Source organism: Ruegeria sp. CDSB117 (genome assembly GCF_059611005.1).
In genome coordinates this window covers 227,645-334,714 of the sequence record NZ_JBXWOS010000003.1, presented here as the reverse complement: position 1 = coordinate 334,714, position 107,070 = coordinate 227,645, and the positions used below count along the sequence as shown (strand labels likewise).

The window sequence follows — 107,070 nt, the reverse complement described above, 5'->3', positions numbered from 1 at the left end:
GTGGTAGCCCGTAGGGGAATCGAACCCCTCTTTCCAGGTTGAAAACCTGGCGTCCTAACCGATAGACGAACGGGCCACGCTGGCTTGTGGAGGGCCTTTTACGGTTTACCTCTGACCCCCGCAAGCCGAAAAATGCAGGGATGCGAAACTTTTTTGGCAAGGCTGGATATGGGCTCAGTTTGCCTCTGCCACGTCCTCCAGTCTCAGCTGAACGCTTTGCCGTCCACCCCATGTGTTCACCTCAAGCCGTCCGGCGAAATGAAAGCGCGCGCCGCCATGGTTGGACAGCTTTTCCCCCATCGGTCCGTCAAAAGCTCCAAAGGCAATGGCATCAAGGCCACCACCAACCCCGTCGGACAGCGACAGTTTCAGATGGGAGTCGCCGACGCGCTTGGCAAAGCGCACCTGCAGGTCCGGCAACGCATAGCGTGGGGCAGGGGCGCTGGCCCCGAAAGGACCGGCTTTTTCTATCTGTTCGATCAGATCGACCGAAGCTGCGCCCGGCATAAGCGCTCCGTCTAGCTTCATGTCTGCAGGACCGCCTTTGCCCGCGCCTTGCTTGGCCAACAACTCGCTGAGGCGTTCCATGGCCGGTTCCAACTGATCCCGCATAACGGTCAGCCCTGCGGCCATCTTGTGCCCGCCGCCTTTGACCAAAAGTCCCTCAGCCGCCAATCGTTGGATTGATGCCCCCAGATCAACGCCAGAAACCGACCGTCCTGAACCCTTGCCTTCATCACCATCAAAGCCGATGACAATGGCGGGTCTGTTGGCGTTTTCCTTGAGGCGGGATGCCACGATGCCGACAACGCCGGGATGCCACCCTTCGCCCGCCGCCCAAACCAGAGGAGCCTCCAATCCGCGTTTCTCGGCCTGTTCCAGTGCTGCCGCACGTACTGCGTTTTCGATATCACGACGCTCGGTGTTCAACTCATCCAACCTTTGAGACAGCGCTTCAGCTTCGGTCATCGAGTCCGTGCTCAGCAGTCGCGCGCCCAGATCGGCCTGACCGATCCGCCCGCCCGCATTGACGCGCGGACCCAGAAGAAAACCCAGGTGATAGCTGGTAGGGGCTGAATCCATGCGCGCCACATCCGACAGCGCCACTAATCCGGGCCGCTGCCGCTGTGCCATGACCTTAAGGCCTTGCCGCACCAGCGCCCGGTTCGCGTCGATCAGCGGGGCCACGTCTGCAACGGTTGCCAATGCCACAAGATCCAGCAGCCCGATCAGGTCGGGACCCTTAACCTCAGCCTCTCGCAGTTGCCGCCCGGCCTCAATCAGCATCAGAAACACCACGCCAGCGGCGCAGAAATACCCCAAATCTCCGCTTTCATCCTGCCGGTTCGGGTTCACTACAGCCACGCAATCCGGCAGCGTTTCACCACCAAGGTGGTGGTCCAGCACAATAACATCCGCGCCTTTTGCCGCCGCGATAGGTTCGTGGCTGAGCGTTCCGCAGTCCACGCAGATAATCAAGTCATGCGCAGCCGCCAGTTCCTGCATTGCAGGCACGTTCGGCCCATAACCCTCATCAATTCGGTCTGGCACATACAGCGTGGCTTGCAGCCCCATCTGACGCATCCAGACAAGCAACAAAGCCGCCGAACTGCCCCCATCGACGTCGTAATCGGCAAAAACCGCGATCCGCTGCTTGTTTCGGACAGCTTCCAAAAACCGCGTTGCGGCGGTCTCCATATCTTTCATGGACCGGGGATCGGGTAGCAATTCCTTCAGCTTTGGTTCAAGAAAGCTTTCGGCTTCCATGGGTGGCACTCCGCGCCGTGCCAGAACCTGACATAACGCACGTGGCAGCCCGGACTGTTGCACCAGCATTTCCGTGGCCCGTTCGACCTCGGCCTCCGGTCCGATCCAACGCCGCCCGGTCAGTGACTGCTCAACCCCTAAAAAGCTCATGCCTGCCTCTCATATGCTAAGGCCGGACCCTCTCGGATCCGGCCTCATTGTATCTATCGAAACCTCTGCCAAAGGCAAAGGTGCAAGCCATCACGCGTTGTCGTGCGGCCAGGTTGGCGTGCGGTAGGACATGCGGCGCACCGAACCGGTTTTGGAACGCATCAGCAGGGTGGTGGTTTCAACCCAGCCCGGCTGGCGTTTGATCCGCGGCAGCAAAGAGCCACCCGTCACGCCAGTTGCAGCAAAGATCACGTCTGCGGTTACCATCTCATCGCGAGAATAAACGCGATCCAGATCGGTGATACCCGCCTTGGCGGCGCGGCCACGCTCGTCGTCGTTGCGGAACAGCAGGCGGCCAAAGATCTGACCACCCATGCATTTCAGCGCGGCAGCGGCCAGAACGCCCTCGGGGGCGCCCCCCTGGCCCATATACATATCGATGCCGGTCTCTTCACTTTCGGCACAGTGCATGACGCCGGCCACGTCACCATCGGTGATCAGGCGGATCGAGGCACCGGTTTCGCGCACTTCAGCGATCATCGCTTCGTGGCGGGGACGCTCCAGAATGCAGACGGTGATGTCGGCAGGCTTGCAGCCTTTGGCATTGGCCAGCGCTTCAACACGCTCGCGTGGGCTCATGTCGAGGTTCACGACGCCTTCCGGAAAGCCCGGACCAATGGCCAGCTTGTCCATATAAACATCGGGTGCGTGCAGCATCGAGCCGCGCGGCCCCATCGCGATCACGGTCAGCGCGTTCGGCATGTCCTTGGCGGTCAGAGTCGTGCCCTCAAGCGGGTCCAGCGCGATGTCCACACCGGGGCCGTTTCCGGTGCCGACCTCTTCGCCAATATACAGCATCGGTGCTTCGTCACGCTCGCCTTCGCCGATGACAACCACGCCGGCAATGTCCAGCAGGTTCAGCTGTTCGCGCATCGCGTTTACAGCCGCCTGATCCGCAGCCTTTTCGTCACCACGTCCGACCAGCGAGGCCGAGGCCAGTGCGGCCTGCTCTGCGACCCGTGCAAGGCCCAGAGACAACAGGCGGTCGTTGAAATCGATTTTGGCAGCGCTCATTTTACGTATCCTCAGGTCAATAAAGGCGTTTCATCGGGCATAGCCTGCGTTTTATGCAGGCCGCAAGGGTCAAACCTCTTCAATCCGCAATGCGACGGGTTCCCCCGACACGACATCGGTCGCGCGAAGCCCTTCCAAAGCGACATCCAAAGTGGCTCGCGTGGTTTTGTGGGTCACAATCAGAACCGGCGCGGTGGCTTCGGTGTGCCCGTACTGGCGCATTCGATCGATCGAGACACCCGCGTCACCCAGAATGGCGGCCACTTTGGCCAGCGCACCGGGTTTGTCGAACAGTGCGAGGCGCAGGTAGTAGGGGGCGGGCAGGCCGGTAATGGCGGGTTTTGCGTCTTCCAACGTTGCTGCTGGGCGGCCAAAGGTCGGAATTTGCAATCCGCGCGCCAGATCGCAGACGTCGCCCATCACGGCGCTTGCCGTTGGACCTTCGCCCGCACCGGGGCCGCGCAGGACGACCTGATCGACTGCGTCGCCTTCGATAACCACCATATTGGTGCCGCCTTCCAGCTGACCCAAAGGTGAGCCGCTGGGTACAAGGCACGGCTGCATCCGCTGTTCCAGACCGCGTGCCGAGCGCTGAGCGACACCCAGCAGCTTGATACGATAGCCCATGTCGGCTGCCTGATGAATGTCATCCAGACTGATATGCTGAATGCCTTCGATCTGGATGCCGTCAAAATTCGGTTTGGTGCCAAACGCGATCGAGGACAACAGCGCCAACTTATGCGCCGCGTCGATGCCGCCCACGTCCAGGTTCGGGTCAGCCTCGAGATAGCCCAGTTCGGCGCATTCTTCGAACAGCGCGTTATACCCTAGTTCCTGTGATTGCATCCGCGTCAGGATATAGTTGCAGGTGCCGTTCATCACGCCCATGACGCGGGTGATCTCGTTCCCGGCCAGCCCCTCGGTCAGGGATTTGATCACGGGGATACCGCCCGCAACGGCGGCCTCAAAACGGATCACACGGCCTGCGGCCTCGGCTTTTTCAGCCAGCTCCTGACCGTGAATGGCCAACAAAGCCTTGTTCGCGGTCACCACATCCTTGCCAGCGGCCAACGCGGCCTCGACAGATGCTTTGGCGGGGCCGTTTTCGCCGCCCATAAGTTCGACAAAGATATCGACATCGTCGCGCTGCGCCAATGAGACGGGATCAGTCTCCCATGCATACTCCGACAGGTTCACGCCACGGTCTTTGTTTGCGTCGCGCGCAGAAACAGCGGTGATTTCGATCGCGCGACCTGTACGCGCCTGCAGCAGGTCGGCATGGCGGCGCACGATCCGCACGACACCCACGCCAACTGTTCCCAAGCCGGCAATTCCCAGCCGCAGCGCCTGTGTCATCCCGTGGGTTCCTTTCCGCTCGAATGTCCTTGGTTTCGGGCTGTTTGCCCGTTCAAAGGTGCCTTAACGGGTTCGGCGTCGAGGCGCAATCCGAGACAGCGGTAACAGTCGGTTGAAACGCGAAAGGTCAGTTGGTTTGCGCGTTCTGCAGCGCTTCGGCCCTTTTGGCCAGCGCTTCGCGGCGCGCGGTTAGGTCTTCTTCAACCTCGGCCGCTTCGTTCACGGGATCTATGGGCGGGCCAAGAATGTCCTGAAGTGGGACCAGCTTCGGATACGCGGCCGAGCGCACATTCGGCTGTTCGCGTCCTTCCAATTCCGGGAAGTCCGTGCAGGCTGCGCAAGTCAGGAGCAGAACCAAAAGTGGCAGGGGCTTCATACCGAACCCTTTCAATGGAGACTGACCCCGTGATGCACCTTTTGCGGCGGTCGTTCAAGCGGGGTTCTATATGAACGCTTGTTCATATACGGTGGCAGTATGGCACGTACCCAAGGCTCACACTCCGATATCACCGGCCCGCGCATTCGAAAAGCAGCGCTGGGGCTGTTTGCCCGACATGGCTATGCCGCTGTATCCATGCGCCAGATCGCAAAAGATGTGGGTGTGCAGGCGGGGGCGTTGTACAACTACACGCCCGACAAGCAAAGCCTGCTGTTTCGCCTGATGCAGGATCACATGCAGGATCTGTTGGCCGCTTATGGTGAACTTGAAAAACCCGCTGATGCCGAGACCGCGCTGCGCCGCTTTGTCGGCTTTCACATTCGGTTTCATATGGAGCGACCGGATGAAGTCTTTATCGCCTATATGGAGCTGCGCAACCTCACGCCCGAAAACTTCTCGGAAATCGAAGGCCTGCGCCGGGCCTATGAGGATTCGCTTGAAGCTATTTTGCGGGACGGTCTGCAGGCTGGGCTGTTCTCGGTTGCCGATACCAAGATCGCGACCCTGGCCGTGATCGCCATGCTGAACGGTGTGATGACATGGTACCGCGCTGGCGGTCGTTTGTCGCTGGACGAGGTCGAGCAGGTCTATTGGGATATGGTCAGGCGCGCCGTAACTGCCTGACCAGAATTTCTTTTTCAGTGCGCCGCGCGAATGAATGTGCCGTTGCGCAATTCTTTGAACGCTTGTTCCAGTTCGGCCCGCGTGTTCATGACAATCGGTCCGTGCCAAGCAACAGGCTCATCAATCGGCGCGCCCGAGATTAACAGAAACCGAACCCCTTCTGGACCGGCCTGGACTGTGACCTCATCACCGGTTCCGAACCGAACCAGAGTGCGGTCACCGGACAGATCGCGAATGTTGACCTCTTGTCCCGCGACTTCTTTCTCCAAAAGCACGCCGGTGGGTTGTGATGCATCGGCAAAGGCCGCCTGACCTTGGAAGATATAGGCAAACGCTCGGCGGTAGGTGTCGATGCGAAAGGTCTTTTTCACGCCAGCCGGAACCTGAATGTCCAAGTACTGCGGGTCGGCGGCAATACCGTCTACCGGGCCGGTTTTGCCCCAGAACTCACCAACAATAACGCGCGCAGTGGTGCCGTCATCATCAATGACCTCGGGGATCTCTTTGCTTTGGACATCCTGATAGCGGGGGGCTGTCATCTTTTGATCTGACGGCAGATTGCCCCACAGCTGGAAACCGTGCATTTGGCCCGCACCGTTTCCCTTGGGCATTTCCTGATGCAGGATTCCGGACCCAGCGGTCATCCACTGAACGTCGCCTGCGCCCAAAGTGCCGGTGTTGCCCAGCGAATCCGAATGCTCGACCGAGCCGGACAGGACATAAGTTATGGTTTCGATGCCGCGATGCGGATGCCAAGGGAAGCCTGCCTGATAATCCTTGGGGTGATCATTGCGGAAGTCGTCGAACAACAGGAACGGGTCAAGCTCGGACGGGTCCTGAAATCCGAAGGCCCGGTGCAATTTGACGCCTGCGCCTTCCATGGTCGGCATGGCTTTGCGGGTTTCCAATGTTGGTCTAAGGGACATGATGGCCTCCTGAATTTGTGGGCATCATGTATGCTGTTGGCGATATGCGTCAATTTGCGTGCAAACACGGGTGCTGTGCGCAATTCCATAGTCGGCTTCCCTCTGTTTTTCGGCAGACAAAGCGGATAAACCCGGACCGAGCAGAGCAGGGGACGTCAATGCAACAAGAAATTCTGGCCACGGTCCGACCTTCATCATCCAGACGTTGGATAGGGGTGGGGATGCTGTCGACCGTGGGTGTGCTGGTCATCTATGTCGCTTTGACCACGCCACCAGAACCGGCCTGGCTTGTTTTTTTGCTTGTCGTTGGTGTGGCGGCGTTCTGGCTGGCCTATCGCATGTGGCAAGCCACCAGCGATTGGATCGAGCTGACAGAGACTGAATTGCGGACCGGATCGGGGCAGGTGATTACGCGTATCGAAGATATCGAGACCATCGATCAGGGGGTGTTTGCGTTCAAACCGTCAAATGGATTTTTGTTGAGGACAAAGGAAAGCGCAGGAAACAGCTGGGCACCGGGACTCTGGTGGCGATTGGGGCGCCGTGTTGGCATCGGCGGCCTGACCACGGCCGCCGAAACAAAATTCATGATACAGGTGCTACACCCACTGGCTCTACATCCTGCTGACAGAAGTGATCAGAAACGTTCCCCTTGACGATTGGAACAAAACGCGGTCGCGTGAAAACAAAGTTATTGAATGTGTGATCTCTGTCCAGCCAAGTGGTGTTCAGCAATGGAACGTAGTCTTTCGACGTTTCGACAATGATCAAAGTGTCCAAATCCGCCATTTCCGGAAGCAATTCAACCAAAGGGTCGAGGTTGTCATTGGTCCAATTGCCCTCGAACCCGCAAGTTGTCGACCACTCAATTCTATAGCGCTCTTCTGTACCCGCATCTACATCTGCAGCGATGTACTGGATTACCGACAAACGCATTTTTAGCGGTGAATTGTCGGTCACCATACGGTTGTATACCAAATACATGGATTCCGCATAGTTATCGGTAATTGCATCCTCACCTTCACGTGAAATCAAGTCACTTACTGTGTACGCAGCTTTTAGGTTGGCGGTGTTTTCGCGAAAACCATCAAAGTACGTATATGTAAGTGTAACAGTCCATACGAGGAGAGGTAAAATAATAGCCGTCTCCACGGACAGGTTGCCGTTTTCGTTGCTCGCAAAAGTGCCAAGCGATTGACGGATACGTGTAGCAATACGCGTCATTTTAAGGCTCCTGAACAAAGGTCGTCGTCGACGTAAGAGTGACCAGACCATCTTCGCCTGACAGAGCTCGCCCCATTGCCGTAGTGGGAAATACTGGATCGACCTTTGCACAGGCGCGCATGATCATCAGTGCGTTGGATCCGCCGTTTTGGAACACGGTAACAGGTTGAACCTCTTCCGCTCTGTCAACGCAGGTGGGCTCGACCGGAAAATCCAAAACGCCACGCGGATTCTGAACAATCATCTCCAATAGCAGGTTGTCAGAGCATGCGTGCATAACAACCATATGGTCGCAGATGGCATTCTTGATTGTATCGTGCTCAGTATCCGGCAAATTGATCCCAAGTCGAATGTCGCGCACGACCAGATCCATAGAGCGATCCAGCATCGCTTTCTGAATCGTGACCAACGAGTATTCGATGACGCCTAGAATGAAGAATATGTATAAAGGGAACAGTATGGCGAACTCGACGGTCAACGAACCGTCCTCAGTTCGTTTGAACCTGATCACTTTTCCCAGAGCTTTGCGGATCATTGCGTCAGTCTCAGTTGTTTGATTGAAACGGCAATGGAGTCAAAAACTTGTGAAAGCGAGAGGTTATCGTCGCCCAGGCCGCCGCCGTCGTTGACTTTGAAAAAGAAGCCGTCGCCGCTAGAACAGTTATCGATGACCGTGGCACCTGCTTCCGGTGCTTCGAATGCAATGCCATAGACATCAACGTTCTTAGCCTTGATCGCACCGCAAATATCACTCACCCTAGTGTTTTTGGTTCCGCTACCAATCGTTGTGAAGGCATTGTTGTACCAGTCTCGAGTGCGCTGGTATTCGAATGCATAGTTATACTCGGCGTTCCAGTCCAAGTTCACACGATTCCACAGTTCCGGGTAGGTCAGGCGGACGGATTCACCCTCTTCATTGAAGGGTTCCGTGTGTCCTCTTGTTCCCCTCCGGGTATATAAATACTCAGGTGGGTTTTCCGAGATTTGAACACTGTACTCACCGGAGCGGGTAAGCGTTCTGGTGCAGTCGTATTTAATCCATAATCCGGCGTCCCAGTCGTAATACTCGCGACAGTTCCTATATTCCCTTTCATAACTTGTGCTGGGATTGTACCAAACATCCGACAATCCATCGCGCAAGTCCTCGTCCAAAATCCAATTGCTGGTGTTCTGTCCGTCTGTCATGACAATCATGATCTTTTTGACATTAGATTCATATGCCAGTGGGCGGTTGCTAAAAGTCGGTGGAACGACTTTGGGGGGAATGTTTCCATCCGCGTCTTTTCCCGTTTCCGGATCAACTACGACATTCGGGTCGGCGTTCTGCGTTGACAGTCTGCTGATGACCGGCTGGAATTGGGGATCCAGCAGCGCGGCACCCCATTTGACTCCGATATCAATCGACGTGTTTCCGCCCGCAGTCATGGCGTTTATCTGTTTGTGCAGGTCAGTGACGATATTGGTTACCGGCGTGATGGAACTGCCGGCTCGGGTAGTGCAGACTGAAGAGGTGGGGGCTTCTCGATTATATCGGTCACTTTTGCCAAAGGGGTCGAAATGGGCCGTCCGATTGAGTGTTTTGTTCGGATCAATCCAAGATTCTTTGAATTGGTCTTCGATTGAAGTGTCCTTGAAATCCACGCAATGGGAATAACTGTGTTCCGTCGTAACACCCGGCATGTTGTCCAGAAGGTTCGCGCCAGCGTTCACCTGGTTGTTGTAGGGTATGATCGAGATAGAAATCTTGTCCGGGTCTTCGCCAAGATAGATCGTATCCACGAATTGTGAGGCGGCCTCTCGAAGCGCCTGTATTTTTGTTTTACCCGCCGTTGCGGATGGATCGCCCATAGAGCCGGAAATATCCAGAACCAACGCGATTTCGAGCGACCCAATGGCCTCTTCAGCAACGCTTGTTACCGAAGCTGTCAGTGTGGGATACCCAAAAAACCACATGAAATGTGTAGGGACGTCGACTTTAGCATTTGCGGTAACTTTTCTCGATCCGATGGTCGGATCATCAAAAACGATAGGTTCTTCGGTAAGATCGCCGCGGACGTCGGATTTCTCAATGTAAGAAATGACTACATCTTTTGGGGCAAGTTTTTGTTTGACGTTGGCCGCCGCAAGAACCGCACGGTCCAGAGTTCCTTGAAGGCTCGCTCGGTCACGCTCAAAATTCATAATGTCAACGCCGATACCTGCTGTCGCAAATATGAGCAAAAACCCAACAACCACAAAGATCGTGAATACGCCACCGTCCTCGTCGCGTGAAAAACGACGAGCAGCAGCGGCTGCGTTCCTATAATTCTTGGCGTTGCACTTAAATACGCGCATTTTCATCTAGCCGACCTCGCTGAGCAGATATCCGACGCTGCTAAGGAAAAGTTAACGTATGAAAACTAACGGCGAATCGTGGCGTGAATTGGGCGGAAGCGCCAGAGTTGTGGCAACTTTGGGCTGGAACCGTAGATAATTGAACGACTTTATCGCCTCTGTTTTCGGGCGAGCGACAATTTCTCAGGTGTTGAGCCCAACGCGCGACTCAGCCCGGTCTGAGCGCCTTAATGACGATTTCGGGTTTTATTGTTGCTTAATTATTGATCGTTTAGGCAATGGGTGCGACAAAACGACAGAACGCTCGTCGTTCGTCGGCACGGAGGATTAAATGACGGCCATTAATGAACCCAGCTTTCGCGAAAGTGTAGATTTGATGTTTAACAGGGCAGCGTCCCTTATGGACCTGCCACCGGGGTTGGAGGAAAAGATCCGTGTCTGCAACGCCACCTACACCGTTCGGTTCGGCGTCCGCCTGCGCGGCGATATTCATACTTTCACCGGCTACCGCTCGGTTCATTCCGAGCATATGGAGCCTGTAAAGGGCGGTATTCGTTACGCCCTTGCTGTGAACCAGGACGAGGTCGAGGCGCTTGCCGCTCTGATGACTTACAAATGTGCTCTGGTCGAAACGCCCTTTGGCGGATCAAAAGGGGGATTGTGCATCGATCCCCGTAAATACGAAGAGCACGAGTTGGAGCAGATCACCCGCCGCTTTGCCTATGAGTTGGCCAAGCGCGATCTGATCAACCCCTCGCAAAACGTACCCGCTCCCGACATGGGAACGGGTGAGCGTGAGATGGCGTGGATGGCGGACCAATATGCCCGGATGAACACGACGGACATCAATGCGCGCGCCTGTGTGACCGGTAAACCGCTGAATGCGGGCGGCATCGCCGGCCGGGTCGAAGCAACGGGCCGTGGCATCCAATACGCTCTGCGGGAGTTCTTCCGCCACCCGGAAGACATGCAAAAGGCAGGGTTGTCCGGCAAGCTGGATGGGAAACGTATCATTGTTCAGGGACTGGGCAATGTGGGCTATCATGCCGCAAAGTTCCTGAGCGAGGAGGACGGATCCAGAATTGTCGGCATCATCGAATGGGATGGTGCGCTGTATAATCCCGACGGGATCGACGTGGAATCCGTACGCCAGTGGATCGTCAAGCATGGCGGCGTTAGTGATTATCCCGATGCGACACACTCGGCCGAGGGTGGGGCAGTTCTTGAAGAAGAATGCGATATCCTCATCCCTGCTGCTCTGGAAGCGGTTATCAACCTGTCCAATGCAGACCGGATCAAAGCGCCTTTGATCATTGAGGCTGCGAATGGCCCGGTTACTGCCGGTGCGGATGAGATTCTGCGCAAGAAGGGCACGGTGATCATTCCGGACATGTACGCAAACGCGGGTGGTGTGACGGTCTCCTATTTTGAATGGGTCAAGAACCTCAGCCATATTCGCTTTGGCCGTATGCAGCGCCGTCAAGAAGAGGCGCGGCATGAGCTGATCGTCAGCGAGTTGGAGCGGCTGGACCGTTACCTAGGCGATGCCTGGTCGATGTCGCCGGACTTTAAGGCCAAGTACCTTCGCGGTGCGGACGAGTTGGAACTGGTGCGCTCGGGCCTCGATGACACGATGCGCATTGCCTATCAATCCATGCGCGAAGTCTGGCACAGCCGTGATGATGTCGAGGATCTGCGGACGGCGGCCTATATTGTGGCCATCGACCGTGTGTCCAAAAGCTATCGCGCTAAAGGGCTATGATGGTTTGAAATCATGGGTAGCCTGGCTTTGTCAGGCTGCCCCTACGATAAGGGCTGGCGGCCTCAACCCCGGCAGATACGCCGAAAACGGTAATGGCGGGCCGTGCCTGCGACAGGTAAGCTGCAGCGACAGAATCGATTACCGGAGTTTTCTATGTTGCGTATCGCCATTGCAGCCGCTTTGCTGGCCACCCCATTAGCTGCGGAAGAGACCAAAGAGCAAAGCTGCCAATATCAGGCAGACGTTGTTGCGGCGATCCAGAAGGCACGGCTGGACCGTGTAAAAGAGCGCAACGTGCCGCAGGCAGTTGCCGAAACCAGCCCGACTTGGCCCGAAAATTACAATGCTGCCATCCCGTTGATCGCACCTTGGGTCTACGAACAAAAGATGCGCGACGTGCGCAAAAAGGATCTGGGCGCCGCCTGGCTTGAGCTGTGTTTGCAGCAATAATCCACAGCCCCATCAATTCCCTGTGGACAAACGCGCGTCATACCCTTGGCGCGCGTTCTTGTTTCTGTCAGGTTTGACCCATGTCACTGCCCCCCGGATTTCTGGATGAACTGCGCACCCGCCTAAGCCTGTCTCAGGTCGTCGGGCGCAAAGTCATGTGGGATCAGCGCAAGTCCAATCAAGGCAAGGGGGACATGTGGGCGCCATGCCCGTTTCATCACGAAAAGACCGCGTCCTTCCACGTAGATGACCAAAAGGGGTTTTATTACTGCTTTGGTTGTCACGCCAAAGGCGATGCGATCAGCTTTGTGAAAGAGACCGAGAATGTCTCATTCATCGAAGCTGTTGAGATTTTGGCGCGTGAGGCGGGCATGCCGATGCCCGCACGTGATCCAAAGGCGCAGGAAAAACAGGACCGCCGGTCGCAACTGGCCGACGTCATGGAGCAGGCCGCGCAATTCTTCCGATTGCAACTCAAGACCGGGGCAGGGGGCGCGGCGCGAGACTACCTGACGCGTCGAGGATTGGATGCGCAGGCGTTGGACCGGTGGGAGATCGGGTTTGCGCCGGATGGCTGGCAAGGGTTGTGGGATCACCTGCGCGGAAAGAACGTGGCCGAGGACCTGATCCTTGGGGCCGGGCTGGCCAAACCTTCGAACAAGGGCAAAAAGCCTTATGATACGTTCCGCAATCGGATCATGTACCCTATCCGCGATCCGCGCGGGCGGTGCATCGCGTTTGGCGGTCGGGCAATGGACCCCAATGACAATGCGAAATACCTGAACTCGCCCGAAACGGAATTGTTCGACAAGGGGCGCAGTCTTTATAACCACGGCCCTGCGCGTCAGGCCGCAGGCAAAGGGCAACCTCTGATCGTGGCCGAAGGGTACATGGATGTGATCGCCCTGGTCGAAGCTGGATTTGGGGCGTCGGTCGCCCCATTGGGCACGGCGATCACCGAACATCAGTTGCAGCTCCTGTGGCGCATCTCGGATGAGCCGATCATCGCGTTGGATGGCGACACGGCCGGCCTGCGTGCCGCGATGCGGGCCGTTGATCTGGCGTTGCCACTGTTAGAGGCCGGGAAATCCCTACGCTTTGCTCTGATGCCCGAGGGCAAGGATCCCGATGATCTGCTGCGGGCTGAGGGTCCGGCAGCTGTGAAATCAGTGCTTGAAGGCGCGATCCCGATGGTCAAACTGCTGTGGCGGCGTGAGACAGAGGGCAAGGTGTTCGACAGCCCTGAACGCAAAGCTGCGTTGGATAAGTCACTGAGGGACAAGATCAAACTGATCCGCGACCCCTCGATCCGGGCGCATTACGGGCAAGAGATCAAAGACCTGCGCTGGCAACTGTTCCGCCCGCAACGTCAGCCGCAAAATCGCCAATGGCAGCCACGCGGCAAATGGCAACCTCCGAAACAACCAGCAACCCCAGGTGCGCGTTCATCTTTTCTGGCGTCTTCAGAAACCGCGGATATCCAGATGCGCGAGGCTGCAATTCTGGCAATCGCCATCCTGAATCCCACCGTTGTGGTTCAATTCGAACATCAGCTTGAAGAAATGGAGTGCCATGATCCCGATCATGCCGCCTTGCGCGCCGCCATCCTTCGGCATGCGATCGACGACCCAGAGCATCTGAAAGACCACATTTTTGAAACTTTGGGCGGCGAAATCCTTGAAAACCTGCTGGCCCTTCGCCATGTCGCAGTAATCCCTTGTGTGTTCAAACCAGGCGACGTCGAAAAGGCCGAGATGACTCTGGCCGAGGAACTCGCGAAAATCAAAGCGCTCCGGGGATTGGATGCCGAGATTGCCGAAGCTGCAGAGGAACTGTCTGATCTGGCTGATGAAGCGCTGACATACCGGCTGGCCCAGGCCGCCGAAGAGCGTAACCGCACAAGCCGCAGTCAGAACGAGGATAGGGCGGTTTTTGACATCGCCGATAACGGCGCACGAATCAACCGCGACGAGAAAGACGCGTTTCAGGCGATCATGTCTGGCATCAATTTTGAACGGAAACGTCGCTAAAGTGGTGTTTTCGTAAGGCACTGGAAAAGAAAAACGGGTAAACGGGTGGCCGAATCACTTCTACGCGCTAATGATTCGGTACAAACGAATCACCCATCCCTGCAGGAGCATTGAATGGCCGCCAAGGATACAAACGAAGACCGCAAATCCGACGAGCAGGAACAGGAAATCTCGCTGGACATGAGCCAGGCCAACGTCAAGAAAATGATCGCCGAGGCCCGCGAGAAAGGTTACATCACCTACGACCAGCTCAATCAGGTTCTGCCGCCTGATCAGGTCAGCTCGGAACAGATCGAAGACGTTATGTCGATGCTGTCCGAGATGGGCATCAACATCATCGAAGATGAAGAGGCCGAGGAAGAAGAGAACAAAGGCTCGACCGAACTGGTTGCCGCAGAAAGCAACCGAGAGGTTGCGCTGGCGGGTGCTGGTGCTGAAAAGCTGGATCGCACGGATGATCCGGTCCGCATGTATTTGCGCGAGATGGGCAGCGTCGAACTGCTGAGCCGCGAAGGCGAGATTGCCATCGCCAAGCGGATCGAAGCCGGTCGCAACACCATGATTGCCGGTCTGTGCGAAAGCCCGCTGACCTTCCAGGCGATCACCATCTGGCACGACGAATTGTTGTCCGAAGACATTCTGTTGCGCGACGTCATCGATCTGGAGGCCACGTTTGGCAACCAGTTGGACGAAGACGGGGATGTCGAAGAGCCGGTTGTCGACACGTCTGCGGTTCAGGCGGCGAAACCCGCCAAGGATACCGGCCCCGAGCTGGACGCCGATGGCAACCCGCTGAACAATGACGACGACGATGACGACGACGAGCAGGCCAACATGTCGTTGGCTGCGATGGAAGCCGCGCTGAAAGATCAGGTTCTGACCACGCTGGAACGGATCTCGACCGACTTCTCGATGCTGTCGGAAATGCAGGATAGCCGGATCTCGGCGACCCTGAACGAAGACGACACCTTCTCGGAAAAACAAGAGGCGACCTATCAACAGCTGCGATCTGAGATCGTCGAATTGGTGAACGGTCTGCATTTGCATAACAACCGTATCGAAGCGCTGATCGACCAGCTGTACGGCATTAACCGTCGCATCATGTCTCTGGACAGCTCGATGGTGAAACTGGCGGATCAGGCGCGCATCAACCGTCGTGAGTTTATCGACGCCTATCGTGGGCGCGAACTGGACCCGAACTGGCTAACCGAGATGGCAGAAAAGCCGGGCCGGGGTTGGCAGATGTTCATCGAACGCTCGACCGCCAAGGTCGAGGAACTGCGCAACGATATGGCTCAGGTCGGTCAATATGTCGGCTTGGACATCCCTGAATTCCGCCGCATCGTGCAGCAAGTTCAGAAGGGTGAAAAAGAGGCGCGTCAAGCTAAGAAGGAAATGGTCGAAGCCAACCTGCGTCTGGTGATCTCGATTGCCAAAAAGTACACGAACCGCGGCCTGCAATTCCTTGATCTCATTCAGGAAGGCAACATTGGCCTGATGAAGGCGGTGGACAAGTTTGAATACCGCCGCGGGTACAAGTTCTCGACCTATGCGACTTGGTGGATTCGTCAAGCGATCACGCGTTCCATCGCGGATCAGGCCCGCACGATCCGTATCCCGGTTCACATGATCGAAACGATCAACAAGCTGGTCCGGACTGGTCGCCAGATGCTGCACGAGATCGGACGTGAGCCGACGCCGGAAGAACTGGCCGAAAAGCTGCAGATGCCGCTGGAGAAGGTTCGCAAGGTGATGAAGATCGCCAAGGAACCGATCAGCCTTGAGACGCCGATCGGCGACGAGGAAGACAGCCAGCTGGGCGATTTCATCGAGGATAAGAATGCCGTGCTGCCTTTGGACAGCGCCATTCAGGAAAACCTCAAGGAAACGACTACACGGGTTCTGGCGTCGCTCACACCGCGTGAGGAACGTGTTCTGCGGATGCGTTTTGGCATCGGTATGAATACCGACCATACGCTGGAAGAAGTTGGCCAGCAATTCAGCGTGACCCGCGAACGTATTCGCCAGATCGAGGCGAAAGCACTGCGGAAACTGAAACATCCCAGCCGGTCGCGCAAACTGCGGTCGTTCCTGGATCAGTAATTAGAAAGGCGCCTCAACCGAGGCGCCTTTTTCTTATCCGATCACACGGTGATCACAGTGACCGGTTCAAACCTCAAATTGGCGAGAACTCACAAGGCATGCGTTGTTGCGGCCCCTATTTCTGCCTTGTCCACTCATGGGACAGGCCGGGGCGAGGCTGTGCCGCTGATGACCCCCGGCCACCCGATTTGTGTCACGGCTCCAAACGGGTGCGGAACGTGCTGGGTGCCTGACCAGTCCAGCGTTTGAAAGCCGTGGAAAACGCAGGTTGATCCGCATAGCCCAGCGAATACGCGATTTCCGACAGGGGCATCCCGTTGGTGATAAAGGTCTGCGCCAGATCGCATCTCAGGTCTTCGACAATCTCACGATAGCTTGTGCCTTCATCATTCAACCGTCTGGCAAACGTGCGCGGGCTCATCCCAAGGTTCGAGGCTGCGTCGTCCGCCTGAATAATCGCGCCGGGCATCGACCGGGTGATAAGCCCCTCGACTTGCGCCCTAAGTTTTTGCGCAGGCTGGTCACTTTCGGCCTGAACCCTGTCGCCATATGACAGAAGATGCTCGCGCAGAGAGGGGTCATATGTCGGCACCGGCAGATCCAATGAAGACAGCGTCAGTATTAATTCCAACCGTTCTGCACCAAAGGACACAGGAAAGCCCGCTAGTTTCTGAAACTCTTTTCTGGCTTCGCCGACCTCGTGCTGAAAGCGGATTTCGATAGGAAAGAAACTTGTCTGCGTTAACGAGCGAATGCGGGCGAGGGCCGCGAAAATCAAGAATTCGGTACGACGGTGATATCGGGCAAAACTGGCATCCTTCCAGTCGGCTTCGATTGAAGCAAAATTTCCAGAAACGCGCAGACTGAAGTATAGCGCCGGGTCTATCATCCCGTGAAATCGCGACGAGTTTTCGATCACCTGCTTCAGATCACGCGAGTATTTACTGATATACGCCGTCAGGCTGGAGGATGACCTGAAGCCAAGCCCAGCACTGGCCGAAAAGGTGATGTCATTCAGCGCGTCGCAGGCGTAGCGGACAAACAACGCCTCTTTATGCGCGCTGTACGATGTAGAAGGCGGTGCGATATCGCTGCGGCTCAGACCGGATTTAGCTAGCACACGATCACCAATTGAAGGATCTTTTGCCCGTTGATCCAACGTTTTGGACAACACTTGAATGCGCGCAATATCGACGTCCATGTTCAAACCCGAGTTAGCAGCGTGTTTCATTTCGCGGCTTTTGTTCCGACCGCTGTCACCTATTCAAATAACAATGGCAGAATTTCGCAAGACTACAGTGGGTGTCTTACATATTTTCCGCGTGCTGTCGGGTTAAGCCTTGTGGGGATGAGGTCAGAGCCCAGGAAACTTGTCGCGCAGATGACCCGAGGCTCCCCGACACATATCAATTCGCAAAGATGGCCCAGTGTCGCATTGCCCGAAATGCGCAGTGATGCGAATGTGCGTCAAAACGGGTTAACGAGCGTAACTGGCATGACCAAACTGGCAACAGATGCGGCGGATGGTCAGGATTTCATCGTCTTTGACGGGGAATGCGTTCTGTGCTCGGGGTTTTTTCGTTTCATGGTTGCCCGGGACAAGGCGCAGCGGTTCAAATTTGCCACCGCGCAGTCGCCATTGGGGCAAAGGCTGTATTCTCACCTCGGATTACCGATGCAGGATTTTGAAACCAATCTCGTTGTGACTGACGGGGTGGTTCATCAACGGTTGGATGCCTTCGCGGCTGCGATGCGCAAGTTGCCGGGGTTTTGGTGGGTTCTTTCGATCTGCAGATTCCTTCCTCGTATCATCAAAGATCCGCTGTATCTCGTGATCGCCAGAAACCGGCATGCCATCTTCGGACGTTCGCCGACCTGCATGATCCCGGACGAAACGCTGCAAGCTCGCTTTCTGCCCGAGGGGTTCTGAGTGCACCCCGATCCTTTTTTGCAAGCCTTGCCCGCGGGCACGAACCTGCCCAAGGCGTTGCAGGCCTTACACAGCACGGGCGGTATTTATTCCGGTCGATGCTCGGTCACGCCGGGCAGGGGGTGGCTGGCCAAACTCGCGTTGCGCTTTGCCGGCATGCCGTCCGGGGGTGACGATATCCCGGTGCGTCTCAGGGTCGAGCAAGAGGGGAACGATTGGATCTGGACGCGCGATTTCGACGGCGACATCACCCGATCGCGGCTGACGTTGGACCAAGACCAGGGATGCGTCTGCGAGCAGTTTGGGCAGGTTTGCGTTTGGCTGAAGCCGGTATTTGTACCCGAGAGGTTAGAGATCGAAATCCTGCGCCTCAGCCTGTTGCGAGTTCCTTTCCCGAAGGTGCTTCTGCCGCAATCAAAGACCGAGGAATGGCAGGATGATGAAGGACGGTTCCGGTTTGACGTGTCGGCCCGGATGCCACTTGTTGGGGCTTTGATCCGGTATCAGGGCTGGCTAACGTTCGATCACGCGGGGACCCGCGTTGACTGAATTGATTGTGAACCAGCTTTGCCCGGTAAGAATGTACACTATTTGAGAAATTACCTCGAAATGAATGAGAGTATGATTATGAAACAGGTTATGACATTGGCGGTTTCTGCCGCGATCTTGCTGTCTGTGCCCCTATCGTCGGCCTCGGCCGCGCGAAACGGATATCAGACGGTTGCCGTCAACAGCAATATGTTCGAAGTGATCCCGCGGGCCCGTCAGGACGTGGACGGGTATTGGTGCGCGGCTGCAGACTTTGCGCGCCGGACTTTGGGTGCAGGTTGGCAGCAACGTATTTATGTGGTGCGCGGCTATGGCCCCAGCGAAGCAACGGGTCGCCGCACCGCGGTTCAATTCTCGCTGCAGCAACCTACAAATGTTGCCCAGCAAAGCAGTTCGATCTCGGTCGGCTTTAAGGCTGGCGAAAGCATGTCGGTTCAGGGGGCAAACGGACGTTGCAACATCCGTCCGTTCCGCAACTGATCGAGGACTGATCGCCATATGCAGACCGAGTTTATTATTTCGACGAACGGGCCGGGGTTGTATGAGTTCACCTCGGACGTGCGCAACTGGCTAAACTCGGTCTCAGGCGATGGTTTGCTGACGTTGTTCGTGCGGCATACGTCGTGTTCGCTGACCATTCAGGAAAACGCCGATCCCGAGGTGCAATCGGACCTGCGCGCCTTTTTTGACAGATTAGTGCCGCCGTCCGACGACCCCGCGATGGCCTATCTGCGCCATACTTACGAGGGCCCCGACGACATGCCTGCGCATATCAAGGCGGCACTTTTACCTGTATCGCTGTCTATTCCCGTGTCCATTGGGCAACCGATGCTGGGAACATGGCAGGGCATTTACCTGTTTGAACACCGCACCGCAGCGCATGTGCGAAAGGTCGCTGCGCACTTCGCCTGACCCCTTTATGTTGCGGTGGAAATTTCCGACTACCCAAATCCTAGCGGCTACCCTATAGTTTTGGATAAGTAAGTCGTAGTGCTTACAAAAAGAGGCGGAACCAGGGACGAGGAGACGGTGGATGCGCTGCCCGTTTTGCGGAAATATCGATACTCAAGTCAAAGATTCACGCCCGGCAGAGGATCACGTTGCGATCCGCAGACGCCGGTTCTGCCCTGCTTGCGGCGGACGTTTTACGACTTACGAACGTGTCCAGTTGCGCGACCTGGTGGTTATCAAAACCAACGGCAAACGCGAAGACTTTGATCGGGACAAATTGGAGCGTTCGATCCGCATTTCGATGCAGAAACGCCCGATTGATCCGGAACGTATTGACCAGATGATTTCTGGAATTGTGCGTCGTCTGGAAAGCATGGGTGAGACCGACATCCCGTCCAGCAAAATTGGCGAGATCGTCATGGAAGCTCTGGCGCGGATCGACACCGTCGCCTATGTTCGCTTTGCGAGCGTATACAAGAATTTCCAGGCGGCCGATGACTTCGAGGAGTTTGTCCACGAACTGCGCCCGCCGCAGCCTTCGACGGACGAGTGAGCGAAACAGATAAGCGATATATGGCGCTTGCCCTGTCTTTGGGGCGGCGCGGTCAAGGAACGTGCTGGCCAAACCCAGCCGTCGGTTGCGTGATCGTGCGTGATGAGCGCATTGTGGGACGCGGCTGGACCCAGCCGGGTGGCCGCCCACACGCCGAACCCCAAGCGCTGGCTCAAGCCGGAGACACGGCGCGGGGTGCAACGGCCTATGTCACGCTTGAACCCTGCGCCCACCACGGCAAAACACCCCCATGCGCCGAGGCCCTGATTGCTGCCGATGTGGCCCGTGTTGTCGCGGCCATCGAAGACAGCGATCCGCGTGTTGCGGGGCAGGGCTTTGCCATGCTGCGCGAGGCGGGGATCGAAGTTGTCACCGGTGTTCTGGCCGACCAAGCAGCCCAGGATCTTGCGGGGTTCTTCCTGAAAACCGAACAGGGGCGCCCTTTCGTCACCCTGAAACTGGCCAGCAGTTTTGACGGGCGCATTGCCACCGCGACGGGGCATAGCCAATGGATCACCGGCCCAAAGGCGCGGCGTGCGGTGCATGCCATGCGAGCGCGTCATGATGCGGTGATGGTCGGGGCGGGAACCGCGCGCGCCGATGACCCATCCCTGACCGTTCGGGATATTGGGGTCGACGCTCAGCCTGTGCGAATTGTGGTCTCGCGCCATTTGGACATTCCCTTATTGGGGCAGCTAGCACGCACTGCCGCAGAGGTTCCCGTTTGGCTGTGCCATGGCCCATCCCCGGATGCCGAGCGTGCCCGCGCGTGGGAAGGGCTGGGCGCGCGCTTGCTGCCCTGCGCGCTTGACGATCACCAGATCGATGCAGCGGACTTGTTGCAGCAGTTGGGTAAAGCAGGTCTGACCCGCGTGTTCTGCGAGGGCGGAGCGGCTTTGGCCGCGTCGCTGCTTGCCGCGGATATGGTCGATGAATTGGTCGGGTTCACCGCCGGGCTTGCGATCGGTGCCGAAGGGTTGTCAGCCATCGGCACGCTGGGGCTGGACAAGTTGGACAATGCCCCGCGTTTTGAGTTGATCGAGACCCAGGTCATCGGGCCGGACATCATGCACCGTTGGGCGCGGGCGCTGCGTTAACGACGCCAGATATGTGCATGGGTCGCGAATGCGCCTTGTAGTTTTGATAGAACTCGAAGCAGTGGACCGCCTGCGGGTGCGGCACCTTGTGACAGCCGTTCAACCGCAACTTCTACGGGACAGGGCTCACCTGTCACAGGGTCCAAGTACCGGGGATAGTCGATCAGCGCCGCGTGGACCAAACCTAAAACCGGTGGTCGAGCGCCCCTGCGGACTGGGACGGTTCCCAAATCGTTTGTCAGCCCCCAACCCGCATAGAAAGGCGCGCCCAGTGTGGTAACACTGACACCGCGCATCAAAGCCTCAAACCCCAGCAATGAGGTCATGGTCCAGACTTCTTGGACCTGCGGCAGCAGAGCTGCCGGGTCGCAATGGGTGGCGATGACATCGGCGAGGTCTGCGGCCTCGATTGCCCCATCGCGCAAGCCTGCTTCGACATCGGGGTGCGGTTTGTAGACCAGAATGGCGTTTGGGTTTGCCTCGCGCACGGCGCGCAACAGATCGGCATTTGTGCGAACAGTGCTGGTGCCCAACTGGATTGAAGCATCGTCTTCGACCTGACCGGGCACCAGTATGCGATGCCCAACTGGCAAATCCGGGGTGCCGACCCCTGTGTTGTACTTGGTGATTTGGGCGGAGACGATTTGCGCGATCAACCTTTCGACACGCAATTCCTGATCTAGCCGCAGAGTTTCCCGGGCGGCAATAAACCCTTCCAGTTGGCTGGGATGCGTCGGGTCGTAGTAAATCCCCTGATTGTCCGTTGCCAATGACAGGGGCGGAACAAGATCTGCGCCCAGCCCGCGCGAGCGCAGAAATCCATCTTCGACCCGGACGGCACTTTCCGTGCCCGTGGCTTTATTTGCCCAGACCATGTGAGGGCGATCTGATTGCGCTGGTCGATCGTCGGTGAAGCGGACCGTTTTCTCACGCCCGAACATCCGTTGCAGATGTTTGCGTTTCCACAGGCGCATACCCGAGGCAGTCCATCCCTTGTGATCCTGACGCCAGGCGCGGGTTCTCGCCTCCAGCGTGTCCAGAACGGTTTCCAACTCGCACAGCTGGTCCCGGTATGGATCGTACCAGGTCGGATAGAGGATCATCGCTGCAGCGAACAATTGCGCGCGCGTCAGGTTGCGTTGGCGGCGTGGCAGGTGTGCTTCATCCTGCGTCAGTCCCCAACCTGCATAGAAGGGCTGGCCAAAAACACGCGGCTTATGTCCGGCCAAAATCGCCTCGAACCCCATCTGTGAGGACAGGGTGTAAACGCCAACCGCACCTTCCAACAAAGCCCACGGACTGACCGGTGTGCTGATGACCGAGACGCGATCGGTTTGGTCAGCGGTGGAGAAATAGCCTGAACGATGTCCGGCGATGGTGTCGGGATGTGTCTTGATCAGAACTTTGGCGCCGGGATTCTCTTCTTGCGCCATCACCAGCATTTCGCGAAACCGGGCCTCATCCCCGGCGCTAGCCGTCACAGCCGCGTCGTCGCGGACCTGATCGACCACCAGTACATAGCCGGGGTCAGGGGGCGGAGCGGTCAGATCAAGGGCCGAGTATTTGCTAAGATGCAGCTCGCGCATCCGTTCGATTCCGCCTCGTGCGCGGTTCAGCAGGGCGGTGTCATCCAACGGATGAGTGGCCAATAATGTTTCCAGATCGGACGTCTGGGCCGCATCGAAATGTAAGCCGGATCGATCGAGCAACAGGCCAAGAGGCGGCTCTCCGCTGCGGCCTGGATGCAAAGACCGAAGAAAGGCGTCTTCAACGCGCAGCACCGGGGCATTGTGCCGATCCGCGACAGCAAGGCCGCGATGGGCCGTCGGGCTATTGCCCCAAACCCCGACGGCATCACCGCCTTTTGGCAGGCCAATCCGGATGTCGTAACCGGACAGGGACAATATTCGGCGAATTCGGCGGGATGTCAGGAAACCACCATTGTAGACAAGCAGCCGGGTACGTTCAGACCCGGCTGTTGTTTCAGGCGACATCAGTTGCCTGTCAGCGTGGCGACATTGGCCAGCGGAGTAAGGCCGCCGGAGATCAGGGAAATAGACTTTGTCCACTGCGCATATGGTGCTTCGGTCACATAGATTGTGTCATCGTCACGGATCACGAAATCCCGTGCAATGAAAAGCCCGTTGGGGGCCGTCAGGTTCAGCAGGTAAATCATGCGCTGATCGCCCTGCAAATCCGAACGCCCCATCACTGAACGAGCAATGTCCTGGCGTTCCTTTCGCAACACGAATATGCCAGTCGGGTCCGAGGATAGGGGCAGCAGTCCGCCAACCTGGGCCAATGCTTCGAGCGCCGAAAGGTCCTGGGTGTCAAATGCAACCCGAGACTGACCACCGGTTGCGCCAAGTGCAATGTACGACCGGCTGTCGGCTTCAACCAGAATGCGATCGCCGCCACGCAGAGCGACATCCAGCTTTGGGTTGCTGAACAGATCGTCGTACCAGACTGTCCCTTTTTGGTTGCCCCTGAGTAGCGTCACAAGCGCTATGTCGGAACCAACGGATACGCCACCCGCACGTGACAGCATGCCTGAGAGGGTACGGGTAGGAAGTTCAATTGGATAGATTCCCGCTGACCCAATGCTCCCTGTTAGTGAAACGGTCGCACCATCTCCCGCAGCCCGGCGGACTTCGACTTGAGGGTCAGGCGTCTGATCCTGCAATTTTTCAGTAATTATTTGACGCAGCTGCTCGGGCGTGTTTCCAGAGGCACGCACACGTCCTGCATAGGGCACAAAGATGAAGCCATCGGCGTCAACCTGAACCTCACTGAGTGATGTGGCAGAGCTGGCGTCACGTGACAGCAGGCCATCATCGACGTTTTCCCAGATCGTCAATCCCAACACGTCGCCAGGGCGAACGGTATCCGCCGTCAGGCTCTGCGCGCTGGTGAAGGAGGACGAAAAACCGAATTGGGGGATTTTTGATGTCGCTCGCGCGATTCTGTCATCCACCTCAACGACGAAGGCATTGCCACCATTTTCCACTGAACCGGCCAGAATCTCGGATTTGTTGGGGCCAGATTTAGGGAGCTGGCACGCGGCCAGTACGCCACATACAGCCACAAGGGCGGCCCCTCGCACCCAGCGAATTGGAAAGCACTGCACTGCCGATTATCCTCAGTCGTCTTTTGTTTGCGTCAAGTTAGCTTGTTCGGGGTCCAACATCCAGCACCAACCAACCCGGCTTAATCGACGAGTTTCAACTGTGGCGTCGACGCCTCGTTGTCGGACAGAACGGACTGATAGGGGTCATGCGCCTGCAGCAGCATGTCGGCGGCGCGGCGCAGCAGTTGCCGTCGCCCACGCAGTGAATAAAAGCCTCCGGGTAATTGACTGGTTTTCAATAGAAATTTCCGGTAAGCTTGGTAGGATTCGTGGTCTGGTACGTCCGGGTCGGCAAAGAACTGGGCAATGGGTTGTTGCGAGACAAACTCGGGTTTGTCGTAGACGGACTTTCCAAAACTGCGCAACGGGATTCCGCGCCACAGAACTTGTTGACCGGCTGTGGAATTGATCGTCACGGCTGTGTTCGCGTCATCCAGCAATCCGGCCAGTTTGCCGCCGGGAACGTAGTGCACGCGATCCGCCACTTGGTGCGCGCGGGCTATTTCGCGCGCCCTGCGGCGCAGCGGCTCGCGGTGGTTTTCGAGCGGATGTTCCTTCAGAACCAGAAGGTGATGGGCCGGAGCGCCTTTGGCGAAACCTGATATGACATGCTCCAGAAAACCCGACATGCAGGTATAGTCTGAATGGGCCTGCACCGAACTGTCATGACCCAGTTGCAACAGCGCCAAGTGATAGGGTGCACCGTTTTGCCGAACGCGCATGGTGGCCCAGCGACGCCTAATCCTGTGGAAAGGCATCAGTGCAAGTCGTTTGAAGTACAGGCGAAACTCTTTTGAAACGGGCAATTCCCGGTGCGTCTTGAAGTTGGAGTACCTCCGGTTCAGGAACAGGACAAACCAGTGATAAAGCGCGCCGTAGAATATGTGTTGCCGCATATCGCCCCAATGGGATGGTGGCGGTGGAACCGGCGCCTCGGACTGGTCAAGCGCATCCTGCATCTGCGCGACGTCCAAAGACATCAGTCGTGAGTGTCCATTTGATCCGTTCCGTTCGTAAGTGACCCACCACGGGCGCAGATACCCCTCTTCGAAAACATGGACAGTCACTCCCATTTCGCGCGCAATATCCACAGCATTGGCATGAACCGGACGGGTGTCGCCGTATAGGACGATATCTGTGACCGACTGTGACCGGATCAGTTCCCTAAGGGTTTCGGGCCATTGCTCGGAATTGTCCAAAAACGGGATGTAGGTGCTGCGGTCAAACCAGAACGCCTGATCGCCCGCATTAAACCCCACGCGCAAAACATCAGCCCCGGCGGCGCGCAAAGCGCGTGCCAGTGCGCTAAAGAAAGGGCCATGCGGTCCCTGCAAAAACAGGAATACACGGCGATGCGAGCGCGAGGCGAGTGGATGCATCCTGGTCTGCTCTTTATCGTTTGGTACCAAAATTATGCCTGTATACATCAATCCGGGCAAGGCAGGGCTTGCCCGCAGCGTTTCTTGGGCTTACCTCGGCGGTTACACATACGCACAGGTTATAAGCTAAGGGTGAAAGCAATGTTCACAGGGATCGTCACCGATATCGGAATTGTTACCGAGTTGGACCAGCAAGGGGATCTGCGCGCCCGGATCAAAACCGGCTATGACACTGCGGGTATCGATATTGGCGCATCCATCGCCAGTGACGGCGTCTGTCTGACCGTGATCGCCCTTGGGGATGATTGGTACGACGTGCAGATCAGCGCCGAGACGGTGTCGAAAACCAATCTCAACACATGGCAAGTTGGCAAACGCGTGAACCTTGAACGCGCCCTCAAGGTTGGGGACGAACTGGGGGGGCACATCGTTTCCGGCCATATCGACGGCGTGGCCGAAGTTGTTGCCCTGCAGGACGAAGGCGACAGCACCCGTGTAACGTTGCGTGCGCCCAAGGAATTGGCCCGCTTTATAGCGCCAAAGGGATCGGTTGCGCTGAATGGCACATCGTTGACGGTCAATGATGTGGACGGCTGCGATTTCGGGATCAATTTCATCCCCCACACCAAAGAAGTGACGACCTGGGGCGATGTCTCGGTCGGAGATCAGGTAAACCTTGAGATCGACACCCTGGCCCGCTACGTCGCCCGCTTGGCTGAGATGTCCTGAACCACAGGTTGAGACGTCGCGTTTCGGCGGAGTGTAGCAGCAAGCGCTCTGGTATTTGAGTGCTTGGTGGTCTATCCAGCCGTCCAGACACGCTCTTGTGAAAGGCTGCCCCATGAGCTTTGAAACCCCCGGTCCCGTCGAGGCCCTGCTGCGCGACGCGATCAGTCCGATCGAAGATATCATCGAAGAGGCGCGCAAGGGCCGGATGTATATTCTGGTCGATCATGAAGATCGCGAGAACGAGGGTGATCTGGTCATTGCGGCCGAGTTTGCGGATGCCGAGGCGATCAACTTTATGGCCACCCATGGGCGCGGGCTGATCTGCCTGCCGATGACGGCGGAGCGCGTCGAAGCCCTTGGCCTGCCGATGATGGCCGTGAACAACTCATCCCGTCACGAAACCGCATTCACCGTGTCCATCGAGGCGCGCGAAGGCGTGTCGACCGGCATCTCGGCAGCAGATCGCGCTCTGACCGTTGAAACGGCGATCAACGAGCAAAATACGATGGCGCACATCGCGACACCGGGCCATATCTTTCCGCTGCGCGCCAAGCGGGGCGGGGTGCTGGTGCGCGCCGGTCATACAGAGGCGGCGGTCGATATCTCTCGGCTGGCCGGGTTGAACCCCTCAGGGGTGATCTGCGAGATCATGAAGCCCGACGGCACCATGGCGCGCCTGCCTGATCTGGTCACGTTCGCCAAAGAACATGACATGAAGATCGGCACGATCAGCGACCTGATCACATATCGCTCGCGCAACGACAATCTGGTTGTCGAAACCTCGCGCAGGACGGTGGCGTCAGAATATGGCGGCGAATGGGAAATGCGCCTGTTCACGGATCAGACACATGGCATCGAACACGTCGTCATGATCAAGGGTGACATCACCACGCCCGAGCCGGTTTTGACCCGAACCCATGCACTGCATGAAGCGCCTGATGTTCTGGGCCTGGGGCCGAAATCGCCACAGGAACTGCCGCGTGCTATGGAAAAGATCGCGGCCGAAGGACGTGGCGTAGTTTGCCTGTTTCGTGAACCGCGCAATGCGCTTTACGCAACTGATGACGAAGGCCCGCGCACCATCAAACAAACAGGTCTTGGGGCGCAGATCTTGTCCAAACTGGGCATCCAGGAACTGGTGCTGCTGACCGATACACCGGAAACGAAATATCTGGGTCTCGACGCGTTTGGAATCTCCATCGTCGGAACCCGTTCCATTCTCAAGGATGATTGATCGTGGCTGAACAAGACAAACACGGCGTACTGCCAACGCCGACATTCGACAAGCCTGTGAAACTTTTGATTGTGGTGGCGCCGTTCTATCGCGCCATTGCCGACAATCTGGTTTCTGGTGCAAAGGCCGAGATCGAAGCCGCTGGCGGTACCTGCGAAGTTGTTGAGGTTCCGGGCGCGCTGGAAATCCCGACCGCCATCGCCATGGCGGATCGCCAGTGCAACTATGATGGCTACGTGGCGCTAGGCTGTGTCATCCGGGGTGAAACCACGCATTATGAAACGGTGTGCAACGATTCCAGCCGAGCGATCCAGTTGATGGGCCTGCAAGGCCTGTGCATCGGCAACGGCATCCTTACGGTCGAAAATGACGATCAGGCCGAAGTCCGCGCAAATCCGGGAAAGATGAATAAAGGTGGCGGCGCTGCCGCTGCGGCCTTGCATCTGATCGCACTCAGCCGTAAGTGGGGCTCTTCCAAAAAGGGCGTCGGGTTCAAACCGCCGTCCGAGTCCATCCTTGTGGCGGGCGACAACAACGGACCCACAACAGCATGACCCAGACAGATGCGCCGAAACCGGCCAACCAGAAACGCCTGATGAAATCCGCCGCCCGGCTTTATGCCGTGCAGGCGCTGTTCCAGATGGAGCAATCGGGCCAAACGACGGAAGCAGTCGTGAATGAGTTTTTGGATCATCGGTTTGGCGCTGTCTATGAGGGTGAGGAAATGCTGGACGGCGATATCCGCGTGTTCCGCAAGTTGGTTGAAGACGCGGTGAATTATCAGGCGCCGATTGACCAGATGACCGACCGCGCTTTGGTCGCCAAATGGCCGATCGCGCGCATCGACCCGACCCTGCGCGCCACCTTCCGTGCAGCCGGGGCCGAACTGACCCAAGGCGATACGCCACCAAAGGTCGTCATCACCGAGTTCGTTGATGTGGCGCGCGCGTTCTTCCCGGAAGGTAAAGAACCGAAATTCGTCAACGCAGTTTTGGATCACATGGCCCGCGAAGCACAGCCAGAGGCGTTTTGAGTTAAGCCTTAGTCCAGTTGAATAAGGCGCAGCCACACAAAGCGCTGCGCCTGAAATCTAAAAATACACTTGTTCAAACAAGTCTTCGGCCTCCACCACTCACAGTTTTTTCCAAAGACACCAACATTTTACCGGAACGTAGCCGGCGTGCCACCTATCGATTCCGATAGCCCGGCGGATTGATCAGGCCAAGTTGCATCGCACGGACCAGTGCGGATTCTCGGGTCGGGGCTCTCAATTTTTCGCGCGCATTCTTCAAATGGGTTCGTACCGTAACTTCCGAGAGGTTCAATAGTTCGGCGATTCTATCGTTTCGGTGCCCAAGAGCCAAAAGGTTCAGGACCTGCAGCTCTCGTGGCGTCAGGTCCGGAGCGGTTGGAGCAATGCTGGCGATGTCGTACACGCGACCGTGATTGCTGGGGATATCCGATCCCAGGTTGGTTGCCAGCACGGTTGCCAGGACACGCATCTCGCGCTGCCGTTCGGTCATCTGAACCTGGGCGTCCGGTCGGTCCGATGACAGAACCACCAACTTGGCCTCGTTGTTAGGGCAGGGAACCACCAGAGAGTAAAGGTGAATATATCCGGCTTTTTCCAAATCGTGGTTCAGACCCAGCGCCTTGGAGGAATGGCCGTCCGCGGACCGGAGGCTTGCGGCCTGCACGTAGAGGCTTTCCCTGCCATTTTGAACTTGCGCCAGCATCGGATCCGCTTCGGCATAACCTTGGCTGTCATAGCGGTTCAGCCAACCTTTGGACATTGAACTTCGAACCCAATGAATGGCGCCAGTCTCGGGTGTAAAGCAAAGCATGTTCAGGGCGTTAAACCCGATCTCATTCAGACGGTCTAACGTGAATTCCCAACGTTCCTGATCATCATGGCGCAATGACAGCTCTTCGAGAAGATCCAGTGTGAACAGGCTGAGGGCATTCATAGAGACTCCGAATATAGTGTCGCACCCGTTGAGGCCGCAGTTTACTCAGCATGACCATGCGCTATCATCACGGTATCAGACAAGGAGCTTTGTCGTGCCCAAACTGATCCGCCTTTACATCACGCAAGTTGCATGGGGATTTGTCATCTCGGCCCTGTTTGTCGGGGTGCTGCTGGCCCTGAACGTGGCCAACTTGCGCGGCCTGATTTTCGGATCCGAGATCGGGTTGATCGCTCTGGCAATGATCTGGTTCATGAACGGTATCGTGTTCGCCGGTGTTCAGTTCGCCTACGCGATCATGAGCTTGGCGGAAAAGCCAACAGGCCCCAGGCGCGGTACACCCGTTGCGGCCAAGTTCGAACCCGCCCGCGTTGCGGTGGACAAGGGCTGAGCCAACCTATTCCGGAAAATGAAGACTCTCCCAGACCGGGCGAGGGAGAAGTTAATGTGGCGGGACCGCCAGTCAACCGTGCGGTGTGATTCCCGAGGACCTGTATGTACAGGTGGGCGCCAGGTAATCAGGCCAGGACCTGAACAGAGCCAGCCCCCTCGGAATTGCTTAAGGCCACCAGAATGCTACCAATCACAAGAAGGGCAGAACCCGCCACGGGCCTAAGTAGGGGTTGCGGCGGGTTTGCACAAGGGGTCAGGCGTCAACAGTTTCGTGCAGCGCATTGCGCATCTTGCCCAAATGTTCGTCCCAACCGTCATCGAGTGCAAGGATCAGGCCAAATGCCTCTGCGCCTTGCGGCAGCCCTTCGTGAACCAAGCCCAGCCGGGTACCGCCCGGTACAGGGTCCAGCGTCCATTTTACGACACTAACAGCGTCTCCCATGGGTTTGATGGTGAATGTATACTCCAGATATTCGTGCGGACGGGCAGAGCGTACCTCACCCCAGATCAGAAGATCGCCACTGCTAGTCCCGAACATCTCAAGTTTCTGACCGGTGGCCAACGGACGCTCTGGTTTGTGAAACCACTCTGCCAAGCGGGCGGGTTCGGTCAAATAGGCCCATACGGTTTCCGGCGTGGCCCTCAGGAAAATCTGTTTTTGCAGAACTGCATTCGTCATTTTTTATTCCTTTCAATAGCTTCCTTCAGATTATTCAGGCGATCATCCCAGAACTGGTCAAAATAGCTGAACCAGTCGAGGATGGGGGCCATTCCGTTCGGCTCCAGCCGGTTAATGCGCTCGCGTCCACGTGCCTCGACGGTGATGAGGCCGCCATCGGATAGAACGGTCAGGTGCTTTTTGACCGCTGCACGGGTCATATCGAACTGATCGGTCAACTGCGCGATCGTCATGTCGCCAGAGGCAAGGATCTGGACTATCTCCCGTCGGGTCGGGTCCGCAAGGGCGCGGAACGCGTTTTGAATTTGCGTCTGCATTCGTCACCTCAATAGTGATACCATTTGGTATTGTAGTTTATGAGATACCAAATAGTATCATGTCAAGGGTCTTTCAGGTGCTTGATTTTTGTTCACGAATTGTTCACATTTCAGGAATGACACTGGATTTACAGCCCGGACAAAAACTGGCCCGTGGGGTTTCGCGCCACTTGTTGGCGCATGGTTTTGTATCTGTTGAGGAATTTGTCCCTACCCGCGGTCTGCGTGTCGACGTCATGGGATTGGGCCCCAAGGGTGAGTTGTGGGTGATCGAGTGCAAATCCAGCCGCGCAGATTATCTGACGGATTCCAAATGGCAGGGATATCTGGATTGGTGTGATCGCTTCTTCTGGGCCGTGGATACCGACTTCCCAACCGATCTGTTGCCCGAGGAAACCGGGCTGATCATCGCAGATGCTTATGACGCCGAAATCATCCGAATGGCACCGGAAGATAAGCTGGCGCCAGCGCGGCGCAAGAAGATGATTCAGAAGTTTGCAACAGACACAGCCCGCAGATTGCAGGCATTGCGTGATCCAAGAATTTGAACTGTCAGTCTTTTACGATCCGGGCAGCTTGCACAGCGGCGAGGATTTCGTCAGCGATTTCTTCCGCTTCTTCAGGTTCGAAGTCCATTGGAATTTCGACGCCGTCGGCCTCGATGAACAGGCGCACCATGCCATGGTCGGTCGGGCCGATCTGAAGGTTCGCCTGAATGTCACGTTCGGTGTTAATGCCCATTTGCGCCTCCGGGACTGAGCGTTCCTGCTAGCGCGCAAAGGGTTGAGAATCAAGCCGCCTTTGAGGTCAGGTAAAGCATGGAAGATATTCTGATCAGAGCTTTCCGCCCAGATGATGCGCCCTGGTTGGTCGAACAGCACGGCCGCCTCTATCAGCGGGACAACGGGTTTGATGACACGTTCGCGCCCCTTGTCGAAAGCATTCTGGCCGACTTCGTCACGTCACACGATCCAGCGCGCGAGAGGGGTTGGATCGCGGAGCTGGGTGGCGCGCGCATGGGCAGTATCTTTTGCGTCGCACTAGACGACCACACCGCAATATTGCGATTGTTTTTGCTGCTGCCAGAGGCTCGTGGGAAGGGCTTGGGCAAACGTATGCTCAACACATGCATGGGGTTCGCGCGCAGCGCTGGTTATCGTGATATGGCCTTATGGACCCATGAAAGCCATCGGGCGGCCTGCGCGCTTTACAAGGCGTCGGGGTGGCAATTGACCGGCAGCAAAAAGGTTCATTCCTTTGGCCGCGATCTTGTCGAACAAAGCTGGGAATTTCGTCTTTAATCCTCTTGCAATCCGTGTGCGCGTTCGGTACATCGCCCCTCACGAGTGCCGCCTTAGCTCAGTTGGTTAGAGCGCTGGATTGTGGATCCAGAGGTCCCCTGTTCAAGCCAGGGAGGCGGTACCATCTTCCCCTGATACGCAAGCCTCCGCAGAACGTTCCTAGGAAGTTTTGACGAGAAAAAAACCGGGCTTAAAACAAGCCCGGTTGTTACAGTGTTGGATTGTTTGAATTAGCGCGCCAGATTCAAACGGAACCTCATCTTGGCCTTTCTGGCGGCCGGCAGGTGGCGATTCAGTCGTTTGTTGATCAGCCCGAACACTCCGACCACCACTAGCGTCAGCAGGATGAAGTAGAAGGCCAGGATCGGGTAGGGGATGAACGGGTTGAACGTCTTGTCGGCGAAATAGCTGGCGTAGTACAGCGCGTCGCCACGTTGCTGCCAGGCGGGGAAGGCCGAGAAGAAGACCAGCGTTGTGGCGTGAAACAAGAAGATTGCTTCGTTCGTGTACGCAGGCCACGCCAGACGTAGCATGGTGGGCCAAACGATCCGGCGAAACCGCGACCAACCCGACATGCCATAGGCATCAGCGGCCTCGATATCGCCCTTGGGGATCGAGCGCAGCGCGCCATAGAAGATCTCACCGGTATAGGCGGCGGTGTTCAGGAACAGAACGATCAACGCCCCCAGCCATGCTGATGTCAGGGCGTCGAACATGGGATAGGACTTCTTCAGCGACAGGAAGAAGAAGTAGGCAAAGAAGAACTGGATGAACAGCGGGGAACCGCGGAAGATAAAGATGAACCACTCGGACGGTTTGCGCAGCCACTTGTTGGTTGATGCTTTGCCCATTGCCACGGCGGTTGCCAGAAAGAACCCGGTGACCAGTGCCATGATGCCGAAATAGATATTCCAGATCATGCCTGAACCGATCAGGGTGAATTGCTCGCACAGGGTAAAATCGTTGCGCGGCAGTAGCCGCTCACCAAGGCCCAGGGAACGCAGGCCGTAATCCTGGATGGTCTGGATGCAGCTCATGCGGTGGTCTCCTTGCGCAGAAGCTCTCCGCCTGATGTGGCCTGTCCGTGGGACAGGCGGCGCATCAGCTTTTCAAGCCCGATTTCCGAGACGCGGGTCATGCCGAGGTAGAAGATCAGCAGAGCCAGGAAGTACCACATGCGCCAATCGCCGTGGGGGTATTGCGTGAATTTTGTGGTTTTCGTGCCGCCCAATTCGCGGGCCCAATAGACGATGTCTTCGATACCAAGCAGGAACAGCAGTGGCGTGGCTTTGATCAGCACCATCCACAGGTTCGACAGACCGGGCAGGGCGTAAACCCACATTTGCGGCACGAGGATGCGCCAGAATGTCTGGCTGGGGGACAGACCATATGCAGCTGCTGTTTCCAGCTGCGCATGGGGAACCGCCCGCATGCCACCGAACAGCACGTTGGCCGCAAAAGCGCCGAAAACGATCGAGAATGTGATGACTGCGAGGAAGAAACCATAGGTCTCATGCACAAATTCCGGCGCGGTGCTGAGCGGTAGTTTTGCCGACTGGCAAACGATGAAGTCGTTGCCCTGGCGGATCGGGTCCGGCCAATCGGGGCAAAGGATCTTATGGCGCGTCCATTCAAAAGCCTGATCCAGAGCGATCACAAAGAACATGAAGAAGGCGATGTCCGGCACACCCCGTACAATCGCGATATAGCCTTTACCCAGCCAGCTGACCGGGGGGATATGCGAGCGGGCGGCCATGGCACCGACGAACCCGAAACTCAACGCCACGGGCGCTGTGACGGCCAGCAACAGCAGGACCTTCAGGAACGACAGGTAGAACGACCAGTGTACGCCGTTGGTCAGATAGCAGGAAAACCAGCGGAACGTGCCCAGCGTATCGGGATCAGTGCAAAACGAGAAAATGGCGGGCCTCTTGAGGTGCTAAGGCGCAGGGGCGGCGCGCCCCGGTATTGGGGCGCGCAACCTGATTCAATTCAGAAGGTCGAGGACACTTCCCATTTGGTGATCAGCTCGTTTAGGCTGCCGTCATCCTTCATGGACTGGATGGCAGTATTGAGCTTCTCTTTCAGATCACCGTCCGACTCGCGCACACCGATGCCGACACCACCGCCCAGCGGGACATCTTCGGCGACAAAGCGCAGGTCCGCGTCTTCATCTGCAATCGGCGCAAGGAAAGACTTATCGGCTAGAACGGCGTCAGCTTCGCCATTGCGCACGGCTGCGATGGTTTCCTCGGGGCTGGCGAACTCGACCAGAGTTGCACCGGATTCGGCGATATAACCGGCCTGAATGGTGCCGGTCTGTGCCGCAACAACGCCGTTCGCGACATCTACGTCGTCGGAGGTTGCAACATAAGCCGACGGATCTGGCGGCGTGTAGTTCTGAGTGAAATCAATCACTTCGTCGCGCTCGTCAGTGATCGACATGCCCGCGATGATGACGTCATAGTTACCCGACACTAAGTTCGGAATGATCGAATCCCAGTCGTTCTTGACCCATTCGCATTCCAGGTTTGCGCGCTTGCACAGCTCGTCACCCAGCTCACGCTCAAAACCGTCGATCTCGCCGGCGTCATTGATGAAGTTCCACGGAGGGTAGGCACCCTCGGTGCCCATGCGGACCGTATCGGCCATGGCCATACCGGCGCTCAGCGCCAGTGCTGCTGTGGTCAGAATCAGGTTTTTCATTGTTACTCCCCTTTTTGGTTCTGTCCTGAATTTATGCCGCCATGGTGGCGGAGAGAAAACCCTGAAGTCGCGTGGACTCAGGGGTCGTAAAGATGTCTTCCGGCAGGCCTTCTTCTTCGATGAGGCCTTGATGCAGGAACACCACATGGCTTGAGATATCGGCAGCCATTTTCATATCGTGTGTCACGATGATCATGGTGCGGCCTTCGGCGGCAAGATCCTTGATCACTTTGATCACTTCCTGTTCCAGTTCGGGGTCCAGCGCCGAAGTCGGTTCGTCGAACAGCAGGGCCTGAGGCTCCATGCACAGGCCGCGCGCAATCGCGGCACGTTGCTGCTGACCGCCCGACAGCTGCGCCGGGTATACGTCACACTTGTCACCGATACCGACCTTTTCCAGGTACTTGCGGGCACTGTCCTCAACCTCGGCCTTGTCGCGGCCCATTACAGTCACCGGGGCCTCCATCACGTTTTGAAGGATGGTCATGTGAGCCCAAAGATTGAACTGCTGAAACACCATCGACAGATTTGTGCGAATGCGCAGGACCTGTTTCGGATCGGCCGGACGGCGGTTATGTGCATTGCCAGTCCAGCGGACAGGTTCGCCCTTGAACAGAATCTCGCCCTCTTGGCTGTCTTCCAACAGGTTGCAACAACGCAGAAGTGTCGATTTTCCGGACCCTGATGAGCCGATCAGAGAAACGACGTCGCCGCGTCTGGCGGTGATATCCACCCCTTTCAATACCTCAAGATTGCCAAAGCTCTTGTGTAGGTTCTTGATCTCGATGACCGGAGTGGAATCTGTCACGGGTGGTCCAGTTGTTATTGGTGTTGGTGCGGTACTAGGGCTGAAAATTCAGTGCAATGCAATGCGCAAATGACACGGAACGGGCCACAAACTGTCAAATTGATCAGACGTTCTGACCAAAGTGGTCACGGATCGATCAATTTGGCAGCCTCAGGGGACGGGTCGGGAACGGCAAGGTAATGCTCGGCCGGAATGTCGATCAGACCGCGCAAGTGCAACATCTTTTGGTCAGCGGGGGAAAGATCGTTGATGGCTGCACGAACCGCCTTTGCAATCTGGGGCGCATCTTGACCGTTGGCCGTGATGTAGGGCAGGGCAGGCGAAGGTTCCGTTGCTGCGACCTCGCGAAGCTCAGCGCCCAAATTCGAGTGTTCCTTGAGCAATTCCCACGTAAGCGCATCCAGCGCGGCATAATCCGCGCGGCCTTCCGCAACAGCGGCTGCAGAAAAGGCATGACCGCCAGTTTCCAACACGGAACTTGGAAGGCGGCTGTGACGTGACAGATGAACCATGGGCGCAGCCCAACCGGACTGAGAAAGCGCCTCATTGTATGCAAAGGTGCCGTTGGCAAGCTGATCCAGATCGCGGGTATCGTCTTTTCGGGCCACGATAACAGACCGGTAGTATCCTGGCGGACCGCCTGCCAAACCGTAGTCCGGCGTACCAACAAGCTGAACTTTACCGTGCAATAGGGTGCGGTAAGGCATGCCGCAGGTTTGGGAGAAAACAAGGTCGGGGCTATGCCAGATATCCCAAACGTCGGCGCCACGTGTCAGGTGCGTGGGGCCAAAACCAAGATGCGCCCGAATCAACGACCAGAACCGATCATTGGCTGGTTGCAGCGCGGGCATGTCATACATGCCCAGCATTGCAATCACGATTTGGCTGCCTTTTGCCGGGCCAGGGCAGAATCGACATCGCTGACACCCAGCAGGCTGACCACCAGGCGCAGCAGCGAGTCTTCTTCGCCGGTCCGATGCCCATCGGCCAGTGCGACCGACCACATCGCCTGAACCACGGCCAATCGGTCATCGTAAGCGACAGCCTCTTTGATCGCGCGGGTAAAGCGGACAGTATCGGGGGCTTCGGCTTCTAGATCCTCGGCGCTAGCGCGAAGGGCTGCGGCCTCAAAAGGGGACAGGCCATAGCGTTCCGTCGAAATCCGGTCGATTCGGGCCATTTCCGTGTCGGCATAGTCGTTGTCGGATCTGGCGATGCGAACCAGAAGGGCCGTAAGGGCCAAACGGGCGTCGTTATCGGCAAGTGGGTCGGGCTGCGGCTGCGTGAGCCGGGACAGAAAATCGCTGAACATGAATTGGTTATAGAAGCGGACTACTTCTGTTCCAAGCGCGTTTGTACCCGTTCATGCGCTTCTTGGCTGTCTTTAAAGCTCAGGCCCATGGCGATGCGGGCTTCTTCGACGATCTTCATTTCGCCTTCGTCCGAATTGCCATCGGCCAGAACGACCTCCCACAAAGCGTCCAGCGCGGCCAGACGTTCCTGCAGGTCGGTTGTTTCGCGGATCAACTTGCCGAATGTATCGGTGTCTGGCGCGGCGGCGTGCAATTTTTCGCAGGTGGCGCGGACCTTGGCGGCCTCGATCGCGTTGTGCTGATAGAGCCGCGCAAGAATGCGGTCGATCAGGCTGATTTCTTCCAGTTTGTAATCCCGATCCGCCTGCGCCACGCGCACCATCAAAGCACCCAAAGCCAGTTCGGCGTCAGGATCGGGCAAATGGTCGTGCTGTGGCGGGCGAAACGCCTGAAGGAATTTTTTCAACATGCCGCGAGGTTATTCCATATTTTGTGGCCCGCCAAGCGCTGACTACCCGTCATAGCCCTGAATGGTCACAACTTTGCCGGTATCCGCTTGTATCGGTATCTACCCGCTGGCTAGGCGCCTGACTGCAGCGCCTGTTTCGCTTGTTCCTGCAGCCAGCCGAGCATCTTCCGATACGGCACAGGCCCATAACTGATCCGGGCGACGCCCAGCGACGCAAGCGTCGCGGTATCCGGCGTCCCGGGCAGGGCAATGATATTCACAGGTAGATCAGTCGATTCGCAAAGCCGGGCGATCATGTCCTCATCCTTGAGGCCGGGTGCAAAGAATCCGTTGGCACCCGCGTCGGCATAGGCTTTGGCGCGGGCCATCGCATCGTCGAGCATCGCCTCGTCATGCGTTTCCGGCGCAGCCTTCAGGAAGATGTCCGTTCTGGCGTTGATAAAAGCAGGGACGCCAGCGACGTCACACCCTTCGCGCATCGCACCAACGCGGGCGGCTTGGGTTTCGATGTCGTATAGGTCCTTGGTGCCGACAATCTGGTCTTCGAAGTTGAAGCCAACGACACCTGTTTCAAGCGCGTTCTGGACATTGGCGATAACCCCCACCGCGTCCTCGGCATAGGCCCCTTCGAAATCCAATGAGACAGGAAGATCAACGGCACTGACGATTCGGCGGGCGTTGTCCAGGGCGACATCCAAGGGGATATTCTGGCCGTCGCCAAACCCCTGCGCCATTGCCACTGGCGCGCTGCCGGTCGCCAATGCCATGGCGCCTGCATCCCGCACGGCACCGGCGCTGCCAGCGTCCCAGATGTTAAAAAGGATGACCGGATCGCCCTTTTTGTGCAGGGCCGCAAAGGTTTCTGCGTTTTGGATTTGATCGGTCATTTGGGCCTCTCCTGTCATCATTTACTTAACAGTAACCACTTGGAACTGTGCCCGAGTAGTGTTTTTTGGCCGCACACCGTCACTTTGCGGTGACGAACGAAAATGGGCCAACATTTGTTGGCCCGAATCCTTCGACATGGTGAGATCAGTTGCTGAGGAGTCAGTCTTCGCCGGCTGTGCTCGACACGTATCGAGCGCTGAACGCCGGCTCACCCAATCGTTTGAGCAGCGACAATTCGGTCTCCAGCCACGCCTTGTGACCTTCTTCTTCCAGCAGAATTCGCTCAAACAGGGTTCGGGTTCCCACGTCACCGGCCTCAGCCGCCTGTGCCGCAGCTTGGGTGTAGAAATCGATGGCTTCCATTTCATCCTTCAGGTCCGCGGTAAACATCTCTTCCAGACTGTCGGCCGCCTTGGGGCTTTTCTGAAGCTCAAGCTCCGGTTTGGCCCCCAGGAACAGGATGCGTTCGATATAGGCATCCGAGTGCCCCAACTCTTCCTGCATCTCGCCGCGCATCTTCTCGGCCAGGATGTCCAAACCCCAATCGTTCAGTACATGCGAATGCAGCTGGTATTGATGCGCTGCGGTCATTTCCATGTGAAGCGCTTGTTGGAGGTTTGTGATCGTTGTCGCGTTGCTCATCTGAAAACTCCTAAATCGTTGAACTGCATCCATGGTGCACGGCAGGTGGACCTGCTTGTTCAAATAGTTAGGAGGTTACACCCCACAAAACAATGCGGGGTGACAGTCCGACACAGATAGCTCTTAAACGAGGCGTGAGGTGTCTTTCGCTGCGCGCACAAAGTCGCGGAACAGGGGGTGTGGATCAAATGGCTTGGACTTCAGTTCCGGATGGTACTGTACGCCGATGAACCACGGATGGTCCGACCATTCTACGATTTCCGGCAGACGGCCATCGGGAGACATCCCCGAGAAGTTCAAGCCAGCTTTTTCCAGCTTGTCGCGGTACTTGATGTCCACCTCATAACGGTGCCGGTGGCGTTCTTCGATATTGGTTCCGCCGTACACCTCTGCCACTTTCGAGCCATCGGCCAGTACCGCGTCATAGGCGCCCAAACGCATGGTGCCGCCTTTATCGTCACCAACTTTGCGTTCGACCTTGTGGTTGCCCTGCACCCATTCTTTCAGGTGGTAAACAACAGGTTCAAAACGTTTCTTGCCCGCTTCGTGGTCGAACTCTTCCGAGCCCGCCTCTGTGATGCCAGCGGCGTTGCGGGCTGCTTCGATTACAGCCATCTGCATACCAAGGCAGATTCCCAGGTAGGGCACTTTGTGTTCGCGCGCGTATTGCGCGGCTTTGATCTTGCCTTCAGTGCCGCGTTCGCCAAATCCACCGGGAACGAGGATCGCGTGGAAGCCTTCCAGATGCGGGGCTGCGTCTTCGGTATCAAATACCTCGGCATCGACCCACTCGACCTTGACGCGAACCCGGTTGGCCATACCGCCATGGGTCAGGGCCTCGGCAATCGACTTATAGGCATCTTCAAGCTGAGTGTATTTTCCAACGATGGCGACTTTGACTTCGCCTTCGGCATTGTGGATGCGGTCGCTGACGTCTTCCCATTTGGCCAGATCGGGCTTGGGGGCAGGGCTGATCTGGAACGCATCCAGAACCGCCTGATCCAATCCTTCGCGGTGATAGGCCAGCGGGGCGTCATAAATGGTCGACAGATCCTGTGCCGCGATCACGCTGTCGGGGCGCACGTTACAGAACAACGCCAACTTTTCGCGTTCTTTGACCGGGATGGGACCCTCGGAGCGACAGACCAGAATGTCAGGGGCCAGACCGATTGAGCGCAGCTCTTTCACCGAGTGCTGCGTCGGCTTGGTTTTCAATTCGCCCGAGGCCTTGATGTAAGGCAGCAAGGTTAAGTGCATGAACAGGCATTGGCCGCGTGGCTTATCCTGGCTGAACTGACGGATGGCCTCAAAGAAGGGTAGGCCTTCGATATCGCCGACTGTGCCGCCAATCTCGCACAGCATGAAATCGACCTCATCCTCACCGATCGAAATAAAGTCTTTGATCTCGTTGGTGACGTGCGGAATCACCTGAATGGTCTTGCCCAGATAGTCGCCGCGGCGCTCCTTCTCGAGTACGTTGGAATAAATCCGACCTGAACTGACCGAGTCGGTCTTGCGCGCTGCCACACCGGTGAAACGTTCGTAGTGACCAAGATCCAGGTCGGTTTCGGCCCCGTCATCGGTCACGAACACTTCGCCATGCTCGAACGGCGACATCGTGCCGGGGTCAACGTTGAGATAGGGGTCCAGCTTGCGCAGACGTACCGAATACCCTCGGGCCTGCAACAGCGCGCCCAAAGCCGCCGAAGCCAGTCCTTTGCCCAAAGACGAAACCACACCACCAGTGATGAAAATAAAACGCGCCATGTTTTCGGCTGCTCCCGTGAGACGTCAAAATCAGCTGCCCGACGGTTCCGAAAAACCGCTGCACCACGGGACTTCACATATAAAGGATTCGCGCCAATAGCGCAAGAGAACCGCAAGATGCTGTTGCAGTTCTCTTTCAGGTTTCTAGGTTTTGTGGATCAGTTGGCTTGTGGGATCAGCGGCGCGTTGTCGCCATCTGCCGGAGGCAGCAGATCGTCAGCCGACGGAACCGCAGGTGTGCTTTCCTCGGTCGGTGCCGGGGCCGGAACGCCCAAACGGTCGATCACCGAACTGCCCGAGGATTTTTGTGCAGCCAAAATTGTCAGCGTGATTGATGTCACGATAAAGCAAGCGGCCAGGATCCACGTCACCTTGCCCAAAGCAGTCGCTGCGGCGCGTCCGGTCATGGCGCCGCCACCCCCGCCGCCCATGCCAAGGCCACCGCCTTCGGACCGCTGCATCAGAACAACGGCAATCAGGCCAAGGGCCAGGAGGAGGTGGATGATGAGAACGACGTTTTCCATGGTGTTCCTGTACAGCGTGGCGTGTATCGCGTGGTACTTATGCAAGTTTGCCAGCGGGGGCAAGTGAGGAGTTGGCATCAAGAACGGTGATGTTCCGGATCACGGCAAAGGGACTGGACAGCATGGCCGCACCTCGCGCAGGCTGCGGCCATGCCACATGATGATCACGACCACCCGCACACTCTTTTGCCACCTGATCCTGCGCTGCGGGTAAAGGCGCTGGAAACGATTCTGACTCGCAAAGGTCTGATCGATCCGGCGGCGCTGGATGAAATTATTGATACCTATCAGAACAAGATCGGTCCTCAGAATGGCGCGCGGGTCGTTGCCAAAGCCTGGACCGACCTGGACTTCAAAGCCGCATTACTGAAAGATGCCACATCGGTTGTCGCCGATCTGGGTTATTACGGGCGTCAGGGCGAACACATGGTTGTCGTCGCAAATACCCCTGAACAGCACAACATGGTCGTATGCACCCTGTGCAGCTGTTACCCGTGGCCGCTGCTTGGTATTCCGCCGGGTTGGTACAAATCCGATGCCTATCGGGCGCGGGCTGTGCGTGAGCCGCGCAAGGTTCTGGCGGAATTTGGTGTGACCCTGCCCGAAACTTCCTCAGTTCGCGTTTGGGATTCGACGGCCGAGGTGCGATACCTTGTGCTTCCGATGCGGCCAGAAGACACAGATGGCTTAACAGAAGACGAGTTGGCGGCGCTGGTCACGCGCGACAGCATGATCGGAACCGGCCTGCCAAAGGTGCCATCATGACCCGAGTTCACGATATGGGCGGGCGCTTTGGCGATGGGCCTGTGCTCCCTGAACCCGAAGATGCCCCGGTCTTTGCCGAAGACTGGCATGCAAGGGCATTGGCCGTAACACTGGCAGCGGGATCGCTTGGGCAGTGGAACATCGACGTATCCCGGCATGCGCGCGAGAGATTGTCGCCTAAGGACTACGCCCGTTTTTCTTATTACGAGAAATGGATTTCGGGGCTTGCGGACCTTCTCGTCGAAACAGGCGTGCTGACAGATGAGGATCTGCGCGGCGAGACAGACGGCGACAATCACCCCCTGGCAAGCCGCGTGCTGAAGTCTGACGCGGTTGCGAAAGTGTTGGCCAGCGGCGGGCCTGCGGATCGCCCTTCATATGAGCGGGTGAAATTTGAACCGGGGCAAAAAGTTGTGACCGCCCGTCAAGCCGCGAACCGCCTTGTCGACGGCGGACATACCCGGCTGCCCGCTTACGCTGCCGGAGCGACTGGGCGGATTTTGATGGTCCATGGAACGCACGTGCTACCGGACTCTAGTGCTCATAGGTTGGGGGACGCCCCCGAGCCGCTTTATGCCGTGGTCTTTCCGGCATCCGAGCTTTGGGCCAATCCCGAACACCCGCAGGATGAAGTTGTTTTGGATCTTTGGCAAAGCTATCTGGAACCCGCATGAGCGACTGCATAACTCATACTGCCCCCGAGCCAGCCTTCGCAGAGCCTTGGCACGCTCAGGTCTTTGCTGTGACGGTTGCTCTAAACGAGGCCGGACGGTTCGACTGGCCGGATTGGGCGGCGCGCTTTTCGGCCACCTTGAAGCGGAACGGTTTGGATCGTGAACTTAATGGTGGGGATGACTACTTTTTTGCCTGGCTGGAAACGCTCGAGGCGCTTTTGGCCGAGCAAGGTGTCGCAGCTCCAGATGAAGTGGTCCAATTTCGCGACAAGTGGGAAGAGGCTTATTTGACCACCTCCCATGGACAGCCGGTGCGGTTGGCCAAGGGGTAGGGGGCTCTGCACTCGTTGCCCGTGCCGGGCACTTCCCCCGGGGGTATCTTCCGCCAGATGAAGCGGGGGATCCGTTTCTTCACCTGGCCAAAAATATCCCCGCCGGAGGCATCGTGCGCAGCACGATCTCTGCATGCGTCGAATTACCGGTTTCCCTGTCGCTTTCCCCCCGTTATACGAGCCGAGTTTGATAACTCAGCGCAAAAGGACCGGATATGGCCAATGTGGTTGTTGTCGGCGCCCAGTGGGGTGACGAAGGAAAAGGCAAGATCGTCGACTGGCTCAGCGAGCGTGCAGACGTGATTGCGCGCTTTCAGGGCGGACATAACGCCGGGCACACGCTGGTCATCGACGGAGAAGTATACAAGCTGCACGCGCTGCCGTCGGGTGTTGTGCGTGGCGGTAAGTTGAGTGTTATCGGCAACGGTGTCGTTCTGGACCCATGGCACCTGATCAAAGAGATCGGAACCATCCAGGCGCAGGGCGTTGAAATCACCCCTGAAAACCTGATGATTGCGGAAAACACACCGTTGATCCTGCCCTTCCACGGGGAACTGGATCGGGCACGTGAAAGTCAAAACTCGGTTGCGAAAATCGGGACGACCGGTCGCGGAATTGGTCCTTGTTACGAAGACAAGGTTGGCCGCCGCGTGATCCGAGTGGCTGATCTGGCTGACGATGCAACGCTGGCATTGCGAGTTGATCGCGCTCTGGTTCACCACAATGCGCTGCGAAACGGGCTTGGACTGGAGCCAATTGACCGAAATGCACTGATTGCCCAGCTGAAAGAGATCGCGCCAAAAATCCTACCCTTTGCCGCGCCGGTCTGGAAAGTGCTGAACGAAAAGCGCAAGGCTGGCAAACGAATCCTGTTCGAGGGCGCACAGGGGGCGCTGTTGGATATCGACTTCGGTACATATCCGTTTGTAACCTCGTCCAACGTCATTGCCGGTCAGGCATCAACAGGCGTTGGAATCGGTCCCGGTTCGATTGACTTCGTTCTGGGTATCGTCAAAGCCTACACAACCCGTGTAGGCGAGGGGCCGTTCCCAACCGAGCTGGACGACGACGATGGTCAGCGGCTTGGTGAGCGCGGGCACGAGTTCGGGACGACCACAGGCCGCAAACGTCGTTGTGGTTGGTTCGATGCCTGCCTGGTGCGCCAGACCTGCGCGACCAGCGGTGTGAACGGTATCTCACTGACCAAGCTGGACGTTCTGGACGGATTTGAAACCCTGAAGATCTGCGTTGGCTATGAGCTGGACGGAGAACGTCTGGATTATCTTCCGACCGCCGCCGACCAACAGGCGCGCTGCAAGCCGATTTATGAAGAGATGCCGGGTTGGAGCGAATCCACCGAAGGGGCGCGCAGCTGGGCGGATCTGCCGGCCAATGCCATCAAATATGTGCGCCGGGTCGAAGAGCTGATCGATTGTCCCGTCGCCCTTTTGTCCACCAGCCCGGAGCGGGATGACACCATACTGGTGACAGACCCGTTTGCAGACTGATGGCAGAGGAACAGAAACAAGGCCTCAGCTATAAGGCGCGCCGCCGCTGGTCTCTGGCGCTTTTGCTGATTGGATTGCCGCTTTATATCGTGGCTGTGGTGACGGTTGTGAACTGGCTTGATCGCCCGCCGATCTGGCTTGAGCTGCTGGTCTATGTCGGTCTGGGCATCGTGTGGGCCTTGCCCTTCAAGTTCGTGTTCAAAGGCGTTGGGCAAGCAGACCCGGATCAGTCGCAAGATTGAGAGGGCGCTTCTTTTCCTGTACAGAAAAAGGGGCCGATGATTGCATCGGCCCCTTTTTCTTTTGATTCTTAAATTCAGCCTGCGGCGCGCTCATCGTCAGGACGGAACCCGATCTGCGTTGATGCAGCGAAGCGACCTCCACCGGCTTTTTCGATCTTGCCGTCCCGAAGCAATTGACCGAACGAGCGCAGGCTTTCTTCACGGTTGAAGTCATCCTGCTTGAGCGAGCGGATCTTGTTCATCAACTGCGGGCGCGAGAATTGTTCCTGACCTTCGATGAACGACAAGTAGGCGGCTGCAGCTTCCAACAGGTCGGGCAGCGATTGTGCGCCTTGTTCCTGTGCAAACAGGGCAAAACCACCTTCTTCGTTGGAGTCGCCTGCTTCGTCTTCTGACTTGGACGTGACGCGGCGCGGGGTCACTGGTCCGGAGTCCTGTTCCCTTGCGTCGACACGCTGTTCCGCAACCAGTTTCAGCGGCGACGAGGTGTCCGACTGAGGGCGCATGCTGGTGACTTGAATCTCGGGGCGGCGCGGGCTGACGACCGAGGTCAGATCGCCGCGATATCCGCTTTCCTCGGACTCTTCTTGCTGGGGCCGGTCCTCGCGCTCAGCTTCCGTTGCGGCGACGGCCGTGCGCAGATGCGAATAGGTTTCGCGCTGCGTGCTGGTCGCCGGGTCATCCATCTGGCTGTCGGCCTTGTCCATCAGGCGGGACAAATCCTGATCCAGGGCATTTTCGTTCGATGATTGACCGTCCATTGCGGCCTCGACCTTCGAAATCTCGCTTAGAACATTGGCCTCATCCTCGGCGGTCAGATAACCCTCTTGGGTCTCTGCGACCTCTTCGATCTGATCCTCTTCGGTCTCTTCACTCAGGATATTGCCGGGCTCATCGGTTTCGGCCGTTTCTTCAAGATCGGTGAACAGTGCCGATGGCGTGGGCGCCTCTTCCTCGTCTTCATAATCTGCGTCCTGCTGCATCGAGAATGGCTGCACGGATTCTACCGGTTCTTCCGTTGCTTCGGCCTCTGCCGCTGGCGCTGCCACGGCGGGGGTATCCGCGATTTCTTCTGCTTCAAAAGCCGGCGCCATCGGTTCAACAGCTGCGTCGGGCTTGTCCGTTTCCGAAAGGTCCGATGCGTCGAGCGAGCCTGCCTCAAACGCGGCGGCGATCGCATCCATCGGTGCAGCTGGCTGACTACCCAGGCTTGCGTCCTCGTCTTCTGTATAAATCACCGAGTTTTCTTCGGAATGCGAAACGACGGCGCGGATGCGCTGCAGTTTGGCGGCAATGCTGTCCGCAGCCGGGGCAGGCGCGCTTTCGACCGGCACGGCGTCAGCGAAAAACGAGTCGGCCCGTTGTGCAGGGGGGGTGGCACTGTGGCTCATCACATGGGTGTCTGCTTGCGCAGCGGTTGGAGCCGCAGCAGGGGCTGGCTTTGCAGCCTGCTGGGTTGCACGCAGCAACAGGCCGGAATCGCTCTGGCTGGCTTCTACATGTTTTGCGGCGTCGCGCCGTGCGATCCGGGTCAGCATTTCTGCGTCAGGTTGCGGGGGTTCAGAACCAAAATACCGATCATCGGCAGAAAGATCACGGAAGTATTCAGCGATTGCCTTCATCGTTTCGAATGAATCGTCGAATCCTTCCAAAGTGCAGGAGAAGGTTCCATAAGAAACGGTCAATACCTTGTTGTTCTGTACCATCAGACGCACGTCCTCTACAAACTACGAGAGCCAACCACCTTATGCAGGCACACCCATTGGCTCTGAACTCTCTGCATGAACCTATCATTTTGTGGTCTCAATGTGTCCAAATCCGGGAAAAATGATCAATCTAAGTAAAAATCGCCCAATTGTGCGGTCATTTGAGCCAATTGCACTGGTCGGAGGCGGGGAAATCGGCCCTGACGACCTAAATGTGATGCTGATTCGCGCCAAGACGGTTGTGGCGGCCGATGGTGGGGCCACCCCTTTGGTAGAATCGGGTCGCATTCCGGATGCCGTGATTGGCGATTTTGATTCGCTGAAAAGCCTGCACAAAGACCAAATTCCGGTGGACCGGTTGTATCCCATACGGGAACAAAACAGCACGGATTTTGATAAGGCTCTGCGCAGCATCGAAGCGCCTGTCGTGTTGGGGGCCGGGTTCCTGGGCGGGAGGCTGGATCATCAGCTTGCTGTTCTTAACACATTGGTCCAGAGGCAGGATCGCCCCTGCGTCTTATTGGGTGAGACTGAGGTCGTCTTTCACGCGCCGCCGCGGGTTTCCCTTAGTATCAAACCCGGCGATGTCGTTTCACTGTTTCCGTTCCAACGGGTAACCGGTACCAGCAGAGGGCTGGAGTGGCCCATCGACGATTTGGTGATGGAACCAGGCGGGCAGGTAGGCACATCCAACCGCGCGCTGGCGGATGTTGAACTGACGGTGGATGGGCCGGGATTGCTGGTGATGGTGCCGCGATACGCCCTGGATCAGGTTATGCAGGCGTTTCTGTCGGGGCAGACCGGGCGCTGGCCCGCTCGCGCAGAATGACATACAGGCCTGCGGCGACGGTGATGCCAATGCCGACAGCGGCCATGCCATCCGGAAGGTCATGGAAGATCAACCAGCCAAAGAACGTCGCCACTGGGATCTCAAGATACTGCATGGGGGCCAGCGTGGCGGACGGCGCATAGCGCAACGACCACGTCATGAACAAATGCGCGACAGTGCCCAGGACACCGATCCCGATCAGCAGCAGGTGACTTTCACGCTCGGGAACGATGAAGGACAGCTCCCAAATATTGCCGAGTGTTCCAAGCGCCAGAACCGGCAGCAGCAGAACCGTCGCCATCACTCCGGACACGGCCTGCAAGGCGATCGGGTCGGTTTCCTTGGAAATCTGTCGTGTCACCAACATGAAAAGGGAAAAGACAATTGCAACGACCAAGGGTAACAGAGCGGCGGCGCCAACTTGAACAAAGCTGGGCTGGATGACCAGCAGAGTGCCCACGAACCCGACAACACAGGCGATCAGGCGGCGCATACCAACCTCTTCACCCAGCACGCACTTGCCCAGCAACAACATGATGAAGGGCATGACAAAGGCGATGGCGACTGCGTCCGCCAGCGGCAAGTATTGCAGTGCGCTGAACATTGCCGCGATAGCGACGATGTGCAGAACCGTTCGGATGAACGCCAGCCACACAAGACGTCCACGCATGCGCCAGTGCCGCCTGGTCAGGGCCACCAAAGGTATCAGGATCAACGCCTGAACGGCAAAGCGAATAAACACCAGAACGCCGACCGGTGTCGTCTCGCCCAGCAGCTTGGCGATGGAATCGCCCATCGGTGCAAGCACGCAAAAACACAGCATCAAGAAGATGCCAAAGACGGGACGATCCTGGGTCATGCGGCGACGCTACGGGTTTTGGCACCCGGTTGAAAGCGTCTATGAAATCGGCTGCACCTTCGTGTAGTCGGGTCCGATGCAGACGGGCAGGTCGTCGTCCAGTTTCAGCCAATCCAGCCGTTCTTCGTGGGCCACGTGCAGCGTGGGCTGCAATTGATTGGGATCCTCTAATGTGGCGACATACAGATGCAGCACGTCCGACATGGCTTGGGATCGAAACGAGATCGGCGTGCCGCAATTGGGACAAAAGCTGCGCTCGACACCGGGCGAGGAATTAAAGGTTTTCGGCGGCTCGCCAGTCCAGCGCCATTGCCCGTCGCGCACGCCAAAATAGGTCGTCATCGGGGCCGCACATTGCCTGCGGCAACTATCGCAATGGCAGCTCACGCAGGACAGGACCGGAGGATCAACCTCGTAGCGGATGGTGCCGCACAGGCAATGTCCTTGCATCGTTGACCTCCATTGCTGTCACTGTCAGCAGTTTGGCACGTTTACGGCCAACCCGCCCAGAGACGTTTCCTTGTACTTCTCATGCATATCATGGCCGGTCTGGCGCATGGTTTCGATCACTGAATCCAGCGGTACAAAGTGTTTCCCATCGCCACGCAGCGCAAGTGAAGCAGCCGAGACGGCTTTGATCGCCGCCAAACCGTTGCGTTCGATGCAAGGAACTTGCACCAGACCAGCGACCGGGTCGCAGGTCATGCCCAGATGATGCTCCAATGCAATTTCGGCGGCGTTTTCGACCTGCTCGGGCGTACCACCCATCACAGCGCAGAGGCCCGCTGCAGCCATTGCCGAGGCGCTGCCAACTTCGGCCTGACAACCGGCTTCTGCACCCGAGATCGAGGCGTTGTATTTGACCAGCCCGCCAATGGCCGCTGCCGTAAGGAGGAAGTCCTCGATATGGCTTTCCGAGGCACCCGGAACGTGGTCGAGGTAATAGCGCAGTACGGCAGGCATCGTACCAGCTGCCCCGTTTGTGGGCGCAGTGACGACTTGCCCGCCAGCCGCGTTTTCCTCGTTTATCGCCATCGCATAGACGCTCATCCAGTCGTTGATGGTGTGCGGCGCGTTCAAGTTCATACCCCGTTCGGCCAACAACGCGTCGTGGATGCCCTTGGCGCGGCGGCGCACTTTCAGGCCGCCGGGCAGAATGCCATCCGTCTTCAGTCCACGTTCGATACAGTTGTTCATGACTTCCCAAAGCCGGGCGGTGCCTTTGGCGAAACTGTCCGCACAGCCCCGCGCGATTTCGTTTTCGCGCTTCATCTGGGCGATGCTTTTGCCGCTGACGTTTGCCATCTCCAGCATTTCGGCCGCCGAGTGGAACGGGAAGGGTACTGCTGGGCCGTCATTGGTGGCTTTGCCTTCGGCCAGTTCTTCCTCGGTCAGGACAAAACCGCCGCCTACGGAATAATAGACCTGCCGCAGGATCACGTCGCCCTGCGCATCGGTGGCCATCAGGATCATCCCATTGGCATGGCCGGGCAGGTTGTGGTCGTAGTCAAAGATCAGATCGGCCTTTGGATCGAATTGCAGGGTCGGCAACCCCTCGGGCGTGACTGAGTGCGTTTCAGCAATAGCGGCCAACGCGGCCTCGGCCTTGTCGTTGTCATAGGTGTCAGGAACAAACCCGGCCAGTCCAAGGATCGTAGCCCGGTCTGTTGCATGACCTACGCCAGTAAAAGCCAGCGATCCGTGCAGCGATCCGCGAAGACCGGCGAATTCAAACGGCGAGGCGCGCATCAGGTCCAGAAACCGTGCGGCGGCAACCATCGGCCCCATTGTGTGTGACGAGGACGGGCCGATGCCCACTTTGAACATATCAAAAACAGACAAGAACATATCAGGTAGCAGAGCCTTCTGGAGGGTGAGCATAAGATGGACTGGTGAAGGGGGTAACCCCCAACCCCTCGGCCGCGATGGCCGCCCGGGTTGCGGGACGGTTTTCCAGGCGCATCAGAATGGATTGCAGGTAAGGCGTATCCGCCAATTGATACCAACTGCGATCAGCGCGCTCCGGGTAAAGGGACATCCACCGCATCTGGCAGGCAAGGTAGTATGTAAGGACCGAGGGCTGATCGGCGTGCAACCAGCTGGGCGCAGTTTTAGCAACGTCATCCAGAACCCGAAGATGTTGGCGCAGGCGCGGGCGAATACCGTTGCGCAAGGTTTCGGCCTGTGCCGTGTCGATGTATTTTTCGGCATAGAACAGGATGCGCAGATCGGCATGTAAAGTGTTCGATGCGAAAAAGAGCCATTTCAGGAACGCAGACCGATCCGGGTTGTCAGAGGCGGGAGCCAGTTGCGCATGTGTATCTGCCAGCCACAAAAGGATGGCGGCTGTTTCAAAGATCGGACCTAGTGGCGTTTCAAGAACCGGGATCAGGCCGTTCGGATTCAACCCCCTGTAAGCCGCGCCATCCTGTGCGTTTTGCCGACGATCCACCAAAGCCGTCTCATAAGGCAGGCCCATCTCTTCCAGCACCAGTCTGATCACCAGAGAGGCATTGTCGGGGGCAAAGTGCAATCTGTAGGGCGCGTTCATGGGCTGTATTTATACACCAGCAGGGATGTCGAACGTCTCGATTGCGACGTTTCCAATAGGAAACGCGTAGTTTCGCGACAAGTTGGCCCGCTGGATCGGCGAATTGGCGCTCGCAGTTGGATCGGACATTCCGTATAAATTCCGCAATACCAAGGGGGAATGCAACAATGACCGGAGATTTGTCACCCATAGACAAAGCCAAATTTGTCGCGGCGCGACGGGCCGCCGATATAGTTCAGGACGGGATGCGCGTTGGGCTGGGCACCGGATCAACGGCCGCCTGGATGGTCCGCCGTCTGGGAGAGCGGGTGCAGCAGGAAGGTTTGCGGATCAAGGCTGTTCCGACCTCAACCCGTACCGCGCAACTGGCCCGTGAGTTAGGGATCGAGGTTGTCTCGCTGGATCAGGCGGGTTGGCTAGACCTGACCATTGACGGCGCGGATGAATTTGACGGCGATCTGAACCTGATCAAAGGTGGGGGCGGCGCGCATCTGCAGGAAAAGATCGTTGCCACGGCAAGCGATCAGATGATCGTTATTGCAGATGCCGGTAAAGAGGTCGAAACGCTGGGCGCATTCCCGTTGCCAGTCGAGGTTATCCCTTTTGGCTGGCAGACTACGCGAACGCTGATCCAAGAGGCGTTGGATACGATGGACGTTCTGGGCACTTCTGCCGCGCTGCGCATGAACGGAAAGGCGCCGTTTGTCACGGATGAGGGCAATCACATTCTGGACCTCCACCTTCAGCGCATCGGAAATGCCAGGCAACTGGCGCTGGTGCTTAATCAGGTCCCGGGTGTGGTCGAGAATGGTTTGTTCATCGACATCTGTGACAAAGTTGTGATCGGCCACGGCGATGGTCGGGTCGAGCTGCGCGATATCAACGATGGAACGATCGAACTTGATCAGGCGGTGGAGGCAGGCGAGAACTTGTTCTCGGATCTGGCGGATTAAGCGGAGCAGACACAAATCGCTTTTCTTCACTCGTTTTATTCGGACGCTACATTGTTTTGAGTGAAGTCGTGACCGCGAACGATTTGGGACACGTACAAGTTGGCACTTGGTTTGACCAATCCGAGACGCGGAGGCCGTCGTTGAATAAAACAAAAGCAACCATATCTGGGCGTTTGTTCACAACGCTGCAGCGGTTCCCTGCGCAAGTTCGAGAAATCGAAGAGGCCGGCGCCCCGGCGATCACTCTGGACAGCAGCGCGAGATAGAGTACACCCCATGCAAGGCCTGCGGGCACTTGCGGAAATTTGGAAGAGGCAGGACAAATGAGCTTTGACTATGATCTGTTCGTAATCGGCGGAGGCTCAGGCGGGGTCCGGGCCGCACGTGTGGCAGCTGGTGAGAACGGTGCCAAGGTGGGGCTGGCCGAAGAAGACCGTTACGGCGGCACATGTGTCATCCGGGGCTGTGTGCCCAAGAAACTGATGGTCTTCGCCAGCGAGTTTTCTGGTATGGTCGGTGATGCGCAAGCCTATGGCTGGGACATTCAGGCCGGTGCTTTGAACTGGGATACTTTTCACGGCAAGCTGGTGACTGAACTGGACCGGCTTGAAGGCATCTACCGCAATATCCTGAAAAACAACGGCGTCGAAAGCTTTGATCAACGTGCAACCATAGTCGATCCACATACGGTCGAATTGGCAGATGGGACACGCAAGACAGCCAAGCACATCCTGATCGCCACAGGCGGTCGTCCGGTCGTGCCCGAGTTCCCGGGATCGGACTTAGCGATTACGTCGAACGAGATCTTCCACCTTGAGAAGCTGCCAGAAAGCATTCTGATCGTCGGTGGCGGCTACATTGCCAGCGAGTTTGCCGGAATCATGAACGGGTTGGGAGTCCAGACCACTCAGTTCTATCGCGGTGCGCAAATCCTGCGTGGCTTCGACGAAGAAGCACGTGGCCTGATCTGCGAAGAGATGCGCCAGAACGGCATCGATGTTCGTTTGGGCACCAATGTGCTGGAAATGACCAAAGAAGGCGACAAGATCCGCGTTAAGGCCACCGATGGCACCGAGGATCAGTTCGACGTGGTCATGTACGCCACCGGGCGTGCCCCGAATGCGGATAATCTGGGCCTCGAGGCGCTGGGCGTGGAAAGTGGCCGCAAAGGTGAGATCGTGGTGGATGAGTACAGCCAGACTGGCGTACCCTCGATCTATGCCATCGGCGACGTGACCGACCGCGTGAACCTGACACCCGTCGCGATCCGCGAGGGGATGGACTTTGTCGAAACCGTGTTCAAAGGCAACCCGACGCCTGTGGATCATGAACTGATCCCGACCGCGATCTTCACCCAACCAGAATTCGGCACCGTGGGCCTGAGCGAAGAAGAAGGCGCGGCACAGGAACCGATTGAGGTTTACGCGACATCGTTCAAGCCAATGCAAAAAGCCTTTGCCGGTGGAACGCAGCGCGTGTTGATGAAGCTGATCGTCAGCCAGGCGACTCGTAAAGTTTTGGGCTGCCACATCGTCGCGCCGGGCGCGGGTGAGATGATCCAGCTGGCTGGCATTGCCGTCAAAATGGGCGCAACCAAGGAAGATTTCGACCGCACGGTTGCCGTTCATCCGGTGATGGCAGAGGAATTGGTAACAATGCGGCAACCTGTGCGCACTGCTTGATTTGCAACCGCGCGCACACAAGTTACAAGGGAACCCGTGATCACACGGTCCAACACAAGGGAATAGATACATATGGCGGGCAATAGCGGCGGCCCCTGGGGGGGCGGAGGCTCCTCGGGCGGCGGAGGAAATCGGGGTGACAACGGTGATGGGCGCAAGCCCCCCGAAGGCGATGGTCCGCAGATCCCCGAGATTGATGAGCTGATGAAGAAAGGCCAGGAACAGCTGCGCGTCCTTATGGGCGGCCGCGGCGGTTCAGGCCGAGGTGGCAACGGTCAGGGCTCTGGCGGCGGTGGCCCCATCTTCACAAAAGGTACGGTTCTTATTGGTGTCGTCGTCGCGGCGGTATTGTGGGGGGCGGCCAGTTTTTACACGGTCAAGCCCGAAGAACAGTCGGTTGAGTTGTTCCTCGGCGAATTCTCGGCCGTCGGAAATCCGGGTCTAAACTTTGCGCCCTGGCCTTTCGTTACCGCCGAAGTCATCCCGGTCACCCGTGAACAGAACGAAGATATGGGCGGCGCGCGCGGCAGCGATGATGGCTTGATGCTGACCGGCGACGAAAACGTGGTCGATATCGACTATCAAGTCGTCTGGAACATCAACGACCCTGCGAAGTTCCTGTTCAACCTGCGTGATCCGCGCCAAACGATCCGTGCGGTGTCGGAATCAGCGATGCGCGAGATTATCGCTCAAAGCGAGCTTGCACCGATCCTGAACCGGGATCGTGGTGTTATCGCGGATCGCTTGCAGGAACTGATCCAGTCCACAATGGACAGCTATGATTCAGGGATCAACATTGTCCGCGTGAACTTTGACAAAGCCGACCCGCCTCAGGATGTGATCGCCGCCTTCCGCGACGTTCAAGCTGCTGCGCAGGAACGGGACCGGTTGCAGAACGTAGCCGATGCCTATGCGAACAAGGTGTTGGCAGAAGCGCGCGGCGAAGCTGCGCAGGTTCTGGAAGAGGCGGAAGGTTATCGTGCCCAACAGATCAACAGTGCGCGGGGTGAAGCCAGCCGCTTTAGCGCAGTTCTGGAAGAATACTCCAAAGCACCCGATGTGACGCGTAAGCGTCTGTATCTGGAGCGTATGGAGCAGATTCTGGGTGACGTTGACAAAATAATTCTGGACCAGAACTCATCCGGGCAAGGGCAGGGTGTTGTGCCCTATCTGCCGCTGAACGAGCTGCGTCGTAGCCCTGCCGGGGAGAGCAACTGATGCGTAAATCACCCATTATCCTCATTCTTGTCGTGATCCTTGGCGTCGTTGGCCTGTCTTCGATCTTCATCGTGGATGAACGTGAACGCGCGCTGGTCTTGCAATTTGGTCGTGTCGTCGCGGTCAAGGAAGACCCCGGTCTGGCGTTCAAAATCCCGGTGATTCAAGAAGTTGTCCGCTATGACGACCGTATCCTGTCTATTGATGTACAGCCCCTTGAGGTGACCCCTCTGGACGATCGGCGTCTGGTTGTCGATGCATTCGCACGTTACCGGATTTCAGATTTGAATCAGTTCCGTCAGGCCGTTGGTGTCGGCGGTATCCCGGTTGCCGAGGATCGTCTGGATCGTATTTTGCGGGCTGAAACCCGCGAAGTGCTGGGCTCGGTTTCGTCCCGTGACATCCTGAGCTCGGACCGTGCGGCGCTGATGCTGCGCATCCGAAACAGCGCGATTGCCGAAGCTCAGGCGCTGGGCGTGACTGTAATCGACGTGCGATTGAAGGCGACCGACTTGCCACAGGCCAACCTTGAGGCGACCTTCGATCGCATGAAGGCCGAGCGGGAGCGTGAAGCAACAGACGAACGTGCCCGTGGTAACGAGGCGGCGCAGCGTGTGCGTGCGCAAGCTGACCGGACGGTGGTCGAACTAGTTTCAGATGCACGTCGTGAGGCCGAAATCACCCGTGGTGTAGCGGACGCCGAACGTAACGCGATCTTTGCGGAAGCCTATGGCGCGGACCCGGAGTTCTTTGAATTCTACCGTTCGCTGACCGCGTATGAGAATGCGTTGCAGGGCGGCAATAGCTCGTTGGTTCTGAGCCCGGATTCCGAGTTCTTCAACTACCTCGGTTCGCCAACCGGACGGCAAGCTCCGGCTGCTGCGGCCTCCGAATAATGGGGCTGATCCTTCTGGCTTTCGGGCTGGTATTGATTGTAGAGGGGCTGGCCTATGCGCTGGCCCCTTCGCTTATTGAGCGCATGTTAGAGGCATTGCGGTCACTGCCCGAGCAGGCGCGGCGGCTGGCCGGTTTGCTGAGCGTGGTCAGTGGCTTTATCCTGCTATGGGGGGCTTATCAGGTTGGGTTTTGATGCGGTGACCTCACTTGCAGGTGATTTCCCCGCGATCCCGAGTTGCGGGCAAGGACAAACCGACTACATTGGTTCCTGAGAAGATCTGCCCGAGGGCAGTTTTACAAGACTTGTTGACAAGGAGTTCCCAAGTGCAGGCACACGCACGCAGTATTTCAGTCCGGCAGGACGAGGGTGTTGGTTTCATGCGGCTGATGTGGCTGGCCATTGCAGGGATGATTCTTGTTCTGGCCCAAACCGTCGCAGCACAGGCGCGGAGCGAAAGCCTGGCGCCGCTGGCAGAAAAGATCAGCCCGGCCGTGGTCAACATTACCACCTCGACGTTGATTGAAGGCCAGACCGGACCGCAGGGCATTGTGCCCGAAGGGTCGCCCTTCGAGGATTTCTTCCGCGATTTTCAGGACCGGAACGGTGATGATGAAAATCGCCCGCGCCGCAGCAACGCGCTGGGTTCGGGGTTCGTGATTTCCGAGGACGGCTACATCGTCACCAACAATCACGTGATCGCCGAGGCCGATGAAATCCTGGTGGAGTTCTTCCCCGGTGATGGACAGCCGCCGGAGGAGCTGCCTGCCAAGGTGATCGGCACGGACGAGAAAACCGATATTGCGCTGCTGAAGGTCGAGGCCCCGGGCCCGCTGCAATACGTGCAGTTTGGCGACAGTGACGTCGCCCGCGTCGGTGATTGGGTTATTGCCATGGGCAACCCGTTGGGGCAGGGCTTCTCGGTTTCGGCCGGGATAGTTTCGGCCCGCAACAGGGCGCTGAGCGGTTCGTATGACGACTACATCCAGACCGACGCGGCCATCAACCGGGGCAACTCGGGCGGTCCGCTGTTCAACATGAATGGCGAAGTAATTGGTGTGAATACAGCGATTTTGTCGCCCAATGGCGGTTCGATCGGGATCGGCTTTTCGATGGCGTCCAACGTCGTCGTCAAGGTGGTCGATCAACTGCGCGAATTCGGTGAAACCCGCCGCGGTTGGCTAGGCGTTCGCATTCAGGATGTTACCGAGGACATGGCCGAGGCAATGGGGTTAGCCAAGCCGGGCGGTGCGCTGATCAGCGATGTTCCGGATGGGCCGGCCAAGGATGCCGGACTGCTGGCTGGTGACGTGATCCTCAGCTTTGATGGGGTCGAGGTCGAAGATACACGCGGTCTTGTGCGTCAGGTCGGTGAGACGACCGTAGGCAAAGCCGTGCGTGTTGTCGTGCATCGCGATGGCGGCACACAGACCGTCCTGGTTACTCTGGGACGTCGTGAGGATGCCGAACGGGCCGAGCAGGGCGATGAGGAAACGTCTGAGGCTCCAACGGAAGAGAACGCTGCTATTCTGGGCCTGACCATTTCGCCACTGACGGACACGCTACGTACGGACCTTGGTCTTGAAGAGGACGCCGAGGGACTGGTTGTAACCGAAGTGGATGAGGCCTCTGAGGCGTTTTCCAAAGGGTTGCGCGCCGGTGATCTGATCACCGAGGCTGGACAGCAAAAGGTAACGTCGATTGGAGATCTGGAAGCACGCATGGAAGAGGCGCGTGAGGCCGGGCGTAAATCGCTGTTGTTGCTTGTACGTCGCGGTGGCGACCCCCGCTTTGTGGCGCTGAGCCTGGGCGAGTAACGCACCACATCAAACGTTGTGACAAGGCCGGGGCAATGCCTCGGCCTTTTCCGTTCCACGTGGCGCTGAAAGTAGGTGAGCCACACGCCGGGGAGGCGCATGGCTCTGGTACAGGGAGAGGCCAGTGGACAGATATCGGGGATGATTCTCTGGCCCCCTACGGTAACAACTAAGACATTAGCTATTTTGGCATGCGCCGTATGTGAAGGAGGTCACAAGGTCAGATTAAGTCGGATTCGGCCAGTTCTTTTAGGGCGTTAAAGTCCTGGATCATCAACCCGCCGCGGGATGCCTCGACAACATTGTCGCGTTTCCAAGTGGAAATCGTCTTGGATACAGCTTCGCGCGTGGCACCAACGAACTCGGCCAATTCGCTTTGGGACAGGGTGATGCGCATGGCGGGGTCGTCCTGAAGGGCAGACAGATGCAGCAATTTGCGCGCCAGACGAATGGGCATCGGCAAGAACACTTGTTCGTTTAGCTGTGACCCCATCCAGCGCATGCGCAGGCCCGCCAGACGGATCATGTCGACGGCAAGATCGGGGTGCTGGCGGATCTGGTCCATCACGTCGCTGCGGCGCACGCGCAGCACGCTAGATGGCTCGGCCGCTGCTATCGTGGCGGTCCGCGGCCCGCTGTCGAACAACGCAATTTCGCCAAACACTTCGCCCGGCTTCATAAGGGTCAAAGACAGCTTGCGCCCGCTCATCGCAAGGAATGAAACCTCGAGCGTACCTTCAGAAATCACATACAGCGCATCGCCTTCGTCCCCCTGCTCAAACAGCACCTGGCCCTGATCCAAGGAAATCTCGGTTGCGAGTGCCGAAAGCATAGCCCTGAGTCGGTCTGATGCCTCGGACAGAAATCCGCTGTTTGGGAGTGCCTTCATGTGGTTGAGGGGTCTCCGGCTGCTGGTGTTGAGTGGTGCCCCAATGTCCCACAGCCGGGCTATTATTCCAAGGTTTTTATTGGTTTGTCTGATTGCGCGCTGTGCGATGGCTCAATATGAAAGCAAACGCTTAAGCTGCGCGCCGATTATCAGTGTTCGCCTATTGGTGGTCTGGATCATCCATGTAGCGTTGCAACAGACTGAACTGAAGCATCAGGAACGCCATTAGCGCGATCGGAAAGGCGAAAGTTTCAATTTTGACCCACAGGTCCGTCGACATGGTTCGCCAGACAAATTCATTGGCAACGGCCAGAACCGCAAAGCAGCCGCACAACCGGCGGGTCAGGATCATCCAGCCCTCATGGCGCATCGGCAGCATATCTTCGAGGACATAGGCCAGATAGGATTTCCCCTGCAGAAGGCCAATTCCAAGGATGACCGAGAAAAAACCGTAAACCAGCGTGGTTTTCATCTTGAAGAACCGCTCATCATTGAACCAAGCGGTCAGGCCCCCAAAGAAGATGACCATGAAGGCGGTGAATATCTGCATCCGGCTAAGTTTGCCGGTCAGGACCCAGAGGATGCCCATGGCGGCCAGCATCAGAGGGACGAAGATGATCGTCGCAATGATAAAGCCTGAATATTCAATGCCTCCGATCAGGAAACTGTCGTCACGCAGACGTAGGTAGATGAAGAAAAAGGCCAGTGGGGGCCCAAGCTCTAACGCCTGTTTCAGAAATGGATTGATTTCTTTTTTGCCTGACATGTCGGTTTCCTGATTTTTACCCGCCCATTTCAACTATTACGGCGCCCAATGCAATCAATGCCATCAGCGCGACCCGTCTTGGGCCCACGGTTTCTTTTAGCACCAGCCACCCGATTAGGGCCGCAAAGACCGTCGAGGTTTCACGTAGGACGGCGGCTTCGCCGACCTTGTCCAGGCGGGTGGCCAGCATGATTGCTCCGAAGGACATAGGGGCGATGATGCCTCCGGCCAAGCCCCGCAACATCAATGGTCCAACGGCAGGGCGGTTGATCATGGCGCGCCATCTGAGGAATGCGTAAATCGGCATCGCAAAACCGTCGATCATGAAAAACCACGCCAGAAAGGTGAACGGGTCGGCGGTGGCACGGATACCATAGGTGTCATAAGTGGTGTAGAGCGCGACAAACAGGCCGGTTGCGATGGCCAGTACCAGCGCGATGCCCAGCGTTTCCCGGTTGGTTTCCAGAAAACGCAAATTATAGGCGGCCAGGCCGAAGATACCGGCCAGCAGGACCAAAACGCCAAACCACTGAATTCCGGTAAAGGTCTCGCCGAAGAGAAGATAGGCGCCGATGACCGTGAATAGGGGGCCAGTGCCGCGTACGACCGGGTAGACGACGGTGTATGAACCCTTTGTATAGGCCATCGCCTGAAGGACCTTGTAGGCGATGTGGATCAGCCAGACCACGGCGAAGATAGACCACATGTAGGGTTCGGGCCACGGCACCACGAAAAAGGCAAAAGGGGCCGCCATCAGGCAATAGCAGGCGTCGATTGCCCCACGGGACAGCCAGGGATCGTGGCGACCCTTCTGCAGCGCGCCAAAAACCGCATGCAGGAAGGCGGCCATCAGAGCGAGGCCAAGAGCCAGCTGATGGCCCGCTTCGGTGCCTTCGAGAGAAATCAGCCAGTCGCTCAAATGTCAGTCTTTTCGCTGGGTGGAGAGGCTGGGGGTTTTCCACCCCCAGACCCCCGGAAGATATTTGGGGCCAGATGAAGGGGGGATCAGGTTTGGTCCAGACCGGTGAGGGCGGCGGCGAACTCTTCAGGGTCGAAGGGGGCGAGGTCGTCGATCTGTTCTCCAACGCCGATGGCATGGATTGGCAGGCCGAACTTGTCGGCCAGTGCAACCAATACGCCACCTTTGGCGGTGCCATCGAGTTTGGTCATGACCAGCCCTGACACGTCAGCGAGGTCGCGGAATGTTCGAACCTGGCTTAGCGCGTTCTGGCCCGTGGTGGCGTCCAGCACCAGCAGCGTGTTGTGCGGGGCGGTCTCGTCGATTTTGCGGATCACGCGGACGATCTTGGCCAGTTCCTCCATCAGGTCCGATCGGTTTTGCAGGCGCCCGGCCGTGTCGATCATCAGCAGGTCTGCGCCGTCTTGCTGCGCGCGGGTCAGGGCGTCGAAAGCCAATGAGGCCGGGTCTGACCCCTCGGGTGCGGTCAGCACCGGCACACCGGCGCGGTCGCCCCAGACCTGGAGCTGTTCGACGGCGGCGGCGCGGAAGGTGTCCCCGGCGGCGATGACGACTTTTTTGCCCGCGGCTTTGAACTGGCTGGCGAGCTTGCCGATGGTCGTGGTTTTGCCGGACCCGTTGACGCCAACGACCAGCACGACTTGCGGGCGCTTGGGGTAGATGGGCAGAGGCTTGGCAACCGGTTCCATCACACGGGCGACTTCGTGGGCCAGCAATTGCTTGATCTCTTGCGTGGAGAGCTTTCGACCCAACCGCCCCTCGGCCATGTTGGATGTGACCCGCAAAGCGGTGTCGACGCCCATATCCGAGGCGATCAGCAATTCCTCTAGCTGCTCAAGCATGTCGTCGTCCAACGTGCGACGGACAACTGCCTTGGCTTCGTTGCGGCCAAACAGCCGTCCCAACACCCCTTTGGATGGCGCGGCCTCGGGCGGTGGCGGAGCAGGGGTTGGATCGACCGGTGCGGGTTCAGGAGTTTCGACCGGCTGTGGCACAGGGGCGGGTTCAGGTGTCTCTGGCACCGGCTGTGGAACTTCGGGAACTGGTTCTGGCTGCGGCTCGGGCTCGGGTATTATCGGATCGGGGGCTGTTGTTTCCTCACCACCGTCTTCGACGATCGCATCCAGCCCCTGTTCGAGGCGGGACGAGGATTTGAACAGCTTGTCCTTGAGCTTTGAGAAAAACGCCATTTTTGGTCTCCGAAGGTGTTCCTCTCACCTAATGCGGATTTGCGGCAGTTGCAAAGGGTCACAAAAACGCAATCAAAAGCCCCGCCTGAGCGCCCCAGTACAGGATCCAGATCATATAGGGCGTTAAGCGCAGCGCCGGATGATTGGAGGGGAGCAGAAACTTCTCGGTCGCAAGGATCAGGTCTGAGGCTATGAAGGCCAGTGCGGCAGGCAGGGCCCAACGCAGCGCGCCTGTTTCGGGCAATGTGAGAACCGCGATGCCCATACCAAGGATGATCGGGATATAGCCCAGCACCGGTATCTTGAGCTCACCGGCGCGGGGGGCGAGCAAGGTTGCGGCCACGATGCCGAGGATGATTAGGGACCAGAAGATACCGGGCTTGTCAAAGATCAGGGCAGTGTCGCTGGCTGGGTGGCTGAGGAACAGAGCGATATAGGCCAGGTGGCCGGCTGCAAATGCACCGATCCCCGCCATGAAAGTCGAATCCGTCTCACGCGAAAGCAGCGCATCGCCCAAAGCACATAGAGCCAAGGCAAGGGTCAGTAACATCGCAGTGCCGCTTAGAACCGCTGTCACCGCTAATAGTGCGACAGATGCCGTCTTGAAGAGGGATCGCAGAGGGCTGGCGGGTCGCGGTGACAGCGGCAAATAGGCCAGAGCGCATGCGGCGGCGATCCAGAAAAGAGCGGTTGTCATAGTTGTCCCCCGTTAAGTTTTTTAGCAGCATCGCCGGGATCGCCAGTGCAACTCAAGCCGTGACGTGAAGGCAGTCGGTCGTGGGAATTGTTTATTGGCGATGCCGAACTGCATCTGCCAAAATGACCTCATGCTGACGCGTCTTGCGATTCTTATGACACTCACTGCGCAGGCGGCTGTTGCTCAGCCTGCCTTGTCCGGGTCTGAGTTTGACAGCTACACGCGTGGGAAAACACTGTTCTACGGGTTTCAGGGTACGGTGTACGGGGTGGAACGCTATTTGCCCAATAAACGCGTGATCTGGTCGTTTCTGGATGGCAATTGCAAAGAGGGCGTTTGGTACGAACAAGGAGGGCAGATCTGCTTCATCTATGAAGACAGGATTGATCCGCAATGCTGGGTCTTTTCCAAGACCGACAGGGGGTTGACCGCCTTGTTCGAAGGCAACTCGGAAGCCACCGAGCTGTACGAGGCCGAAGATATCAATGAAGAGATGGTCTGTCTCGGCCCCGAGATTGGCGTCTGAAGGTCGCTAGAACAGAGAGCCCTGATCAGGTGCATCTTTCTTGGCCGGTTTTTTTGGTGCCGCCCGCGAAGCCGTGGGCTGACCAGTATTTAGGAGGCCATCCGCGAATTCGATCTCGAACGTGCTGTGTTTTGAGGCCTGTTTCTTGGTCGTAAGAACCTCTCCCTCGGCCCGGACCACAGCATAACCACGTTGCAGTGTAGCTTTGTAGCTTAGTGTTTCACGCAGGCGGTCGGCGGCGTCCAGCTGTTGCCGCATCCGATCCAGTCGCGTGGCCTGCGCCGTGTTCATTCGTTCTTCCAACCTGTTGATATTATGTCGTTGCTGTTCGACTTCGCGCCGGATTGGGCGCAAGGACAGACGGGATGACAGGTTGCGCAAAGATTCGTTTCTGGTCGACACGAGGTTGCGCAAAGTCGACGGGCGCAGATGTGCAGACAGTTCGACCACCTGCAAACGCCGGTTCTGGACGCCGCGATTCAGTGCGGGCGCCAGTCGATCTGCAATCAAATCAAGTCGTTGGCGTGGGGTGTTCAACAGGCTTTCCGGGCGCGGCAACGCGCGGGACAGGTCGCGAAGCCGTTGAGACCGCCTTTGAACCGCATCCGTCGCGGCACGAGACAGACGAGCGCCTTGCTCACCCGTCCAGGCCAGTAGTTCCATTCGAACCGGCACGGCAAGCTCGGCCGCGGCGGTCGGCGTTGGCGCGCGGCGGTCTGATACAAAGTCGATCAGCGTCGTATCTGTTTCGTGACCAACGGCCGAAATCAGCGGAATGTCCGAAGCGGCCGTCGCACGCGCGACAATTTCTTCGTTGAACCCCCAAAGGTCTTCAATCGAACCGCCGCCACGGGCGACGATAATCAGGTCGGGTCGAGGCAGTGAGCCGCCCGGCGTCAGTTTGTTGAAACCGTCGATGGCCCGCGCAACTTCTGTTGCGCAGTTGGAGCCCTGTACAGCGACAGGCCAGATCAGCACCTTGCGCGGGAAGCGATCCCGCAGGCGGTGCAGGATGTCCCGGATCACAGCGCCAGATGGTGATGTCACCACGCCAATAATCTGGGGCAGGTAGGGCAGAGGCATTTTACGTTCGGGTGCGAACAAACCTTCAGCCTCAAGCTGTTTCTTGCGCTTTTCCAGCAGCGCCATCAAAGCGCCTTGCCCGGCGACCGCGACCTCATCGACGTTCAGGTTGTATTTCGATTGCGCGCCAAAGGCCGTCAGGCGACCGGTGACCACGACCTCAAGACCTTCTTCCGGCACCACCGAGAGGCCCGAAACCTGACCTTTCCAGGTGGTGCAGGCCAAAACGTTCCGATCATCCTTGATGTCATAGTACAGATGCCCCGAGCGCGCTGTGAACACGCGTCCGACCTCACCACGCACACGGATTCGCCCGAACGTGCCTTCCAGCGTGCGTTTCACTTCGCCCGAGATGTCCGAAACGGAGTATTCTGGGGTGTTTTGGCCCGGGATCGGGTCATCAAGCAGGTCGGACATTTCAGCGCCTTGTGTCAAATGCCCGGCCAGCTTAGAACGCCCGGAAGGCGAGGCCAAGCAGATCGGAGACCTTCATGAACATCCTTATTCTCGGCAGCGGCGGGCGGGAACACAGCCTCGCCTGGGCGGTGATGCAAAATCCCAAATGTGACCGTCTGATCGTGGCGCCGGGAAATGCCGGGATTGCGCAGATCGCCGATTGTGCTGCGTTGGATTTCGAAAACGGCGGTGCGGTTGTCAGCTTTGCCGAAGAGAACGCTATTGATTTCGTGATTGTCGGCCCCGAAGCGCCCCTGGCCGCTGGCGTCGCGGATCGTCTGCGTGAAGCGGGTGTGCTGGTCTTTGGCCCGTCCGCCGATGCGGCGCAGTTGGAAGCATCGAAGAGTTTCACCAAGGAAATCTGTGACGCCTCTAACGCACCGACTGCGGCTTATGCGCGGTTTACCGAGGCCGAGCCTGCCAAGGCTTACGTCCGCGAACAGGGCACGCCGATCGTAGTCAAAGCCGATGGTTTGGCGGCAGGTAAGGGTGTGATCGTCGCCATGGACGAACAGACCGCGCTGGAGGGCATCGACGACATGTTCGGCGGCGCTTTTGGTGGCGCAGGGGCCGAGGTGGTGATTGAGGAGTTCATGGAGGGCGAAGAGGCATCTCTCTTCGTTTTGTGTGATGGCGAGGACATTCTGTCCATCGGCACCGCGCAGGATCACAAGCGCGTGGGAGAAGGCGACACGGGCCCAAACACAGGCGGTATGGGGGCGTATTCCCCAGCCCCGGTCCTGAGCGCCGAGATCGAGGCGCGCGCGATGGAAGAGATCGTGCGCCCGACCATGGCCGAAATGAAGCGCCGGGGCATGCCATTTCAAGGCGTTTTGTATGCGGGGTTGATGATCAAGGATGGCCAACCGAGGTTGGTCGAATACAACGTCCGCTTTGGTGACCCGGAATGCCAGGTTCTGATGATGCGGCTTGGTGCCCAGGTTCTGGACCTGCTTCATGCCGCGGCCGAGGGCCGTTTGAGCGAGACACAGGTAAACTGGGCCGACGATCATGCGATCACCGTTGTGATGGCGGCACAGGGGTATCCGGGCTCCTACCTAAAAGGATCTGCGATCAAGGGCTTGGATGCGCTTCCTGAGGACAGCGGCAATATGGTCTTTCACGCTGGCACTAAGGCCGTTGATGGGCAGGTTCAAGCCGCAGGCGGGCGCGTGCTGAATGTGACCTCGCGCGGGAATACACTGCAAGAGGCTCGCGACCGGGCATATGCGATGGTTGAAGGTGTGGATTGGCCCGAAGGCTTTTACCGCCGCGATATCGGCTGGCGGGCTCTTTGAACAGTCGGTAGGTCAGGGGGCTTTGCCCCTTCGGCCTATCGCCTCACTCACAGGAAATTTTTAGCCAGATGAAGAGGCGGATCAGCACTTGAGTGCGTTGTTCAGGCTTTTGTGGCGGGTAAACGCGCCGAGGTCGTGGGTGGTCCAGTCGTTTTCGTAAGTGACGCTGATGACGCGGGTCCAGTTGCCGTTGGCAAGGATCAGTTCCGGAGTGCCGCCGCAATCGCGCAGACCGCCGGAGATGAAATCTTCTCCAATGCGGTGATTGGTGAGATTGGGCAGCGATGCGATTTCGATCAATTCGCCGTCTGTAAATCGCCATATGCGCAGGGTTTTGGCCAAGTGAGGGCGATCAACATAGGCGATCTCGACGTTGCCGTCGCCATCCAGGTCGGCGGCACCGACCGGAGCGAGCCAGCGAAAGCGGGTGCCGATGTAGGGCGTAGCGGCGATCAGACCGCCGCCATTGTAGATTGCAAGCCGTGCACCTTTGTCACGATGGCTTTCAACCACCAGAGCTTCGCGACGGCCATCGTTGTCAATATCAATCAGGCGCGGTCGGATATCTTCGAAAACGCGCTCTTTTGGCAGCCGGATTGTGTATTTCGCCCATTCCGGCGCATATTGCAGGATCAGGGCGCCGTATTCAATCTGATCACCGAGTACCCCGTGCGGGTATCGCGCAGTGGGTTCGGAGTACTCTGCCGAACCCAGCGGCTCATACTGCCATGGCTGCTGAGATCTTGTCTGGCTCGGAAAGATTCCAATTGCGATCGCGGCAGCCGCGATCGCTTTGAAAAGCATCAGATCTGCTTTTCGGGCATTTGAACAACCAGCCCGTCCAATTCGTCAGTGACCTTGATCTGGCAAGTCAGACGCGAGCGGGCGGGGTCGGGTTCAAAGGCGAAGTCCAACATGTCCTCTTCCATGTCGTCCTTGGCCGGAACCTTCTCGACCCAGTCCGGGTGGATGTAGACATGGCAGGTCGAACAGGCGCAGGCGCCGCCGCAATCGGCCTCGATGCCTGGGATATTGTTGTCACGGGCCCCTTCCATGACGGTCAGGCCGTTGGCGACTTCGACTGTATGTTCGGTACCGCCGTGCTCGACATAGGTGATCTTTGCCATTGCTTGCGTCTTCCTCTTTCGCTTGTCGAATTCTTCCTTAGTGAAGGCATTTAGGTCTTTCCAGCCTCATTTGCGACTCGTCACGCCGTCTATGGACTTTCCCTGCGTATGTTCTATTTTTGTTCTCATGATTGTGTTGCCTACCCGCCCTATATCTACGAACCGGAACTGGCCGCGGCCGCCCGCGTGTCTGCCCGCCAATCGGTTGAACGACCCGCCCGAGGGCGCGCTGGTGGCGGTCGCGGGGCTGGTGATCTTGCGGCAGCGGCCCGGGACGGCCAAGGGGGTGATCTTTGTCACGCTCGAGGATGAGACCGGCATCGTGAACGTGGTGGTCTGGCGCAAGATCTATGAACGTTTCCGCCGGGCGGTGATCTCGGGGCGGCTGCTGCGGGTCACGGGCCGGATGCAGCGGGCGCATTCGGTGACCCATGTGATCGCGGAAGAGGTCGAGGATATCTCGGGCATGCTGGATGTGCTGGTGCGGGGGGAGGGGTAGTCCGTCAGCGGCAAACGGGTCCACTACGGCGGCGCGCTGTGTCAAAATGGAAGTGCCCTTTGTGATAGCGGTCGGCGTCAGGACCCAGCACGGTGCCAAACAGACCGCAGGCGCCTGCGTGCAGTTCGTGCATAACATCGCTTGTATCTTCGGCTGCCCATCCGTCGCGCACAGTGATCACGGTGCCATCCAAAAGTATGAAGGATGAGATGTCGATTGCGCGGCCACGGGCATGTTCCGAAATCCGGGCGCGTGGCTGATTGTTCTGCGTCTTGCACGCATAATGACCAGCCAGACGCAATCCTTTCAGGCCGCCGCCCAGATTCGCAAAGGCCGGTTTGGCTGTGTTCTCCAACCATGTTTTGAGTGTGATGGCGGTTCCGCAATCCATCAACGCCAATTGGCTGAGAAGGACGTCAGATACCATGCGAATGCGCACCGGATCAGCAATGCCGCATCCCTGGTACTTCCCTCTAAAGGGTTTTCGCTTTTCGCCGAGAATAGTCCAGTCGCCACACACTGCACCACGTTCGCGCATCCTTTCGCGGCCGACTTCGATCAGACGAAACTTGCAGGGCCGCAGCCGCGGTCTGGGGGAAACAGTCAGCTCTTGCTTAGGGGGAACAGGTGCGGTGCCTTCCTCCAAGAGAACGTCCAGTTCAGTGGACGGTTCATACGCAACAAGCTCATGCGCTTGAGCCTGCGCAGGTTCTTCGCAATCCGGCGTAGCACTCGCCATGCCTGCGCATAATACAAACAGAGGGGCCAATACTCGCATAAAATAACTCGTTCCCTTGTCAGCTCGGACCGATTGTATCATGACCGGCCTTGGTACGTCTGCGCGAAGTGCGGATAGGGCGGGGCTTTGTACAATCCTTTTCCTATACAAAGCCAGAGTATAGCAGAAAAACCTTATCGCTTGAACAAACTGCTCTGCGCTTGCTTGTCCCGGTTGCCCGAGCTCAAATCAACATTCAGCGGGCGCATTCGATGACCGATGTGATCGCGGAAGAGGTCGAGGATATCTCGGGCATGCTGGACATGCTGGTGCGGGGAGAGGGGTCGGGCTGACCCCAGAATAAGACTATCGCTCTTCAGCGCGCCAAAAATGGTAGGCCTTGATCTTTTGGGCTTTGAACTCGGCATGCATTTCGTCGGACATTAACAGTGGCAGATGTAGGTATCTTTTCTCACGCCAAAGATTGTTCCCAGCAGTTTTCTCCTTTCGCAAAACTAAGTCTTTTGAGGATGGAGGGGACAACTCCATTCGCTCAGTCGTTTTGATACCTGAAAATTGCCAAGACATCTCAACACTGGATGCCTCATCGATGACTGTGTCTAGGCGCTTGGTCACGTTCATGAAAAAATATGCTGTATCGGGCTTTGACCCATCTCTGTAAAAGGCTTCGATCGGAAGGATTTGGTGTACACCCGGATCGAATGCTTCCAAAATTTGACGCACGCGATCAGTGATAATCCGAGCGCCACCCGACGCAGAGAATATGTCTGGGAGCTTTGCCGCCTGTTTCTTGAGTAGCACTTTTTTCGGTGCCTCACCAGGTTCTAAGCGCCGTTGACCAGTATGAAAGACGCTCGCAACATCATCCGCAATTTCGCCGGAGTGGTACTTTTCGCTCCAACCGGGCAACTTGAACCCTTTTAGGTAACGACCGGTTGCAGGGTAGTAACAAACATATGCCATTTAAACTTCTCGCCTGAAAATGTGTTTTAAATCAAATATGTGTCGCGCCATTGCAATGCCAGCGATGGCACAGTGTTTTGTTGTGTTTCAAGAGTGAATTGAGCTTCACCGTTTAAAAAGGTTGCTCTGAGCTCGCTTGTCCCGATGATCCCCGCGCAACTCCGCATGTAGCGCGCGTCCGGCCTGAACACCGGGGCGGGCACTTACCGTTTCAAGCCAGCGGGCGAAATGGGGTTTGTCATCCAATACCTGCTGCTGACCTTCCCACAGGCTGGCCCAGCCCCAGACCGACATGTCCGCGATCGAGTAGAAATCGCCCGCGACGTATTCATTTTCGGCCAACCGCCGGTCCAATACTCCGTACAGCCGCCCGACCTCGGTGCGGTAGCGGTCTTTGGCATAGGGCAGGTCCTGCGGCGGCTCGAGGTTTGGCGCGTATTTCAAGAAGTGATGCGCCTGACCGGCCATTGGGCCGACGCCGCCCATTTGCCACATCAGCCATTCCTCGACGGCGATCCGGTCACGCTCGGTGTTGCCGTAAAAGCGACCTGTCTTGCGGGCCAGGTACATCAGGATCGCGCCGCTCTCAAAAACCGAGATCGGCGCGCCATCCGGGCCGTCCGGGTCAACGATGGCAGGCATCCGGTTGTTAGGCGCGATTTTAAGGAACTCGGGGTCGAACTGATCACCCTTGCCGATATTGATCAGGTGAGTGGTGTAGGGAAGGTCCATCTCTTCCAAAGCGATGGACGCCTTCCAGCCATTCGGCGTGGGCCAGAAATATAGATCGATCATGGTGCCTCCTCAGGTTGAAGCGATGATGCGGTATTCTGCGCAATCGGCAAGAGGCGGTTACGAAAGCGTGACACAGGGCAACCGGGCTTGACGGCCAAGAATGCGCGGCGTATTTGCATCGCAGAAGCTACGTGGCGATTTGTTACCGGATTGCGGGCCACGCTAAACAACACCGCTAAAAGGTCAGGATGAAAGGCCCCTTTCGCTTGACCGCGTCTGGGGTTTTTTTGATGCCCTTGCCAGACAAGGGTCGAGAGGAATGAGATGAGCGAGAGCTGGAACAAACGCACCCAAGCCGTCCATGGCGGCATCCGTCGCAGCCAATACAACGAAGTCAGCGAAGCAATTTTTCTGACACAGGGCTTCGTCTATGAGACAGCCGAACAAGCCGAGGCGCGGTTTATCGAATCCGGCCCGGATGAGTTTATTTATGCCCGCTATGGCAACCCGACCGTTTCGATGTTCGAACAGCGCATCGCGGCGCTGGAAGGTGGCGAGGACGCGTTTGCCACCGCGTCCGGCATGGCTGCGGTAAATGCGGCGCTGACGTCGATGTTGCAGGCGGGCGACCATGTGGTTTCGGCCAAGGCATTGTTCGGGTCCTGTCTGTATATCCTCGAAAACATCCTTTCCCGTTATGGTGTGGACGTCACCTTTGTCGACGGCACCGATCTGGACGCCTGGAAAGCGGCGATCCGCCCTGAGACCAAGGCGGTTTTCTTCGAATCCATGTCAAACCCGACGCTTGAGGTCATTGATATCGAGGCGGTTGCCAAACTGGCCCATGCGGTTGGCGCGCTTGTCATCGTGGATAACGTCTTTTCCACGCCCGTCTTCTCGCGCGCAATCGAACAGGGGGCGGATGTTGTGGTCTATTCTGCGACCAAACATATCGACGGGCAGGGGCGTGCTTTGGGCGGTGTCATCATTGGAACCAAGGATTTCATCCGGGGTACGGTTGAGCCCTATCTGAAACACACCGGTGGAGCGCTGAGCCCGTTCAACGCCTGGGTCATGCTGAAAGGTCTGGAAACGATGGCGCTGCGCGTTAACGCTCAGGCCGAGACAGCGCAGACCATTGCAGAAGCGCTTGAGGGGCATCCGGCGCTGGAACGGACGCTTTATCCGGGTCTGAAAACCCATGCGCAAAACGCATTGGTCCAAGCCCAATTGGGTGGCAAAGGCGGAACAGTTCTGTCGCTGGACATCAAGGGCGGCAAGGACGCAGCGTTTGCATTCCTGAACGCGCTGACGATCCCTGTCATTTCGAACAATCTGGGCGATGCCAAATCAATCGCGACACACCCCGCAACGACCACGCACCAGCGTCTGAGCGACGATCAGAGGGACGAATTGGGCATCACGCCCGGCCTGATCCGCTTTTCTGTCGGTTTGGAGGATGCGGGAGACCTGCTTGCAGACATCAAACACGCGCTGGATGTGTCGCAACGTTAACTAACGGCAGCGCTTTACCGACAACCGGGTCGAAACTACGTGAAAATGACGTAAGTCATGCGATTTTCGCCGAATTTCGATCCGGGCTGTGTTTTTCAGCGTATAAAGCTACACTGGAACGCAAGCCGAACACGAATATGGTCCGGCGACCAACCGAGGAACCCGATCGATGAACGTGCACCCCCGCGACATTGAGGATATGCCCGACAATGACGAAGCCGCAGCCGCTCTGAAGACGCTCCGCAAATGGGCCGAGTCAGCAACCGAGGCCGAGATCAGCCAGCTCGACCCGGCAATTGCGCGTCTGGTGCCTGATCTAGCGCCGATAAACTATCCGTCCCTGTCGCGCGAATACCCCGAGGGGTTCGCGGTCGACAGTGCGTATCGCGCGACCTTGCCGGATCTGCAGAATGGCCCGTCCAGTCTGATCCGGGGTGCAAAACAGCAAATCCAGCATGTTGGTATCTCGAATTTCCGCCTGCCGATCCGGTTTCATCGCAAGCGCGGCGATGATCTGACGCTAGAGACCTCGGTGACCGGGACTGTCAGTCTGGATGCCGAAAAGAAGGGCATCAACATGTCCCGGATCATGCGCTCGTTTTACAAACACGCCGAGCGTACGTTCAGCTTTGAGGTCATGGAGGCCGCGCTGAATGATTATATGACTGATCTGGATAGCTTTGACGCCCGTATCCAGATGCGGTTTTCCTATCCCGACCGTGTTCAAAGCCTGCGGTCCGGTTTGGAAGGGTACCAGTATTACGACATCGCACTTGAGCTGGTTGAACAGGGCGGGGTGCGCCAAAAGATCATGCATTTGGACTATGTCTATTCCTCAACATGTCCCTGTTCGCTGGAACTTAGCGAACATGCGCGCGCAACACGTGGACAGCTGGCCACACCGCATTCGCAACGTTCAGTGGCGCGGATTTCTGCTGTGGTCGACTGCGACACAGATTGCCTGTGGTTCGAAGATCTTATTGCCATCTGCCGCCGTGCCGTTCCGAGCGAAACGCAGGTGATGGTCAAACGCGAGGATGAACAGGCATTTGCCGAGCTTAACGCGGCCAATCCGATCTTTGTCGAAGACGCTGCCCGGCTGTTCTGTGCCGAATTGCTGGCCGATCACCATATCGGCGATTTCCGCGTGGTCGCAAGCCATCAGGAAAGCCTGCACAGCCACGATGCGGTGTCGGTTCTGACCGAAGGTCCGACCTTTGTGTCACCCAGCCTGGACCCGCGGTTGTTCACCACCCTGTTCCACGTCGGGTGACGGGGCAGGGTGGATCAATAAAGTATCACTTTTAGACTAAGAGCGGTTTTCTGCCGCAGTGCGGCAATTCGTGCTGCATTCGCACAGTCATTCAAGTAACACTGGTGTGGAATGCAGCCGTGGCAGGCGAATTTCTGTTCGTGCGTCTGCCGCTCTGAAAGGAAGCTGAGACGTGCGACGCTCAGGACTTCGTGACTGCTTGATCCGCCCGAAAAATCGGGACGGGCAGCTCAATTCACTCTTTTGCAGGCTGCATCGCTTTCAGAGGAGAACTAAAGTATGAATCCAATTTCCCAACCGCTGGAATTTCAGGCTGCGGCCATCCGAATGGCCGGCTATGCGGTTAGCAACCAAATGAAAATAATGCAGATTTTGACTCGTTCGGCGATGGAGCTGCCGTTTGTGTCGGTTAGTGCCTTGCACGCGTCGGCTGCTGCTCCGGCCCCGGCTGCACCCTCGGCAAAACCCGCGCCCAAGGCCAAATCGGTTGCCAAGGCAAAACCTGTGGTGGTGGCCAAGCCCAAGCCTGTAGCCCGCAAGAAAGTCGCCGCAAAACCTAAAGTCGAATCACCCAAGCCGACCGCGCCAAAAACGGTGGCTGCAGTAACCAAACCCACCCCGGTGGCAGCCAAATCGGCCGAAGTTGCAGAAAAGCCTGCCGCCAAGCCTGTCGTCGCCAAAGGGCAGCCAGCGGTCAAACCTACTGCGGCAGCCAAACCAAAGCCTGCCGTTTCTAGAAAAACTCCCGCGCCAAAACCGGAAGCGGTTGCCAAGCCGAAACCTGCGGCAGCGAACACCACTGCGCCAAAGACCCCGGCCAAACCAGCCGCACCCAAGCCAGCCGCAGCTCAACCTGCACATGCCAAGCCGGTCGCGGCGCAGCCTGCGCCAGCAAAAGCCGTTGCCGCAAAGCCCGAGATGGCACAGACAGCTCCGGCGCGTCGCCCGCGCGCCCCGTCTAATCCACCCGCGATGCCAACAACGGCACGCAAAACGGACGGGTAAAACCCGACACCGGCTTGACACAGTCGTGCAGGCGCGCCAACGCTGCGCCTCATGACGGATATGCGCCCGGTTGGATATGTGATTGGCCTATTGGTCGCCATTCTTGGGGCGACCATGCTGCTGCCTATGCTTGCGGACTTCATCGAAGGCCGGGGCGAGTGGCACGTTTTTCTGGAAAGCGGCGTCATCACGATTCTGACCGGCGTCGTTCTGGCAATGAGTTGCTCGAACGGAGTAGGCGAAGGTCTGACGATCCGTCAGACTTTTTTGCTGACCACAGGGGTCTGGGTCGCATTGCCATTTTTTGGCGCCATTCCGTTTCTTTTGGGCGAGACCGAACTGCGCTTTGTCGATGCGTATTTCGAGGCGATGTCGGGCCTGACGACGACAGGCTCGACCGTGATTTCCGGCCTCGATAAACTGCCACAGGGGTTGCTGCTGTGGCGTGGCCTGCTGCAATGGCTGGGCGGCATCGGCATTATCGTTGTGGCGATGGTCTTCTTGCCCGAGCTTCGCGTCGGGGGGATGCAAATCTTCCGCTCGGAAGGATTTGAAACCATGGGGAAAATTCTACCGCGTGCGCAAGAGATCGCGGGCCAGATTTCCCTGATCTATGTCTTTCTGACGATTGTTTGCGCGTTGGTCTATGCAGGTCTGGGGATGGGCTTTTTTGATGCCGTGGTGCACGCCCTGACGACGATCTCAACGGGCGGGTTTTCAAATTATGACGCGTCCTTTGGCACGTTTTCCGGCCCAGCAGAATATGCGGCCGCTGTCTTCATGATCCTCGCTGCACTGCCGTTTGTGCGCTACGTCCAATTCGCCAATGGCAATACGAGGTCCATTTTCCGTGACAGCCAGATACGGACCTTTCTGGCGACCATTCTGGTGCTGGTGGTCATTATGGCGGTCTTTCTGACCTCCGTTTTCCCGCATCATTGGGAACAGGCTGTTCGGGAATCCCTGTTCAACATCACCTCGATCATTTCGGGTACCGGGTATGCCAGCGTCGATTACATGGGCTGGGGCAGTTTTCCAATCATGATGTTCTTCCTGATCGGTCTGATTGGCGGCTGCGCGGGTTCAACCGCCTGTTCTATCAAGATTTTCCGATATCAGCTGCTGTTTGCTTCGATCAAGACCCAGATCCGCCGTATCCGCTCACCTCACGGGGTCTTCACGCCGCAATATGATGGCCGTTCGATTGGCCCGGACGTTCTGACCTCAGTCATGAGCTTCTTTATGTTTTTTGTGCTCTCGTTGGGCGTGCTGGCCTGGGCGCTGGCACTGACGGGATTGGATTTCATAACTGCCGTCTCCGGTGCAGCCACAGCGCTGGCCAATGTAGGGCCGGGGCTGGGGGATCAAATCGGACCGGCCGGCAACTTTGCAGGGCTCAGCGACACCGCGAAATGGCTGCTGTCAATCGGTATGCTGGTAGGGCGGCTTGAGCTTTTGGCCGTTTATGCACTCTTCACTGTCCAGTTCTGGAGGAATTGATGAAAAGACCCCTTGGTGCGCAGATTTCGCATATGCTGCGGGATCGCGGAGTGGATGTGATCTTTGGTATTCCCGGCGTGCATAATCAGGAAATGTATCGCGGGATCGAAGAGGCCGGAATCACCCATGTGCTGGCCCGGCACGAGCAGGGGGCAGGGTTCATGGCCGACGGCTATGCCCGTGCGACCGGCAAGCCGGGTGTTGCATATGTCATCACGGGACCGGGGTTGTGCAATATCATGACACCGATGGGGCAGGCCTATACGGATTCTGTCCCGATGCTGGTGATGTCCTCGTGCCTTGATGAAACGCAAGGCGTGCACGGGCAGTTGCACCAGATGAAAGACCAACGCGCTGCGGCTGAAACCGTGACTGACTGGTCGCATCAGGCGAATACCGCTCAGGCCGCTTATGGTCTGGTCGAGCGGGCGTTTGAAGAGTTTGAACTCAGCCGTCCACGTCCAAAACACATCCAAGTGCCGATTGCACAGCTTGAGGCCGATGCTGATCCCGCACCGTTTCCCAACCAACCTGGTTTGCGCTCAAAAGTTCTGCCGCCGGACTTGGCTCCGGTAATGTCCATGCTGAACATCGCACGGCGCCCGTTGTTTATTCTGGGTGGTGGTGCGCGGTCGAATCTGTGGCGGCAAATCCTGACGCAGTTGGGTGCGGCCTGTTTCACCACGTATGCCGGGCGCGGAATGGCGGGGTTGGGCTATGCCTTGGACTATGGAGCCATGTTGCCACGACCGGGCAGCGCCGATGTTATCGCTTCCGCCGACCTTGTGGTCGTCGTGGGCGCGGAATTGGGCGAGGTCGACCTGTGGCGAAACACATTGGGCCACACGGGCAATCTGGTGCGTATAGATGTGGACCCGAAGGTTCTGTCCGATCAGCATCGCGCCGCAGTGAAATTACAGGCTGACGGGGAAAGCTTTGCCCATGCATTTTGGGCGGCTATCGACCATGTTAAACCTTCGACGGGCTGGACAGCGGAGGAAGTCGCTGACACGCGCCGCCGTTGGCGGGCCGAAGTGGATGCGGAACGACCGGGTATCGTCCCGGTGCTGGATGCCCTTCGCGCGGCGATGCCCGGCGACACCATGATCTATTCTGACATGACCCAGTTCGCTTATGTCGCCAAAGAGGTTTGGGATATGGGCTATCCCTATCACTGGCACCATCCGACCGGGTTCGGCACGCTTGGCTATGCGCTGCCGGCCGGAATTGGCGGGGCTGTGGCGCGCCGAGGTAAGCCTACAGCGGTGATCGCCGGGGACTACGGTTTTCACTATACGATGCAAGAGCTTGGTGCAGCAGTCGAATTGGGCCTGTCTCTGCCGATTATTCTTTGGGACAATGGAAAGCTCAAAGAGATTGAGGACAGCATGGTCCGAGGTCAGATCGCCCCGAATGCGGTTGTCGCGCGGAACCCGGATTTCTGCAAACTCGCCGAGGCCTTTGGCGTGTTGTCCTCTGCGCCCTCCAGTTTGACCGAGATGCAAGAGGCGGTCCGAGCCGCCTTTACGGCCCCGGTCCCGACACTGATCCGTGTCACGCCGGATATCCTTTAGCCAACAAAAAAGCGCCGCTCGGACGAGCGGCGCTTTGTGCGATTTGGCGCAGAGATCAATCCCAGCAATGAACCAACACGGTCATTCCGGTCGCCCGGCGGCTGAGTTCATTGGGCGAGATTTGTGCCGTCGGCTGACCCGATTGACCGGATACACCCGCCTTGGCCAGAACCTCACTCAGGCTGTTGGCCGTTGCAGCGAGGCTGACGGACGCGGGCAGGATGCGTCCTTCGGTCGGGGTCGGCAGCAGCATGCCAACAACCTGGCCATTGCCGTCAAACACTGGCCCGCCCGCATCGCCGGGCTGGGCTGCCAACGCCAGGCGCTTCACGCCGTCTTCTCCGTTCAGGCCGCGCACATCAGCGATTTGGCCAAAGGTAAGCGTCGGTGCGCCCAAAGCGCCCTCATACGAGAATCCCGACACCGCGATCTCAGATTGAATGCGCGGTGCATCGGAACTGAACTCTGCCACGTTGACCGGAACCAGATTGCGGTTGGGGCGCAGAACCGCCACACCCAGATCAGCATCAGACGAGGCGAGCTGAAGCTCTTGATCGTCATCCAACGTAATGCGTGTGCAGCTGTCAGCGGCCTCAAAAACGGTCAGAACCGTGCCGCTTGCATCAGCGAAGAAACCGGAACGGGACAGACGCGGTGTGCGCACCTGCAGCCCGGACACCAGATCAATCCGCTGCTCGGCATTGGCACCTGCTGCTGCGTCCAGTACCGCGCCAGTTGCAGTAAAGCCGGTCTTCATTGCGGCCAGCACTCTGGCGCGGCGGGCATCGTCATCCTCTGGCCAAACCAGTGTAAAGCCTTTGATCTGGCCATCGTCCAGTCGTGCTTCGCTATAGGTCACGATCCCATTACCACGCCCTTCCAGCGTAAAGCTGTCGCCGCGCAGTTGTCGTGGGCCGTCGAGAGGAACGATTTCCAGCGATTGCAGCACTTCATAAAGGGCGCGTAGCGTAGCTTTGTCGCCCTTCTGACTGATCAACAGGGCCTTGGCGTTCAGATCGGTTGTGCTTTTGAAGTGAACAAACGGGGCCTCATAACGGTCGAATGCGATGACACCCATCGGCAGATCCACATCGATACCGGCCTGCGGGTCGGAATAACGCTCCATTCCAACGCTCAGAAGGGGGGCGTTAAAGTCGTCAATCAACGCCTTGCGCTGTGCGGTCGTCAGAACGCCGGTAGCCTCAAAGCCATTGAACCGCTGCCAGTCGCCCATGGAGCGGCGCGTGCCTTGGCCAAATGCGCCATCGATCGTTGAATTGTAAAAACCCGCGGCCTGCAAAGCGGTTTGCAAATTCATGCGTTCCTGAGTGCTTAGAAGACGTTCGCTTTGCAGCGCTTGTGAGCGTGTCTCGTCCGAGGCCTGCGGGGTTACGCCAACAGCAGGCTGTTCAGGCTGGGATTCAACTGGTGGCGTCACGACGCCCCGGTCCAGAATGTTCTCTCCAACCGGCCAGAATTGCTGTCCCAATGCGCTGGAAAAAGCGATGTAGCTGTCCGCAGGGATTTGCCCCTCGGCGCGGTAAACGCTTAGAACCTGTTCCGCATCGTTGCGTAAATAAGGCCCGATAACAATGGCATACCAACCAGAGTTCAAGCGAAACCCGTTTACGTCCGGTAGGGTGCTGGCATAGGCCCGCGCACGTTCCTGCGCTTCGCGCAGCGAGGGCTGCGCTTCGACCTGCACCCAGACGCCTGCGTCCTGCTGTGCAAAAACAGCGCGCGCGCCGATGAGAAAAAGAAACAAAATTGCCGTGAATATGCGAGTCATTGTCTGCCCGTGTCCGCAGTGTTTTATCTTTGCCGGACCCTACGCGAACTCACGTACCGAAAGCCATGCCCGGAATACGGGGAATTTACAGTGTGGCTGCGCAGTGACAGCATAGGCTTTGCCGCCCGTTGACGCCCAACGGCCCCTTGCATAGGAAGGGCAAAACCCAACGGAACCGGGCGCAGTGGCGTCCAAAGGGAATGTCATGACCGACCAGTCCAGCGCACCACGTTCTTTTCAAGAGATTATCTTGCGGCTTCAGACCTATTGGGCCTCGAAAGGCTGCGCTATTCTGCAGCCCTATGACATGGAGGTTGGTGCAGGCACGTTCCACCCGGCGACCACCTTGCGCGCGTTGGGGTCGAAAACCTGGGCCGCAGCTTATGTGCAGCCTTCGCGCCGTCCGACGGACGGACGCTACGGCGAGAACCCCAACCGGTTGCAGCATTATTATCAGTATCAAGTGCTGATCAAACCCAGTCCGCCGGATTTGCAGGAACTGTATTTGGGCTCGCTTGAGGCGATTGGCATCGACATGAACCTGCATGACATCCGGTTTGTCGAAGACGACTGGGAAAGCCCCACTCTGGGTGCCTGGGGTTTGGGTTGGGAAGTCTGGTGCGACGGCATGGAAGTCAGCCAGTTCACGTATTTCCAGCAGGTCGGTGGCCATGATTGCGCACCGGTCTCGGGCGAGCTGACCTATGGTCTGGAGCGTCTGGCGATGTATGTACTTGGTATCGATCACGTGATGGACATGCCATTCAATGATCCGCAGTCACCAAGCCCGCTTTCCTATGGCGACATCTTCAAACAGACCGAAGAAGAATACGCCCGCTGGAACTTTGACGTGGCCAACACCGAAGTGTTGTTGCGCCACTTCGAAGAAGCCGAGGCCGAATGTGCGGCCATTCTGGCACAAGAGCATGACGACCCAAAAACCGGCAAGCGCATCATCATGGCGCACCCGGCCTATGATCAGTGCATCAAGGCCAGTCACGTGTTCAACCTGCTGGACGCGCGCGGCGTGATCTCGGTAACCGAACGTCAGGCCTATATCGGCCGCGTGCGGGCTTTGGCGAAGCAATGCGCGGACGCATTTCTGCTGACCGAGGCCGCCGGGTTCGAGGCTTGATGCGCCGCTCAGGCCAGTCCGGGCAGCAAGACCTTAAGGCCAGCCGCGATCATGCTGATTGCGATGGCAGACAGGATCATGCCCATGAACCTGCTCATGATAACACGGGCATTGTCAGACAGACGTTTGGCAATGGCTGCGGCGTTCCAGAATGTCACGAACAGCAACAACAGAACGGCCAGAAAAACGCCAGCGTAAACAATGGCATCTACCGGCTTGTGGATGTGGTTCGCATACAGGATCAACGTGGTAATTGTGCCCGGTCCGACAAGGATCGGAAAGGCCAGCGGATAAAAGGCAACCGTGTCAGGTTCGGGGTAGGCTTGCCGTTCCCCCTCGGTTCCGTGATGCGACGTGCTGGGCTTTCCGTTCAGCATGTTCAGGCCGATCATCAGAACAACCAGACCGCCCGCGACGCGCAAGTCATCGACGCTGATGCCGAACAGGCTGAGCGTTTGACTTCCCACAGCCGCAAACGATGCGCCGAGGATCAGGCAATAGAGCGCCGTCTTTGTAGCCACTTTGCGCTGATCGGTCGGGGCAAGGCCATCCGTGACGCTAAGGAACACTGGCAGGTTCGTGATTGGATTCATGATCGCAAAAAGCGCTCCGAAGAATCCTACGGCAAGGGTGCTGTCCATTTAAAACGTCTCTTTGCGGCCTGTAATCTATTGGAACTTGTCCTATTTTCACCGTTCGTGAAAGAGGCATCGTGAGCAGAAGGAAAAGACGATGACAGGAAAAGTGCTTGCGATCATAGTGCTGATCTCGGCGGCAGTAGCCGGTGTCGGGATGTATTACCTGCAGATCTACGGATTTTACTATGACGTGGAATCCAAGCCCGGACAGGACGTCATGTTGATGATTGGCGGGGCCGAGGCGCCGACGCCTATTTCCTACAGTGCGTTTCAGGCGATTGACGCAGACAGCTCACCCATCCGCTACCGTGCCTGTTTCGAAACGGACCTGACGCTTGCGCAGATTGAGGAAACCCATGTCGAGGTCGAGAATGCAGAGCCGCTGACCGCGCCCGGATGGTTCGATTGCTTTGACGCCGTGGCGGTAGCGGATGCCCTGAAAACAGGCGAGGCCAAGGCCTTTCTGGGCGCAAAAAACATCCACTTTGGCGTTGACCGAATTGTTGCGGTTACAAAGGGTGGCAAAGGCTTTGTCTGGCACGCGCTGAACAATTGCGGCGAAAAGGCCTATGACGGCACCGTGATCGGCGAAGAATGCCCGGACCGGCCACAGAACTGAGGATGTGATGACCGCCGAGACCCTGCAGATACCTGATTTCCTGACCGCTACGTTGGGCTTTGCGGTTTATCTTTTGGGGGTCGAGATCAACGCGCGCGTCGCCGGATTACGGCAGTTTAACATTCCCGAACCTGTCACGGGTGGCTTGCTGGCCTCACTGGTTGTGCTGTTATTGTATCTGGCCTTCGATCTTGAGCTGTCCTTTGATCTCGCCACACGGGATTTTCTGTTGGTGGTGTTCTTTGCAGGCATCGGATTGAATGCGCGGCTCTCTGACCTAATATCAGGCGGCAAGCCTCTGTTTTTACTACTGATCTTGACCTTGGCGACGATTGTTGCACAAAACGGGATCGGGGCAATTGGGGCGTCTATGTTCGGCTATCCGGCGCAGGCCGGTGTTCTGTTCGGTTCGGCATCTCTGATCGGCGGCCACGGAACCGCAATCGCCTGGGCACCCGAGGTGGCCGAAGCCACCGGTCTGGACGGCGCGACCGAGTTGGGGGTTGCCGTTGCTACTCTCGGGCTGGTTCTGGCCGCTTTGATTGGCGGACCGATCGCAAGGCTTTTGGTTGAGGGGCGCAACCTCAGCCCCGCGCGCCCGGATGAGGACCACACCGTTGGCCTGCCGATGGATCCCGACGAAACGGCGGTAAAGATCGACCACGTCACAATCATGCGGGTCTTGTTGTTTCTCAATCTGGCGATTATCGCGGGGTATTTCTTGGGAGAGGTGATCAGCGCCGCTGGTCTGAAGCTGCCCCTGTTTGTGCCCTGTCTGATCATGGGCATCGTTATCGCAAATCTGCGTGCAACTTTTTTCCCCAACCGTCCACCGATTGAACGTACACCCTCACTGGCGCTGATCTCGGAATTCTCGCTGGGTGCGTTTTTGGCGATGTCATTGATGAGCCTGCAATTGTGGACTATCGCGGAACTGGGTCTGGCAATCGTGGTCATTATGTCCGCCCAGACACTGTTTGCCATCGCCTTCGTGATCTGGGTTCTATTTCCCGTCATGGGCTCAAACTATCGCGCCGCCGTTCTGGCCGCCGGTTTCGGAGGCTTCGCCCTAGGCGCCACCCCGACCGCAATTGCAAATATGACCGCCGTTACCAAGCGATATGGCCCTTCGCCTATTGCCTTTATCGTGCTGCCCCTTGTATCCGCATTCTTTGTGGATATCGCTAATGCCATCGTCATTCAGACGATCGTTAATTTCTAAGGACCGAATATGCCCGACCTGCTGATCGAATTATTTTCCGAGGAAATCCCCGCGCGCATGCAGACTCGTGCCGGTGAAGACCTGAAAAAGCGGATCACCGATGGTTTGGTTGAGGCCGGTTTGACCTACGCATCTGCTGCTACGCTGACAACGCCGCGCCGCCTAACGCTGGTGGTCGAAGGGTTGCTTTCGGAAAGCCCCATGATCCGCGAGGAACGCAAAGGTCCGAAAGTCGGCGCGCCGGACAAAGCCATCGAAGGATTTCTTCGGGGCGCAGGTCTGACACGCGATCAGCTGGAAGAGCGTGAGACCCCCAAAGGCGCGGTCTATTTCGCCACCATCGAAAAACCGGGCCGTCCCGCTGCCGAGATCATCGCCGAGGTACTCGAGGCGACGATCCGCAACTTCCCCTGGCCGAAATCCATGCGATGGGGCAATGGCGGTCTGCGCTGGGTGCGTCCGCTGCACTCGATCCTGTGCATTCTGACCGACGAGACCGGCGCGCAGGTTGTGCCAATGGAGGTCGACGGCATCCAGTCCGGCGACACCACCGAAGGTCACCGTTTCATGGCGCCGGGTCGCTTTGCGGTCTCGTCCTTCGAGGATTACGCCGCCAAGCTGAAGCGCGCGTTTGTGGTGCTGTCGCCTGCGGAGCGCGCAGAGCACATCTGGAACGACGCCCAGAACCTTGCCTTTGCGGCGGGGCTTGAGGTCGTTGACGACAAGGGCCTGCTGGCAGAGGTCGCAGGTCTGGTCGAATGGCCAGTTGTCCTGATGGGGCAGATCGATGATGAGTTTCTGGAACTGCCTCCCGAGGTTCTGCAGACCTCGATGAAAGAGCATCAGAAGTTCTTTTCCGTGAAGAACCCCAAAACGGGCCGGATTGAGCGGTTCATCACTGTTGCGAACCGTGAAACCACCGACAACGGCGCGACCATTTTGGCAGGGAACCAAAAGGTGCTGTCGGCCCGTTTGGCCGATGCCAAGTTCTTCTGGGAGAATGACCTCCGCGTTGCCAAATCGGACATCGCCCAATGGACCCGCGCGCTGGAGAATGTGACCTTCCACAACAAGCTGGGAACTCAAGCCGAGCGGATCGACCGCATCGCGGCGCTTGCCCGCGAATTGGCCCCGGTGACGGGCGCGGATGCCGATCAGGCCGAGAAAGCCGCTCGTTTGGCCAAGGCCGATTTAAGCTCCGAGATGGTTTATGAATTCCCGGAACTTCAGGGGCTTATGGGTCGTTATTACGTCGAAGCCGCCGGCGAGGACGCCGCCGTGGCCGCCGTGGCGCAGGAACATTACTCGCCGTTGGGGCCGTCGGATGATGTGCCCACCGCGCCGTTGTCAGTAACTGTGGCGCTGGCCGACAAGTTGGACACGCTGACCGGGTTCTGGGCGATTGAGGAAAAGCCCACGGGATCGAAAGACCCGTTTGCCCTACGCCGCGCGGCGTTGGGCGTGGCGCGATTGATACTCGAAAACGATTTGCGTCTAAGATTGGATCGGTTCTTTGATAGCCAGTTGGTTCGGGCAGAGGGTGCCATCAATGACGCGTTGCCGAAATCAGATGTCGAGGACCTCCTGGAAGAAATCGCGGATCACGGCGTCTTCGGTGCAGCCTTCAAAGCGGTCAAAGACAATCTCGGCGACCAGCCGACCGCTGAATTTCTGGGGTTGGAGAAGAAAGTCCCGGACGCGTCTGACGATCTCCTCTCCTTCTTCCACGACCGACTCAAAACCTTCCTCCGCGACGAGGGCATTCGCCACGACATCATCGACGCCTGCATCGCGATGGACGGCAATGATGACCTCAACCTGCTGGTCAAGCGCGCCCGCGCGCTGAATGCCGTGATCGCGACCGAGGATGGCGAAAACCTCGTGCAGGGGTTCAAGCGCGCCAACAATATTCTGACCCAGGCCGAGGAAAAGGACGGGGTCGAGTATTCCTATGGCGCTGATATCAAATTTGCGGAGACTGACAGTGAAAAGGCTCTGTTCGGCGCGTTAGAAGCTGCACAGGCCAAGATCGACCCGGCGCTGAAAGCCGAGGATTTCCCAAGTGCGATGTCGGCCATGGCCGACCTGCGCGGCCCGGTGGATGCGTTCTTTGAGGATGTTCAGGTCAATACCGACAACGACATCCTGCGCCGTAACCGTCTGAACCTGCTAAGCCAGATCCGTCAGGTCTGTTCCAGTGTTGCCGATCTGAGCCGCATCGACGGCTGATCCAGAACGCCCTTGCGCCATTGGTGCAGGGGCTTATGCTGCGGTGAAACCAAAAGGTGCCGCAGTGCAGAATAATCCGCATACTACGCTTATCACGTCCGAAGCGCCCGTTGCCGCCAACACGCATGGCGGGCGCGCGAAATGTTTGCAACGTCTGGTTCGTCTGGAACTGCCGGTTCCACGAACGGTCGCGTTGTCGTTTGATGCGGTGCATCAGATATCAGACGGACAGGTGCCGGATTTAGCTGCTGTTCTTGAGCAGTTTGATCAGACTGCGCTGCTGTGTGTCCGGCCCAGTTCCGAAGATCCCGATTGGGGCGGCCCGGGTGCCATCCTGAACATCGGCATGAATGACGCGCGCTATGTCGACCTGTCGGATTCGATGGGGGTCGAGGCCGCCGCAGCGCTGTATCTGCGCTTTGTCCAAAGCTATGCCGTTCATGTTGCGCGGCTGGACCCCGATGTGTTTGACGAGATCGATGCAGATGGCCGTGAGGGTCTGCAGGAATCTCTGCGGGCTTACGAAGACGAGACGGACGAAGCCTTTCCACAGGATCGCGGAGAGCAGCTGATTGCAGTGCTGCGTTCGATGGCCCGGGCATGGGAGGGCACCTCGGCTCGATTGTTGCGTCAGGCCAAGGGCGCTCCGGCAGATGCAGGCTTGGGGCTTGTGATCCAGGAGATGATCCCCGGCGTCGGGCAGGGCGAGTGCGGATCGGGTGTGCTGCAACTGATTGATCCGACCACTGGATTGCCTCAGATCACCGGTCGGTATCTGAGCCAAAGTCAGGGACGGGATGCGCTAGGGGAAGGCGTCGCGGCGCTGTACCTCGAAAAGGACCCGCGCGGAGTGTCTTTGGAAGATGTCGCGCCCGAGGCTTTTGCGGACCTCAAGACGCATGCAGCGCTGATGCGGGTCAAGCTGCGCGAGGAAATGCAGGTCGAGTTCGTGATCGAAAACGGCCACGTTCACATTTTGGACGGTGTACGGGTGCAACGCAGTGCCCGGGCCGCGATGCGCATCGCCGTGCGGCTTGCGGAAGACGGGATCATCCCGCCGCAAGAGGCGGTGATGCGGGTGGATCCGCATTCCCTGAACGAGCTGTTGCACCGACAGGTTCACCCTGATGCGGAACGGGACATCCTGACCACCGGAATTGCCGCCAGTCCGGGTGCTGCGACCGGCAAGATCGTGTTCACCTCGGCCGAGGCGCAGGCAAGCGCCGCGCGGGGAGAGCCGTGCATTTTGGTGCGCCGTGAAACCTCCCCGGAAGATGTGCGCGGTATGCATGCCGCCGTGGCGGTCCTGACGGAAAAGGGCGGCATGACCAGCCACGCGGCCGTGATTGGCCGGGGTTTGGGCCTGCCGTGCATCGTCGGCGCGTCCGAGATGCGGTTTCAGACAAAGAAAAAACAGCTGATGGCTCCCGACGGGCGGGTATTCAATACAGGCGACACATTGACCATCGACGGTAGCTCGGGTCAGGTGTTGGCTGGGCAACCGACCATGCTGGAGGCTGCGCTGGATGACTGTTTCCAGACCCTGATGGGCTGGGCGGACGCAGAGCGGGATATTGCCATCCGCGCCAATGCGGACACACCTGCAGACGCGCAAACCGCGCGGAACTTCATGGCACAAGGGATCGGGTTGTGCCGGACCGAGCACATGTTCTTTGACCCCGGCCGCCTGATCGTGATGCGCGAAATGATCTTTGCGCAGACCTCATCCGGTCGCGAAGCGGTCTTGGAACGCTTGCTGCCGATGCAACGCGATGATTTCGCGCAGCTATTCCGGATCATGGAAGGCCAGCCTGTCTGTATCCGCCTGTTCGATCCACCGTTGCACGAGTTTCTTCCGACCACGCGCACCGGCCAACGCGAACTTGCCGAAGCGCTGGACCTGCCGGTCTCAGATGTCGAACGCAGGGTCGACGCCATGACCGAATACAACCCGATGCTGGGCCTGCGCGGAGTTCGTCTGGGCGTGACAGTTCCGGAAATCTACGACATGCAGGCGCGTGCGATTTTCGAGGCGACGCTTGAGGCCAGCAAAGACGGCGCACCGGTGGTGCCCGAGGTGATGATCCCGCTGGTATCCGCCAAGCGCGAGGTCGAACTGGTCAAGGCGCGCATCGATTCCGTGGCAGCGGCCGTCGCCGGCGAACGGGGGCAGGAATTTGAGTACCGGTTGGGCGTGATGGTCGAAACCCCTCGGGCCTGTTTGCGGGCAGCCGAGATCGCGCCGCAAACCGCGTTTTTAAGTTTCGGAACCAACGACCTGACGCAGATGACCTATGGCCTGTCCCGCGATGACGCAGGCCGGTTCATGTCGGCTTATGTCCGGCAGGGTGTCTTTGTCGAAGATCCGTTTCATGTGTTGGACGCGGACGGAGTTGGCGAATTGCTTAAACTGGGGGCTGAACGCGGCAGGCAAGCACAACCAGAAGTCACATTGTCAGTTTGCGGCGAACATGGCGGGAACCCCGAATCAATCGCCATTTGCCGGGAATTGGGCTTTGACTATGTGTCCTGTTCACCCTTCCGGGTGCCCGTCGCTCGGCTGGCTGCCGCTCAACTGGCGATTTCGTCCAGACTTGGGGGTTGACAGAAGGGCGGCACTCTAGAATTAGTAGGTAACAGAAAGCGCCGTCGTCAAATATTGTTGACGAAACGGCGATTTTCCACTTGCTTTTCCGTCAGAACTGGACGTCGCCGTTTGAATTCGGTATGAGCCTCATCGCGCCCGCCGGGGGAGGGTACGGCGCTAATTGTGCCTGTGCGAGGTTATCTGATGCTACGATACATATTGGCTGTTGCCACATTGGCGGCAACCGTGCTGCCGAGTGTTTCCGTCGCCGAGAGGGAAGCCACCGAATCTGCCAAACGCGAACTAGTAACCCGGAGCGAATTGCCCGGGCAAAAGTTTCGTGATTACTTAGGCCTGTTTAAGCCACGTAAAGAACCTGTGCTGCAACAGGTGTCCTATTCCAAGGATTGGCTGGATCAACTGCCGACTGCCGCTGGTGACGAGAATTTCAAATGTCTGGCTGAGGCGCTTTACTTCGAAGCGCGCGGCGAAAGCGTTCGCGGTCAGTTTGCCGTGGCCGAGGTGATCCTGAATCGGGTCAAAAGTAGCCGCTTTCCAAGTTCGCTGTGCGGGGTGATCAAGCAGGGAACCGGTAAGAAGTACCAATGCCAGTTCACCTACACCTGCGATGGTCAGAAAGAAGTTATCCGCGAGAAAAGAGCCTATGAGCGTGTGTCCAAGGTTGCCCGTGCGGCAATCGACGGCGTTGGCGTCGGGCTGACCGAAGGGGCGACCCATTACCATACCAAGGCCGTGCGCCCGTCATGGTCGCGCGTCTACAAAGAAACGGCCCGGATCGGCGTTCACATTTTCTACCGCCACAACTATCGGACCGCGAGCAACTGATTGACGCACCCGCGCTGGAACCTTGATTGCGCGGGGCGTTTTCTGCCTTATGTAGCGGGCCAGGAGGTCCGCCATGATGTTATCCCGCAGACGGTTTTTGCAAACTTCGGCCGCGCTTGCCCTGCTGCCAAAGGTAGCGCATGCGGTCAGCTCTGATCTGGTCGCGCAAGAAGCGGTGCAACAGATTGCGCCTGACGGATATCCAGCTACGCCGGTTTGGACCTATGGCGGTCGCGTTCCCGGTGTCGACATCCGGTTGCCTCAGGGCGGGCGCGTCAGTCGCAAGCTGATAAACAATCTGTCTCAACCGACGGCAGTGCATTGGCACGGGATCCGGATCGACAACGCGATGGATGGCGTGCCTGGGTTGACGCAGGACGCGGTCGAGACGGGCCAATCCTTCGACTATGACTTTGTTGCGCCCGATGCAGGAACCTATTGGTATCACTCGCATAACCGGTCTACCGAACAGGTTGCCCGAGGTCTCTATGGACCCCTGATCGTTGAAGAATCTAGCCCGCCGGATGTTGATCAGGATCTGACGCTGATGCTGGACGATTGGCGGCTAGACCCTGAAACCGCGCATATCGCGGACGATTTTGACAATGGACACGACCTTAGCCACGCGGGGCGGCTGGGTAATCTGGTGTCCGTCAACGGCGGCTTTGATCCGGCTTATCCTGTTGGATCGGGGGAACGATTGCGATTGCGTCTGATCAATGCATCGAACGCTCGGATATTTGATTTGGCGTTGGACGGGCTGGCGGGTTGGATCGTGGCGCTGGATGGCATGCCTCTGGCAGTTCCATTGCCTGTAGAGGACAGCTTCCCACTTGCGCCCGCACAACGGGCAGACCTTGTCGTGGATGTGACGTCCGCGTCCGGGGAAGTCGCGGGTCTCGCAAGTATCGAGCGGGATGGCGGCTATGGCTTGGTACGCTTTCAAGTTTCCGAAGCGTCCACATCGCAAAGGCAGGGTATTGAACCATTGCCTGCGAACAATATGCCTGAATTTCAGTATGATCAGGCACCGCTGCATCGCATGTCCCTGCAGGGCGGTGCGATGCGATGGCTGGAAGGGGCCAAGCTTGGCGATCAGGACCTGACAGGCCGTGAGCTGGCTCAACTGGGCCGGTTCTGGGCGTTGAACGGATACGCGGAACGACCCAAGGATCCGTTTCTGGATGCGCGTCTGGGTCAGGTGCACCGGATCGAATTTGTGAACGAAACCGCTTTCCCTCATGCCATGCACCTGCATGGTCACCACTTCCGGCTCATCCTGCCGGATGGCAGTTTGGGGCCTTGGCGCGACACCGTACTGGTGGACCGGGGCCAGACACGTCAAATCGCTCTGGTCACAGATAATCCAGGCGATTGGCTGCTGCATTGCCATATGCTGGGACATGCCGCATCGGGAATGATGAGCTGGTTTCGCGTCACCTGACGCCGCATTCGATGGCTGGAAAGACGCATGTTGCGGTGTTATACGCCCGCGCATCGTTTATTTTGGGCAAATACGTCCACAAAGCCCGAAAAGGTCCGCTTGTATGAGCTCTGAAATCCGTCTTGCCTTTGCGCACCCGTCCGAGCGGTCCGAAGCGACCGCTGCCCGGGGGCCGTTGGATCGAATTTCTCTGCGCGACCATATCGTCGAGGTTGAAATCGGCGCGTTTCAGGCCGAGCGTGGAACGACCCAGCGTATTTGTTTTAACATAGTAGTGGAAGTTCGCCCCTTGAGTGATCCCATCGACGATGACGTGGATCGCATCCTGTCCTATGACCGGGTGACTGAGGCGATCGCGTTTGAGCTTGCGGCGGAACGTCTTAACCTGCTTGAGACTTTGGCAGACCGGGTGGCCGAGCGAATTTTACTTGAGCCACAGGCCGTAAGAGCTTTTGTCAGAATAGAAAAACTGGATCGTGGCCCTGGCGCTTTGGGTGTCGAGATCGTGCGCGGAAAAGACAAGACTCACCACGACGTCGTCGAAGAGGAACGCCCGCATCCCCGTCTGGCTTTCCTGTCGAATGAGGCCATTGCCTCGCCCAATCTGACCGGGTGGATCGATCAGTTGGAAAACCGCGAACGACCCCTAATCCTGTGCGTCGGTGCGGCGGATATGCCTGTTTCACAGACTGGCCACGCGATGACCCAGCGCCGAATTGATCTGTTGGCGATTGAACAGAACGCCTGGGTTCTGGCTGCCCGCGATCACCGCTGCGTTGTCGTTTCAACGCGGACCGAGCTGGATTGGGCCATGAAGAATGGCCAGATTTGCGTCTGGGCGCCCTCGAAAATCGTGCTGGATGCTGTTGATGGCCAATCGGCGGCACCTTCGGATGCTGTCGCGCTGGCGGCGTGGTTTGCTGCCACTTTTGAGGCGAGCGAGATGATGGTGATCGGCGGTGCGCTGCCCGACGCCCCGGAAACCCCGTTGCGTGCAATCTCGGTGGATCAGGCACAACTGTGACCGCGTATTTTCGACCTCTGGTTCAGCACGGTCCGAACCGTCCTTCGGGGGCTGTCTCAATTGCGGGCCAGCCGCTGTGGTTTACCAATGTCGAACGGTTAAGCCGTGAAGAGTCCCCAAGGGTCATTGCTGTGGAGGATGTGCCGGGCGACGTGCTGGACCGTCTGACGCGTCCGCGTGTCGATGTCGCCGGCCTTGCCATGGATCGTCCGCACATTATGGGCATTCTGAATGCGACCCCAGATAGCTTCTCAGATGGCGGCCTGCACAATTCGGTCAGTTCGGCCCAATCTGCGGCTGAGCAGATGGTGTCACAAGACGCAACCATTCTGGATATCGGCGGCGAATCGACCCGACCCGGAGCAACCTTCGTGCCCGAAGATGAAGAGATCGCGCGAACCCGCCCCCTGATCGAAGCCATCAAATCCCGCACTGATGCGTTAATATCCATCGATACGCGCAAATCCGCCGTCGCCAAAGCAGCGTGGGAGGCCGGAGCAGGGCTGATCAACGACGTAACCGGCTTTACCTTTGATCCGCAGCTGGCACCGTTTTGCGCACAAGTTGGCGCTCCGGTCTGTGTGATGCACATGCAGGGCGAACCGGGTACGATGCAGGACAATCCGAGCTATGACGACGTTCTGCTGGATGTGTACGATTTTCTTGAAGGTCAGGTGGATCGTCTCGAAAACCTCGGATTGGATCGGGATCAGATCATCGTTGATCCGGGCATAGGGTTTGGCAAGACCGAGGCACATAACCTGGCCTTGCTGCAGGGGATCAGCCTGTTTCATGGTTTAGGTTGTCCGATCCTGTTGGGCGTGTCCCGAAAAGGTATTATTGGACAAATTGGCAAAGAGCCGCGCAAGGACGCCCGCGCGCCTGGATCAATCGCCGTCGGGCTGGCTGGATTGTCACAAGGCGTTCAAATTCTGCGCGTGCACGATGTTGCAGAAACCGCTCAGGCCTTGCGCCTTTGGGCCGCCGTCCGGTAAGCCGGAGGCAGGCAAGAAATGACGGAGTGACATTATGCGCAAGCTGTTCGGAACCGATGGGGTGCGGGGCACCGCCAATACCCATCCAATCACGGCTGAAATGGCATTGCGCATCGGGGCCGCCGCTGGCCGTTACTTCCGCCGCGATCAATCCGACGTCCACCGTGTGGTGATCGGTAAGGATACGCGCCTGTCCGGCTATATGGTGGAAAACGCCCTGACTGCCGGATTGACTTCGACCGGGATGAACGTGTTGCTGCTTGGGCCGGTGCCAACGCCTGCTGTCGGTCTGATGACACGATCGATGCGCGCGGACCTTGGGGTGATGATCTCGGCCAGCCATAACCCGGCCGAGGACAACGGTATCAAGTTCTTTGGTCCTGACGGATACAAGCTGTCTGATCAGGCGGAGCTTGAGATTGAAAAGCTGATCGAAGAAGGTGTCAAACCTGCGCAGGCACGGAATATCGGCCGTGCCAGACGGGTGGATGATGCGCGGTTCCGATATGGTGAACGCGTCAAATCTTCGCTGTCGCGTGACTTGCGTTTGGACGGGCTAAAAGTTGTTGTCGATTGCGCCAATGGGGCCGCGCACCGCACGGCGCCCGAGGTTTTGTGGGAATTGGGTGCCGAAGTGATCCCGGTCGGCATTACGCCGAATGGTAAGAATATCAACCTAAACTGTGGCTCGACCAAACCGCAGCTGGCTGCCGAAACCGTCGTGGCCCATGGTGCAGATGTCGGGATTTGCTTGGACGGCGACGCCGATCGCGTCGTTATGATCGACGAGAATGGTCAGGTCGCGGATGGCGATCAGTTGATGGCGCTTTTGGCGACCAGCTGGGCCGAGGCAGACCGCCTGAAAGGCGGTGCGTTGGTTGCTACGGTGATGTCGAACCTAGGCCTGGAACGTCATCTTGAAAACCATGGTTTGCGTCTGGAGCGCACCGGCGTCGGGGACCGCTATGTCGTTGAACGTATGCGCGAAGGCGGGTTCAATCTGGGCGGCGAACAATCGGGCCACATCGTCATGAGCGATTACGCGACCACAGGTGACGGCTTGATGGCGGGCCTCCATTTCCTGGCGGAGATGGTTCATACGGGTCGCAAAGCATCGGAATTGGCGGTGCAGTTCGAAACCGTACCGCAAATGCTGAAGAACGTGCGCTATGGCGAAGGACAAGCCCCGCTTGAGGCCGCCAGTGTGCAGGCTGCAATTTCTGACGCCGAGGCGCGGCTGAACGGGCAGGGGCGGTTGCTGATCCGCAAATCGGGTACGGAACCTCTGATCCGCGTCATGGCGGAATGTGAAGATGACGCGCTGTTGATCCAGGTTGTCGACGGCATCGTTGCCGAGGTCGAGGCCGTCACAGGCTAGCGCCCGGTCAGCATCTTTCGCAGGCTGAACCACTGACTGATGGCCAGCCCGGTCAGGATCATAGCCAGCGCCACGAAAAAGCGCACCGGCAACGCCTCGGACAGAACCCATGCGCCGAACACCATCGACCAGATTGGCACTTGGTAGTTAACGAGGGTCATGAACACCGATCCTGCGCTGCGAATGACGGATACGCGCAGCAGTGTTGCGAATGCCGTAGGGACCAACCCCAAAACGATGATGGCAATGCTTGGGCGGGTACCTTCCCATGTCGGGACGCCTTCAGTCACGAACATGATCGGCAGCAGGATTACTGCGCCGACCAGCAGGGTCAGGGCGGCCAGAACCACAGGATCAATGGGCGGACATTGACGGGTGAAGATCGACGCCAGGGAATAACACAAGGCGGCCCCGATGCATGCTAGCTGCGCCAGAGGTTCTGACCCGTGGCCGAGTTGCGCCAAACCGGGGCCAATCAACACCAACGCACCGCTGAATCCAAGGGTCACGCCCACCAGTTTTCTCAGGTTCAAAGGCTCGTCTGAAAAGAAATGTGCCAGCGGCAGAACCATCAGCGGAATCGCGGCCATCGACAGGCCGGCAAAGGCCGAAGGCACGTATTGCTGTCCCCAGCTTAGCAAAACAAAGGGCAGGGCAGACGACAAGATACCGATCACAATGACCGAGGTCCAAAGGGCGGCGGATCCGGAAGGTAGCTTGCGGTTTGTGACCGCCATCAACCCCAGCAACATCATGGCACCCAACGTAGTGCGCGCGGTGGCGACGGTGATAGGTCCGTACCCTTCTAGTGCCATGGCAACGACCATGAACGTCCCGCCCCAGATCAGGCCGAGGGTGATAACACCGCTCCAATCGCGGGATGTGGGGTGCTGGACCATCTTCGTTTCGCTTAGAGGCTTGGACAAAAAAGGGCGGCCAGATGGGCCGCCCCTTCGCATTCGCTTGGCAGGATCAGTTCTTTTCCTGATCGACCAGCTTGCCGGCGGAAATCCACGGCATCATGTCGCGCAGTTTCTTACCAACCTGCTCGATCTGATGCTCATCGTTGTGACGGCGTGCTGCTTTGATGGTCGGCTGACCAACAGCGTTTTCCAGCATGAAGTCACGCACGAATTTGCCGGTTTGGATGTCCGACAGCGTCTCTTTCATCGCTTTCTTGGTCTGCTCATAAGGCAGAATGCGCGGGCCGGTGACGTACTGGCCGTACTCGGCAGTGTTCGAGATCGAATAATCCATGTTCGCGATACCGCCTTCATAGATCAGGTCAACGATCAGCTTGGTTTCGTGCAGGCATTCGAAATAGGCCATTTCAGGCGCATAACCTGCCTCAACCAGAGTTTCGAAACCACAACGGATCAGTTCGACGATGCCGCCGCACAGAACGGCTTGTTCGCCGAACAGGTCGGTTTCGCATTCTTCACGGAAGTTGGTCTCGATGATGCCCGAGCGGCCGCCACCGATGGCCGAGCAATAGGACAGGCCGATTTCCAGAGCCTTTCCGGTCGCGTCGCTGTCAACAGCTACCAGGCAAGGCACGCCGCCGCCTTTGACGTATTCGCCGCGTACGGTGTGGCCGGGGCCTTTGGGGGCCATCATGATGACGTCAATGCCTTCTTTCGGCTCGATCAATCCGAAGTGCACGTTCAGGCCATGGGCAAAGGCAATGGCAGAGCCCGGCTTGATGTTGTCATGCACGTATTTCTTGTAGGTCTCGGCCTGCAGTTCGTCGGGCATGGTGAACATGATGACGTCGCACCAAGCTGCCGCTTCGGCGATGCCCATGACTTCCAGACCCTCGGCTTCGGCTTTTTTGGCGGATGCCGAGCCTTCGCGCAGAGCGACGACAAGGTTTTTCGCGCCCGAGTCGCGCAGGTTCAGTGCGTGGGCGTGGCCTTGGCTGCCATAGCCCAGGATTGCCACCTTCTTGTCTTTGATCAGGTTGATGTCGCAATCGCGATCGTAATAGACGCGCATGTCGCCGGTCCTTTCTGGTTAGATTGCCGAGGGTTTTACCTGCCGGATGTTGTATTGGCGATAGGGTTGCACTTGAGTATTTGTGAAAAAGATGAAGAATAATTCGTGTAACGCCAAAAATGCGAAAAATTCATGCTTGATGACATAGACCGCCGAATCCTGCGCCACTTTCAGGCCGATCCCAGCCTGACTGCTGCGGAACTGGCCGAGCGTTGCCGTATCAGCCAGGGTGTCTGCTGGCGCCGGGTCGAAAAGATGCAGGCCGCCGGAATAATCCAGGGGCAGGAGGCCGTGATCGACTGGGCGGCGCTTGGGTATGCGGTCGAGGTTTCGCTGCGGGTCACGTTGGACAAGACGCAATCGCGCGCGTTTGACGAATTTACTGCTTCCGCCCGGCAAGTGCCCGAGGTGATCGAATTGCAAACATTTCTGGGCAGGGTGGATGTGCGCCTGTCGGTGATTGCCAGGGACATGTCACACTACCAACAACTCTACCGCGACCGCATTCTGACCCTGCCGCATATCGCAGATATTGAGGCCTTGATGCATATCGCCAGAGTCAAAAGCGAAGAGGTTCTGCCGGTATGACCGAATTGGATGAGCTGGACCGAAAGATACTATGTGCGCTGGCGCAGGACGCATCGCAAAGTGCGGGGGCGTTGGGGCGTAAGCTGGGCTTGTCACAACCGGCGACCTGGCGGCGCATCCGCCGGCTGGAGACCTCGGGCATTATCAAAGGTCGCCGACTGCGCCTGAATGCCGAGGCGTTGGGATTCGGCGTGACGGTGTTTCTTGGCGTGAAACTGGCGCGTAAGGGCCAGGTCAGTCTGGAAGATTTTGAGCGTGCCGTCAGTGCGATTCCCGAAGTTCAGACGGTCGAGCATGTGCTGGGTCTGTACGACTATCGCCTGCGGGTTGTTGCCCGCGACCTGTCGGATTTTGAGCGTGTCCTGCGCCGTCGGATCATGACCTTGCCCGGCGCAGGAGATGTCGAAGCAAACGTCCTGCTAAGCGAGGAACGTTTGCCGGGACCGATCGGATAAGCCCGTTCAGTACCGCGTGCGGATGCAATATCCGGGATGGTGCGTCATCCGGGCAAATGCCATCGGATTTCCGTTCTTCCAGGTCGTGCGCTCTAGCTGGATCATCGACGTTCCGGGCGTTGTTCCCATGAATTCCGCCAATCGTCCGTCCGCGGAGATCGCGCAAAAGGAGACCTCTGCCTCGGTAAACGGAGAGGCGTTCAGTAGCCATTCATGTGGGCCGTGGTTGGTCAGATCGGCATGTTCGATTTCGGGCACCGCATCTATGTTGATCCAGCGTTCTTCCAATTGGAAGGGACGGTTGTCTGCATAGTGCATACAGATGACTTGTAGGACGCGAATGTCCGCCGATACACCAATCTGCGAAGCCAGCCAACCGGGGCTTGCGACCACGTTTCGTTCGACCAGCGAGTACCGATAGGTTGCATTTTGGTTTTCAACCGTTTGACGAGCCAAAGAAAATTCCAGCTTGGCATGCTTGCTGGGTTCCTTTTTGACCCGGGTCCCGCTTTTGCGTTTGCGCTCGACAAAGCCCTGATCGGACAGTTCGCGCAGGGCACGGTTCACTGTAGCGCGTGCGCAATTGAATTCCTCGGCAAGTTGCGTTTCGGTTGGCAGAAGCGATCCCTGCGGCCAAATCCGGCTCTCGATCCGCCGTTTGACTTCGTCCCGTACAACTTGAAAACTGATCCGCTTATGCGCATTCACCTGTCGAAATACCTTTCTTCTACAAAGTGAGTGCATCTGGTCAGAAACACGTCAGAGTGTAAAGGGCGGCTGACACTAATTGGCGTCATTTCTTGCCAGATTCGACCAACAAAATATCATTTGAGTGTTTTGTTTTTAGTTCCCTTAGGTCAGATATTCGGGTTCAGTACGGGTCTCGGCAAATTAACCCGGGTCGTGAGGCCGCTGACGACAATTTGAAAGGACAAACCATGCCAGCGCTATTGGACACCGTCGATCCCTCTGGGCTCGAAGAGTTCTCGGTCGTGTTTACGGATCGGTCTCTGAACCACATGTCGGTTCAGTTTCAGCAGGTGATGCGCGACATCTCGGGCTTGCTGAAGGATGTATATAATGCGGATGGTGTGGCGATTATCCCTGGTGGTGGCACCTATGGGATGGAGGCCGTCGCCCGGCAATTTGCGCGCAACGCCAATGTACTGGTCGTGCGGAACGGGTGGTTTTCCTACCGTTGGAGCCAGATCATCGAATCCGGTGATCTGACGGCGTCAGCGACGGTTCTCAAAGCCCGTGAAACCGGCAATTCCAGCCCGTCGCCCTTTGCCCCCGCACCGATTGACGAGGTTGTTTCAACAATCCGTGAACAGCGTCCGGACGTTGTATTTGCCCCACATGTGGAGACCTCGGCCGGTGTCATTCTGCCCGACGATTACGTGACCGCCATGGCCGCGGCGGCGCATGAGGTTGGGGCGTTAATGGTGCTGGACTGCATCGCCTCGGGTTGTGCCTGGGTCGACATGAAGGCCACCGGTGTGGATGTACTGATCTCGGCCCCCCAGAAAGGCTGGAGCGCGTCGCCCTGTGCGGGTCTTGTCATGTTATCTGAGCGTGCCGAAGCGCGGTTGGAGGAGACGACGTCTGACAGCTTTGCCGTTGATCTGAAGAAATGGCGGCAGATCATGCAGGCCTATGAAAATGGCGGGCACGCGTATCACGCGACCATGCCCACGGACGCGTTGAAGGCGTTCCGCGATACGATGGTCGAAACCGAGCGAAGCGGTTGGGAAACTCTTCGAAATGCTCAATGGAATCTGGGAAATGGAGTGCGGGAGCTCTTGAAGGGATACGGTATTATCTCTGTTGCGGCAGACGGATTTGGCGCGCCGGGTGTCGTGGTCAGCTATACCTCAGACCCGGACGTTCAGAATGGTAAGAAATTTGCGGCTTTGGGCATGCAGATCGCAGCAGGTGTGCCGCTGCAATGTGACGAGCCCGAAGGGTTCAGCACCTTCCGCCTTGGTTTGTTTGGTCTGGACAAACTGTACGACATCGACGGCACCATCGGACGGCTCAAGCGCGTGCTGGATCAGGTTCTGTGAAACTGTTCGGGCCTTAGCGTACGCCGAGGCCCATTTGCATCAAACTCTTGCGAACAGCCGGCAAGGAATAGAGCGCATTCAACCCCATCGCCCGAACGTCCCTTAACGGCCGCGCTTCAATCATCGAGGCGCGGTTCAACAGGTCGATGCCTTTGACCCGCATCTCGATTTCGGTATGGCGAGCCTTGTGATAGGCATCGAGCATCTGCGCATCGCCCAGACCTTCGGGGCGGGCCTGCGCCAGTTCCAGCAGGCTGCTCAGATCACCCAGCGACATGTTCAATCCCTGTGCACCAATTGGCGGCACCACATGGGCGGCTTCGGCCATTAGTGCGACTCGCTCGCCTGACAGACGTTCTGCTGACTGGCTGATGATCGGCCAGATGGTCCGGCGCGAAGCCAGCTTCAAGGGTCCGAACAACCCACAGGACCGTTCGGTCATCAGCGCCTCAAACGCCTCGGACTCGGTGTTCAGCAACTCAACCGCGCGGGGTCCGCGCTCCATCCACACAATCGCCGAAGACGGTTGCCCTTGCCAGTCAGGCAAGGGGACCAGGGTGAAGGGCCCGCCCGAGCGATGGATCTCGGTCGAGACATTGTCATGGGGAATCGGATGTGTGACCGCAAAGGCCAATGCTTTCTGGCCATAGCGCGTTGTATGGACCTTGATCCTAGCCGCCTCGCGCATGGGAGAGTTGCGCCCGTCAGCGGCGACCACCAGCTTGCAACGAATGCGGCTGCCGTCACTTAGCCCCACGCGTGCTTCGGCAGTGCGGGTGAACAGGCTGACGGTGCCTGTACCGGGGCGGAAATCGACATTGGGCAGTTCGGCCAGTCGTGCCACCATCTCGCGCCGCAGCAGCCAGTTGGGCAGGTTCCAGCCAAAGGGTTGGTCCGAAATATCTGCGGCGTTGAAATCGCGTACCACGCGGGGTTCAGGAACATCTCCGCCTGCGTCCACAATCCGCATGATCTGTAAAGGGGCCGCGTGTGCGTCCAGCCGTTGCCACAACCCGCATTGCTCTAACAAGCCGTGCGCCGGTTGCAAAAAGGCGGTGGTCCGCAAATCAGAGCCGTCTACATCGCGCTCGGTTATCGGGGGCGTCGGGTCGACACAAATAACGTCGAACCCGGCGGTTCCAAAGGCCGCCGCAGCGGTCAGACCAGCGATTCCGCCGCCGGAAATCAGGATGTCACAGCTGTCTTTCATGACCTTGGCCTCCGAGTGTTTGGCAGACCCTAGTTCGGTTCTGCATCGGGCGCCAAGTGACATCCTGTCCCGCGTGTCAGCCGCGTGAAATCAGGATAAGGATCAGGAACATCACCGGCACCATCATCACGGCCGGGATGTATAGGCCCGGCAGACCGAACAACAGGGCAGAACAGCCCCACATGCTGAGAATCGCGGCCGCTGTATAACCCCAATCTGCGCCCCTTGCATGAGCGGCATCCTTGGCCAGCCAGCCAAACAGGGGAACTGCAAATAACAGGCGCTGCCAGATGGGCAGGCGTCCGGGCATCTCGATCGCGCTCATGGGGTCTCCGATTCTGTTCGTCGCTGAGGCGCATATAGGGTCGATGATGCACCTGCAGAATGTGCAGATCGTCGCAGTGTGACAGCCTATCGCAGGCGGGCCAGAAACGCAGTCAAATCGTCGGTGTGATGGTGGATATGATCGGCCTCGTGCGGCTGGGGCGCGACGTGAACAGTGCGCATTCCCATCGCGTGCGGAGCGGCCAGATTGCGCGGATCATCTTCAAACATAGCCGCCTTGTCGGCGTCGATTCCATCCTGTGCAAAGATTGCCTCAAAGGCGGCCTGTTGGGGTTTCGGGCGGTAGCCCGCATGTTCCACTCCGTAAACTGCATCGAACAAGCCGCTGAGGCCGCGTGCTTTTAGCACACGTTCGGCATAAGGCGCGCTGCCGTTGGTGTAAACTATGCGACGGCCTGGCAGGGACCGGATGTGGTCGGCCAGTTCGGCGTCGGGGTCCATGTGGCTCATGTCCACCTGATGCACGGCGTACAGATAGGGTTCGGGGTCCAGGTCATGCTCGGCCATCAAGCCGGCCAGCGTGGTGCCGTATTCTCGCCAATAGTGCGAGCGCAGACGATCCGCCTCGGCCCGGTCGACGCCAATGGCCTGCACCACGTAATCCGTCATCAGAACCTCGATCTGGCCGAATAGTTGCATATGAGGCGGGTACAGCGTGTTGTCGAGGTCGAACACCCATTGGCTGACGTGCGAAAAAGAAGGTTTGACCATGGGTTGGGTTTAGGCCGCCATGCACAGGTTTTCAATGCTACACTTGATTGCACGGGCCTGAGGCGGATAGACATGTCCGAACGAGGAGAAAAAACACCCCATGCCGCAATCCCGTCAGCCCAACAAAGACGCCTATAGCCTTATTCTCGAAGCGATTGATGTGGGCGTTTACAAGCCCGGCGACCGATTGGTCGAAAGTGAGCTGGCAGAACGATTTGGCGTGTCTCGTACACCTATCCGCGAAGCGTTGCAGCGACTTGAGACGCAGTCCCTGCTAGAGCGTGACGGACGATCACTGATCGTGGCCTCATTGGATCACAACCAAATGGCCGAACTTTATGTGGTCCGGCGCGAGTTGGAAGGGTTGGCCGCAAAGCTGGCCGCGAAACACGCCACCGAAGAAGAGATCAAAGTGCTGCAGGACATGGTCGCCGCTGACGATGCGTTGGTGAATGATCCAACGGCACTGTCGCGGGCCAACCGACGGTTTCATGAACAGATCCATCTGGCTTCGCACAACCGGTATCTGGTGCAGCAGCTGAATCTTGTGCACCGCACAATGGCTCTGATGGCTACGACCTCGCTTGCCGTTCAGGGCCGTGGCGAGATTGCGCAAAGTGAGCATAAGGGCATTGTCGAAGCGATCACCGCACGGGATGAAGAGGCGGCTGAGCGCGCGCTGAAAGAACATATCTCGGTGGCGTTCATGACCCGGCTGAAACAGGATGCCGTGTTGCGCGAAAAGTGACCGTCAGTGCGGCTGTACTTCTTCGCGGGCCTGCCCATGCTGAGTTTTGTCCCAGAAGAACGGGTTGCTGGCCAGTTCCCACAGGGCTTTGTAGGCGGCTAACACGCCTAGCGGAAAATAAAGCGGCATTGTTGGAACCCACGGCATAAGGAATCGTCTTTCAGGCGCTGCTACGGCCAGCATTCCAACGATCAGATTGGTGATCTCGGCCACCAGAAACAGGCTGATGAGTGCGTAGAAGGCCCAATCAGACAAAAGCGGATCGAACGGGCCAGGCAAGCCCAGTGTCGCCAACCAGAACAACCATAGGACCGGTGCCAGTAGAAACTGACCGATAGTCCCCAGAAAGAACGCCTGAATGCCAAGAAATCGCTTGAGCCCGATGTCGCCCAGCAGACGCCGCGGCGCACGCATGTGCACCAGATATGTAACCATGAACCCCTTTAGCCAGCGCGAGCGCTGCTTGACCCACGGCCAGGCGCGAAAGTTTGCCTCTTCATAGGTGGTGGTATCAACCATCTCGGTTCGATAGCCCGCGCGGCTGAGGCGCACGCCCAGATCTGCATCTTCCGTTACATTGTGGGCATCCCAACCGCCAAGCTCCAGTAGTTTGTCTCTGCGGAAAAAGAATGTAGTGCCCCCAAGGGGGACGACCAAACCCAGATGCGCAATGCCTTGCAGGATGATCCGAAACCAGCTGTTGTATTCGATGGTAAAGCAGCGTGACCGCCAATTTGTGCGCGGGTTGTAATAATCCAGAACACCTTGCAGGCAGACGACGTCTTCGTCAGCCCGCGCAAAATGCCGGACCACCCGTTCGATCTGATCCGGTTGCGGCGCGTCCTCGGCATCCCACACACCCAGAACGTCGCCACGGCAAAAATCCAGCGCGTAGTTCATCGCGCGGGGCTTGGTCGTCAGTCCATTCAGTTCCGGGACTTCCACCGTTCTGATCCAGCTAGGCAGATCCACTCGGCTTAATGTGGTGCGCGTTACCTCATCTGAGGCCTCCAGCACCAGAATGACATCCAACAACGCCTTTGGGTAGGTCAGGCGTTGTAGCCGCTTAATTAAAGCGCTTGCTATTTCTCGTTCTTTGTAAAGGGGCACCATCATCGATACGCGTGGCAATCGCAGCGGGACAGGCTCGGGCGCTGGGCACACTTGGCGGCATCTCATAAGATATGAGACCAAGCCCGCCATGCGCAAAACCATGAACAAAAGCAGTGAAACTGTGGCCGTGGTCAAAAGAGCAGCCAGACCAACCAGAGGAAAGGCTGAAAAAAAGAAAAGAAGTCCCGCAATGGCCGCGATCGGACCCGCGCGCTTTGTCGGCGTCCATGATCGACAGCTCTGATCCTTGTCGACCCGGGTTTCCGCGCCTTTTGCCAAAGTGTCGGAAAACGCGCTGGCAATCGCATGATCAATCTGACTAACCGATGCAAGTACTGGTGCAATCGTGTGTTCGGTGTGGGACAGGGCGGCGCGCACCGCGGCAAAGCGGTTCGGATCCGCGGTCGCGATCAGCAGGATTGGGCCGATGCGTTGCCATGGGATTACATTATGCTTCAGCCAGAACTCGGCCGGTTTGATGTCACATAAAGTCGGGGAAGGGGGCGTGTCTTTCAGATCGGCAATTTGCAAGTTGGTCTGCTCGGACAAAGCATCCATGACTTCCTGACGGCTGATCCAGCCCTCTCCGACAAGGATCTCGCCCAGCGGGGCCTGTTGTCTGGACTGTAGATGCAGCGCCATTTCCAGCTGCGCGGTGGTGATGCAACCACGTTCGACCAAGCAGGTGCCCAGGGGTTTCCGCGACCGATTAGAAATCGGCGCGGCGCGCGTGAATTGCTGCAGGTTATGTTCAACCATAAAAAACCCCTGACACGGTGACCCGCGTCAGGGTGGCTCAATCAAGGTTAACAGCGCGTTAACACTAAACGATGAAGTGGTTAAGCCTGTGCTTTCTTGTCTGCCATAGCGTCGGCAAAGCGTTCGAACAGATAGTAGCTGTCCTGTGGGCCAGGCGAGGCTTCGGGGTGGTGCTGCACTGAATAGACAGGTCGATCGGTCATGCGGATGCCGCAGTTGGACCCGTCAAACAACGAACGGTGGGTTTCCACAACTCCGTCGGGCAGGGACTGGCCATCCACCGCGAAGCCATGGTTCATCGACGTGATCTCGACCTTGCCGGTATCCAGGTCTTTGACCGGATGGTTGGCCCCGTGGTGGCCGTGGTTCATCTTTACGGTATGGCCGCCCAAAGCCAGCGCCAGCATCTGGTGTCCCAGACAGATGCCAAAGACGGGCAGGTCGGTGGCGTCCAGAACCTCTTTGATCATAGGCACGGCGTATTCACCGGTGGCTGCCGGGTCTCCGGGGCCGTTCGACAGGAACACGCCATCGGGATTATGTGCCAGCACCTCGGCGGCAGTCGCCGTTGCAGGCAGAACCGTGACGTCGCATCCGGCCGAGGCGAGGCAGCGTAGGATATTGCGCTTTGCGCCAAAGTCCACGGCGACAACTTTATGAATCGGAGCTTCCTGACGTTTGTACCCGTCCGGCCAGGCCCACCGCATTTCGTCCCAGCGATAGCTTTGGGCGCAGGTGACCTCTTTGGCCAGATCCATACCTTCCAGACCGGCAAAACCGCGCGCGGCGGCGACTAGTGCCTCGATATCAAAGTTACCGTCGGGATCATGCGCCAACGCGACATGAGGTGCGCCTTGCTGACGGATGGCACGGGTCAGGCGGCGGGTGTCCACACCACCGATGGCGATGCGGCCACGGCGGGCGAGCCAGGTTTTCAATTCCTCGGCCGAGCGCCAGTTCGATGGCTCAGTCGGATCCCATTTGACCACCATCCCGGCGGCAACCGGATCGCCGGTCTCATCATCTTCGGGGTTCACGCCGACATTGCCGATATGAGGGAAGGTGAACGTCACGATCTGTCCCGCATAAGAGGGGTCGGTCATGATTTCCTGATATCCGGTCATGGCGGTATTAAAGCACAGTTCAGCCACGGTTTGGCCGGTGGCGCCGAAGCCCATACCGTAGAACAATGTACCGTCGGCCAATGCCAGACATGCGGTGGGCTTGGACGGGGCGTTCTGGGCCATGGCGCGACTCTCCTGCAAGGTAAACCGGCGCATACCTAAGGGGGTTGTACGCTCGGGTCAAGTCTGTTCAATTTTTAGGCTATTGTTTAAAATCAATAAGTTAACCACATGCACCCCCTGTTGTATCACGCTTTTTGTTTCGATATGGTCGGGGTTCCTTTGCCATGGGGATGGACAGAACATATGGATATGCGATCAAGGGTGAACACTGCCCTGAAGCAAGCAATGAAAGACAAGGATGCCGAGCGTCTGTCGACGCTGCGCCTGATTAATGCTGCGATCAAGGACCGTGACATCGCCTCGCGCGCGTCTGACAACGAAGAAGCCAAAGGCTGCGGCGATACAGAGGTGCTTGAAATTCTTGGTAAAATGACCAAGCAGCGCAAGGAAAGCGCCCGTGCTTATGAAGAGGGCAGCCGATTGGATCTTGCCGAACGGGAACTGCGCGAGGTCGAGGTCATCGAGGAATTCCTGCCCAAGCAATTGGACGATGACGAGGTGAGCAAGGCCATTCAGACCGCAATCACGGCCACCGGCGCCGGGTCGATCCGCGACATGGGCAAAGTGATGGGTGAGCTGAAAACCCGTTACACCGGCCAGATGGATTTCGGCAAGGTTGGCCCGATGGTCAAAGATCAGCTCTGCGCTGCGCCAGGCGGCAGCTGCTAGGCATTATTGTTTGCTAAGATGCTAAGGCTGCGCGACAGGTTCGCGCAGTTTTTTTGTGAGCTCATCAAACAGCGAAATCCGCTCTTCCTCAGACAGAAAGGCACCAATTTCAACTTCGCGGCCGTCACCGGTCAGTGTTACATAATTCGGGACCGGGCCGCCGCGCTCATGCATTTCGGGACGCGCCCAATAGCGGTTGCAGGACCACTCCTGCTGCCCCCGTTGTGGGTGATGCTGCACCAGACGGGCCTGCGAGCCGGTCAAGGTCAACACCTCGAAAACGCTGCGTGCACGGTAATTGGACTGGATCGCGAACCACAGTCCCAGAACGGTCAACAGCATGAATGGCAGCAAACCCCACAGCAAAACCGACCCAAGAACAGCCATCAGGGGAATCAAGCCAAACAGGAAGACCGCCAACACCACACGCATCGCCCAGCGTGGGGGCAGAGAGTTATGCGGCCACAGGCGCAACTCTTGCTCGGAACTTGAGGTTTGATTCCATCGATACGGCATGGTGCAAAAATAGCGCAACACCTGCCGGTGTCTAACAGGAAAGATCAGATGACGTGCCCAACTCTGGCCCACGACAACGCGTCGTCCAGCCGGTCATCGCCCCAGAAAACCTCGCCGCGAACGACCAGGCTGGGGGCGCCAAAAACGCCCAGCTTTGTGGCCTGTTCGGTTTCGGTTTCAAGGGCCGAGATCGTGTCCGGGCTGCGGGCACGGGCAAGGGTCAGGCGTGGGTCCTGCTGACACCGATGCAGCGCTTCTGACAGCGCCGTTTCGCTGCCCGCCTCAATCCCTTCTTCGAACCAGATGCGGTACAGGTTTTGGGTAAAGGACTTGCCCCAGCCATCCGACATACCCAGCACAGCGACCTGATTGGCCAGCGCAAGATCCGAGATCGGGTAGGGTGCAGGAAGCGTTGCGTGCAGGTGGTACTTTGCGGCGCGCCGCTCGATATCACGCCACATATATGCGGATTTGGCCGGTTTGCCCGCAAAGGGAATGTTCTGTTGTTCGGACATTATGGTGCGCACGTTGAACGGGCGCCAATTGACGGTCGCGTCATGCTCATCACACCAATCATCCAGGCGCATGATTGTCAGGTAGCTGTATGTGCTGCCGATGGAAAACCAAAAGTCAATTTCGGGCATCTGATGGCTCCGATCCCAGGGTTTCTGGATACATGATACCCTAATTTGGGCAGATTATCGAACGCACCCTGAAATGGCGTTGCGCACGCGCCAAATCGGGTCGCTCTAAAACAGAACTTTTTCGATGGGTTGCGCGGGTTGAGGCGCAACCCCGCAGTCGGTCATCTGCCGCAAGTCAATCTCGATGCTGCGACAAAGGGCCGAGATCGGAACATCGGTCACATCCCCTTCGAACGGATCCTCCATCGAGGCGCTGACGCGTTCGGTGACAAAGAAGATCCAGCAGACCAGCGCCCCAACCGGCGCAAATGTCAGCCAGTCGAAAATCACGAGCTGCAATACAGAGATATCTGTTTCGGGGATGATCGATCGCTCGTCGTTGAACGCCAGCGGCAGCATGAAGATGAATATCCAACTGAAGACGCGACCGACCTCGGCAACCTGTCTTGGGAACGGTGTGTTTTTGATGCGCTCACATTGCCCTTGTGTCGTCGTAAACCGCGCGAGGCGGTCCATCAGGGCGACGTGCCAATAGGGGTCAATGCCACGGCTGCGCGCCAACTCAGCAAGCTTTTCGCCCTGAAGAAACATCAGATAGGCGGCGCGATTGCTCTTGCCTTCAAGCCTGGGCAAGTCGCTTTCCAATTGGCGTTCACGCCAGCATTCGGGCTTTTGATGCAGCTCGGTGCGGTCTGAAATAGGTTTGTGTCCAAACATCCATGGACGTCGGCTGCGTCCTGTCGGCGAGGGCTGGCGCAGCTGAAAGGCAAGCATATTGAGCCATGCGATGTGACGTTCGATCAGTTCGTCGCGCAGCGCGGGATCAATCGGTGTGCCGTCGGGCAGCACCAGATTGCTAATAGTGTTGCCCCAGTCCCGGCTGGCATTGACGATCTCGCCCCAGATGCTGCGCGCCTCGGACCATCGCGCAAAGGCCGATGTGTTTTTGAAGCCCAGAAAGAATGCCACTGCCAGCCCGAGCATGGTGACGGGCGGGCTGGGGTTCGAGATCAGCTCGATTGTCGTGAGCTCGTCCGCCAGAACAACCAGCAGCGTCCATGTCAGCACGATGCAGATAAAGCCAAAGGAGCCCTTGACCATCTGTCGTACAGTAATTCCGTCGTGAAGGATCATGACCGACCGGGTCCTGCGCAATTGGCTATTGCAGATAAGTCTAGCGGCTTATTCTCGGGCAAGTCTATGCCAGCGTTGTTTAATTCTTGAGGCGTGAAAAATGAAAAGCCCCGCATCTGCGGGGCTTTGTCAGTCTATATTGCCGGGATTAGTGGGCGTGGCCTTTATCCCAGTCTTCCTGCTTTGGCAGCTGTTCGAACGTGTGTTCGGGCGGCGGGGTAGGCAGGGTCCATTCCAGCGTGTCCGCGTATTCGTTCCACGGGTTCGGACGTGTTTCTTTCGCGCCGCGCAGCAGGGCGTAGATCACGATGCCGAAGAACAGCAGGAACGAAGCGAACGAGATGAACGCACCAATCGACGATACATAGTTCCACTGAGCGAATGCCTCGGGGTAGTCGATGTAACGACGCGGCATGCCCTGACGGCCCAGGAAGTGCTGCGGGAAGAAGGTCAGGTTGGCGCCGATGAAGAACAGCCAGAAGTGAACCTTGCCCCAGAATTCCGAGTACTGACGACCTGTCATTTTCGAGAAGTAGAAGTACACGCCCGCGAAGATC

The 107,070-nt window shown here is 57.8% G+C and carries 112 protein-coding genes, 2 tRNA genes and 1 riboswitch (1 of these 115 running past the window's edge); of the genes, 56 read left to right on the top strand and 58 right to left on the bottom strand.

What is annotated here, in order from left to right:
- Position 1 precedes the first annotated feature (1 nt).
- The 5 genes from AC2FJC_RS06295 to AC2FJC_RS06275 all read right to left on the bottom strand — a co-directional run bounded on the left by AC2FJC_RS06295 (position 2) and on the right by AC2FJC_RS06275 (position 4,723).
- Positions 2 to 76: transfer RNA gene (locus tag AC2FJC_RS06295), tRNA-Glu, on the bottom strand.
- A gap of 98 nt (positions 77 to 174) precedes the next feature.
- On the bottom strand, positions 175 to 1,917 hold the full coding sequence (gene recJ / locus AC2FJC_RS06290) for a single-stranded-DNA-specific exonuclease RecJ (protein ID WP_282168611.1): 1,743 nt from the start codon (positions 1,915 to 1,917) through the stop codon (positions 175 to 177).
- 90 nt (positions 1,918 to 2,007) lie between these two features.
- On the bottom strand, positions 2,008 to 2,991 hold the full coding sequence (gene glpX, locus AC2FJC_RS06285; RefSeq protein ID WP_058274789.1) for a class II fructose-bisphosphatase: 984 nt from the start codon (positions 2,989 to 2,991) through the stop codon (positions 2,008 to 2,010).
- Positions 2,992 to 3,060: 69 nt separating this feature from the next.
- The gene (locus AC2FJC_RS06280) at positions 3,061 to 4,347 is read right to left on the bottom strand and encodes a homoserine dehydrogenase (RefSeq protein WP_496738830.1); all 1,287 of its coding nucleotides are present in this window, start codon (positions 4,345 to 4,347) and stop codon (positions 3,061 to 3,063) included.
- A gap of 127 nt (positions 4,348 to 4,474) precedes the next feature.
- Entirely contained in the window at positions 4,475 to 4,723 is a 249-nt protein-coding gene (locus tag AC2FJC_RS06275) for a hypothetical protein (protein WP_058274791.1), read from the bottom strand.
- 99 nt (positions 4,724 to 4,822) lie between these two features.
- On the opposite strand from AC2FJC_RS06275, the gene AC2FJC_RS06270 reads away from it, so the two are divergent.
- Positions 4,823 to 5,410 (top strand): TetR/AcrR family transcriptional regulator, encoded by a 588-nt coding sequence (locus tag AC2FJC_RS06270; RefSeq protein ID WP_496738829.1) that lies wholly within the window; start codon positions 4,823 to 4,825, stop codon positions 5,408 to 5,410.
- A 14-nt stretch (positions 5,411 to 5,424) separates the two neighbouring features.
- Here the strand turns inward: AC2FJC_RS06270 and AC2FJC_RS06265 are convergent, their stop codons facing one another.
- Positions 5,425 to 6,336 carry a pirin family protein gene (locus AC2FJC_RS06265; RefSeq protein ID WP_496738828.1) on the bottom strand — a complete coding sequence of 304 codons (912 nt, stop codon included), beginning with the start codon at positions 6,334 to 6,336 and terminating at the stop codon, positions 5,425 to 5,427.
- 158 nt (positions 6,337 to 6,494) lie between these two features.
- Here AC2FJC_RS06265 and AC2FJC_RS06260 point away from each other — a divergent pair, with 158 nt between their 5' ends.
- Positions 6,495 to 6,992: a hypothetical protein gene (locus AC2FJC_RS06260; protein WP_496738827.1), complete on the top strand. Its 498-nt coding sequence runs from the start codon at positions 6,495 to 6,497 to the stop codon at positions 6,990 to 6,992.
- Here the strand turns inward: AC2FJC_RS06260 and AC2FJC_RS06255 are convergent.
- The 3 genes from AC2FJC_RS06255 to AC2FJC_RS06245 are packed head-to-tail and all read right to left on the bottom strand — an operon-like array spanning position 6,922 to position 9,900.
- Positions 6,922 to 7,560: a TadE/TadG family type IV pilus assembly protein gene (locus AC2FJC_RS06255; protein WP_496738826.1), complete on the bottom strand. Its 639-nt coding sequence runs from the start codon at positions 7,558 to 7,560 to the stop codon at positions 6,922 to 6,924. The two genes, AC2FJC_RS06260 and AC2FJC_RS06255, sit on opposite strands and share 71 nt — an antisense overlap.
- Before the next feature lies 1 nt (position 7,561).
- Positions 7,562 to 8,095 (bottom strand): TadE/TadG family type IV pilus assembly protein, encoded by a 534-nt coding sequence (locus AC2FJC_RS06250; protein WP_496722072.1) that lies wholly within the window; start codon positions 8,093 to 8,095, stop codon positions 7,562 to 7,564.
- Complete coding sequence (locus tag AC2FJC_RS06245) at positions 8,092 to 9,900, bottom strand: Tad domain-containing protein (RefSeq protein ID WP_496738825.1); 1,809 nt, start codon at positions 9,898 to 9,900, stop codon at positions 8,092 to 8,094. The genes AC2FJC_RS06250 and AC2FJC_RS06245 overlap by 4 nt, the downstream gene beginning before the upstream one ends.
- 325 nt (positions 9,901 to 10,225) lie before the next feature.
- Between AC2FJC_RS06245 and AC2FJC_RS06240 the strand changes: the two genes are divergently transcribed.
- The 4 genes from AC2FJC_RS06240 (at position 10,226) to rpoD (ending at position 16,239) form a co-directional block, all read left to right on the top strand.
- Positions 10,226 to 11,656 (top strand): Glu/Leu/Phe/Val family dehydrogenase, encoded by a 1,431-nt coding sequence (locus AC2FJC_RS06240; protein ID WP_496704433.1) that lies wholly within the window; start codon positions 10,226 to 10,228, stop codon positions 11,654 to 11,656.
- Positions 11,657 to 11,809: 153 nt separating this feature from the next.
- On the top strand, positions 11,810 to 12,106 hold the full coding sequence (locus AC2FJC_RS06235; RefSeq protein WP_496738824.1) for a hypothetical protein: 297 nt from the start codon (positions 11,810 to 11,812) through the stop codon (positions 12,104 to 12,106).
- An 80-nt stretch (positions 12,107 to 12,186) separates the two neighbouring features.
- Entirely contained in the window at positions 12,187 to 14,136 is a 1,950-nt protein-coding gene (dnaG, locus tag AC2FJC_RS06230; protein WP_496738823.1) for a DNA primase, read from the top strand.
- Positions 14,137 to 14,250: 114 nt separating this feature from the next.
- Positions 14,251 to 16,239: an RNA polymerase sigma factor RpoD gene (rpoD, locus tag AC2FJC_RS06225; protein WP_058277324.1), complete on the top strand. Its 1,989-nt coding sequence runs from the start codon at positions 14,251 to 14,253 to the stop codon at positions 16,237 to 16,239.
- A gap of 193 nt (positions 16,240 to 16,432) precedes the next feature.
- Here the strand turns inward: rpoD and AC2FJC_RS06220 are convergent, their stop codons facing one another.
- Positions 16,433 to 17,470: a helix-turn-helix domain-containing protein gene (locus AC2FJC_RS06220; RefSeq protein ID WP_496738822.1), complete on the bottom strand. Its 1,038-nt coding sequence runs from the start codon at positions 17,468 to 17,470 to the stop codon at positions 16,433 to 16,435.
- Between the two features lie 264 nt (positions 17,471 to 17,734).
- Between AC2FJC_RS06220 and AC2FJC_RS06215 the strand changes: the two genes are divergently transcribed.
- The 6 genes from AC2FJC_RS06215 (at position 17,735) to ribD (ending at position 21,319) form a co-directional block, all read left to right on the top strand.
- Positions 17,735 to 18,169 carry a thiol-disulfide oxidoreductase DCC family protein gene (locus AC2FJC_RS06215; RefSeq protein WP_496738821.1) on the top strand — a complete coding sequence of 145 codons (435 nt, stop codon included), beginning with the start codon at positions 17,735 to 17,737 and terminating at the stop codon, positions 18,167 to 18,169.
- A complete protein-coding gene (locus AC2FJC_RS06210) occupies positions 18,170 to 18,718 on the top strand; it encodes a DUF4166 domain-containing protein (RefSeq protein WP_496738820.1) in 549 nt (182 codons plus the stop codon). It begins immediately after the preceding gene.
- 78 nt (positions 18,719 to 18,796) lie between these two features.
- Positions 18,797 to 19,198 carry a hypothetical protein gene (locus AC2FJC_RS06205; RefSeq protein ID WP_496738819.1) on the top strand — a complete coding sequence of 134 codons (402 nt, stop codon included), beginning with the start codon at positions 18,797 to 18,799 and terminating at the stop codon, positions 19,196 to 19,198.
- Positions 19,199 to 19,216: 18 nt separating this feature from the next.
- Entirely contained in the window at positions 19,217 to 19,630 is a 414-nt protein-coding gene (locus AC2FJC_RS06200; RefSeq protein ID WP_496738818.1) for a secondary thiamine-phosphate synthase enzyme YjbQ, read from the top strand.
- 121 nt (positions 19,631 to 19,751) lie between these two features.
- The gene (nrdR, locus tag AC2FJC_RS06195; protein ID WP_037307671.1) at positions 19,752 to 20,222 is read left to right on the top strand and encodes a transcriptional regulator NrdR; all 471 of its coding nucleotides are present in this window, start codon (positions 19,752 to 19,754) and stop codon (positions 20,220 to 20,222) included.
- Entirely contained in the window at positions 20,219 to 21,319 is a 1,101-nt protein-coding gene (gene ribD, locus AC2FJC_RS06190) for a bifunctional diaminohydroxyphosphoribosylaminopyrimidine deaminase/5-amino-6-(5-phosphoribosylamino)uracil reductase RibD (protein ID WP_496738817.1), read from the top strand. Before nrdR ends, ribD begins: the two co-directional genes overlap by 4 nt.
- Here ribD and AC2FJC_RS06185 read toward each other — a convergent pair.
- The 3 genes from AC2FJC_RS06185 to AC2FJC_RS06175 form a co-directional block, all read right to left on the bottom strand.
- On the bottom strand, positions 21,316 to 23,313 hold the full coding sequence (locus AC2FJC_RS06185; RefSeq protein ID WP_496738816.1) for a capsule polysaccharide biogenesis protein: 1,998 nt from the start codon (positions 23,311 to 23,313) through the stop codon (positions 21,316 to 21,318). The two genes, ribD and AC2FJC_RS06185, sit on opposite strands and share 4 nt — an antisense overlap.
- Entirely contained in the window at positions 23,313 to 24,446 is a 1,134-nt protein-coding gene (locus AC2FJC_RS06180; RefSeq protein ID WP_496738815.1) for a polysaccharide biosynthesis/export family protein, read from the bottom strand. The genes AC2FJC_RS06185 and AC2FJC_RS06180 overlap by 1 nt, the downstream gene beginning before the upstream one ends.
- A gap of 80 nt (positions 24,447 to 24,526) precedes the next feature.
- Positions 24,527 to 25,825 carry a capsule polysaccharide biogenesis protein gene (locus AC2FJC_RS06175; protein ID WP_496738814.1) on the bottom strand — a complete coding sequence of 433 codons (1,299 nt, stop codon included), beginning with the start codon at positions 25,823 to 25,825 and terminating at the stop codon, positions 24,527 to 24,529.
- Between the two features lie 141 nt (positions 25,826 to 25,966).
- On the opposite strand from AC2FJC_RS06175, the gene AC2FJC_RS06170 reads away from it, so the two are divergent.
- From AC2FJC_RS06170 to nusB, 4 genes are all read left to right on the top strand, one after another.
- Positions 25,967 to 26,554 carry a riboflavin synthase gene (locus AC2FJC_RS06170; RefSeq protein WP_496738813.1) on the top strand — a complete coding sequence of 196 codons (588 nt, stop codon included), beginning with the start codon at positions 25,967 to 25,969 and terminating at the stop codon, positions 26,552 to 26,554.
- 112 nt (positions 26,555 to 26,666) lie between these two features.
- Positions 26,667 to 27,788, top strand: coding sequence for a 3,4-dihydroxy-2-butanone-4-phosphate synthase (gene ribB, locus AC2FJC_RS06165; RefSeq protein WP_496738812.1), 1,122 nt, complete (start codon positions 26,667 to 26,669; stop codon positions 27,786 to 27,788).
- A gap of 2 nt (positions 27,789 to 27,790) precedes the next feature.
- Positions 27,791 to 28,342, top strand: coding sequence for a 6,7-dimethyl-8-ribityllumazine synthase (locus AC2FJC_RS06160; protein ID WP_496738811.1), 552 nt, complete (start codon positions 27,791 to 27,793; stop codon positions 28,340 to 28,342).
- A complete protein-coding gene (nusB, locus tag AC2FJC_RS06155) occupies positions 28,339 to 28,821 on the top strand; it encodes a transcription antitermination factor NusB (protein ID WP_058274810.1) in 483 nt (160 codons plus the stop codon). The genes AC2FJC_RS06160 and nusB overlap by 4 nt, the downstream gene beginning before the upstream one ends.
- A gap of 154 nt (positions 28,822 to 28,975) precedes the next feature.
- On the opposite strand, the gene AC2FJC_RS06150 is transcribed toward nusB, so the two are convergent.
- A complete protein-coding gene (locus AC2FJC_RS06150; protein ID WP_496738810.1) occupies positions 28,976 to 29,755 on the bottom strand; it encodes a helix-turn-helix transcriptional regulator in 780 nt (259 codons plus the stop codon).
- Between the two features lie 94 nt (positions 29,756 to 29,849).
- Between AC2FJC_RS06150 and AC2FJC_RS06145 the strand changes: the two genes are divergently transcribed.
- Positions 29,850 to 30,146 carry a hypothetical protein gene (locus AC2FJC_RS06145; protein WP_496722108.1) on the top strand — a complete coding sequence of 99 codons (297 nt, stop codon included), beginning with the start codon at positions 29,850 to 29,852 and terminating at the stop codon, positions 30,144 to 30,146.
- A 255-nt stretch (positions 30,147 to 30,401) separates the two neighbouring features.
- Here AC2FJC_RS06145 and AC2FJC_RS06140 read toward each other — a convergent pair whose 3' ends face one another.
- On the bottom strand, positions 30,402 to 30,827 hold the full coding sequence (locus tag AC2FJC_RS06140; protein ID WP_496738809.1) for an SRPBCC family protein: 426 nt from the start codon (positions 30,825 to 30,827) through the stop codon (positions 30,402 to 30,404).
- On the bottom strand, positions 30,824 to 31,144 hold the full coding sequence (locus AC2FJC_RS06135; protein WP_108858970.1) for an ArsR/SmtB family transcription factor: 321 nt from the start codon (positions 31,142 to 31,144) through the stop codon (positions 30,824 to 30,826). The genes AC2FJC_RS06140 and AC2FJC_RS06135 overlap by 4 nt, the downstream gene beginning before the upstream one ends.
- Before the next feature lie 116 nt (positions 31,145 to 31,260).
- On the opposite strand from AC2FJC_RS06135, the gene AC2FJC_RS06130 reads away from it, so the two are divergent.
- On the top strand, positions 31,261 to 31,692 hold the full coding sequence (locus tag AC2FJC_RS06130) for an MmcB family DNA repair protein (RefSeq protein ID WP_058274815.1): 432 nt from the start codon (positions 31,261 to 31,263) through the stop codon (positions 31,690 to 31,692).
- A gap of 4 nt (positions 31,693 to 31,696) precedes the next feature.
- On the opposite strand, the gene AC2FJC_RS06125 is transcribed toward AC2FJC_RS06130, so the two are convergent.
- Positions 31,697 to 31,885, bottom strand: a complete 189-nt coding sequence (locus AC2FJC_RS06125) for a DUF6324 family protein (RefSeq protein WP_058274816.1) — start codon at positions 31,883 to 31,885, stop codon at positions 31,697 to 31,699.
- 77 nt (positions 31,886 to 31,962) lie between these two features.
- Here AC2FJC_RS06125 and AC2FJC_RS06120 point away from each other — a divergent pair, with 77 nt between their 5' ends.
- The gene (locus tag AC2FJC_RS06120; protein WP_496738808.1) at positions 31,963 to 32,445 is read left to right on the top strand and encodes a GNAT family N-acetyltransferase; all 483 of its coding nucleotides are present in this window, start codon (positions 31,963 to 31,965) and stop codon (positions 32,443 to 32,445) included.
- A gap of 47 nt (positions 32,446 to 32,492) precedes the next feature.
- Positions 32,493 to 32,569, top strand: a tRNA-His gene (locus AC2FJC_RS06115).
- 106 nt (positions 32,570 to 32,675) lie between these two features.
- Here the strand turns inward: AC2FJC_RS06115 and AC2FJC_RS06110 are convergent.
- The 11 genes from AC2FJC_RS06110 to secG all read right to left on the bottom strand — a co-directional run bounded on the left by AC2FJC_RS06110 (position 32,676) and on the right by secG (position 41,562).
- Entirely contained in the window at positions 32,676 to 33,482 is an 807-nt protein-coding gene (locus tag AC2FJC_RS06110) for an ABC transporter permease (protein ID WP_496738807.1), read from the bottom strand.
- Positions 33,479 to 34,366: an ABC transporter permease gene (locus AC2FJC_RS06105; protein ID WP_108858966.1), complete on the bottom strand. Its 888-nt coding sequence runs from the start codon at positions 34,364 to 34,366 to the stop codon at positions 33,479 to 33,481. The genes AC2FJC_RS06110 and AC2FJC_RS06105 overlap by 4 nt, the downstream gene beginning before the upstream one ends.
- Positions 34,367 to 34,437: 71 nt before the next feature.
- The gene (locus AC2FJC_RS06100; RefSeq protein ID WP_058276110.1) at positions 34,438 to 35,151 is read right to left on the bottom strand and encodes a transporter substrate-binding domain-containing protein; all 714 of its coding nucleotides are present in this window, start codon (positions 35,149 to 35,151) and stop codon (positions 34,438 to 34,440) included.
- 31 nt (positions 35,152 to 35,182) lie between these two features.
- On the bottom strand, positions 35,183 to 35,959 hold the full coding sequence (locus tag AC2FJC_RS06095) for an ABC transporter ATP-binding protein (protein ID WP_496738806.1): 777 nt from the start codon (positions 35,957 to 35,959) through the stop codon (positions 35,183 to 35,185).
- A gap of 125 nt (positions 35,960 to 36,084) precedes the next feature.
- Positions 36,085 to 36,837, bottom strand: coding sequence for a phosphate/phosphite/phosphonate ABC transporter substrate-binding protein (locus tag AC2FJC_RS06090; RefSeq protein ID WP_496738805.1), 753 nt, complete (start codon positions 36,835 to 36,837; stop codon positions 36,085 to 36,087).
- Positions 36,834 to 37,271: a tellurite resistance TerB family protein gene (locus AC2FJC_RS06085; RefSeq protein WP_496722123.1), complete on the bottom strand. Its 438-nt coding sequence runs from the start codon at positions 37,269 to 37,271 to the stop codon at positions 36,834 to 36,836. The genes AC2FJC_RS06090 and AC2FJC_RS06085 overlap by 4 nt, the downstream gene beginning before the upstream one ends.
- Before the next feature lie 20 nt (positions 37,272 to 37,291).
- Positions 37,292 to 37,741 carry a tellurite resistance TerB family protein gene (locus tag AC2FJC_RS06080; RefSeq protein ID WP_058276107.1) on the bottom strand — a complete coding sequence of 150 codons (450 nt, stop codon included), beginning with the start codon at positions 37,739 to 37,741 and terminating at the stop codon, positions 37,292 to 37,294.
- 110 nt (positions 37,742 to 37,851) lie between these two features.
- On the bottom strand, positions 37,852 to 38,628 hold the full coding sequence (locus AC2FJC_RS06075) for an isocitrate lyase/PEP mutase family protein (protein WP_496722125.1): 777 nt from the start codon (positions 38,626 to 38,628) through the stop codon (positions 37,852 to 37,854).
- 160 nt (positions 38,629 to 38,788) lie between these two features.
- On the bottom strand, positions 38,789 to 39,271 hold the full coding sequence (locus tag AC2FJC_RS06070) for a bacterioferritin (RefSeq protein WP_480793114.1): 483 nt from the start codon (positions 39,269 to 39,271) through the stop codon (positions 38,789 to 38,791).
- Positions 39,272 to 39,394: 123 nt separating this feature from the next.
- On the bottom strand, positions 39,395 to 41,038 hold the full coding sequence (gene pyrG, locus AC2FJC_RS06065) for a CTP synthase (protein WP_496722128.1): 1,644 nt from the start codon (positions 41,036 to 41,038) through the stop codon (positions 39,395 to 39,397).
- Positions 41,039 to 41,196: 158 nt separating this feature from the next.
- Entirely contained in the window at positions 41,197 to 41,562 is a 366-nt protein-coding gene (gene secG / locus AC2FJC_RS06060; RefSeq protein WP_058276104.1) for a preprotein translocase subunit SecG, read from the bottom strand.
- A 150-nt stretch (positions 41,563 to 41,712) separates the two neighbouring features.
- Here secG and nthA point away from each other — a divergent pair, with 150 nt between their 5' ends.
- The 5 genes from nthA (at position 41,713) to AC2FJC_RS06035 (ending at position 45,083) form a co-directional block, all read left to right on the top strand.
- The gene (gene nthA / locus AC2FJC_RS06055) at positions 41,713 to 42,327 is read left to right on the top strand and encodes a nitrile hydratase subunit alpha (RefSeq protein WP_496738804.1); all 615 of its coding nucleotides are present in this window, start codon (positions 41,713 to 41,715) and stop codon (positions 42,325 to 42,327) included.
- Positions 42,324 to 43,001 carry a nitrile hydratase subunit beta gene (gene nthB / locus AC2FJC_RS06050; protein ID WP_496738803.1) on the top strand — a complete coding sequence of 226 codons (678 nt, stop codon included), beginning with the start codon at positions 42,324 to 42,326 and terminating at the stop codon, positions 42,999 to 43,001. The genes nthA and nthB overlap by 4 nt, the downstream gene beginning before the upstream one ends.
- On the top strand, positions 42,998 to 43,333 hold the full coding sequence (locus AC2FJC_RS06045) for a nitrile hydratase accessory protein (RefSeq protein WP_496738802.1): 336 nt from the start codon (positions 42,998 to 43,000) through the stop codon (positions 43,331 to 43,333). Before nthB ends, AC2FJC_RS06045 begins: the two co-directional genes overlap by 4 nt.
- 215 nt (positions 43,334 to 43,548) lie before the next feature.
- On the top strand, positions 43,549 to 44,841 hold the full coding sequence (locus AC2FJC_RS06040; protein ID WP_496722134.1) for an adenylosuccinate synthase: 1,293 nt from the start codon (positions 43,549 to 43,551) through the stop codon (positions 44,839 to 44,841).
- On the top strand, positions 44,841 to 45,083 hold the full coding sequence (locus AC2FJC_RS06035; protein WP_496719854.1) for a DUF2842 domain-containing protein: 243 nt from the start codon (positions 44,841 to 44,843) through the stop codon (positions 45,081 to 45,083). The genes AC2FJC_RS06040 and AC2FJC_RS06035 overlap by 1 nt, the downstream gene beginning before the upstream one ends.
- 74 nt (positions 45,084 to 45,157) lie before the next feature.
- On the opposite strand, the gene AC2FJC_RS06030 is transcribed toward AC2FJC_RS06035, so the two are convergent.
- On the bottom strand, positions 45,158 to 46,789 hold the full coding sequence (locus tag AC2FJC_RS06030; protein WP_496738801.1) for a hypothetical protein: 1,632 nt from the start codon (positions 46,787 to 46,789) through the stop codon (positions 45,158 to 45,160).
- 121 nt (positions 46,790 to 46,910) lie between these two features.
- On the opposite strand from AC2FJC_RS06030, the gene AC2FJC_RS06025 reads away from it, so the two are divergent.
- Positions 46,911 to 47,618: a thiamine diphosphokinase gene (locus AC2FJC_RS06025; RefSeq protein ID WP_496738800.1), complete on the top strand. Its 708-nt coding sequence runs from the start codon at positions 46,911 to 46,913 to the stop codon at positions 47,616 to 47,618.
- On the opposite strand, the gene AC2FJC_RS06020 is transcribed toward AC2FJC_RS06025, so the two are convergent.
- Genes AC2FJC_RS06020 through AC2FJC_RS06005 form a run of 4 tightly spaced genes read right to left on the bottom strand, consistent with a single transcriptional unit; the run spans position 47,563 to position 51,028 of the window.
- The gene (locus AC2FJC_RS06020; RefSeq protein ID WP_496738799.1) at positions 47,563 to 48,477 is read right to left on the bottom strand and encodes a DMT family transporter; all 915 of its coding nucleotides are present in this window, start codon (positions 48,475 to 48,477) and stop codon (positions 47,563 to 47,565) included. The genes AC2FJC_RS06025 and AC2FJC_RS06020 overlap by 56 nt on opposite strands.
- A 39-nt stretch (positions 48,478 to 48,516) precedes the next feature.
- Positions 48,517 to 48,927, bottom strand: a complete 411-nt coding sequence (locus AC2FJC_RS06015; protein WP_082636958.1) for a GFA family protein — start codon at positions 48,925 to 48,927, stop codon at positions 48,517 to 48,519.
- A 24-nt stretch (positions 48,928 to 48,951) separates the two neighbouring features.
- Positions 48,952 to 50,325, bottom strand: coding sequence for an L-serine ammonia-lyase (locus tag AC2FJC_RS06010; RefSeq protein ID WP_496738798.1), 1,374 nt, complete (start codon positions 50,323 to 50,325; stop codon positions 48,952 to 48,954).
- A gap of 1 nt (position 50,326) precedes the next feature.
- On the bottom strand, positions 50,327 to 51,028 hold the full coding sequence (locus tag AC2FJC_RS06005) for a glutathione S-transferase family protein (protein WP_496738797.1): 702 nt from the start codon (positions 51,026 to 51,028) through the stop codon (positions 50,327 to 50,329).
- Between the two features lie 167 nt (positions 51,029 to 51,195).
- On the opposite strand from AC2FJC_RS06005, the gene rpiA reads away from it, so the two are divergent.
- The 6 genes from rpiA to AC2FJC_RS05975 all read left to right on the top strand — a co-directional run bounded on the left by rpiA (position 51,196) and on the right by AC2FJC_RS05975 (position 57,593).
- Complete coding sequence (gene rpiA, locus AC2FJC_RS06000) at positions 51,196 to 51,981, top strand: ribose-5-phosphate isomerase RpiA (protein WP_496738796.1); 786 nt, start codon at positions 51,196 to 51,198, stop codon at positions 51,979 to 51,981.
- A 323-nt stretch (positions 51,982 to 52,304) separates the two neighbouring features.
- Entirely contained in the window at positions 52,305 to 53,663 is a 1,359-nt protein-coding gene (gene gor / locus AC2FJC_RS05995; protein ID WP_496738795.1) for a glutathione-disulfide reductase, read from the top strand.
- Positions 53,664 to 53,735: 72 nt separating this feature from the next.
- Entirely contained in the window at positions 53,736 to 54,881 is a 1,146-nt protein-coding gene (hflK, locus tag AC2FJC_RS05990; protein ID WP_108858948.1) for an FtsH protease activity modulator HflK, read from the top strand.
- Positions 54,881 to 55,777 carry a protease modulator HflC gene (gene hflC, locus AC2FJC_RS05985; RefSeq protein WP_282118761.1) on the top strand — a complete coding sequence of 299 codons (897 nt, stop codon included), beginning with the start codon at positions 54,881 to 54,883 and terminating at the stop codon, positions 55,775 to 55,777. Before hflK ends, hflC begins: the two co-directional genes overlap by 1 nt.
- Positions 55,777 to 55,971, top strand: a complete 195-nt coding sequence (locus AC2FJC_RS05980) for a DUF2065 domain-containing protein (protein ID WP_113788722.1) — start codon at positions 55,777 to 55,779, stop codon at positions 55,969 to 55,971. The genes hflC and AC2FJC_RS05980 overlap by 1 nt, the downstream gene beginning before the upstream one ends.
- A gap of 185 nt (positions 55,972 to 56,156) precedes the next feature.
- Positions 56,157 to 57,593 carry a Do family serine endopeptidase gene (locus AC2FJC_RS05975; RefSeq protein ID WP_496738834.1) on the top strand — a complete coding sequence of 479 codons (1,437 nt, stop codon included), beginning with the start codon at positions 56,157 to 56,159 and terminating at the stop codon, positions 57,591 to 57,593.
- A 220-nt stretch (positions 57,594 to 57,813) separates the two neighbouring features.
- Here AC2FJC_RS05975 and AC2FJC_RS05970 read toward each other — a convergent pair whose 3' ends face one another.
- The 5 genes from AC2FJC_RS05970 to AC2FJC_RS05950 form a co-directional block, all read right to left on the bottom strand.
- Positions 57,814 to 58,482, bottom strand: a complete 669-nt coding sequence (locus AC2FJC_RS05970; protein ID WP_058274845.1) for a Crp/Fnr family transcriptional regulator — start codon at positions 58,480 to 58,482, stop codon at positions 57,814 to 57,816.
- Positions 58,483 to 58,642: 160 nt separating this feature from the next.
- Positions 58,643 to 59,248, bottom strand: a complete 606-nt coding sequence (locus AC2FJC_RS05965; protein ID WP_496738794.1) for an inner membrane-spanning protein YciB — start codon at positions 59,246 to 59,248, stop codon at positions 58,643 to 58,645.
- Between the two features lie 16 nt (positions 59,249 to 59,264).
- Positions 59,265 to 60,167 carry a DMT family transporter gene (locus AC2FJC_RS05960; RefSeq protein ID WP_496738793.1) on the bottom strand — a complete coding sequence of 301 codons (903 nt, stop codon included), beginning with the start codon at positions 60,165 to 60,167 and terminating at the stop codon, positions 59,265 to 59,267.
- An 86-nt stretch (positions 60,168 to 60,253) separates the two neighbouring features.
- Positions 60,254 to 61,417 carry a signal recognition particle-docking protein FtsY gene (gene ftsY / locus AC2FJC_RS05955; RefSeq protein ID WP_496738792.1) on the bottom strand — a complete coding sequence of 388 codons (1,164 nt, stop codon included), beginning with the start codon at positions 61,415 to 61,417 and terminating at the stop codon, positions 60,254 to 60,256.
- Positions 61,418 to 61,475: 58 nt separating this feature from the next.
- Complete coding sequence (locus AC2FJC_RS05950; RefSeq protein WP_496738791.1) at positions 61,476 to 62,114, bottom strand: lysoplasmalogenase family protein; 639 nt, start codon at positions 62,112 to 62,114, stop codon at positions 61,476 to 61,478.
- Positions 62,115 to 62,244: 130 nt separating this feature from the next.
- On the opposite strand from AC2FJC_RS05950, the gene AC2FJC_RS05945 reads away from it, so the two are divergent.
- Positions 62,245 to 62,640 carry a hypothetical protein gene (locus AC2FJC_RS05945; protein WP_496738790.1) on the top strand — a complete coding sequence of 132 codons (396 nt, stop codon included), beginning with the start codon at positions 62,245 to 62,247 and terminating at the stop codon, positions 62,638 to 62,640.
- Positions 62,641 to 62,646: 6 nt separating this feature from the next.
- Here AC2FJC_RS05945 and xseA read toward each other — a convergent pair whose 3' ends face one another.
- Positions 62,647 to 64,140: an exodeoxyribonuclease VII large subunit gene (xseA, locus tag AC2FJC_RS05940; RefSeq protein ID WP_496738789.1), complete on the bottom strand. Its 1,494-nt coding sequence runs from the start codon at positions 64,138 to 64,140 to the stop codon at positions 62,647 to 62,649.
- A gap of 74 nt (positions 64,141 to 64,214) precedes the next feature.
- Here xseA and purD point away from each other — a divergent pair, with 74 nt between their 5' ends.
- Positions 64,215 to 65,477: a phosphoribosylamine--glycine ligase gene (gene purD / locus AC2FJC_RS05935; RefSeq protein ID WP_496738788.1), complete on the top strand. Its 1,263-nt coding sequence runs from the start codon at positions 64,215 to 64,217 to the stop codon at positions 65,475 to 65,477.
- A gap of 81 nt (positions 65,478 to 65,558) precedes the next feature.
- Here purD and AC2FJC_RS05930 read toward each other — a convergent pair whose 3' ends face one another.
- Both AC2FJC_RS05930 and AC2FJC_RS05925 read right to left on the bottom strand, forming a co-directional pair.
- On the bottom strand, positions 65,559 to 66,281 hold the full coding sequence (locus AC2FJC_RS05930; protein ID WP_496738787.1) for an FG-GAP repeat domain-containing protein: 723 nt from the start codon (positions 66,279 to 66,281) through the stop codon (positions 65,559 to 65,561).
- Positions 66,281 to 66,604: a 2Fe-2S iron-sulfur cluster-binding protein gene (locus tag AC2FJC_RS05925; protein ID WP_170383687.1), complete on the bottom strand. Its 324-nt coding sequence runs from the start codon at positions 66,602 to 66,604 to the stop codon at positions 66,281 to 66,283. The genes AC2FJC_RS05930 and AC2FJC_RS05925 overlap by 1 nt, the downstream gene beginning before the upstream one ends.
- A gap of 127 nt (positions 66,605 to 66,731) precedes the next feature.
- On the opposite strand from AC2FJC_RS05925, the gene AC2FJC_RS05920 reads away from it, so the two are divergent.
- Complete coding sequence (locus tag AC2FJC_RS05920) at positions 66,732 to 67,103, top strand: OB-fold nucleic acid binding domain-containing protein (protein ID WP_496722965.1); 372 nt, start codon at positions 66,732 to 66,734, stop codon at positions 67,101 to 67,103.
- A 4-nt stretch (positions 67,104 to 67,107) separates the two neighbouring features.
- Here AC2FJC_RS05920 and AC2FJC_RS05915 read toward each other — a convergent pair whose 3' ends face one another.
- Positions 67,108 to 67,881, bottom strand: coding sequence for an extensin-like domain-containing protein (locus AC2FJC_RS05915; RefSeq protein ID WP_496738786.1), 774 nt, complete (start codon positions 67,879 to 67,881; stop codon positions 67,108 to 67,110).
- A gap of 50 nt (positions 67,882 to 67,931) precedes the next feature.
- On the opposite strand from AC2FJC_RS05915, the gene AC2FJC_RS05910 reads away from it, so the two are divergent.
- The gene (locus AC2FJC_RS05910; RefSeq protein ID WP_496738785.1) at positions 67,932 to 68,174 is read left to right on the top strand and encodes a hypothetical protein; all 243 of its coding nucleotides are present in this window, start codon (positions 67,932 to 67,934) and stop codon (positions 68,172 to 68,174) included.
- Between the two features lie 13 nt (positions 68,175 to 68,187).
- Here the strand turns inward: AC2FJC_RS05910 and AC2FJC_RS05905 are convergent, their stop codons facing one another.
- Together AC2FJC_RS05905 and AC2FJC_RS05900 are read right to left on the bottom strand one after the other, a co-directional pair.
- On the bottom strand, positions 68,188 to 68,805 hold the full coding sequence (locus tag AC2FJC_RS05905; RefSeq protein WP_496722169.1) for an imm11 family protein: 618 nt from the start codon (positions 68,803 to 68,805) through the stop codon (positions 68,188 to 68,190).
- Positions 68,806 to 68,910: 105 nt separating this feature from the next.
- Positions 68,911 to 69,600, bottom strand: coding sequence for a glutathione S-transferase N-terminal domain-containing protein (locus AC2FJC_RS05900; RefSeq protein ID WP_496722170.1), 690 nt, complete (start codon positions 69,598 to 69,600; stop codon positions 68,911 to 68,913).
- Positions 69,601 to 69,721: 121 nt separating this feature from the next.
- Positions 69,722 to 69,799, top strand: a riboswitch (SAM riboswitch).
- 65 nt (positions 69,800 to 69,864) lie between these two features.
- On the opposite strand from AC2FJC_RS05900, the gene metZ reads away from it, so the two are divergent.
- From metZ to AC2FJC_RS05875, 5 genes are all read left to right on the top strand, one after another.
- The gene (gene metZ, locus AC2FJC_RS05895; RefSeq protein WP_496738784.1) at positions 69,865 to 71,055 is read left to right on the top strand and encodes an O-succinylhomoserine sulfhydrylase; all 1,191 of its coding nucleotides are present in this window, start codon (positions 69,865 to 69,867) and stop codon (positions 71,053 to 71,055) included.
- 169 nt (positions 71,056 to 71,224) lie between these two features.
- Positions 71,225 to 72,328, top strand: a complete 1,104-nt coding sequence (gene folE2, locus AC2FJC_RS05890; RefSeq protein ID WP_496738783.1) for a GTP cyclohydrolase FolE2 — start codon at positions 71,225 to 71,227, stop codon at positions 72,326 to 72,328.
- A 279-nt stretch (positions 72,329 to 72,607) separates the two neighbouring features.
- Entirely contained in the window at positions 72,608 to 73,333 is a 726-nt protein-coding gene (locus tag AC2FJC_RS05885; protein ID WP_496738782.1) for a hypothetical protein, read from the top strand.
- A 51-nt stretch (positions 73,334 to 73,384) separates the two neighbouring features.
- Positions 73,385 to 74,833 (top strand): TrkH family potassium uptake protein, encoded by a 1,449-nt coding sequence (locus AC2FJC_RS05880; RefSeq protein WP_496738781.1) that lies wholly within the window; start codon positions 73,385 to 73,387, stop codon positions 74,831 to 74,833.
- Positions 74,833 to 76,407 carry a thiamine pyrophosphate-binding protein gene (locus AC2FJC_RS05875; protein WP_496738780.1) on the top strand — a complete coding sequence of 525 codons (1,575 nt, stop codon included), beginning with the start codon at positions 74,833 to 74,835 and terminating at the stop codon, positions 76,405 to 76,407. The genes AC2FJC_RS05880 and AC2FJC_RS05875 overlap by 1 nt, the downstream gene beginning before the upstream one ends.
- A gap of 55 nt (positions 76,408 to 76,462) precedes the next feature.
- On the opposite strand, the gene AC2FJC_RS05870 is transcribed toward AC2FJC_RS05875, so the two are convergent.
- A complete protein-coding gene (locus AC2FJC_RS05870) occupies positions 76,463 to 78,196 on the bottom strand; it encodes a serine protease (RefSeq protein ID WP_496738779.1) in 1,734 nt (577 codons plus the stop codon).
- A 205-nt stretch (positions 78,197 to 78,401) separates the two neighbouring features.
- On the opposite strand from AC2FJC_RS05870, the gene AC2FJC_RS05865 reads away from it, so the two are divergent.
- A complete protein-coding gene (locus AC2FJC_RS05865) occupies positions 78,402 to 79,331 on the top strand; it encodes a glycine--tRNA ligase subunit alpha (RefSeq protein WP_496738778.1) in 930 nt (309 codons plus the stop codon).
- 8 nt (positions 79,332 to 79,339) lie between these two features.
- Here AC2FJC_RS05865 and AC2FJC_RS05860 read toward each other — a convergent pair whose 3' ends face one another.
- Positions 79,340 to 79,972 (bottom strand): MarC family protein, encoded by a 633-nt coding sequence (locus AC2FJC_RS05860; RefSeq protein ID WP_496738777.1) that lies wholly within the window; start codon positions 79,970 to 79,972, stop codon positions 79,340 to 79,342.
- 91 nt (positions 79,973 to 80,063) lie between these two features.
- Here AC2FJC_RS05860 and AC2FJC_RS05855 point away from each other — a divergent pair, with 91 nt between their 5' ends.
- From AC2FJC_RS05855 to glmM, 9 genes are all read left to right on the top strand, one after another.
- Positions 80,064 to 80,588 carry a DUF6446 family protein gene (locus AC2FJC_RS05855; RefSeq protein WP_496738776.1) on the top strand — a complete coding sequence of 175 codons (525 nt, stop codon included), beginning with the start codon at positions 80,064 to 80,066 and terminating at the stop codon, positions 80,586 to 80,588.
- Positions 80,589 to 80,595: 7 nt separating this feature from the next.
- Positions 80,596 to 81,810, top strand: coding sequence for a sodium/glutamate symporter (gene gltS / locus AC2FJC_RS05850; protein WP_496738775.1), 1,215 nt, complete (start codon positions 80,596 to 80,598; stop codon positions 81,808 to 81,810).
- 9 nt (positions 81,811 to 81,819) lie between these two features.
- On the top strand, positions 81,820 to 84,039 hold the full coding sequence (glyS, locus tag AC2FJC_RS05845) for a glycine--tRNA ligase subunit beta (protein ID WP_496738774.1): 2,220 nt from the start codon (positions 81,820 to 81,822) through the stop codon (positions 84,037 to 84,039).
- 43 nt (positions 84,040 to 84,082) lie between these two features.
- Positions 84,083 to 86,644, top strand: a complete 2,562-nt coding sequence (locus tag AC2FJC_RS05840; protein ID WP_496738773.1) for a putative PEP-binding protein — start codon at positions 84,083 to 84,085, stop codon at positions 86,642 to 86,644.
- 186 nt (positions 86,645 to 86,830) lie between these two features.
- Entirely contained in the window at positions 86,831 to 87,472 is a 642-nt protein-coding gene (locus AC2FJC_RS05835) for a cell wall hydrolase (RefSeq protein ID WP_058277625.1), read from the top strand.
- A gap of 73 nt (positions 87,473 to 87,545) precedes the next feature.
- Entirely contained in the window at positions 87,546 to 88,916 is a 1,371-nt protein-coding gene (locus tag AC2FJC_RS05830) for a multicopper oxidase family protein (protein WP_496738772.1), read from the top strand.
- 103 nt (positions 88,917 to 89,019) lie between these two features.
- Positions 89,020 to 89,940 (top strand): dihydroneopterin aldolase, encoded by a 921-nt coding sequence (locus AC2FJC_RS05825; protein ID WP_496738771.1) that lies wholly within the window; start codon positions 89,020 to 89,022, stop codon positions 89,938 to 89,940.
- Entirely contained in the window at positions 89,937 to 90,935 is a 999-nt protein-coding gene (gene folP / locus AC2FJC_RS05820) for a dihydropteroate synthase (RefSeq protein WP_496738770.1), read from the top strand. Before AC2FJC_RS05825 ends, folP begins: the two co-directional genes overlap by 4 nt.
- Before the next feature lie 34 nt (positions 90,936 to 90,969).
- A complete protein-coding gene (gene glmM / locus AC2FJC_RS05815) occupies positions 90,970 to 92,313 on the top strand; it encodes a phosphoglucosamine mutase (RefSeq protein ID WP_282118731.1) in 1,344 nt (447 codons plus the stop codon).
- Here glmM and AC2FJC_RS05810 read toward each other — a convergent pair.
- On the bottom strand, positions 92,310 to 93,212 hold the full coding sequence (locus AC2FJC_RS05810; protein WP_282118730.1) for a DMT family transporter: 903 nt from the start codon (positions 93,210 to 93,212) through the stop codon (positions 92,310 to 92,312). The genes glmM and AC2FJC_RS05810 overlap by 4 nt on opposite strands.
- Positions 93,213 to 93,285: 73 nt before the next feature.
- Positions 93,286 to 94,308 (bottom strand): ketol-acid reductoisomerase, encoded by a 1,023-nt coding sequence (gene ilvC / locus AC2FJC_RS05805; protein ID WP_058273912.1) that lies wholly within the window; start codon positions 94,306 to 94,308, stop codon positions 93,286 to 93,288.
- Between the two features lie 132 nt (positions 94,309 to 94,440).
- Here ilvC and AC2FJC_RS05800 point away from each other — a divergent pair, with 132 nt between their 5' ends.
- Positions 94,441 to 94,896: an Lrp/AsnC family transcriptional regulator gene (locus AC2FJC_RS05800; RefSeq protein ID WP_496738769.1), complete on the top strand. Its 456-nt coding sequence runs from the start codon at positions 94,441 to 94,443 to the stop codon at positions 94,894 to 94,896.
- Positions 94,893 to 95,351, top strand: coding sequence for an Lrp/AsnC family transcriptional regulator (locus tag AC2FJC_RS05795; RefSeq protein WP_496738768.1), 459 nt, complete (start codon positions 94,893 to 94,895; stop codon positions 95,349 to 95,351). Before AC2FJC_RS05800 ends, AC2FJC_RS05795 begins: the two co-directional genes overlap by 4 nt.
- 6 nt (positions 95,352 to 95,357) lie before the next feature.
- Here the strand turns inward: AC2FJC_RS05795 and hutC are convergent, their stop codons facing one another.
- Positions 95,358 to 96,059, bottom strand: coding sequence for a histidine utilization transcriptional repressor HutC (hutC, locus tag AC2FJC_RS05790; RefSeq protein WP_282118729.1), 702 nt, complete (start codon positions 96,057 to 96,059; stop codon positions 95,358 to 95,360).
- A 230-nt stretch (positions 96,060 to 96,289) separates the two neighbouring features.
- Here hutC and AC2FJC_RS05785 point away from each other — a divergent pair, with 230 nt between their 5' ends.
- The gene (locus tag AC2FJC_RS05785) at positions 96,290 to 97,417 is read left to right on the top strand and encodes an aminotransferase class V-fold PLP-dependent enzyme (RefSeq protein ID WP_496738767.1); all 1,128 of its coding nucleotides are present in this window, start codon (positions 96,290 to 96,292) and stop codon (positions 97,415 to 97,417) included.
- A gap of 13 nt (positions 97,418 to 97,430) precedes the next feature.
- Here the strand turns inward: AC2FJC_RS05785 and AC2FJC_RS05780 are convergent, their stop codons facing one another.
- The 3 genes from AC2FJC_RS05780 to AC2FJC_RS05770 all read right to left on the bottom strand — a co-directional run bounded on the left by AC2FJC_RS05780 (position 97,431) and on the right by AC2FJC_RS05770 (position 99,683).
- Positions 97,431 to 98,627 carry a UbiH/UbiF family hydroxylase gene (locus tag AC2FJC_RS05780; RefSeq protein WP_496738766.1) on the bottom strand — a complete coding sequence of 399 codons (1,197 nt, stop codon included), beginning with the start codon at positions 98,625 to 98,627 and terminating at the stop codon, positions 97,431 to 97,433.
- A 76-nt stretch (positions 98,628 to 98,703) separates the two neighbouring features.
- Positions 98,704 to 98,952, bottom strand: coding sequence for a hypothetical protein (locus tag AC2FJC_RS05775; RefSeq protein ID WP_496738765.1), 249 nt, complete (start codon positions 98,950 to 98,952; stop codon positions 98,704 to 98,706).
- An 86-nt stretch (positions 98,953 to 99,038) separates the two neighbouring features.
- Complete coding sequence (locus tag AC2FJC_RS05770; protein ID WP_496738764.1) at positions 99,039 to 99,683, bottom strand: pyrimidine 5'-nucleotidase; 645 nt, start codon at positions 99,681 to 99,683, stop codon at positions 99,039 to 99,041.
- A 100-nt stretch (positions 99,684 to 99,783) separates the two neighbouring features.
- Between AC2FJC_RS05770 and AC2FJC_RS05765 the strand changes: the two genes are divergently transcribed.
- Positions 99,784 to 100,431, top strand: coding sequence for a GntR family transcriptional regulator (locus tag AC2FJC_RS05765; protein WP_058273905.1), 648 nt, complete (start codon positions 99,784 to 99,786; stop codon positions 100,429 to 100,431).
- Between the two features lie 3 nt (positions 100,432 to 100,434).
- On the opposite strand, the gene AC2FJC_RS05760 is transcribed toward AC2FJC_RS05765, so the two are convergent.
- Together AC2FJC_RS05760 and carA are read right to left on the bottom strand one after the other, a co-directional pair.
- Positions 100,435 to 102,303, bottom strand: coding sequence for a glycosyltransferase (locus tag AC2FJC_RS05760; RefSeq protein ID WP_496738763.1), 1,869 nt, complete (start codon positions 102,301 to 102,303; stop codon positions 100,435 to 100,437).
- Between the two features lie 80 nt (positions 102,304 to 102,383).
- Positions 102,384 to 103,550, bottom strand: coding sequence for a glutamine-hydrolyzing carbamoyl-phosphate synthase small subunit (gene carA, locus AC2FJC_RS05755; protein WP_496738762.1), 1,167 nt, complete (start codon positions 103,548 to 103,550; stop codon positions 102,384 to 102,386).
- Between the two features lie 183 nt (positions 103,551 to 103,733).
- Between carA and AC2FJC_RS05750 the strand changes: the two genes are divergently transcribed.
- A complete protein-coding gene (locus tag AC2FJC_RS05750) occupies positions 103,734 to 104,219 on the top strand; it encodes a GatB/YqeY domain-containing protein (protein ID WP_058274249.1) in 486 nt (161 codons plus the stop codon).
- A gap of 21 nt (positions 104,220 to 104,240) precedes the next feature.
- Here AC2FJC_RS05750 and AC2FJC_RS05745 read toward each other — a convergent pair whose 3' ends face one another.
- From AC2FJC_RS05745 to ctaD, 4 genes are all read right to left on the bottom strand, one after another.
- The gene (locus tag AC2FJC_RS05745) at positions 104,241 to 104,735 is read right to left on the bottom strand and encodes a DUF2244 domain-containing protein (protein ID WP_282118866.1); all 495 of its coding nucleotides are present in this window, start codon (positions 104,733 to 104,735) and stop codon (positions 104,241 to 104,243) included.
- A gap of 44 nt (positions 104,736 to 104,779) precedes the next feature.
- On the bottom strand, positions 104,780 to 105,379 hold the full coding sequence (locus tag AC2FJC_RS05740) for a 2-hydroxychromene-2-carboxylate isomerase (protein ID WP_496738761.1): 600 nt from the start codon (positions 105,377 to 105,379) through the stop codon (positions 104,780 to 104,782).
- A 105-nt stretch (positions 105,380 to 105,484) separates the two neighbouring features.
- A complete protein-coding gene (locus AC2FJC_RS05735; RefSeq protein ID WP_496738760.1) occupies positions 105,485 to 106,513 on the bottom strand; it encodes a bestrophin family protein in 1,029 nt (342 codons plus the stop codon).
- Positions 106,514 to 106,661: 148 nt separating this feature from the next.
- A protein-coding gene (ctaD, locus tag AC2FJC_RS05730) for a cytochrome c oxidase subunit I (RefSeq protein WP_496738759.1) crosses the window boundary here: on the bottom strand, positions 106,662 to 107,070 show its final stretch. 1,265 nt of this gene lie beyond the right edge of the window; the window shows 409 of its 1,674 coding nt (coding positions 1,266–1,674); the start codon falls outside the window, past its right edge — the gene reads right to left on this strand; it ends in the stop codon at positions 106,662 to 106,664.

Bases quoted from the DNA above. Each gene is read 5' to 3' on its own strand.
- recJ (WP_282168611.1), bottom strand. From the start codon at position 1,917: ATGAGCTTTTTAGGGGTTGAGCAGTCACTGACCGGGCGGCGTTGGATC.
- glpX (WP_058274789.1), bottom strand. From the start codon at position 2,991: ATGAGCGCTGCCAAAATCGATTTCAACGACCGCCTGTTGTCTCTGGGC.
- AC2FJC_RS06280 (WP_496738830.1), bottom strand. From the start codon at position 4,347: ATGACACAGGCGCTGCGGCTGGGAATTGCCGGCTTGGGAACAGTTGGC.
- AC2FJC_RS06275 (WP_058274791.1), bottom strand. From the start codon at position 4,723: ATGAAGCCCCTGCCACTTTTGGTTCTGCTCCTGACTTGCGCAGCCTGC.
- AC2FJC_RS06270 (WP_496738829.1), top strand. From the start codon at position 4,823: ATGGCACGTACCCAAGGCTCACACTCCGATATCACCGGCCCGCGCATT.
- AC2FJC_RS06265 (WP_496738828.1), bottom strand. From the start codon at position 6,336: ATGTCCCTTAGACCAACATTGGAAACCCGCAAAGCCATGCCGACCATG.
- AC2FJC_RS06260 (WP_496738827.1), top strand. From the start codon at position 6,495: ATGCAACAAGAAATTCTGGCCACGGTCCGACCTTCATCATCCAGACGT.
- AC2FJC_RS06255 (WP_496738826.1), bottom strand. From the start codon at position 7,560: ATGACGCGTATTGCTACACGTATCCGTCAATCGCTTGGCACTTTTGCG.
- AC2FJC_RS06250 (WP_496722072.1), bottom strand. From the start codon at position 8,095: ATGATCCGCAAAGCTCTGGGAAAAGTGATCAGGTTCAAACGAACTGAG.
- AC2FJC_RS06245 (WP_496738825.1), bottom strand. From the start codon at position 9,900: ATGAAAATGCGCGTATTTAAGTGCAACGCCAAGAATTATAGGAACGCA.
- AC2FJC_RS06240 (WP_496704433.1), top strand. From the start codon at position 10,226: ATGACGGCCATTAATGAACCCAGCTTTCGCGAAAGTGTAGATTTGATG.
- AC2FJC_RS06235 (WP_496738824.1), top strand. From the start codon at position 11,810: ATGTTGCGTATCGCCATTGCAGCCGCTTTGCTGGCCACCCCATTAGCT.
- dnaG (WP_496738823.1), top strand. From the start codon at position 12,187: ATGTCACTGCCCCCCGGATTTCTGGATGAACTGCGCACCCGCCTAAGC.
- rpoD (WP_058277324.1), top strand. From the start codon at position 14,251: ATGGCCGCCAAGGATACAAACGAAGACCGCAAATCCGACGAGCAGGAA.
- AC2FJC_RS06220 (WP_496738822.1), bottom strand. From the start codon at position 17,470: ATGAAACACGCTGCTAACTCGGGTTTGAACATGGACGTCGATATTGCG.
- AC2FJC_RS06215 (WP_496738821.1), top strand. From the start codon at position 17,735: ATGACCAAACTGGCAACAGATGCGGCGGATGGTCAGGATTTCATCGTC.
- AC2FJC_RS06205 (WP_496738819.1), top strand. From the start codon at position 18,797: ATGAAACAGGTTATGACATTGGCGGTTTCTGCCGCGATCTTGCTGTCT.
- AC2FJC_RS06200 (WP_496738818.1), top strand. From the start codon at position 19,217: ATGCAGACCGAGTTTATTATTTCGACGAACGGGCCGGGGTTGTATGAG.
- nrdR (WP_037307671.1), top strand. From the start codon at position 19,752: ATGCGCTGCCCGTTTTGCGGAAATATCGATACTCAAGTCAAAGATTCA.
- AC2FJC_RS06185 (WP_496738816.1), bottom strand. From the start codon at position 23,313: ATGTCGCCTGAAACAACAGCCGGGTCTGAACGTACCCGGCTGCTTGTC.
- AC2FJC_RS06175 (WP_496738814.1), bottom strand. From the start codon at position 25,825: ATGCATCCACTCGCCTCGCGCTCGCATCGCCGTGTATTCCTGTTTTTG.
- AC2FJC_RS06170 (WP_496738813.1), top strand. From the start codon at position 25,967: ATGTTCACAGGGATCGTCACCGATATCGGAATTGTTACCGAGTTGGAC.
- ribB (WP_496738812.1), top strand. From the start codon at position 26,667: ATGAGCTTTGAAACCCCCGGTCCCGTCGAGGCCCTGCTGCGCGACGCG.
- nusB (WP_058274810.1), top strand. From the start codon at position 28,339: ATGACCCAGACAGATGCGCCGAAACCGGCCAACCAGAAACGCCTGATG.
- AC2FJC_RS06150 (WP_496738810.1), bottom strand. From the start codon at position 29,755: ATGAATGCCCTCAGCCTGTTCACACTGGATCTTCTCGAAGAGCTGTCA.
- AC2FJC_RS06140 (WP_496738809.1), bottom strand. From the start codon at position 30,827: ATGACGAATGCAGTTCTGCAAAAACAGATTTTCCTGAGGGCCACGCCG.
- AC2FJC_RS06135 (WP_108858970.1), bottom strand. From the start codon at position 31,144: ATGCAGACGCAAATTCAAAACGCGTTCCGCGCCCTTGCGGACCCGACC.
- AC2FJC_RS06130 (WP_058274815.1), top strand. From the start codon at position 31,261: ATGACACTGGATTTACAGCCCGGACAAAAACTGGCCCGTGGGGTTTCG.
- AC2FJC_RS06125 (WP_058274816.1), bottom strand. From the start codon at position 31,885: ATGGGCATTAACACCGAACGTGACATTCAGGCGAACCTTCAGATCGGC.
- AC2FJC_RS06120 (WP_496738808.1), top strand. From the start codon at position 31,963: ATGGAAGATATTCTGATCAGAGCTTTCCGCCCAGATGATGCGCCCTGG.
- AC2FJC_RS06110 (WP_496738807.1), bottom strand. From the start codon at position 33,482: ATGAGCTGCATCCAGACCATCCAGGATTACGGCCTGCGTTCCCTGGGC.
- AC2FJC_RS06100 (WP_058276110.1), bottom strand. From the start codon at position 35,151: ATGAAAAACCTGATTCTGACCACAGCAGCACTGGCGCTGAGCGCCGGT.
- AC2FJC_RS06085 (WP_496722123.1), bottom strand. From the start codon at position 37,271: ATGTTCAGCGATTTTCTGTCCCGGCTCACGCAGCCGCAGCCCGACCCA.
- AC2FJC_RS06080 (WP_058276107.1), bottom strand. From the start codon at position 37,741: ATGTTGAAAAAATTCCTTCAGGCGTTTCGCCCGCCACAGCACGACCAT.
- AC2FJC_RS06075 (WP_496722125.1), bottom strand. From the start codon at position 38,628: ATGACCGATCAAATCCAAAACGCAGAAACCTTTGCGGCCCTGCACAAA.
- AC2FJC_RS06070 (WP_480793114.1), bottom strand. From the start codon at position 39,271: ATGAGCAACGCGACAACGATCACAAACCTCCAACAAGCGCTTCACATG.
- pyrG (WP_496722128.1), bottom strand. From the start codon at position 41,038: ATGGCGCGTTTTATTTTCATCACTGGTGGTGTGGTTTCGTCTTTGGGC.
- secG (WP_058276104.1), bottom strand. From the start codon at position 41,562: ATGGAAAACGTCGTTCTCATCATCCACCTCCTCCTGGCCCTTGGCCTG.
- nthA (WP_496738804.1), top strand. From the start codon at position 41,713: ATGCCACATGATGATCACGACCACCCGCACACTCTTTTGCCACCTGAT.
- nthB (WP_496738803.1), top strand. From the start codon at position 42,324: ATGACCCGAGTTCACGATATGGGCGGGCGCTTTGGCGATGGGCCTGTG.
- AC2FJC_RS06045 (WP_496738802.1), top strand. From the start codon at position 42,998: ATGAGCGACTGCATAACTCATACTGCCCCCGAGCCAGCCTTCGCAGAG.
- AC2FJC_RS06040 (WP_496722134.1), top strand. From the start codon at position 43,549: ATGGCCAATGTGGTTGTTGTCGGCGCCCAGTGGGGTGACGAAGGAAAA.
- AC2FJC_RS06035 (WP_496719854.1), top strand. From the start codon at position 44,841: ATGGCAGAGGAACAGAAACAAGGCCTCAGCTATAAGGCGCGCCGCCGC.
- AC2FJC_RS06030 (WP_496738801.1), bottom strand. From the start codon at position 46,789: ATGGTACAGAACAACAAGGTATTGACCGTTTCTTATGGAACCTTCTCC.
- AC2FJC_RS06025 (WP_496738800.1), top strand. From the start codon at position 46,911: ATGATCAATCTAAGTAAAAATCGCCCAATTGTGCGGTCATTTGAGCCA.
- AC2FJC_RS06020 (WP_496738799.1), bottom strand. From the start codon at position 48,477: ATGACCCAGGATCGTCCCGTCTTTGGCATCTTCTTGATGCTGTGTTTT.
- AC2FJC_RS06015 (WP_082636958.1), bottom strand. From the start codon at position 48,927: ATGCAAGGACATTGCCTGTGCGGCACCATCCGCTACGAGGTTGATCCT.
- AC2FJC_RS06010 (WP_496738798.1), bottom strand. From the start codon at position 50,325: ATGTTCTTGTCTGTTTTTGATATGTTCAAAGTGGGCATCGGCCCGTCC.
- AC2FJC_RS06005 (WP_496738797.1), bottom strand. From the start codon at position 51,028: ATGAACGCGCCCTACAGATTGCACTTTGCCCCCGACAATGCCTCTCTG.
- rpiA (WP_496738796.1), top strand. From the start codon at position 51,196: ATGACCGGAGATTTGTCACCCATAGACAAAGCCAAATTTGTCGCGGCG.
- gor (WP_496738795.1), top strand. From the start codon at position 52,305: ATGAGCTTTGACTATGATCTGTTCGTAATCGGCGGAGGCTCAGGCGGG.
- hflK (WP_108858948.1), top strand. From the start codon at position 53,736: ATGGCGGGCAATAGCGGCGGCCCCTGGGGGGGCGGAGGCTCCTCGGGC.
- hflC (WP_282118761.1), top strand. From the start codon at position 54,881: ATGCGTAAATCACCCATTATCCTCATTCTTGTCGTGATCCTTGGCGTC.
- AC2FJC_RS05980 (WP_113788722.1), top strand. From the start codon at position 55,777: ATGGGGCTGATCCTTCTGGCTTTCGGGCTGGTATTGATTGTAGAGGGG.
- AC2FJC_RS05975 (WP_496738834.1), top strand. From the start codon at position 56,157: ATGCGGCTGATGTGGCTGGCCATTGCAGGGATGATTCTTGTTCTGGCC.
- AC2FJC_RS05970 (WP_058274845.1), bottom strand. From the start codon at position 58,482: ATGAAGGCACTCCCAAACAGCGGATTTCTGTCCGAGGCATCAGACCGA.
- AC2FJC_RS05965 (WP_496738794.1), bottom strand. From the start codon at position 59,248: ATGTCAGGCAAAAAAGAAATCAATCCATTTCTGAAACAGGCGTTAGAG.
- ftsY (WP_496738792.1), bottom strand. From the start codon at position 61,417: ATGGCGTTTTTCTCAAAGCTCAAGGACAAGCTGTTCAAATCCTCGTCC.
- AC2FJC_RS05950 (WP_496738791.1), bottom strand. From the start codon at position 62,114: ATGACAACCGCTCTTTTCTGGATCGCCGCCGCATGCGCTCTGGCCTAT.
- AC2FJC_RS05945 (WP_496738790.1), top strand. From the start codon at position 62,245: ATGCTGACGCGTCTTGCGATTCTTATGACACTCACTGCGCAGGCGGCT.
- xseA (WP_496738789.1), bottom strand. From the start codon at position 64,140: ATGTCCGACCTGCTTGATGACCCGATCCCGGGCCAAAACACCCCAGAA.
- purD (WP_496738788.1), top strand. From the start codon at position 64,215: ATGAACATCCTTATTCTCGGCAGCGGCGGGCGGGAACACAGCCTCGCC.
- AC2FJC_RS05930 (WP_496738787.1), bottom strand. From the start codon at position 66,281: ATGCTTTTCAAAGCGATCGCGGCTGCCGCGATCGCAATTGGAATCTTT.
- AC2FJC_RS05925 (WP_170383687.1), bottom strand. From the start codon at position 66,604: ATGGCAAAGATCACCTATGTCGAGCACGGCGGTACCGAACATACAGTC.
- AC2FJC_RS05920 (WP_496722965.1), top strand. From the start codon at position 66,732: ATGATTGTGTTGCCTACCCGCCCTATATCTACGAACCGGAACTGGCCG.
- AC2FJC_RS05915 (WP_496738786.1), bottom strand. From the start codon at position 67,881: ATGCGAGTATTGGCCCCTCTGTTTGTATTATGCGCAGGCATGGCGAGT.
- AC2FJC_RS05905 (WP_496722169.1), bottom strand. From the start codon at position 68,805: ATGGCATATGTTTGTTACTACCCTGCAACCGGTCGTTACCTAAAAGGG.
- AC2FJC_RS05900 (WP_496722170.1), bottom strand. From the start codon at position 69,600: ATGATCGATCTATATTTCTGGCCCACGCCGAATGGCTGGAAGGCGTCC.
- metZ (WP_496738784.1), top strand. From the start codon at position 69,865: ATGAGCGAGAGCTGGAACAAACGCACCCAAGCCGTCCATGGCGGCATC.
- folE2 (WP_496738783.1), top strand. From the start codon at position 71,225: ATGAACGTGCACCCCCGCGACATTGAGGATATGCCCGACAATGACGAA.
- AC2FJC_RS05885 (WP_496738782.1), top strand. From the start codon at position 72,608: ATGAATCCAATTTCCCAACCGCTGGAATTTCAGGCTGCGGCCATCCGA.
- AC2FJC_RS05880 (WP_496738781.1), top strand. From the start codon at position 73,385: ATGACGGATATGCGCCCGGTTGGATATGTGATTGGCCTATTGGTCGCC.
- AC2FJC_RS05875 (WP_496738780.1), top strand. From the start codon at position 74,833: ATGAAAAGACCCCTTGGTGCGCAGATTTCGCATATGCTGCGGGATCGC.
- AC2FJC_RS05870 (WP_496738779.1), bottom strand. From the start codon at position 78,196: ATGACTCGCATATTCACGGCAATTTTGTTTCTTTTTCTCATCGGCGCG.
- AC2FJC_RS05865 (WP_496738778.1), top strand. From the start codon at position 78,402: ATGACCGACCAGTCCAGCGCACCACGTTCTTTTCAAGAGATTATCTTG.
- AC2FJC_RS05860 (WP_496738777.1), bottom strand. From the start codon at position 79,972: ATGGACAGCACCCTTGCCGTAGGATTCTTCGGAGCGCTTTTTGCGATC.
- AC2FJC_RS05855 (WP_496738776.1), top strand. From the start codon at position 80,064: ATGACAGGAAAAGTGCTTGCGATCATAGTGCTGATCTCGGCGGCAGTA.
- gltS (WP_496738775.1), top strand. From the start codon at position 80,596: ATGACCGCCGAGACCCTGCAGATACCTGATTTCCTGACCGCTACGTTG.
- glyS (WP_496738774.1), top strand. From the start codon at position 81,820: ATGCCCGACCTGCTGATCGAATTATTTTCCGAGGAAATCCCCGCGCGC.
- AC2FJC_RS05835 (WP_058277625.1), top strand. From the start codon at position 86,831: ATGCTACGATACATATTGGCTGTTGCCACATTGGCGGCAACCGTGCTG.
- AC2FJC_RS05830 (WP_496738772.1), top strand. From the start codon at position 87,546: ATGATGTTATCCCGCAGACGGTTTTTGCAAACTTCGGCCGCGCTTGCC.
- AC2FJC_RS05825 (WP_496738771.1), top strand. From the start codon at position 89,020: ATGAGCTCTGAAATCCGTCTTGCCTTTGCGCACCCGTCCGAGCGGTCC.
- glmM (WP_282118731.1), top strand. From the start codon at position 90,970: ATGCGCAAGCTGTTCGGAACCGATGGGGTGCGGGGCACCGCCAATACC.
- AC2FJC_RS05810 (WP_282118730.1), bottom strand. From the start codon at position 93,212: ATGGTCCAGCACCCCACATCCCGCGATTGGAGCGGTGTTATCACCCTC.
- ilvC (WP_058273912.1), bottom strand. From the start codon at position 94,308: ATGCGCGTCTATTACGATCGCGATTGCGACATCAACCTGATCAAAGAC.
- AC2FJC_RS05800 (WP_496738769.1), top strand. From the start codon at position 94,441: ATGCTTGATGACATAGACCGCCGAATCCTGCGCCACTTTCAGGCCGAT.
- AC2FJC_RS05795 (WP_496738768.1), top strand. From the start codon at position 94,893: ATGACCGAATTGGATGAGCTGGACCGAAAGATACTATGTGCGCTGGCG.
- AC2FJC_RS05785 (WP_496738767.1), top strand. From the start codon at position 96,290: ATGCCAGCGCTATTGGACACCGTCGATCCCTCTGGGCTCGAAGAGTTC.
- AC2FJC_RS05780 (WP_496738766.1), bottom strand. From the start codon at position 98,627: ATGAAAGACAGCTGTGACATCCTGATTTCCGGCGGCGGAATCGCTGGT.
- AC2FJC_RS05775 (WP_496738765.1), bottom strand. From the start codon at position 98,952: ATGAGCGCGATCGAGATGCCCGGACGCCTGCCCATCTGGCAGCGCCTG.
- AC2FJC_RS05770 (WP_496738764.1), bottom strand. From the start codon at position 99,683: ATGGTCAAACCTTCTTTTTCGCACGTCAGCCAATGGGTGTTCGACCTC.
- AC2FJC_RS05765 (WP_058273905.1), top strand. From the start codon at position 99,784: ATGCCGCAATCCCGTCAGCCCAACAAAGACGCCTATAGCCTTATTCTC.
- AC2FJC_RS05760 (WP_496738763.1), bottom strand. From the start codon at position 102,303: ATGGTTGAACATAACCTGCAGCAATTCACGCGCGCCGCGCCGATTTCT.
- carA (WP_496738762.1), bottom strand. From the start codon at position 103,550: ATGGCCCAGAACGCCCCGTCCAAGCCCACCGCATGTCTGGCATTGGCC.
- AC2FJC_RS05750 (WP_058274249.1), top strand. From the start codon at position 103,734: ATGGATATGCGATCAAGGGTGAACACTGCCCTGAAGCAAGCAATGAAA.
- AC2FJC_RS05745 (WP_282118866.1), bottom strand. From the start codon at position 104,735: ATGCCGTATCGATGGAATCAAACCTCAAGTTCCGAGCAAGAGTTGCGC.
- AC2FJC_RS05740 (WP_496738761.1), bottom strand. From the start codon at position 105,379: ATGCCCGAAATTGACTTTTGGTTTTCCATCGGCAGCACATACAGCTAC.
- AC2FJC_RS05735 (WP_496738760.1), bottom strand. From the start codon at position 106,513: ATGATCCTTCACGACGGAATTACTGTACGACAGATGGTCAAGGGCTCC.